This window comes from Aeromonas sp. s5 (assembly GCF_040907865.1).
GTDB classification, from domain to species: domain Bacteria; phylum Pseudomonadota; class Gammaproteobacteria; order Enterobacterales; family Aeromonadaceae; genus Aeromonas; species Aeromonas dhakensis.
This window is the reverse complement of record NZ_JBFOCO010000023.1, coordinates 228378-343720: the sequence shown is the minus strand read 5'-3', so window position 1 is coordinate 343720 and position 115343 is coordinate 228378. Positions and strand designations below refer to the sequence as shown.

At 62.1% G+C, this 115343-nt stretch carries 95 protein-coding genes, 2 tRNA genes and 1 other annotated feature (2 of these 98 cut by a window edge); of the genes, 50 read left to right on the top strand and 47 right to left on the bottom strand.

Annotation, left to right across the window (positions count from 1 at the left end; all coding sequences use genetic code 11):
- A protein-coding gene (gene grpE / locus AB5Y94_RS14320; RefSeq protein WP_126881410.1) for a nucleotide exchange factor GrpE crosses the window boundary here: on the bottom strand, positions 1 to 479 show its 5' portion. 97 nt of this gene lie to the left of the window's left edge; the window shows 479 of its 576 coding nt (coding positions 1-479); the start codon lies at positions 477 to 479; its stop codon lies beyond the left edge, outside the window.
- A 266-nt stretch (positions 480 to 745) separates the two neighbouring features.
- Here grpE and nadK point away from each other — a divergent pair, with 266 nt between their 5' ends.
- The 9 genes from nadK (at position 746) to AB5Y94_RS14275 (ending at position 12777) form a co-directional block, all read left to right on the top strand.
- A complete protein-coding gene (nadK, locus tag AB5Y94_RS14315; protein WP_005303013.1) occupies positions 746 to 1630 on the top strand; it encodes an NAD(+) kinase in 885 nt (294 codons plus the stop codon).
- A 148-nt stretch (positions 1631 to 1778) separates the two neighbouring features.
- Complete coding sequence (recN, locus tag AB5Y94_RS14310) at positions 1779 to 3443, top strand: DNA repair protein RecN (RefSeq protein ID WP_368205894.1); 1665 nt, start codon at positions 1779 to 1781, stop codon at positions 3441 to 3443.
- 600 nt (positions 3444 to 4043) lie between these two features.
- The gene (locus AB5Y94_RS14305; protein WP_368205892.1) at positions 4044 to 4937 is read left to right on the top strand and encodes a DHHA2 domain-containing protein; all 894 of its coding nucleotides are present in this window, start codon (positions 4044 to 4046) and stop codon (positions 4935 to 4937) included.
- Positions 4938 to 5315: 378 nt separating this feature from the next.
- Entirely contained in the window at positions 5316 to 5756 is a 441-nt protein-coding gene (locus AB5Y94_RS14300) for a universal stress protein (RefSeq protein ID WP_005303019.1), read from the top strand.
- Positions 5757 to 5981: 225 nt separating this feature from the next.
- Positions 5982 to 7145: a macrolide transporter subunit MacA gene (macA, locus tag AB5Y94_RS14295; RefSeq protein ID WP_017780716.1), complete on the top strand. Its 1164-nt coding sequence runs from the start codon at positions 5982 to 5984 to the stop codon at positions 7143 to 7145.
- Positions 7142 to 9082 (top strand): MacB family efflux pump subunit, encoded by a 1941-nt coding sequence (locus AB5Y94_RS14290; RefSeq protein ID WP_279461906.1) that lies wholly within the window; start codon positions 7142 to 7144, stop codon positions 9080 to 9082. The genes macA and AB5Y94_RS14290 overlap by 4 nt, the downstream gene beginning before the upstream one ends.
- A complete protein-coding gene (locus tag AB5Y94_RS14285) occupies positions 9079 to 10452 on the top strand; it encodes an efflux transporter outer membrane subunit (RefSeq protein ID WP_274181416.1) in 1374 nt (457 codons plus the stop codon). The genes AB5Y94_RS14290 and AB5Y94_RS14285 overlap by 4 nt, the downstream gene beginning before the upstream one ends.
- A 154-nt stretch (positions 10453 to 10606) precedes the next feature.
- The gene (locus AB5Y94_RS14280; protein ID WP_017780719.1) at positions 10607 to 11413 is read left to right on the top strand and encodes a siderophore-interacting protein; all 807 of its coding nucleotides are present in this window, start codon (positions 10607 to 10609) and stop codon (positions 11411 to 11413) included.
- Between the two features lie 257 nt (positions 11414 to 11670).
- Positions 11671 to 12777 carry a 3-deoxy-7-phosphoheptulonate synthase gene (locus AB5Y94_RS14275; RefSeq protein ID WP_368205890.1) on the top strand — a complete coding sequence of 369 codons (1107 nt, stop codon included), beginning with the start codon at positions 11671 to 11673 and terminating at the stop codon, positions 12775 to 12777.
- A gap of 570 nt (positions 12778 to 13347) precedes the next feature.
- Here the strand turns inward: AB5Y94_RS14275 and AB5Y94_RS14270 are convergent.
- Positions 13348 to 13758 (bottom strand): H-NS family nucleoid-associated regulatory protein, encoded by a 411-nt coding sequence (locus AB5Y94_RS14270; protein ID WP_005303032.1) that lies wholly within the window; start codon positions 13756 to 13758, stop codon positions 13348 to 13350.
- A gap of 402 nt (positions 13759 to 14160) precedes the next feature.
- On the bottom strand, positions 14161 to 14583 hold the full coding sequence (locus AB5Y94_RS14265; protein WP_041203688.1) for a GNAT family N-acetyltransferase: 423 nt from the start codon (positions 14581 to 14583) through the stop codon (positions 14161 to 14163).
- A gap of 183 nt (positions 14584 to 14766) precedes the next feature.
- Between AB5Y94_RS14265 and AB5Y94_RS14260 the strand changes: the two genes are divergently transcribed.
- The gene (locus AB5Y94_RS14260; RefSeq protein ID WP_005303036.1) at positions 14767 to 15267 is read left to right on the top strand and encodes an SRPBCC domain-containing protein; all 501 of its coding nucleotides are present in this window, start codon (positions 14767 to 14769) and stop codon (positions 15265 to 15267) included.
- A 75-nt stretch (positions 15268 to 15342) separates the two neighbouring features.
- Here AB5Y94_RS14260 and AB5Y94_RS14255 read toward each other — a convergent pair whose 3' ends face one another.
- Both AB5Y94_RS14255 and puuR read right to left on the bottom strand, forming a co-directional pair.
- Positions 15343 to 16620, bottom strand: a complete 1278-nt coding sequence (locus tag AB5Y94_RS14255; protein WP_095592324.1) for an FAD-binding oxidoreductase — start codon at positions 16618 to 16620, stop codon at positions 15343 to 15345.
- A gap of 51 nt (positions 16621 to 16671) precedes the next feature.
- Complete coding sequence (puuR, locus tag AB5Y94_RS14250; RefSeq protein ID WP_017782011.1) at positions 16672 to 17286, bottom strand: HTH-type transcriptional regulator PuuR; 615 nt, start codon at positions 17284 to 17286, stop codon at positions 16672 to 16674.
- A gap of 310 nt (positions 17287 to 17596) precedes the next feature.
- On the opposite strand from puuR, the gene AB5Y94_RS14245 reads away from it, so the two are divergent.
- From AB5Y94_RS14245 to AB5Y94_RS14220, 6 genes are all read left to right on the top strand, one after another.
- Positions 17597 to 19060, top strand: a complete 1464-nt coding sequence (locus tag AB5Y94_RS14245) for an NAD-dependent succinate-semialdehyde dehydrogenase (RefSeq protein ID WP_368205888.1) — start codon at positions 17597 to 17599, stop codon at positions 19058 to 19060.
- Between the two features lie 149 nt (positions 19061 to 19209).
- Positions 19210 to 20499 (top strand): 4-aminobutyrate--2-oxoglutarate transaminase, encoded by a 1290-nt coding sequence (gene gabT, locus AB5Y94_RS14240; protein ID WP_124250655.1) that lies wholly within the window; start codon positions 19210 to 19212, stop codon positions 20497 to 20499.
- 235 nt (positions 20500 to 20734) lie between these two features.
- The gene (locus AB5Y94_RS14235; protein ID WP_005303046.1) at positions 20735 to 20860 is read left to right on the top strand and encodes a hypothetical protein; all 126 of its coding nucleotides are present in this window, start codon (positions 20735 to 20737) and stop codon (positions 20858 to 20860) included.
- Entirely contained in the window at positions 20857 to 22200 is a 1344-nt protein-coding gene (locus tag AB5Y94_RS14230; protein ID WP_005303048.1) for an APC family permease, read from the top strand. The genes AB5Y94_RS14235 and AB5Y94_RS14230 overlap by 4 nt, the downstream gene beginning before the upstream one ends.
- A gap of 358 nt (positions 22201 to 22558) precedes the next feature.
- The gene (locus tag AB5Y94_RS14225; protein ID WP_005303052.1) at positions 22559 to 22708 is read left to right on the top strand and encodes a hypothetical protein; all 150 of its coding nucleotides are present in this window, start codon (positions 22559 to 22561) and stop codon (positions 22706 to 22708) included.
- Entirely contained in the window at positions 22708 to 24051 is a 1344-nt protein-coding gene (locus tag AB5Y94_RS14220) for an APC family permease (RefSeq protein ID WP_005303054.1), read from the top strand. Before AB5Y94_RS14225 ends, AB5Y94_RS14220 begins: the two co-directional genes overlap by 1 nt.
- 87 nt (positions 24052 to 24138) lie before the next feature.
- On the opposite strand, the gene AB5Y94_RS14215 is transcribed toward AB5Y94_RS14220, so the two are convergent.
- Positions 24139 to 24519, bottom strand: a complete 381-nt coding sequence (locus AB5Y94_RS14215; protein WP_043171522.1) for a hypothetical protein — start codon at positions 24517 to 24519, stop codon at positions 24139 to 24141.
- A gap of 248 nt (positions 24520 to 24767) precedes the next feature.
- On the opposite strand from AB5Y94_RS14215, the gene AB5Y94_RS14210 reads away from it, so the two are divergent.
- From AB5Y94_RS14210 to AB5Y94_RS14185, 6 genes are all read left to right on the top strand, one after another.
- Positions 24768 to 25922, top strand: coding sequence for a sodium dependent phosphate pump (locus AB5Y94_RS14210; protein ID WP_010633351.1), 1155 nt, complete (start codon positions 24768 to 24770; stop codon positions 25920 to 25922).
- 159 nt (positions 25923 to 26081) lie between these two features.
- The gene (locus tag AB5Y94_RS14205) at positions 26082 to 26552 is read left to right on the top strand and encodes an FKBP-type peptidyl-prolyl cis-trans isomerase (RefSeq protein ID WP_010633350.1); all 471 of its coding nucleotides are present in this window, start codon (positions 26082 to 26084) and stop codon (positions 26550 to 26552) included.
- Positions 26553 to 26925: 373 nt separating this feature from the next.
- Entirely contained in the window at positions 26926 to 27693 is a 768-nt protein-coding gene (locus AB5Y94_RS14200) for a class III extradiol ring-cleavage dioxygenase (protein ID WP_017765719.1), read from the top strand.
- Positions 27694 to 27944: 251 nt separating this feature from the next.
- Positions 27945 to 32828, top strand: a complete 4884-nt coding sequence (locus AB5Y94_RS14195) for a PAS domain S-box protein (RefSeq protein ID WP_368205887.1) — start codon at positions 27945 to 27947, stop codon at positions 32826 to 32828.
- A gap of 11 nt (positions 32829 to 32839) precedes the next feature.
- The gene (locus tag AB5Y94_RS14190; protein WP_201988857.1) at positions 32840 to 33772 is read left to right on the top strand and encodes a diguanylate cyclase; all 933 of its coding nucleotides are present in this window, start codon (positions 32840 to 32842) and stop codon (positions 33770 to 33772) included.
- Positions 33773 to 33970: 198 nt separating this feature from the next.
- Positions 33971 to 37225, top strand: coding sequence for a transporter substrate-binding domain-containing protein (locus tag AB5Y94_RS14185; RefSeq protein WP_368205885.1), 3255 nt, complete (start codon positions 33971 to 33973; stop codon positions 37223 to 37225).
- Positions 37226 to 37337: 112 nt separating this feature from the next.
- On the opposite strand, the gene AB5Y94_RS14180 is transcribed toward AB5Y94_RS14185, so the two are convergent.
- Positions 37338 to 37718: a hypothetical protein gene (locus tag AB5Y94_RS14180; protein ID WP_201883013.1), complete on the bottom strand. Its 381-nt coding sequence runs from the start codon at positions 37716 to 37718 to the stop codon at positions 37338 to 37340.
- A 535-nt stretch (positions 37719 to 38253) separates the two neighbouring features.
- On the opposite strand from AB5Y94_RS14180, the gene AB5Y94_RS14175 reads away from it, so the two are divergent.
- Together AB5Y94_RS14175 and AB5Y94_RS14170 are read left to right on the top strand one after the other, a co-directional pair.
- Complete coding sequence (locus AB5Y94_RS14175; protein WP_368205883.1) at positions 38254 to 39468, top strand: ComEC/Rec2 family competence protein; 1215 nt, start codon at positions 38254 to 38256, stop codon at positions 39466 to 39468.
- Positions 39465 to 40604 (top strand): patatin-like phospholipase family protein, encoded by a 1140-nt coding sequence (locus AB5Y94_RS14170; RefSeq protein ID WP_368205881.1) that lies wholly within the window; start codon positions 39465 to 39467, stop codon positions 40602 to 40604. Before AB5Y94_RS14175 ends, AB5Y94_RS14170 begins: the two co-directional genes overlap by 4 nt.
- Before the next feature lie 304 nt (positions 40605 to 40908).
- On the opposite strand, the gene AB5Y94_RS14165 is transcribed toward AB5Y94_RS14170, so the two are convergent.
- Both AB5Y94_RS14165 and AB5Y94_RS14160 read right to left on the bottom strand, forming a co-directional pair.
- On the bottom strand, positions 40909 to 41034 hold the full coding sequence (locus AB5Y94_RS14165; RefSeq protein ID WP_368205879.1) for a threonine synthase: 126 nt from the start codon (positions 41032 to 41034) through the stop codon (positions 40909 to 40911).
- 25 nt (positions 41035 to 41059) lie between these two features.
- A complete protein-coding gene (locus tag AB5Y94_RS14160) occupies positions 41060 to 42655 on the bottom strand; it encodes an ATP-binding cassette domain-containing protein (RefSeq protein WP_368205877.1) in 1596 nt (531 codons plus the stop codon).
- Between the two features lie 405 nt (positions 42656 to 43060).
- Here AB5Y94_RS14160 and AB5Y94_RS14155 point away from each other — a divergent pair, with 405 nt between their 5' ends.
- A complete protein-coding gene (locus AB5Y94_RS14155) occupies positions 43061 to 43963 on the top strand; it encodes a hypothetical protein (RefSeq protein WP_010633339.1) in 903 nt (300 codons plus the stop codon).
- Positions 43964 to 44063: 100 nt separating this feature from the next.
- On the opposite strand, the gene AB5Y94_RS14150 is transcribed toward AB5Y94_RS14155, so the two are convergent.
- The 6 genes from AB5Y94_RS14150 to AB5Y94_RS14125 form a co-directional block, all read right to left on the bottom strand.
- On the bottom strand, positions 44064 to 44312 hold the full coding sequence (locus tag AB5Y94_RS14150) for a hypothetical protein (protein ID WP_010633338.1): 249 nt from the start codon (positions 44310 to 44312) through the stop codon (positions 44064 to 44066).
- Between the two features lie 322 nt (positions 44313 to 44634).
- Positions 44635 to 45051, bottom strand: coding sequence for an SgcJ/EcaC family oxidoreductase (locus AB5Y94_RS14145; RefSeq protein WP_124250446.1), 417 nt, complete (start codon positions 45049 to 45051; stop codon positions 44635 to 44637).
- A 109-nt stretch (positions 45052 to 45160) separates the two neighbouring features.
- Positions 45161 to 46435, bottom strand: a complete 1275-nt coding sequence (gene thrC, locus AB5Y94_RS14140) for a threonine synthase (RefSeq protein ID WP_368205874.1) — start codon at positions 46433 to 46435, stop codon at positions 45161 to 45163.
- The gene (gene thrB / locus AB5Y94_RS14135) at positions 46432 to 47412 is read right to left on the bottom strand and encodes a homoserine kinase (RefSeq protein WP_216973173.1); all 981 of its coding nucleotides are present in this window, start codon (positions 47410 to 47412) and stop codon (positions 46432 to 46434) included. Before thrB ends, thrC begins: the two co-directional genes overlap by 4 nt.
- Before the next feature lie 2 nt (positions 47413 to 47414).
- Positions 47415 to 49874 carry a bifunctional aspartate kinase/homoserine dehydrogenase I gene (thrA, locus tag AB5Y94_RS14130; RefSeq protein ID WP_368205873.1) on the bottom strand — a complete coding sequence of 820 codons (2460 nt, stop codon included), beginning with the start codon at positions 49872 to 49874 and terminating at the stop codon, positions 47415 to 47417.
- 68 nt (positions 49875 to 49942) lie between these two features.
- Positions 49943 to 50077 (bottom strand) — a sequence feature (Thr leader region).
- 68 nt (positions 50078 to 50145) lie between these two features.
- Positions 50146 to 50838: a tRNA/rRNA methyltransferase gene (locus AB5Y94_RS14125; RefSeq protein WP_024941289.1), complete on the bottom strand. Its 693-nt coding sequence runs from the start codon at positions 50836 to 50838 to the stop codon at positions 50146 to 50148.
- Positions 50839 to 51033: 195 nt separating this feature from the next.
- Between AB5Y94_RS14125 and aceK the strand changes: the two genes are divergently transcribed.
- On the top strand, positions 51034 to 52761 hold the full coding sequence (gene aceK, locus AB5Y94_RS14120) for a bifunctional isocitrate dehydrogenase kinase/phosphatase (RefSeq protein ID WP_368205871.1): 1728 nt from the start codon (positions 51034 to 51036) through the stop codon (positions 52759 to 52761).
- A 108-nt stretch (positions 52762 to 52869) separates the two neighbouring features.
- On the opposite strand, the gene AB5Y94_RS14115 is transcribed toward aceK, so the two are convergent.
- Positions 52870 to 53268, bottom strand: coding sequence for an META domain-containing protein (locus AB5Y94_RS14115; RefSeq protein WP_010633332.1), 399 nt, complete (start codon positions 53266 to 53268; stop codon positions 52870 to 52872).
- 172 nt (positions 53269 to 53440) lie between these two features.
- On the opposite strand from AB5Y94_RS14115, the gene AB5Y94_RS14110 reads away from it, so the two are divergent.
- Positions 53441 to 53917 (top strand): hypothetical protein, encoded by a 477-nt coding sequence (locus AB5Y94_RS14110; protein ID WP_368205869.1) that lies wholly within the window; start codon positions 53441 to 53443, stop codon positions 53915 to 53917.
- A 5-nt stretch (positions 53918 to 53922) separates the two neighbouring features.
- Here AB5Y94_RS14110 and AB5Y94_RS14105 read toward each other — a convergent pair whose 3' ends face one another.
- Both AB5Y94_RS14105 and AB5Y94_RS14100 read right to left on the bottom strand, forming a co-directional pair.
- Entirely contained in the window at positions 53923 to 54402 is a 480-nt protein-coding gene (locus AB5Y94_RS14105; protein ID WP_010633331.1) for a putative 4-hydroxy-4-methyl-2-oxoglutarate aldolase, read from the bottom strand.
- A 42-nt stretch (positions 54403 to 54444) separates the two neighbouring features.
- Entirely contained in the window at positions 54445 to 54861 is a 417-nt protein-coding gene (locus AB5Y94_RS14100; protein ID WP_368205867.1) for a DUF3293 domain-containing protein, read from the bottom strand.
- A 376-nt stretch (positions 54862 to 55237) separates the two neighbouring features.
- Here AB5Y94_RS14100 and arcA point away from each other — a divergent pair, with 376 nt between their 5' ends.
- Complete coding sequence (arcA, locus tag AB5Y94_RS14095) at positions 55238 to 55957, top strand: two-component system response regulator ArcA (protein ID WP_010633329.1); 720 nt, start codon at positions 55238 to 55240, stop codon at positions 55955 to 55957.
- 144 nt (positions 55958 to 56101) lie between these two features.
- Here arcA and AB5Y94_RS14090 read toward each other — a convergent pair.
- Together AB5Y94_RS14090 and AB5Y94_RS14085 are read right to left on the bottom strand one after the other, a co-directional pair.
- Positions 56102 to 56176 (bottom strand) — tRNA-Gly (locus AB5Y94_RS14090).
- A gap of 94 nt (positions 56177 to 56270) precedes the next feature.
- Positions 56271 to 56344: transfer RNA gene (locus AB5Y94_RS14085), tRNA-Gly, on the bottom strand.
- Between the two features lie 201 nt (positions 56345 to 56545).
- On the opposite strand from AB5Y94_RS14085, the gene cydD reads away from it, so the two are divergent.
- The 4 genes from cydD to AB5Y94_RS14065 all read left to right on the top strand — a co-directional run bounded on the left by cydD (position 56546) and on the right by AB5Y94_RS14065 (position 61093).
- Positions 56546 to 58315 carry a cysteine/glutathione ABC transporter permease/ATP-binding protein CydD gene (cydD, locus tag AB5Y94_RS14080; protein ID WP_017765737.1) on the top strand — a complete coding sequence of 590 codons (1770 nt, stop codon included), beginning with the start codon at positions 56546 to 56548 and terminating at the stop codon, positions 58313 to 58315.
- The gene (gene cydC, locus AB5Y94_RS14075; RefSeq protein WP_368205865.1) at positions 58308 to 60053 is read left to right on the top strand and encodes a cysteine/glutathione ABC transporter ATP-binding protein/permease CydC; all 1746 of its coding nucleotides are present in this window, start codon (positions 58308 to 58310) and stop codon (positions 60051 to 60053) included. The genes cydD and cydC overlap by 8 nt, the downstream gene beginning before the upstream one ends.
- A gap of 253 nt (positions 60054 to 60306) precedes the next feature.
- Positions 60307 to 60678 carry an Rcs stress response system protein RcsF gene (gene rcsF, locus AB5Y94_RS14070; RefSeq protein WP_010633326.1) on the top strand — a complete coding sequence of 124 codons (372 nt, stop codon included), beginning with the start codon at positions 60307 to 60309 and terminating at the stop codon, positions 60676 to 60678.
- Between the two features lie 22 nt (positions 60679 to 60700).
- On the top strand, positions 60701 to 61093 hold the full coding sequence (locus tag AB5Y94_RS14065) for a DUF488 domain-containing protein (protein WP_005303108.1): 393 nt from the start codon (positions 60701 to 60703) through the stop codon (positions 61091 to 61093).
- Between the two features lie 70 nt (positions 61094 to 61163).
- Here AB5Y94_RS14065 and AB5Y94_RS14060 read toward each other — a convergent pair whose 3' ends face one another.
- Positions 61164 to 62144, bottom strand: coding sequence for an NAD-dependent epimerase/dehydratase family protein (locus AB5Y94_RS14060; RefSeq protein ID WP_368205863.1), 981 nt, complete (start codon positions 62142 to 62144; stop codon positions 61164 to 61166).
- Between the two features lie 225 nt (positions 62145 to 62369).
- Here AB5Y94_RS14060 and tsaA point away from each other — a divergent pair, with 225 nt between their 5' ends.
- Positions 62370 to 63077, top strand: a complete 708-nt coding sequence (tsaA, locus tag AB5Y94_RS14055) for a tRNA (N6-threonylcarbamoyladenosine(37)-N6)-methyltransferase TrmO (RefSeq protein ID WP_017786368.1) — start codon at positions 62370 to 62372, stop codon at positions 63075 to 63077.
- 39 nt (positions 63078 to 63116) lie between these two features.
- Here tsaA and AB5Y94_RS14050 read toward each other — a convergent pair whose 3' ends face one another.
- The 4 genes from AB5Y94_RS14050 to AB5Y94_RS14035 are packed head-to-tail and all read right to left on the bottom strand — an operon-like array spanning position 63117 to position 67799.
- Positions 63117 to 64562 carry an HD domain-containing phosphohydrolase gene (locus AB5Y94_RS14050; protein ID WP_368205861.1) on the bottom strand — a complete coding sequence of 482 codons (1446 nt, stop codon included), beginning with the start codon at positions 64560 to 64562 and terminating at the stop codon, positions 63117 to 63119.
- 50 nt (positions 64563 to 64612) lie between these two features.
- Positions 64613 to 65734: a beta-ketoacyl-ACP synthase III gene (locus AB5Y94_RS14045; RefSeq protein ID WP_368205859.1), complete on the bottom strand. Its 1122-nt coding sequence runs from the start codon at positions 65732 to 65734 to the stop codon at positions 64613 to 64615.
- Between the two features lie 55 nt (positions 65735 to 65789).
- A complete protein-coding gene (locus AB5Y94_RS14040; protein ID WP_368205857.1) occupies positions 65790 to 66953 on the bottom strand; it encodes a VWA domain-containing protein in 1164 nt (387 codons plus the stop codon).
- Between the two features lie 3 nt (positions 66954 to 66956).
- Positions 66957 to 67799: a MoxR family ATPase gene (locus tag AB5Y94_RS14035; RefSeq protein WP_336290698.1), complete on the bottom strand. Its 843-nt coding sequence runs from the start codon at positions 67797 to 67799 to the stop codon at positions 66957 to 66959.
- A gap of 167 nt (positions 67800 to 67966) precedes the next feature.
- On the opposite strand from AB5Y94_RS14035, the gene cysK reads away from it, so the two are divergent.
- From cysK to crr, 4 genes are all read left to right on the top strand, one after another.
- On the top strand, positions 67967 to 68935 hold the full coding sequence (cysK, locus tag AB5Y94_RS14030) for a cysteine synthase A (RefSeq protein ID WP_005303122.1): 969 nt from the start codon (positions 67967 to 67969) through the stop codon (positions 68933 to 68935).
- 442 nt (positions 68936 to 69377) lie between these two features.
- Positions 69378 to 69635: an HPr family phosphocarrier protein gene (locus AB5Y94_RS14025; RefSeq protein WP_005303128.1), complete on the top strand. Its 258-nt coding sequence runs from the start codon at positions 69378 to 69380 to the stop codon at positions 69633 to 69635.
- A gap of 44 nt (positions 69636 to 69679) precedes the next feature.
- Entirely contained in the window at positions 69680 to 71407 is a 1728-nt protein-coding gene (ptsI, locus tag AB5Y94_RS14020; RefSeq protein ID WP_005303130.1) for a phosphoenolpyruvate-protein phosphotransferase PtsI, read from the top strand.
- Between the two features lie 43 nt (positions 71408 to 71450).
- Positions 71451 to 71960, top strand: coding sequence for a PTS glucose transporter subunit IIA (gene crr / locus AB5Y94_RS14015; RefSeq protein WP_005303134.1), 510 nt, complete (start codon positions 71451 to 71453; stop codon positions 71958 to 71960).
- 76 nt (positions 71961 to 72036) lie between these two features.
- Here crr and AB5Y94_RS14010 read toward each other — a convergent pair whose 3' ends face one another.
- Positions 72037 to 72999 (bottom strand): GGDEF domain-containing protein, encoded by a 963-nt coding sequence (locus tag AB5Y94_RS14010; protein WP_368205855.1) that lies wholly within the window; start codon positions 72997 to 72999, stop codon positions 72037 to 72039.
- A 344-nt stretch (positions 73000 to 73343) separates the two neighbouring features.
- On the opposite strand from AB5Y94_RS14010, the gene AB5Y94_RS14005 reads away from it, so the two are divergent.
- Positions 73344 to 73892 carry a cytochrome b gene (locus AB5Y94_RS14005; protein ID WP_368205853.1) on the top strand — a complete coding sequence of 183 codons (549 nt, stop codon included), beginning with the start codon at positions 73344 to 73346 and terminating at the stop codon, positions 73890 to 73892.
- A 41-nt stretch (positions 73893 to 73933) separates the two neighbouring features.
- Here the strand turns inward: AB5Y94_RS14005 and AB5Y94_RS14000 are convergent, their stop codons facing one another.
- From AB5Y94_RS14000 to AB5Y94_RS13980, 5 genes are all read right to left on the bottom strand, one after another.
- Complete coding sequence (locus AB5Y94_RS14000; protein ID WP_368205851.1) at positions 73934 to 74575, bottom strand: polymer-forming cytoskeletal protein; 642 nt, start codon at positions 74573 to 74575, stop codon at positions 73934 to 73936.
- Between the two features lie 175 nt (positions 74576 to 74750).
- The gene (locus tag AB5Y94_RS13995) at positions 74751 to 78503 is read right to left on the bottom strand and encodes an AAA family ATPase (protein ID WP_368205850.1); all 3753 of its coding nucleotides are present in this window, start codon (positions 78501 to 78503) and stop codon (positions 74751 to 74753) included.
- Positions 78500 to 78682, bottom strand: coding sequence for a hypothetical protein (locus AB5Y94_RS13990; protein WP_010633314.1), 183 nt, complete (start codon positions 78680 to 78682; stop codon positions 78500 to 78502). Before AB5Y94_RS13990 ends, AB5Y94_RS13995 begins: the two co-directional genes overlap by 4 nt.
- Positions 78679 to 79905: an exonuclease SbcCD subunit D C-terminal domain-containing protein gene (locus AB5Y94_RS13985; protein WP_368205849.1), complete on the bottom strand. Its 1227-nt coding sequence runs from the start codon at positions 79903 to 79905 to the stop codon at positions 78679 to 78681. Before AB5Y94_RS13985 ends, AB5Y94_RS13990 begins: the two co-directional genes overlap by 4 nt.
- 102 nt (positions 79906 to 80007) lie before the next feature.
- Entirely contained in the window at positions 80008 to 80436 is a 429-nt protein-coding gene (locus AB5Y94_RS13980; protein WP_005303147.1) for a GNAT family N-acetyltransferase, read from the bottom strand.
- A gap of 180 nt (positions 80437 to 80616) precedes the next feature.
- On the opposite strand from AB5Y94_RS13980, the gene rdgC reads away from it, so the two are divergent.
- The 4 genes from rdgC to AB5Y94_RS13960 all read left to right on the top strand — a co-directional run bounded on the left by rdgC (position 80617) and on the right by AB5Y94_RS13960 (position 87096).
- A complete protein-coding gene (gene rdgC / locus AB5Y94_RS13975; protein WP_005303149.1) occupies positions 80617 to 81528 on the top strand; it encodes a recombination-associated protein RdgC in 912 nt (303 codons plus the stop codon).
- Positions 81529 to 81707: 179 nt separating this feature from the next.
- Positions 81708 to 83486, top strand: a complete 1779-nt coding sequence (ggt, locus tag AB5Y94_RS13970) for a gamma-glutamyltransferase (protein ID WP_368205847.1) — start codon at positions 81708 to 81710, stop codon at positions 83484 to 83486.
- Positions 83487 to 83872: 386 nt separating this feature from the next.
- The gene (gene ybaL / locus AB5Y94_RS13965) at positions 83873 to 85516 is read left to right on the top strand and encodes a YbaL family putative K(+) efflux transporter (RefSeq protein ID WP_252601470.1); all 1644 of its coding nucleotides are present in this window, start codon (positions 83873 to 83875) and stop codon (positions 85514 to 85516) included.
- Between the two features lie 398 nt (positions 85517 to 85914).
- Positions 85915 to 87096 (top strand): M28 family metallopeptidase, encoded by a 1182-nt coding sequence (locus AB5Y94_RS13960; protein ID WP_244366228.1) that lies wholly within the window; start codon positions 85915 to 85917, stop codon positions 87094 to 87096.
- A 72-nt stretch (positions 87097 to 87168) separates the two neighbouring features.
- On the opposite strand, the gene AB5Y94_RS13955 is transcribed toward AB5Y94_RS13960, so the two are convergent.
- Positions 87169 to 87381 carry a hypothetical protein gene (locus AB5Y94_RS13955; protein WP_368205844.1) on the bottom strand — a complete coding sequence of 71 codons (213 nt, stop codon included), beginning with the start codon at positions 87379 to 87381 and terminating at the stop codon, positions 87169 to 87171.
- Between the two features lie 304 nt (positions 87382 to 87685).
- Between AB5Y94_RS13955 and pykF the strand changes: the two genes are divergently transcribed.
- The 4 genes from pykF (at position 87686) to AB5Y94_RS13935 (ending at position 94692) form a co-directional block, all read left to right on the top strand.
- A complete protein-coding gene (pykF, locus tag AB5Y94_RS13950; RefSeq protein WP_019839755.1) occupies positions 87686 to 89098 on the top strand; it encodes a pyruvate kinase PykF in 1413 nt (470 codons plus the stop codon).
- Between the two features lie 150 nt (positions 89099 to 89248).
- Complete coding sequence (gene mscK / locus AB5Y94_RS13945; RefSeq protein WP_201882494.1) at positions 89249 to 92572, top strand: mechanosensitive channel MscK; 3324 nt, start codon at positions 89249 to 89251, stop codon at positions 92570 to 92572.
- Between the two features lie 210 nt (positions 92573 to 92782).
- A complete protein-coding gene (locus AB5Y94_RS13940) occupies positions 92783 to 93616 on the top strand; it encodes a hypothetical protein (protein ID WP_043169913.1) in 834 nt (277 codons plus the stop codon).
- A gap of 65 nt (positions 93617 to 93681) precedes the next feature.
- Complete coding sequence (locus tag AB5Y94_RS13935; RefSeq protein ID WP_201882495.1) at positions 93682 to 94692, top strand: beta-propeller fold lactonase family protein; 1011 nt, start codon at positions 93682 to 93684, stop codon at positions 94690 to 94692.
- Between the two features lie 56 nt (positions 94693 to 94748).
- On the opposite strand, the gene AB5Y94_RS13930 is transcribed toward AB5Y94_RS13935, so the two are convergent.
- From AB5Y94_RS13930 to AB5Y94_RS13915, 4 genes are all read right to left on the bottom strand, one after another.
- Complete coding sequence (locus AB5Y94_RS13930) at positions 94749 to 95489, bottom strand: dienelactone hydrolase family protein (RefSeq protein WP_368206062.1); 741 nt, start codon at positions 95487 to 95489, stop codon at positions 94749 to 94751.
- Between the two features lie 45 nt (positions 95490 to 95534).
- Complete coding sequence (locus tag AB5Y94_RS13925) at positions 95535 to 97061, bottom strand: methyl-accepting chemotaxis protein (protein ID WP_005303170.1); 1527 nt, start codon at positions 97059 to 97061, stop codon at positions 95535 to 95537.
- Positions 97062 to 97100: 39 nt separating this feature from the next.
- Complete coding sequence (locus tag AB5Y94_RS13920; protein WP_019839749.1) at positions 97101 to 97832, bottom strand: ABC transporter substrate-binding protein; 732 nt, start codon at positions 97830 to 97832, stop codon at positions 97101 to 97103.
- Between the two features lie 495 nt (positions 97833 to 98327).
- Positions 98328 to 99566 (bottom strand): uracil-xanthine permease family protein, encoded by a 1239-nt coding sequence (locus AB5Y94_RS13915; protein WP_019839748.1) that lies wholly within the window; start codon positions 99564 to 99566, stop codon positions 98328 to 98330.
- A 305-nt stretch (positions 99567 to 99871) separates the two neighbouring features.
- Here AB5Y94_RS13915 and AB5Y94_RS13910 point away from each other — a divergent pair, with 305 nt between their 5' ends.
- Positions 99872 to 101041 carry a hypothetical protein gene (locus AB5Y94_RS13910; protein WP_368205842.1) on the top strand — a complete coding sequence of 390 codons (1170 nt, stop codon included), beginning with the start codon at positions 99872 to 99874 and terminating at the stop codon, positions 101039 to 101041.
- Entirely contained in the window at positions 101038 to 101379 is a 342-nt protein-coding gene (locus AB5Y94_RS13905; protein ID WP_368205840.1) for an RT0821/Lpp0805 family surface protein, read from the top strand. Before AB5Y94_RS13910 ends, AB5Y94_RS13905 begins: the two co-directional genes overlap by 4 nt.
- 79 nt (positions 101380 to 101458) lie before the next feature.
- Here the strand turns inward: AB5Y94_RS13905 and AB5Y94_RS13900 are convergent, their stop codons facing one another.
- The 11 genes from AB5Y94_RS13900 to AB5Y94_RS13850 all read right to left on the bottom strand — a co-directional run bounded on the left by AB5Y94_RS13900 (position 101459) and on the right by AB5Y94_RS13850 (position 113573).
- The gene (locus tag AB5Y94_RS13900) at positions 101459 to 103174 is read right to left on the bottom strand and encodes an NAD-dependent malic enzyme (protein WP_010633297.1); all 1716 of its coding nucleotides are present in this window, start codon (positions 103172 to 103174) and stop codon (positions 101459 to 101461) included.
- A gap of 259 nt (positions 103175 to 103433) precedes the next feature.
- Positions 103434 to 104405: a formate dehydrogenase subunit gamma gene (locus AB5Y94_RS13895; RefSeq protein ID WP_368205838.1), complete on the bottom strand. Its 972-nt coding sequence runs from the start codon at positions 104403 to 104405 to the stop codon at positions 103434 to 103436.
- Positions 104402 to 105061 (bottom strand): formate dehydrogenase FDH3 subunit beta, encoded by a 660-nt coding sequence (gene fdh3B / locus AB5Y94_RS13890; protein WP_005303185.1) that lies wholly within the window; start codon positions 105059 to 105061, stop codon positions 104402 to 104404. The genes AB5Y94_RS13895 and fdh3B overlap by 4 nt, the downstream gene beginning before the upstream one ends.
- 4 nt (positions 105062 to 105065) lie before the next feature.
- Entirely contained in the window at positions 105066 to 107966 is a 2901-nt protein-coding gene (locus AB5Y94_RS13885; RefSeq protein WP_368205837.1) for a formate dehydrogenase subunit alpha, read from the bottom strand.
- A 23-nt stretch (positions 107967 to 107989) separates the two neighbouring features.
- Positions 107990 to 108193 (bottom strand): transcriptional initiation protein Tat, encoded by a 204-nt coding sequence (locus AB5Y94_RS13880; RefSeq protein WP_005303194.1) that lies wholly within the window; start codon positions 108191 to 108193, stop codon positions 107990 to 107992.
- A gap of 69 nt (positions 108194 to 108262) precedes the next feature.
- Positions 108263 to 108883, bottom strand: coding sequence for a molecular chaperone (locus AB5Y94_RS13875; RefSeq protein WP_017785182.1), 621 nt, complete (start codon positions 108881 to 108883; stop codon positions 108263 to 108265).
- Positions 108884 to 108893: 10 nt separating this feature from the next.
- Positions 108894 to 110636 carry a 4Fe-4S binding protein gene (locus AB5Y94_RS13870; protein ID WP_368205835.1) on the bottom strand — a complete coding sequence of 581 codons (1743 nt, stop codon included), beginning with the start codon at positions 110634 to 110636 and terminating at the stop codon, positions 108894 to 108896.
- A gap of 104 nt (positions 110637 to 110740) precedes the next feature.
- Positions 110741 to 111343, bottom strand: coding sequence for a DUF3306 domain-containing protein (locus AB5Y94_RS13865; protein ID WP_368205834.1), 603 nt, complete (start codon positions 111341 to 111343; stop codon positions 110741 to 110743).
- A complete protein-coding gene (locus AB5Y94_RS13860) occupies positions 111336 to 111926 on the bottom strand; it encodes a DUF3305 domain-containing protein (protein ID WP_368205833.1) in 591 nt (196 codons plus the stop codon). Before AB5Y94_RS13860 ends, AB5Y94_RS13865 begins: the two co-directional genes overlap by 8 nt.
- A gap of 365 nt (positions 111927 to 112291) precedes the next feature.
- Positions 112292 to 113398, bottom strand: coding sequence for an LPO_1073/Vpar_1526 family protein (locus tag AB5Y94_RS13855; protein ID WP_368205831.1), 1107 nt, complete (start codon positions 113396 to 113398; stop codon positions 112292 to 112294).
- Positions 113388 to 113573 (bottom strand): hypothetical protein, encoded by a 186-nt coding sequence (locus AB5Y94_RS13850; RefSeq protein ID WP_368205829.1) that lies wholly within the window; start codon positions 113571 to 113573, stop codon positions 113388 to 113390. Before AB5Y94_RS13850 ends, AB5Y94_RS13855 begins: the two co-directional genes overlap by 11 nt.
- 263 nt (positions 113574 to 113836) lie before the next feature.
- Between AB5Y94_RS13850 and AB5Y94_RS13845 the strand changes: the two genes are divergently transcribed.
- Together AB5Y94_RS13845 and AB5Y94_RS13840 are read left to right on the top strand one after the other, a co-directional pair.
- Positions 113837 to 114694 carry a formate dehydrogenase accessory sulfurtransferase FdhD gene (locus AB5Y94_RS13845; RefSeq protein WP_368205827.1) on the top strand — a complete coding sequence of 286 codons (858 nt, stop codon included), beginning with the start codon at positions 113837 to 113839 and terminating at the stop codon, positions 114692 to 114694.
- A gap of 15 nt (positions 114695 to 114709) precedes the next feature.
- On the top strand, positions 114710 to 115343 hold the 5' portion of the coding sequence (locus tag AB5Y94_RS13840; protein WP_025201348.1) for a helix-turn-helix transcriptional regulator. Its footprint extends 233 nt past the window's final position; the window shows 634 of its 867 coding nt (coding positions 1-634); its start codon is at positions 114710 to 114712; the stop codon falls past the right edge of the window.

Genomic DNA, 115343 nt, shown 5'->3' with positions numbered 1-115343 from the left:
GCCACGTCGGCACTCGGCACCATGCTCATCGCCTGATGGGCGTTGGGGTCAAACGGCTGGTTGGTCGGATCCAGCGCCGCCAGGCCGAACTTGGCCACGCCGCTCTGCATGGATTTCAGGGTCAGCTCGACCCCTTCGATCATCGGCTTGAGGGCGTCGTTTTCCCTGTCGGCCAGCTCGATGGCACGCTCCATGTTGTCCAGCACCGGCAAGAGCTCGGCGGCGAACTTCTCCAGCGCGAACTTGTGCGCCTTCTCCACGTCCTGCGCCGCGCGACGACGCAGGTTCTCCATCTCTGCGACGGCACGAATGGCGCGCTCGCGCTCTTCGGCAGAGGCTTGCTGGGCAGCTTCCAGCTGCGCCTCCAGCTCGGCAATGCGGGCCTGCTCGGCTGTCACTTCACTGTCTACATCGGTCGGCTCGACTGGCTGGGCTTCCACTTGCTCCATCGCTTCAACCTTTTGTTCTTCGTGGTTCATGACATCTCCAATTGCGGGTTACTTATGAGGGCCCGCTCTCCGGTTGCGCGACCGGACGGCAACGGGCCGACTATGTTGGCGCTATTATGGGGATGGATCCCCGGCTTTCAAGGGGAAAAGGGCGCCATTATCGCCAAGGAGGTGACGCGACAGGCAATTTACGGTGTTTTCCCGCCCCATGGCGCAAGCGGACACGCCGGCAGCAGACAAATCCCCCCCAAAGCGCGGTATACTCCCCCCAATACTCATCCCAGACCCGACAGACCATGGATTCTCCGTTCAAAACCATCGCCCTGATTGGCAAGCCCCACCACGAAGGGGCCAACCAGACCCTGACCGGCCTGCATCAATACCTGACCACCCGCGGTTTTCGGGTGCTGGTAGAGAGCCGGGTGGCCCACGCCCTCGGCATCATGGACGAGAACGTGATGGATCTGGTGCAACTGGGCCAGCAGGCGGATCTCGCCATCGTGGTCGGTGGTGACGGCAACATGCTGGGGGCGGCGCGGGTACTGTCGCGCTTCGACGTGGCGGTGATCGGGGTGAACCGGGGCAACCTCGGCTTTCTCACCGATCTCTCGCCGCAGGATTACCTGCTGCCGCTGGAGCAGGTGCTGTGCGGCCACTACAAGAGCGAGCACCGCTTCCTGCTGGAGGCGGCGGTCTATCGCCACGGCGAGCGCAAGTCCAACAACCTTGCGGTCAACGAGGCGGTGCTGCACCCGGGCAAGATTGCCCACATGATCGAGTTCGAGGTCTACATCGACGGCAGCTTTATGTACAGCCAGCGCTCGGACGGCATCATAGTGGCCACCCCTACCGGCTCCACCGCCTACTCCCTGTCGGCGGGCGGCGCCATCCTCACCCCCAAGCTCAACGCCATCACGCTGGTGCCCATGTTCCCGCACACCCTGAGCAGCCGCCCCATAGTGCTGGACGCCGACAGCGAAGTGCGGTTGCTGGTCTCACCGGACAATCAGGACGACGCCATGCAAGTGAGCTGCGACGGCCAGGTGACGCTGGCGGTCCACCCGGGGGACGAGATCCTCATCAAGAAGAGCAGCCACAAGCTGCATCTGGTGCATCCGCTGGATTACAGCTACTTCCACGTGCTGCGCAACAAGCTCGGCTGGGGCAGCAAGCTGTTCTGATCTCCAGCCCTGCACTCCCTGTTTCTCACAAAACGGCCCCTGACGCGGGCCGTTTTGCATTCCGTCCCGCGGCGACATCTTTACTGTATGGAAAACCAGTATATACTGGATGCATACACAGTAATGTTGGCCCATACAGGATGAGACCATGCTGACCCAGCTGACCGTCAACAACTTCGCCATCGTCAAGTTTCTCGAACTCGATCTGCAACCGGGCATGACCTGCATCACGGGTGAGACCGGGGCGGGTAAATCCATCGCCATCGACGCCCTGGGCCTGTGCCTGGGGGAGCGTGCCGAAGCGGGCATGGTGCGACCGGACAGTGACAAGAGCGAGGTCAGCGCCCGCTTCCTGCTGGACGGCAACCCGGCCGCTCGCGCCTGGCTGGCCACCAACGAGCTGGAAAACGAAGGGGAATGCATAGTGCGACGGGTTATCTCCGCCGAGGGGCGTTCGCGCAGCTACATCAACGGCGTGCCCGTGCCCCTCACCCAGCTCAAGAACCTGGGCCAGCTGCTGGTCAACGTCCATGGCCAGCATGCCCACCAGATGCTGCTCAAACCCGATTACCAGCTCGCCCTGCTCGATGGCTACGCCGGCCACCATCTGCTGCTCGATGAGGTGCGCCGCCACTACCAGCAGTGGCGCCAGCTGCAGAACGAGCTCAACCGGCTCAAGGCCGAGCAGCAGCAGCGGGAGGCCCGCCGCCAGCTCATCGAATACCAGGTGCAGGAGCTGGATGAATTTGCCCTGCAACCGGGGGAGTTTGAAGAGATTGAAGAGGAGCATCAGCGCCTGGCCAACGGCACCGAGCTGATGCAGGAGTGCGGCGCCTGTCTGGATCTGCTCTATGACAACGAGGAGACCACCATCGCCGGTCTGCTGCAGACCGTCGTCGATCGGGCCGAGGGGCTGGTCGCCATGGACAGCCGGCTGGGCGACGTGCTCGGCATGCTCAACGAGGCCCTCATCGGGGTGCAGGAGAGCCACAGCGAGCTGCGCAGCTACCTGGATCGGCTGGAGCTGGATCCAGAGCGCTTCAACGAGCTGGAGAGCCGCCTCTCCAAGGCCATCAACCTGGCCCGCAAGCACCACGTCAAACCGGCCGAGCTGGCCCTGCACCATCAGGAGCTGGCCGCCGATCTGGCGCGCCTCAACTCCGACGAGGAACGGCTGGAGGGGATGGAAGACGAGCTGGCCGAGGCCCGCCAGGCCTTCGTGCAGGCCGCCGAGGCCCTGAGCCAGAGTCGCCAACGCTATGCCAAAGAGCTCGGCGCCAAGGTGAGTGCCAGCATGCACGAGCTGGCGATGCCGGACGGCCGCTTCGCCATTGAGGTGCGCCCCGATGCCCAGAGCAGCCTGTCACCGCTCGGCATCGACCGGGTGGAGTTCATGGTCACCACCAACCCGGGCCAGCCCATCCAGCCGCTCGGCAAGGTGGCCTCCGGCGGCGAACTGTCGCGTATCAGCCTCGCCATCGTGGTGATCAGCGCCCGCAAGATCTCGACGCCGACCCTCATCTTCGATGAAGTGGACGTGGGGATCAGCGGCCCGACAGCGGCCGTGGTAGGGCGCCTGCTGCGCCAGCTGGGGGAATCGACCCAGGTGATGGTGGTCACCCACCTACCCCAGGTCGCAGGAAAGGGGCACCAGCACATGGTGGTGAGCAAGCACACCGACGGCAAGACCACCGAAACCCAGATGCAGGCGCTGGATCAAAGTGCCCGTCTCAACGAGCTGGCCCGTCTGCTGGGGGGCGATCAGATCACCGACAACACCCTGGCCAACGCTCGCGAACTGCTGGCCTGCTGAGGCAAAGGTCAGCCATCTGCACGCGGGGCCCACGTTGAGGATCAGGTTCCCCGCGTAACCCCGCCTGCTGGTGACGGCGGTTTGCTGCGCCGCGGCGGGTGCATCATCACCATGCCGCCGTTGCCGCATTCTGGAGAGCTCCCCCCCCGAGAGATCACTTTCTGGCGGTTTGAATGGTCACGGCCTGCCTGGCCGGATCGAAGCCTCATAGCCTCTCGCTCATACCGAGACGCGGCCTAATCTCTTTGCTTGCCCATCCCCCTATCCACCTCTTGCAGCGTGAACCTTGCGGCCATGGGCGATCCCCCGGCGCTTGCCACACAGCTATCTCCTTCCGCTTGTCTCCCTGTCCGAGTTTGCCTCCCTGCCCTAATCTGCTGCCCGGGTCTGCCTCCCTACCCAGCCCCAAGGCGATTCAGCAGCAGGAGTGAGCGCCCCTTTTACAACAGGGTCTCGCCCGCCGCAGGGCGGCCTGCGCCGGTTGCCATGAGCGGGGACGGCGCATAGAGTGAATCCAGAGCAGGGCAAGCCCCTGTTTTCCCGTTTGCCCCGCATACCTGATCTTGCCTCAGGTACGTCATCAACCGCAGGAATGGCACCATGCTCCACGTGTTTGGTCACAAGAATCCCGATAGCGACAGCATCTGTACCGCCCTGGTGGCTGCCGACTGGCTCAATCGCCAGGGCCGCCCTGCCCAGGCCTATGCCCTTGGCGAACCCATCGCCGAAACCCGCTTCATTCTGGAAACCGCCGGCGTCGCCGCCCCGCCCCTGCTGCAGGGCAGCGTGGCCAACAAAGAGGTGTTCCTGGTGGATTTCAGCGAGCTGGAGCAGGGGCCGGATGGACTGACAGAGGCCGACGTGCAGGGCCTCATCGACCACCACCGCATCGGCACCCTCATTACCCGTGGGCCGCTCGATGCCTGGATCCGGGCCGTGGGTTGCAGCGCCACCGTGCTGCTGGAGCTGATGGGTTACCATACCCTCTCCCGCGCCCAGGCTCGCCTGCTGCTGGGGGCCATCATCAGCGATACCTTCAGCCTCACCTCGCCCACCACCACGGCGCGCGATCGCGCCGCCGTCCATGCCCTGCTGCCGCTGGCGGATCTGGCGCTGGAGCCCTTTGCCCAGACCCTGCTGGAGCGCCGCACCCAGCTTGGTGACGCCCCCATGGCCGAGCTGCTCACCGCCGACGAGAAGGCCTACCAGATAGCCGGCTACCAGCTCTATGTCAGCCAGATCTGCGTGATGGATCCGGGTCAACTGCACAGCCGGCAGGCGGAACTGGAACAAGCCATGCAGCTGCGGCTGGCAGAGGATGGGCTGGATGCCTATGTCCTGATGCTAACCGACCTGGCTCAGGGGGGCAGCCAGCTCCATTTCGCCAGCAACGGCATCCTGCCCGCCCACCCCATCCAGCTGATCGGCGCCGTCAGTCGCAAGAAAGAGGGGCTGCCTTGGCTGACGAGCTATCTGGCAGGCAAGCCACTCTGACGCTGACCCGGCGAGTCCCGCTTCACGCCGGACTCGCCGTTCTGCTCACCCGTCCCACCCACTCTCTTGTTATCTTGCCGTCTGCCAGTCAACACCCTCCGGCATGGCTCCAGAGAGGGGCCAATCCCGGCTTTGCTCGCACTTTTGACGGCTCGCACGTCATTTGCCCGTCCAGCCCAGGTTTTCCTTCATTTTCCATTCAACTCAGTCTGTTATGATGATGTAAACGAGCATGCCCTGGCGCTGCATCAGCGACACCCGCTGACACCGACAGCCACAGAGACAGGTTCGTGCTATGCGACACATAGCGGGTACACAGTGATCTGGGACAGGCCGTTTGTCCCTGGTGGCCCGCACCATGCCAAGGGAGAATTGCTTATGACCTCAACCAATATCGTGCTGTTGCTGGAAGGCAAAGATTACGAGCAGGAGACGCTGGCCAAAGCGAGTCAATTGGCACAAGGAATGGGGGGCGAGCTCACCCTGCTGCACCTGACCCACAGCAGCAAGATGCGCCGCAACAGCCTGTCGCTGTCGGAAGAGGAGCGCAGCGCCCAGGGTACGCTGGACGCCAAGGCCATCATCAGCGAGCTCATCACCACCCTGCAACACCCGGTGGATTACCAGTGCCTGGTGGTCGATGACGTGGTGCCTGACCTGAAACGCTGGCTGGCCACTCACCCGATGGATCTGCTGCTGGTCGGCAGTCGCCACCACTGGATGGAGGGCTCCCTGGCCCGCCTGCTTATCTACAAGCTGCCGCTCGACATCCAGATCTGCCACGAGCCCTACGCCGAACAACTCAAGGCCGTCGGCTGACGACCGGCCCCCGCCGACTCAGGCCGGGTACCCGAATGACCGCCCGCAGCGGGCTTTTTCGCCCGCTGCCCCCCCGCCCCGTCTGCTCGCCAGGAAGCCCAACTAGGGCACGCTAGTGACAAGACTATCTACATGTTTTCTTACATATTCATCACTGTTTTTTGAGCCTCGTTTGCTGCAGGATGTTGCCCTTGCACGCCTTCGTTCGCTTCTTTCAGGTGAAAAATGAACATCACTCCCAAGCAGAGAAAAATTGCCCTGCTCGCCCTCGTGCCCGTGCTCGCCATCGGCTGGTTGGCCTGGCCGAGCAAGGCTCCCGAGCCGGTACTGACCGCCGAGGTGACCCGCCAGGACGTGGAGCAGACCGTACTGGCCAGCGGTGTGTTGCAGGCCATCGAGCAGGTAGACGTCGGTGCCCAGGTCTCGGGCCAGGTCACCTATCTGGCGGTAGAGGCAGGTCAGAAGGTCAAGCAGGGAGACCTGCTGGCCGAGATCGATCCGCTGATCGCCCAGAACAACCTCAAGACCGCCGAGGCGGATCTCGCCAGCCGCCGCGCCCAGCTCAAGATCAAGCAGGCCCAGCTCAAGCAGAACGAGCTGAGCTGGCGTCGCCAGCAGCAGATGTTCAGGCAGGAGGCGAGCTCGCGCGCCGATCTGGAGAGCGCCGAAGCCCAGCTGGCCGTGACCAGAGCCGAGCTGCAGGGGGCATTGGCTGAAGTCGACAATGCCCAGATCAAGGTGGAGCGAGCCAAGACGGAGCTCGGCTACAACCGCATTCAGGCGCCCATGGATGGTACCGTCGTCAGCATAGTGACCCGCCAGGGGCAGACCCTGGCCGCCAGCCAGACGGTGCCGACCCTGCTCAAGCTCGCCAACCTGGAGACCATGACGGTCAAGGCGCAGATCTCGGAAGCGGACGTCACCCGGGTCAAGGCCGGCATGCCGGTCTATTTCACCCTGATGGGGGATCCGGACACCCGCTACCACGGCACCCTGCGCACCGTCGAGCTGGCCCCCACCAACATCAATGAGCAGGCCACCAGCACCACGGCCACCAACAACGCCGCCGTCTACTACTACGCCCTGTTCGACGTGCCCAACCCGGATCACACCCTGCGGGTCGCCATGACCACCCAGGTCACCATAGTGCTCGGCGAGCGCAAGCAGGTGCTGACCATTCCGCAGACCGCCCTTGGCAAGAAGCTCGGGGAGAACGAGTACGAGGTCACCCTGCTCAAGGAGGATGACCAGAAGGAGACTCGCCGCATCAAGACCGGCATGAAGGATGACATCAAGGTGGAGGTGGTCAGCGGCCTGAGCGAACAGGAGAAGGTCACCCTGAACCAGGGTTCGCCGGTCAGTGGCAATGACGTGGAGATCATGCTGTGAGCGAGCCTCTGATCCAGCTCAAGGGGATCGAGCGGCGCTACCAGAGCGGAGAGCAGGAAGTGACCGTGCTCCATCCCCTCGATCTCACCATCGAGGCGGGAGAGATGATCGCCATCGTCGGCGCCTCCGGCTCCGGCAAGTCGACCCTGATGAACCTGCTCGGCTGCCTCGATCGACCTAGCAGCGGCCAGTACCTGTTCCGCGGCCAGGACACCGCCACCCTGGACGCCCTCTCCCTCGCCAGGCTGCGCTGTCACCACTTCGGCTTCATCTTTCAGCGCTACCACCTGTTGCCGCACCTCAATGCCGCCGCCAACGTGGAGATCCCGGCCGTCTACGCCGGCACGCCACGGGCCGAGCGCCAGGCCCGCTCCCAGGCACTGCTGGCGCGACTGGGGCTCAGCGAGCGCAGCCATCACACCCCGAGTCAGCTCTCTGGCGGCCAGCAGCAGCGGGTCAGTATCGCCCGGGCGCTGGCCAACGGCGGCGAGGTGATCCTGGCGGACGAACCCACCGGGGCCCTCGACAGCCAGAGCGGCAAGGAGGTGATGGCCATCCTCAGGGAGCTGCACGCCCAGGGCCACACCATCATACTGGTGACCCACGACATGGAGGTGGCCAGCCACGCCGACCGGATCATCACCCTGAAAGATGGCCGGGTGCAGGAAGACAGCGGCCGCAAACCGGCCGCCCCCGTGACCCCGACCGCCGCCCCCGCCGGCAAGGAAGGGGCAGGCCACGACTGGGATCGCTACCGGGAAGCGGCACGCATGGCGCTGCACGCCATGCTGGCCCACCGCATGCGCACCTTCCTCACCATGCTCGGCATCATCATCGGTATCGCCGCCGTGGTGAGCGTGGTGGCGCTCGGCCAGGGGGCCCGTGCCAAGGTGATCGACCAGATCAATGCCATGGGCACCAACACCATCGACATCTTCCCCGGCAAGGATTGGGGGGACGAGAAAGCCGCCAGCATCCAGACCCTCAACAAGCGGGATCTCGACGCCCTGCTCGGCCAACCCTACCTGGAAGGGGCCAGCCCCCAGATCGCCGCCTCCGGCCAGCTGCGCTATCGCAACAAGACCAACAGCGGCAGCATAGTCGGGGTCGGCAGCGACTTCTTCCGGGTCAAGGGGATGAAGCTCACCAACGGCCGGCTGTTTGACGAGCGCGACATCCAGAACCGGACCGCGGTGGCGGTAGTGGACGGCAAGACCATAGAGAGCCTGCTCGGCAAGCAGGATCCCGTCGGCCAGGTGGTGCTGGTCGGCACCCTGCCGGTGCGCATCGTCGGCGTGGTGGAAGAGGAGACCGGGTTTGGTCGCAGCGGCCAGTCGGTGAACGTCTGGCTGCCCTACAGCGCCGTGATGAGCCGCCTCATCTCCCAGAACCACTTCAGCCAGCTCACCATCCGGGTCAAGGACGGGGTGCAACCGGCGCTGGCCGAACAGGCCGCCATCGAGCTGCTGACCCAGCGCCACGGGGTGAAGGACTTCTTCACCTTCAGCAGCGACAGCATCATCAAGTCGGTGGAGAAAACCACCGCCACCATGACCCTGCTGGTCTCCGCCATCGCGGTGATCTCCCTCATCGTCGGCGGCGTCGGAGTAATGAACATCATGCTGGTGTCGGTGGTGGAGCGCACCCGCGAGATCGGCATCCGCATCGCGGTCGGTGCCCGCCAGTCGGACATACTGCAGCAGTTTCTGATCGAAGCGGTGATGGTTAGCCTGCTGGGGGGCATGCTCGGGGTGGGGGTATCCCTCTTCATCGGCCTGCTCTTCTCCCTGTTCGTGGAGAGCATCCAGATGCACTTCTCGCTCTTTTCCATCCTGATGGCGTTTGGCTGTTCCTCGCTCATCGGGATCCTGTTTGGCTATCTGCCCGCCCGCAATGCCGCCCGGCTCGATCCGGTCGAGGCGCTGGCGAGGGAATGACGATGTACCACTTATCCAAACTGGGGCTCTGCCTCACCCTGGCGCTCGGCCTCGGCGCCTGCAGCCAGCAGAGCAGCTATCAGCGGCAGGAGCTGGCACTGGCCGATCATTGGCAGCAGCCAGAGGACGGTCTTAACCGCCAGCTGGCCGGCCCCTGGTGGCAGGGCTTCCACGATCCCGAGCTCAATCGGCTGATCGAGGCCGTGCTGGCGGCCAACCCGGACATGCAGGTCGCCGGCCTGCGCCTGCGCAGCGCCCTGCTCAGTGCCGATCTGGCCGACACCAACCTGACCCCCTCGGTCGATGCCAGCCTCGGCGGCAATGGCACCAAGAATCTGAAGAGCGGCAAGAGTGAAGGCAGCATGGGCCCCTCCCTGACCCTCGGCTATGAGGTGGATCTGTGGGGCAGGCTCGCCTCGGTGCGGGATCAGGCTAGCTGGGAGGCCGAGGCGTCCGCCCAGGATCTGGCCGCCACCCGCCTGATGCTGATCGGCAAGGCGCTCGAGCAATATTGGCAGCTGGCCTACCTTGGCTCGGCCATCACCCTGGGCCAGCAGCAGCTCGCCAACTATGTGCGCGCCGAGCAGCTGACCCAGGCCAAGTACCGGGCTGGCGCCGTGACCCGGCTCGATCTGGTGCAGGCCAGCCAGCAGAAGGCCGGCAAACAGGCGGAGCTCAGCTCGCTTCTGATGCAGCAGGAGCAGGCCCGCAATGCCCTGCGCCTGTTGCTCGGTCGCAGCAGCGGCCCGCTGGCGTTCGAACCCAAGGCGCTGCCGACGGCCGCCATCCCCACCCTGGCGGTCGGCATTCCGGCCGACGTGCTGGCGCGGCGTCCCGACGTGCGTGCCGCCGAGCTGCGCCTGCGCAAGACCCTGGCGAAGGGGGACGAGATCCGCACGGGCCTCTACCCCACATTGAAGCTGACCGGCGGCGCCAACAGCAGCTCGGACACCCTGACCCAGGTGCTGCAAAACCCGGTGGGCACCCTGGGCGCCACGTTGGCGCTGCCCTTCCTCGAGTACAACAAGACCCGGCTCGCCATCGCCGGCGCCAAGCTCGATTACCAGATAGCCGAAGCGGAGTTTCGCAAGCAGCTCTACGGTGCGCTGGTGGAGGTGGAGGATGGTCTGACCGCCCGCCACCACGGCGAGCAACGCCTGAGCTACCTGGCCGAGCAGCTGGACTTTGCCAAAGAGGCGGAGCGGCTGGCGAGAGCCCGCTACCAGGCCGGCGCCACCGGGGTACAACCCTGGCTGGATGAGCAGAACCGGCTGTGGGACGCCGAGCTCGCCCTGCTCGGCCAGCAGAAGGAGCAGCTCAACACCATGGCCAGGATCTACAAGGCGCTGGGGGGCAGCGATCGCCTCTGAGTCCAGCCCCCTCGCCCCATGGCGAGGGGGCTATTTTTCTGCACGCCACTGAACTTCCCTTCGCTTTCCCCTCTCTGACTCTGTCACACAAACCAATTGATAATAATTTTCATTTAATGAAGAATGGGCGCCATTATCAGTCAGGAGTATGCCCATGTCCCAGTCCGCCCCGGTCAACCGCCCCCGCCTGCTCACGGTCAAGCACATTCAGGATGTGAGCCCGCACCTGCGCCGGATCTGCCTGACCAGCCCGGAGCTCGCTGACTACCCCTTCACCTGTGGCGGCGCCCATATCAAGATCATGCTGCCCCAGCCGGGCCAGGCCCATGCCGTGCTGCCCACACCCACCCCGCAGGGGCCGCGCTGGGAAGATCCGAGCCAGCGTCCCATCATGCGCACCTTCACCATTCGCGCGTTTCGCCGCGAGGCGCTGGAGCTGGATATCGACTTCGCCCTGCACGATGATGGCGGCCCCGCCAGCCGTTTCGCCAGCCAGGCCAAGCCCGGCGATCTGCTGGCCATCTCGGGCCCGGGTGGCCCGGATCCCATGCTGCAACCGGCCAGTTACTACTACATGGTGGGGGATCTCACCGCCCTGCCCGCCATCAGCGCCATGATTGAGGTGATGCCTGCCGATGCCCGCGGCCACATCGCCCTGCTGGTGCCCTATCAGGAAGATGTGCAGGATCTGTCGCTGCCCGCCGGGGTAAGCCTGCGCTGGTTTGTCGGCACCCCCGAGCAGACGGCGCCGCTGGTGGAGTACTTCACCGCCCTGCCGCTGGAGGAGCAACAGAGCTACTTCTGGTTTGGCGGGGAAGAGGGCTTGGTGGTCCCCATGCGCCGTCACGTACGGCGCACGCTCGAGGTGGATCGCACCCGGGTCTACGCCGTGCCCTACTGGCGCCACGGCAAGGATGAAGAGGCCTATCACCATGCCCGTCACGACGTGATGGACAGCTGAATCAGCTGATTTTGTCCTGAAATATCAAGCCCATGGCCTGCCGGTCATGGGCTTGATTGCCATTGGAGCGGCCTTGCCCGCCGGCGCTCTCCCCCCATTCTGGTGTGCCACTCGGTTGTGCTTGCATTTGCGGCCGACAACAAGATAATGATAATCACTCTCAACAATAACAGGTGATGACGCCCCATTGCAGCTCCCGTCCGGGTCCCGGTGTGGAGTGCACGTCACTCACTCCTATGCACAGCAAGGTAATCCAGATGGCAGTTTTAAACTCGGTAATGCGCGCCTTCGCGGTGGAGGCACTCCCCACTCCTGCCGACCTGTTGGCACTTCATCCCTGTCCCGCCGAGCTGGCGACCCGGATCGACCAGCACCGCCAGCAGGCTCGCCGGATCCTGGCAGGAGAGGACGATCGCCTGCTGGTGGTGATTGGCCCCTGCTCCATCCACGATCCCCTCGCCGCCCTCGACTATGCCAGACGGCTGGCCTCGCTGGCCCACGCCTATCAGGATCGGCTGCAGATAGTGATGCGCACCTATTTCGAGAAGCCCCGCACCACGGTGGGCTGGAAGGGGCTGGTGTTCGATCCCCATCTGGATGGCAGCAACGACATCAACCACGGCATGCGGCTCGCGCGCCAGCTGCTGCTCGACATCAACCAGCTGGGGCTGGCCACTGCCACCGAGTTTCTCGATACCACCAGCTTCCTCTACCTGGCCGATCTCATCAGCTGGGGGGCGATCGGTGCCCGCACCACGGAGTCGCAAGTTCACCGGCAGCTGGCCTCGGCCCTGCCCTGCCCCGTCGGCTTCAAGAACGGGACGGACGGCAACATCCGGGTGGCCATCGATGCCATTCAGGCGAGCGAAGCCTCCCACCTGTTTACCGCCCCCGGCAGCCAGGGCGGCATGGTGGTGATCAAGAGTGAAGGCAACCCGGCCGGCCACATCATTTTGCGCGGTGGCACCCTCCCCAATTACCACCAGAGCGACGTGGAAGAGGCGGCCGAGCGACTGGCACGGCAGGGGCTCCCCCCTCTGTTGATGGTGGATTGCAGCCATGGCAACAGCCAGAAGCTGCACAAGAACCAGATCCGGGTGGCGGGGGAGCTCTGCCGCCAGCTGGCAGAAGGCAGCGACGCCATCGCCGCCGTCATGGTCGAGAGTTTCCTGCAGGGCGGCAGCCAGAAACCGGCCCCTCTAAGCGAACTGGTCTACGGCCAGTCGGTCACCGATGCCTGCCTCTGCTGGGATGATACCCAGACCCTGCTCGCCATGCTGGCGGATGCCGTCGAGCGGCGCCGCCAATATCCGGGACAGCCCCGGCAGGACCCTGTTCGCTGGCCGGCCCAGCTGGCAAGTTGAATCCATAGGGTGAATAAGGCTCCCGTAACGGGAGCCTTATTATTTCCCCACTCTCCTTTTCCAATCCCTCCGCCATACCACCGATTAAATGCCCAGGGCATCTCTTTCCCATAAAAAGTGCGCAGGTATCCGGCGCCTGCCGCAATAAAACAACCGGGGTAATACGCTGTGGTTCGTCCAATCAGGTCGCTGACAGTGAGCAGACCGATTAATGCCATGGGCACAACCAAGGGGAGAGGCAAGGCGCCAGAAACAGGCGATCTCTTAATGCCGATGGTATCGTCCTGGAATGACCTACCTAATACTTGACGGGCTATATGAGTCCAGCAACAGGAGGAGAAGAAGGCTGCCAGTCACACCATAAAAACGATGTCGGTGATGAAAAAACCAGCCGACTGCAAATTAATCGTTCAATCAGGCGGCAACAAATAGGGGTGAGATCATGCGATTGTCATGCGACAAAAATCAGTCGGATAAAACAGCATGGGGAATTGACAGGGGCGGCTTTCAATGAACACAAATAATAATGCCGCCTCATGGGCGGCATCATTCATGATCGACCCTCAGGGATCAGATCAGGAAATCATTCAGATCCTTGCCCAGCGCAACTTGCTCGGCAATGGCCTTGGGCATACGGCCCTGACCGGTCCAGGTCTTCTCCTGGCCATCTTCCTGATACTTGTACTTGGCAGGACGCGGAGCACGCTTGCTCTTGGTCGCGCCGGCAGCGGCAGCCGGGGCGGCAGCGCTGTTCAGCAGTTCACGGGGATCGATACCAGCCTGCTGCAGCATTTCGGTGAACTCGTTCAGCTTGCGCTGACGCTCTTCCTGCTCGGCACGCTCCTGTTCAACAGAATCGGCGCGCTCGTTATATACCAGATCGAACTTCTCTTTTGCTTCTTGCAGCTGTTCAAACGGCAATTCACGGATGGCCGCACGCAGGCTGCGAATGTTCAGCAGAACTTTCAGAAACTCGTTCATTACTTCCTCACAGAATTATTTTTGTTTGTCACAGGGATAACACAGCTTGAGAATAGCACGGCAGTTTGAGAACAACATAATGTTTTTATAAGAGCTGTCACTTTCTTAACAAAAAAGTTCTGGCTGAATATAGCGGCCACTTTATTCAGCCATTACTCATTGGCCCGCCTGCAAGATGGTTTACCATGCAATTCCCCCATGTAACGCATGGCAAATAGATCCGGCACAGCTTGTCATATTTTCCGGCAGGTGATGCCAGCTATTTTTACAATTAGCCACGGCTGTTAATTTTTCCGCCACTCACACGAGACTCTAGGTAGACAATTGACACTATATATTGCCGGCGATGGCTGCCGGCAACCTCTCCGGTGCGAATAGGCAAACTGGACATGGTAAACCGGCTTATTCCAGGATCAGCCGCCGCCAGGGGCCGGTGATCTCGCAGTGGCCGGTTTCAGCCGTGTTCTGCCAACCCAGCCGGTGATAAAACGCCAGCGCCGCCGTGTTGTTGATGGCCACCTTGAGGGATGCAGGCTTGTTGAAGGGGGCCAGCCCCTGATTCAGCAGGGCCCGTCCCATGCCCTGGCCATGCCAGTCGGCCGAGACATAAAGGTGGTGCACAAAGCTCTCATCGCCCCAGATGGAGATGAAGCCGCAGGGTGTCCCCCCCTGCTCAGCCACCCAGATCTGCTCGCCCCGGGTCTGCTCGTCAAAATCTTCCAGCCGGAACTGGGCAGGATCGACCCAGTGAAAGGTCTGGCGCCGCCCTTTCAAAAACAGCTGCGCCAACTGGGGAATATCCGTCTCTCGCATGGCTCTGATCATCAAACTGTCCCTGTCATATGAGTACCACCCCACTCTCCATGGAACACGGGGGCCCTGTCAAATCGCCGGCACAGAATAACGCCGCCGCGATGGCAGGGGTGTGACACACCTCTGTCCATTTCATGAGCCATGGGACTATACTGCCTGAGTCCCGTGTATGGATGTTTTGAGGCTCGCTGATTTATGGATAACAAGCAGATAGAAGGCAATATCTTTGTTCCGGCCCATATCGACGACGTCTGGCGTGCCTGGACAACCGAAAGCGGCCTGCGCAGTTTTCTGGCGCCGGAGTGCCTGATGGTGCCGGAACCGAATGGTCCCTTCGAAATCTATTTCAGACCCGATGCCCCGCTGGGCGAGCGTGGCAGCGAAGGTTGCCGGGTGATGGCCGTCATGCCCCACGACCTGCTCAGTTTCAGCTGGAATTTTCCCCCCTCCCTGCCCCATATCCGCCAACAGAAGACCCAGGTCTGCCTGCGCTTCGTGCCGGAAGGTCAGGGCACCCGACTCTACTTCCTGCAGACCGGCTGGGCCAACGACCCGGACTGGGATCAGGGCTACGCCTATTTTCGGGATGAGTGGCTGGAGACCAGCCTGCCTCGCCTGCAGTACCGCTTCACCCATGGCCCCATCGACTGGAACAACCCGCCGGACAAGCAGCAGTTGAAATCCCTGGCCCAATAAGCGCCCATAGAAAGCAAAACACCGCCAGCTGGCGGTGTTTCTTTTTCCTTGATGGTGAGCCCGGCACGGGCCGATTCACACCCCCAGCCGATCGCGCAGGGTGTACCAGGCGGCGCCGGCGGCGGTGAAGGGAATACGGAACAGGCGACCACCCGGGAAGGGGTAGTGCGGCAGTTTGGCGAACGCATCGAAGCGCTCCGCCTGACCACTCAACACCTCGGAGAGCAGCTTGCCCGCCAGATGGGTACAGGTGACGCCATGGCCGCTGTAGCCCTGCATGTAATAGATGTTGTGGCCGATACGGCCAAACTGCGGCAGCCGCGACAGGGTGAGCAGGAAGTTGCCGGTCCAGGTGAATTCCACCTTGACGTCAGCCAGCTGGGGGAAGGTCTTGAGCATCTTGGGGATGATCAGCCGCTCGATGTCCGCCGGATCCCGCGCCCCATAGACCACGCCGCCGCCATAGATCAGCCGGTGATCGCCGGAGGTGCGGTAGTAGTCGAGCAGATAGTTGCAATCTTCCAGGCAGTAGTTTTGCGGCAGCAGCGAGCGGGCCCGCTCCTCCCCCAGCACCTCGGTGGCGATCACCTGGGTGCCGCAGGGCATGCTCTTGCCGGCGAGCTCGGGCACCAGGTTGCCGAGATAGGCGTTGCCGGCCACCACCACGTAGCGCGCCTTCACCGCCCCTTTGGCGGTCTTGACCAAAGCAGGCTGACCCGGCGTGATGCTGGTGACGGCGGACTGTTCGAAGATCTTGCCCCCCTGCAAGCGGATGGCCTCCGCCTCCCCCAGCGCCAGGTTGAGGGGGTGAATGTGGCCGCCGCTCTTGTCGAGCAGGGCGCCGACGTAGCGATCGCTCGCTACCACCTCGCGTACGCCGTCGGCATCGAGCAGCTCCAGCTTGTCGTTGCCCCACTTCTCCCAGCGCGCCTTCTGCGCCTTGAGCTCGTGCAGCTGCTTCTCGGTCTCGGCGGCGAACACCCCGCCCTCCTGCAGATCACACTGGATGTTGTAGCGCTTGATCCGCTCGCGGATGATCTGGCCCCCCTCAAACAGCATGGAACCGAGCAGCCTGGCCTGTTCGGGCGGGCAATTCGCTTCTATGGTGTCGATGTCGCGGCTGTAGGAGTTGACGATCTGGCCGCCGTTGCGCCCGCTGGCGCCAAAACCCACCCGGGCCGCCTCCAGTACCACCACCGAATAGCCCTTTTCCACCAGATGCAGCGCGCTGGAGAGGCCGGTATAACCCGCCCCGATGACGCAGACGTCGCACTCCAGCTGTTCGGTCAGCGTCGGATAGGGCGCGTGTTGGTTGGCACTGGCTGCGTAGTAACTGTTTACATGTTCGGTCATGATCCCTGTTTCCTTACAAGTTCTTTTCCCAAACGAGACGATGTCTCGACACTAGAAGTTGGCCGGGGTGTGGGCACTGACGATACGGCAGACCTGCCCCGACGGATTGCTGAAACTGTGGGGCTCGCCCGTGTCGATCACGTAGCTGTCCCCGGCACTGAGCTGATAGGTCTGGCCCGCCACCGTCAGGATCACCGACCCCTCCAGCACGGTACCCACCTCCTCCCCCAGGTGGGTGACCTGGCCGCCGGTGTCGGTGCCGGGGGCGTAGGTCTCCAGCATGAAGCCGAGCTGGCGACGGTTGTTGCCGTTGTGCACCAGCTTCATGGAGACCCCCTGGCTGCCCAGCTCGATCAGCTGCTCGGCCCTGATCACCACGCTCGGCGTGCTCGCCACCTCCTCTTCGGCAAAGAAGCGCGACAGCGGCAGCTCGTAGACGCTGAGCAGCTTTTGCAAAGAGGCCACCGACGGGCTCACCTTGTCCTGCTCTATCATGCAGATGGCGCCATGGGTCAGCCCGCTCAGCTCGGCCACCCGCCGCTGGGAGAGCCCCAGCCGGCGGCGAGTGGCGGCCAACCGCTCCCCCATGCTCTGCGCCTGGGTATTCTGCGCCAGCGGGTTGTCGGTCATGGACTGCCAGCGCGTCTCGCCCTGTGGTTGCTGCATTCGGCCACCTCCCTGTATGCCTGGTAGGAGCCATTGGCGGCCCCGGTTAAAATAGCGAGTCAATCCGACCGACCTGTTTGTTATCCTGCACAGTGCATTCCGTTCATTATTTTGCACACCCTGCACCACAGAAACCGGTAAAATCGCTCCAACAGCTCCATTTCTAGCACGCGACACACAGTTTACTCAAATATATTTAACACTTGAAAAACATTTCAGCTCAATTTATGGTCTTCCTGTGCTTATTATTCTATACGGTGGCGGCACAGGATGAGCCGGCCCCCTGACCCACAATCGAGGCTTGCTATCTATGTCAGCATCACAACCCGCACTCTCCCTGATCAAATCCCTTGCCTATATAGATGGTCGCTGGTGCGAAGCCGGCGGCGGACACCGGTTCGAGGTGCACAACCCGGCCACCGGCCAGGTCATCACCCAGGTACCCGACATGGACGAGGGCGACACCCGCCGCGCTATCGCCGCCGCCCATGCGGCCCAGCCGGGCTGGGCGGCGCTCACCGCCAAGGAGCGCAGCAACCGGCTCTACGCCTGGTTCGAACTCATCATGGCCAACCAGGAGGAGCTGGCCCGCATCATGACCTGCGAGCAGGGCAAGCCGCTGGCCGAGGCCAAGGGGGAGGTGGCCTACGGTGCCAGCTTCATCCAGTGGTTCGCGGAAGAGGGTAAACGCGCCTACGGCCGCACCATCCCGGGTTTCTCCAGCGATCGCCGGCTGGCCACCATCAAGCAGCCAGTGGGGGTAGTCGCCGCCATCACTCCCTGGAACTTCCCCATCGCCATGATCACCCGCAAGGCGGGCCCGGCGCTGGCCGCCGGTTGCACCATCGTCATCAAGCCAGCCGCCGAGACCCCGCTGTGCGCCCTGGCGCTGGCGGCGCTGGCGGAGCAGGCAGGCATCCCGGCCGGGGTCATCAACATCGTCACCAGCCATCAGGCCGCGGCGGTGGGCAACGAGCTGTGCAACAACAAGACGGTGCGCAAGCTCTCCTTCACCGGCTCCACCCGCATCGGCAAGCTGTTGATGCGTCAGTGCGCCGACACCATGAAGAAGCTGTCGCTGGAGCTCGGCGGCAACGCCCCCTTCATCGTGTTTGACGACGCCGATCTCGACGCCGCCATCGCCGGGGCGCTCGCCTCCAAATACCGCAACGCCGGCCAGACCTGTGTCTGCGCCAACCGTATCCTGGTGCAGGCCGGCATCTACGACGCCTTCGCCGAGAAGCTCACCGCCGCGGTCAAGGCCTTCAAGGTGGGCGACGGCATGAGCGAAGGCACCCAGATAGGCCCGCTCATCAACCCGGCCGCCGCCAGCAAGGTGGCCGAGCTGGTCAAACAGGCCACCGCCGCCGGCGCCGAGCTGCTGCTGGGGGGCGAAGCCCATCCCGCCGGTCCGCTCTTCTACCAGCCCACCATTCTGGGCAAGGTGGATAAAACCAACCCCATCCTGCAGGAGGAGATCTTCGGCCCGGTCGCGCCACTGGTGCGCTTCGAGACCGAAGCCGAGGCCATCACCCTGGCCAACGACACCCCCTATGGTCTGGCCGCCTACTTCTATGGCCGCGACATCGCCCGCGTCTGGCGGGTGGCCGAGCAGCTCGAATACGGCATGGTTGGCATCAACGAGGGGATCATCTCGACCGAATTGGCCCCCTTTGGTGGCATCAAGGAGTCGGGCCTGGGTCGTGAAGGGGCGGCCGAGGGGCTGGAGGAGTACCTCGAGACCAAGTACCTCTGCTTTGGCGGCATCCGCTAGGCAGTCACATCTTGCGCCGACGGCCGGGCCTGCAACAGGGGCCTGCCACCCGCCGGCGCAGCCATATCAATTCACAAGGACGAAGTGAGTGCTCCCAAGGGGGCCTCGCCACATTGAGACAGGGGCCCCCGGCCCCTCAGGGAGGAAAGATGAGTCAGTCAGCATCAAACAAGGCGTGGCAAGCGCGCCGTGAAGCGGCCGTGGTCAACGGCGTCGGCACCCTGCTGCCGGTGTTTATCGAGCGGGCGCAAAACGCCGAGCTGTGGGATGTGGAGGGCAACCGCTACATCGATTTTGCTTCCGGCATCGCCGTACTCAACACCGGCCACAACCACCCGAGAGTGGTGGCCGCGGTACGCGCGCAGCTGGAAAAATTCAGCCACACCTGCTTCCAGGTCACCCCCTACCCCGGCTATATCGAGCTGGCGGAAAAACTGAATGCCCTGGTGCCCGGCCCCACCCCGAAGCGCACCCTGTTTCTCTCCACTGGTGCCGAGGCGGTGGAGAACGCCATCAAGATCGCCCGCGCCCACACCGGCCGCAGCGGCACCATCGCCTTCAAGGGGGGCTTTCACGGCCGCACCATGATGGGGATGGCGCTCACCGGCAAGGTGGTGCCCTACAAGACCGGCTTCGGCCCCTTCCCGGGGGAGGTCTATCACCTGCCCTTCCCGAGCGACTATCTGGGAGTGAGCGAGGCCGATGCCCTGGCTGCGCTGGATCTCTGCTTCAGCTCGGATATCGAACCGACCCGGGTGGCCGCCATCATCATCGAGCCGGTGCAGGGTGAAGGGGGCTTCTACCCCGCCTCCGCCAGCTTCATGCAGCGCCTACGCCAGCTGTGCGATCAGCACGGCATCCTGCTCATCTGCGACGAGATCCAGAGCGGTTTCTGCCGCACCGGCAAGACCTTCGCCACCGAATACAGCGGCATCGAGCCGGACATCATGACGCTCGCCAAGAGCCTGGCCGGCGGCTTCCCGCTCTCCGCCGTGGTGGGCAAGGCGGAGGTGATGAACGCCGCCAAGCCGGGTGGCCTGGGCGGCACCTACGCCGGCTCGCCCATCGCCTGCGCCGCCGCCCTGGCGGTGCTGGAGGTGATCGAAGAGGAGCGTCTCAACCAGCAGGCCCAGGCCCAGGGCGAGCAGATCAAGGCGCGCCTGCAGCAGCTGGCCGAGCGTTTTGACTGCATCGGCGACATCCGCGGCCCCGGCGCCATGGTGGCCATGGAGCTGGTCAAGCAGCGCGATGCAAACCAGCCGGATGCCGACCTCACCAAGCGACTGGTGGCCGAGGCGGGCAAACGCGGGCTGGTGCTACTGGCCTGCGGCGTGCGTGCCAACGTCATCCGCTTCCTGGCGCCGCTGACGGCCTCGCCGGCCATCATCGAGGAGGGGCTGACCCTGCTTGAACAGGCCCTGCAGGCGGCTCACGCCTGATCTGAAACAGAGCATTCGCCCATTAGTGCAAAAAAATGCGTTTTTGCCCCCTTGATATGCTTGTCAAGGGGGCAACACGAATGCACAATGCGCCGCCGCGTAAAAGGACCGACCACTTGCTGAGTCAGGTTCTTTTTTTGCGGCAAACAAATCCACAACGAGGCCGGAACCGACCGGAAAAGATAGCGAGATGGGTTGCCATCTCACGACACCCGCTTCTCTAGTGAGGAACACCATGGGGTATTTCACTGCTTTCCTGCCGGCCCGCGCCGGTCTGCGCCGCCTTGCTGGCGCCCCCTATGCCCAGGTTGATGCCGTCAGCCTGATCCCTTCGGCCCGGATTGAGGGGAAAGCACAATGAATGCCCAACCCGTCGGCCTGAAAAAAAGCCTGAAGCTGTGGCACGTCGTCATCATGGGTCTGGCCTACCTGACCCCCATGGCGGTGTTTGACACCTTCGGCATCGTCACCGAAATCACCGAAGGCCATGTGCCCACCGCCTACCTGTTCGCCCTCATCGGCATGCTGTTCACCGCCATGAGCTACGGCCACCTGGTACGCAAGTTTCCCTCGGCAGGCTCCGCCTACACCTATGCCCAGAAGGTGTTCCACCCTTACGTGGGCTTCATGGTGGGCTGGGTCTCCCTGCTCGACTACATGTTCATGCCGATGATCAACATGCTGCTGGCCAAGATCTACATGGAGGCCCTGTTCCCGAGCGTGGAACCCTGGACCTACATCCTGGGGCTGGCCGCCGTCATGACCTTCCTGAACCTGCGCGGCATCAAGCTGGTGGCCAACTTCAACAGCCTGATCGTCATCATGCAGTTCAGCATCATCGCCGTCTTCATCGGCCTCATCGCCTGGGGTGTCTACCATGGCGAGGGGCTCGGCACGGTGGCGAGCAGCCGTCCCTTCTTCTCCGATCAGATGGCGGTGGCCCCCCTGCTCACCGGCGCCTCCATCCTCTGTCTGTCGTTCCTCGGCTTTGACGCCATCACCACCCTGTCGGAAGAGACGCCGAACGCGGATCGGGTGATCCCCCGCGCCATCGTGCTGACGGCGCTGATCGGCGGCGTGCTGTTCATCTCCGTCTCCTACTTCCTGCAGCTGTTCTTCCCGGACATCTCCCGCTTCCAGCAACCGGATGCGGTGCTGCCGGAGATCGCCCTCTATGTGGGCGGCAAGCTGTTCCAGGCGGTAGTGCTGGTCTGCACCACGGTGGCGGTGCTGGCCTCGGGGCTCGCCTCTCACGCCGGCGTGTCGCGCCTGCTCTACGTGATGGGACGGGATCGCGCCCTGCCGAGCCGCTTCTTCGCCTATATCCACCCGACCTGGCAGACCCCGGCGCTGAACGTGCTGCTGGTGGGGATCCTGGCCCTCTCGGCGGTGTCGTTCGATCTGGAAATGGCGCTGGCACTGATCAACTTCGGCGCCCTGGTGGCCTTCACCTTCGTCAATCTGGCGGTGATTGCCCACTTCTACGTCAAGCTCGGTCACAACAAGACGCTGCGGGATCACCTGATCTTCCTGCTGCTGCCCCTGTGTGGCGCCGCCTGCATCGGCGTGCTCTGGCTCAACCTGGAGCCGGCCTCCTTCGAGCTGGGGCTGATCTGGGCCGCCCTCGGCGCCCTCTATCTGCTGCTGCGCCTCACCGTGTTCCGGGTCCAGCTGCGACGGCCGGAAACCGACGCCTCCTGAGCCCCCTTTTCATGACTACTGCGCCCGCCTTTCGCGGGCGTTTTTTTACCCCTGTTCACCCGCCGTGACAGCACCCTTCGCGCCAGAGCGGCTCCGCTCGCGCCCCTGTCAGCACAGGCTGCCAGCCGGGGGCTCAACCCAGACCTGCCCCAGGTCAACAAAATCCCCTGACGGGGGCATTTTTTCTTGTGTCCTCCCCCCCCCTGAGGGCACAATACGCCGCCCCTGAGAGCCGATGTTTTTTGCAACATCGGTTCTTCGTTTTTAAGGGGTAAACCACATTCACCAAGAGGCCGGACTTTGTACCGGAATTGATACCGAGATTGCCAGGCAATCTCCCGACGTTGTGAGGAAATACATGGGGCATTTCATTGCTTTCCTGCCGGTCCCCGCCGGCGTGCGCCACTTGTCTGTGCCACAGACCGGCGCCCCCTGTGTCCAGCGACGCGCTGCGTCCCTGATCCCGTCCCCCTTCGCCGACCTGGCGATCACAGAGGAGAAAGCGTGATGGCCGGTGCCAAGCTGCTCAAGACGCTCACCCTCTTCCAGGTAGTGGTGATGGGTCTGGCTTACCTCACACCCATGGCGGTATTCGATACCTTCGCCATCGTCGGTGACATTACCGAAGGCCGCGTCGCTACCGCCTATCTGCTGGCGCTCGGCGGCATTCTGCTGACCGCCATCAGCTACGGCCACCTGGTGCGCAAGTTCCCCTCCGCGGGCTCTGCCTATACCTACGCCCAGAAGGTGTTCAACCCCTACATCGGCTTCATGGTCGGCTGGTCATCCCTGCTCGACTACATGTTCATGCCGATGATCAACATCCTGCTGGCCAAGATCTACCTGACCGCCATGTTCCCCGGCGTCGAGCCCTGGATCTTCATCTTCGGTCTGGTGACCGTGATGACTTTCCTCAACCTGCGCGGCATCAACCTGGTGGCCAACTTCAACGGCGTCATCGTCTTCATCCAGCTGGCCATCATCACCGTCTTCCTCGGTCTGATGGGCTGGGGCATCTATCAGGGTGAAGGGGCGGCGACCCTGCTGAGCAGCCGTCCGTTCCACTTCGAGTCAGCCGGCATGGTGCCGCTGTTCACCGGCGCGACCATCCTCTGCTTCTCGTTCCTGGGCTTCGACGGCTTGAGCTCGCTCTCCGAAGAGACCCCGAACGCCGGCAAGGTGATCCCGCGCGCCATCGTGCTGACCGCGCTCATCGGCGGCATCATCTTCGTGACCGTCTCCTACTTCCTGCAGCTCTACTTCCCGGATCTGGCCCGTTTCAAGGAGCCGGACGCCGTGCTGCCGGAGATCGCCCTCTACGTCGGCGGCACCCTGTTCCAGAGCGTGGTACTGGTGTGCACCACGGTAGCCGTGCTGGCCTCCGGCATGGCCGCCCACGCCGGCGTGTCGCGCATCCTCTACGTGATGGGGCGCGATCGGATGATCCCGGAGCGGGTATTCGGCTACATCCACCCGAAATACCGCACCCCGGCCATCAACGTGCTGATGGTGGGTGCCCTGGCCCTCTCCGCGGTGTCGTTCGATCTGGACATGGCGCTGGCGCTGGTGAACTTCGGTGCCTTGGTGGCCTTCACCTTCGTCAACCTGTCGGTCATCGGCCAGTTCTGGGTGCGCGAGAAGCGCAACAAGAGCCTCAAGGAGCACCTGCTGTTCCTGCTGCTGCCGCTGCTGGGTGCCGCCACCATAGGCGCGCTCTGGATCAACCTGGAGCAGAGCTCGCTGGAGCTGGGCCTGATCTGGGCCGGCCTCGGCGTCACCTACCTGTTCCTGCGCCTCGCGGTGTTCCGCATCCCCTTCCGTCAGTACGAAGAGGCGGCCGACTCGCAGTAAGCGGCCAGCGCCAACCAAGCAGAAGGGGAGCCATGGCTCCCCTTCTTCGTGCACGTCATCTGATCACCGCCCTCGCGGCAGCCGGGCTCAACCCTGGTTGATCACCGCGGTGGCGGCCGCCTTGAGCGGATCCTTGGCCACCGCCTTCACATCCTGCTGGGTCTGCTTTAGCTGCTGACCGGCCTGATCGACCTTCTGCTGGGTCCCCTGCAGCTGGCTCTTGCCCTCCTTGAGGCCGGCGGTTTTCTTCTCCAGCACATCCGTGGTGTGCTTCTTCACCTCGGCCCCGGCCTTCTCTTTCTGCTGGCGCACCAGCTTGTCGGTATCACAGCGCCCCTTGACCCCCAGGGTCGCATTGAGCGCCTCGTTCTTCATTGCCTTGTCGAGGTTGCACTCGGATTTCAACACGCTCGCCTGGGCACCGACAGACAGCAGACCCAGGGACAGACACAACACCCATGCACGCATAACAACACCACGCTGGTTGAGATAAGGAAGGCCGCAGCATAACGCCCTGTCCCCCGGCTGCAAGCCGCCAGACACATTCGCAGCCAAACGGGGCGAGATCCCGGCCCAGTCCGACACCTTCTGTCCCATCTTCCCCACCCGGCCATGTCATCAAATCATCACAAAAGTGTCACTTTGTCATATTTCTGTCATGGAGCCCTGCTGTAATGCGCCCGTCCATTTTCAAGCAGACTGTCCCAAGAGGCTTCATGCACAGCACCCCATCTTTTGCACAACAGCAGACCCGTCGTACTGGCCCACTGTTCAACTGGCTCGCTGTGATCACCCTGATCTACCTGATCCTGGTTGCCGTCGGCGCCGTCTCCCACGGCTTCAAGGGCTTCTCCGGCGGCGCCGAGGGCGCGGCCCAGATCTTCGCCTTTGCCAACAACCCCTTCGTCGCCCTGCTGCTCGGCATCCTGGCCACCGCGCTGGTGCAATCCTCCAGCACTGTCACCTCGGTGATCGTCGGTCTGGTGGCTGGCGGCCTGCCCATCGGCATGGCCATTCCCATGGTGATGGGCGCCAACCTCGGCACCACCATCACCAACACCATCGTCTCCCTCGGCCATATCCGGGATCGGGGCGAGTTTCGCCGCGCCTTTGCCGCCGCCACCGTGCATGACTTCTTCAACCTGCTGGCGGTGTTCATCTTCCTGCCGCTGGAGCTGATGTTCGGTCTGCTGCAAAAGAGTGCCGAGGCGCTGGCCACCCTGCTGGTAGGCTCCGCCGACATGTCGATGAAGGGGATGGATTTCATGAAGCCCCTCATCTCCCCGGCCCTCAACTTCATCGATGACCTGGTGGCCTTCCTGCCGGGCAAAGGGCCGGCCATCGCCACCATCGTCATCGGCATCCTGTTGATCCTCGGCTGCGTCACCTGGCTCGGCAAGGTGCTGCAACGGGTGCTGGTCGGCCGTGCCAAAGAGGTGCTGCACAAGGCGCTGGGCCGCGGCCCGCTGACCGGCATCGCCTCCGGCACCCTGGTTACCGTCATGGTGCAGTCCTCTTCCACCACCACCAGCCTGATGATCCCGCTGGCCGGCGGCGGCGTGTTCAGCACCCGTCAGCTCTATCCCTTCACCCTGGGCGCCAATATCGGCACCACCATCACCGCCCTGCTGGCCGCCACCGCCATCAGCGGTGCCGGGGCCAAGCTGGCGCTGACCATCGCCCTGGTGCACGTGTTGTTCAACCTGTTCGCCGTGGTGCTCATCTACGGGGTGCCCTTCCTGCGCGAGCTGCCGGTCAAGGCGGCCGAGGGGCTGGCCCGGGTCGGCAGCGAGAACAAGCTGCTGGCGCTCGGTTACGTGGCGGGCCTCTTCTTCGCCCTGCCCGCCCTGATGATGGTGGCCGCCAAGTAACGACCGCCCTGACGACGAGGGGGAGGCGCCAGTCGCCTCCCCCTGCTCATTTGCCCGTCCAGTCACATCCTGCCCCGCCCCGGCTCGCCCTGACGCCCCGGCTGGGATAAGATGCCGCACTCACTGCCCTCCCGGCATTTCACGACATAGGGATACCCGATGAAACTCGTTCTGATCGCGCTGCTGGTTGCCGGCGTCGCCTACTACTTCTACTCGAGCAGCAACAACAGGAAGCTGGCGGAAGAGAATGTGCGCAAGGGGGCCGAGTTCCTCGCCGCCAACAAGGAAAAACCCTTGGTGACCACCACCGCCTCCGGCCTGCAATATGAAGTACTGACCCCGGGCAGCGGCACCGTTCACCCCACCGCCACCAGCAAGGTGAAGGTGCACTACGAGGGCAAGCTGCTGGACGGCACCGTCTTCGACAGCTCGGTCGCCCGCGGCGAGCCCATCGAGTTCGGCCTCAACCAGGTGATCAAGGGCTGGACCGAAGGGGTACAGCTGATGGTGGAAGGGGAGAAGACCCGCTTCTACATCCCCGCCAACCTGGCCTACGGCGATCGCGCCGCCGGCAAGATCCCGCCGGGATCCGTTTTGATCTTCGACGTGGAGCTGCTGGGTATTCAGTAAACCGGCCAGATCCCGCCCAGCGCCCGTGCTGATTTTCGACGTGGAACTGCTCGGTATTCAGTAAACCGGCCAGATCCCACCCAGCGCCCGTGCTGATCTTCGATGTGGAGTTGCTGGGTATTCAGTAAATTGTTGATGGCAGGCCTGTCGCCTGCCATCTCCCCCAGGGCCGGCCACTGCGCCGGCCTTGTTATTGGTGATCTCTCCTCCTTCCCACCCATCACTATCAACCAATAGTGAAGAGTGCTTATTCATAAAGCCGGATTGTTAACTAACATTTCGGGGCAGATAATGACCATATCGTCAGCGGCATGTCGCCCTGGCCCACCGTTTTCGGTGCCCTGGCACCGGTACAACGCATATGGAGTCTGTCATGTCTATCGCCCCCGTCTGGTTCATCTCCCATGGCGCCCCGGATCTGGTTCTGCGCGACCAGCCGGCGACCCATTTCCTCAAAAATCTGCGCCTTGGCGATCTCAAGGGGCTGGTGGTCATCTCGGCCCACTGGTTTACCCGCAGCGAGCTGCAGATCAACGTCGAGCCCAATCCGGCCCTGATGTACGACTTCTACGGCTTCCCCGAGCCGCTCTATCACATCCGCTGGCCGGCCAGCAGCCCGCTCTGGTTGCAGGAGGCGGTGAGTGACCAGCTGCTGCTGGCGGGCCTGCCCGCCGAGCCGGTGCGCCGCGAGCTGGATCACGGGGTCTGGTCGCCGCTCTCGCTGATGGATCCCGCCAGCAGCGTCCCGCTGGTGCAGCTCTCCATCCCGGCCAGCTTCACCCCGCGCCAGCTGTGGCAGCTGGGGGAGGCGCTGCAGCAGCTGCGTGCCCAGGGGATCGGCATCCTGGCCTCCGGCGCCATCACCCACAACCTGCGGGCACTGGGGCCGGAAAACTCGCCGGTGCCGGGCTGGGCCCGCAGTTTCGTCGACTGGCTGGAGTTGACCATGGCCGAGGGTGACAGAGCGGCGCTGGAAGATTACCGCGCCCGCGCGCCGGGGGCGGTGGAATCCCACCCTCACGACGATCACCTGCGCCCGCTGTTCGTGGCACTCGGCGCCGCCGGCCAGGACAAGCCGGTCAAACTGCACGACAGCTGGGATGGCGGCAGCCTCTACATGGGCTCCTACCGCTTTGCATAGACGCGGCTGCCGTTCAGGCCAAGGCGTAGAGCAGGAGAATCGGATACAAGTGGCTGCGATCAGTGCTAAGTTATGTTGCAACCCATTTGATACCACTTTGAACCAACACAGAGCGCCGTCATTTGCGCTCTGTGTTTTGATTGCGGGATATCAGGGTTTACTTTCAATGCATTAACGCTACTCTGGCCAAAACGGCAGAATCGTCACATCGGGTGTGTTCTACGTCATCAGCGAGGCAAGGAGGCTTCAGCTTGCGCAATCACCACCCCTTTTTAGGGTTGAACCGCAGTGCAGGCCTGGTATTGCTCATCGGCCTGCTGCTCTCCCTGCTCGGCACCCTCCTCCTCCATTACAGCAATGACAAGCAGGTGCAAGCCAGCATCACGGCTGCCACGGAGCACGTCGCAGATACCGTCAAGGCGCGACTCGATCTGTATCAGTACGGTCTCAGAGGGGTACGTGGCGCCATCCTGACCGCCGGCGAACACGCCTTCAACAACGAGGACTTCGTTCGTTACAGCCTGACCAGGGATGTGGACAGTGAATTCCCCGGTGCCCGGGGTTTTGGCTTCATCAGGCGAGTGAAGGATGCCGATCTCGACGACTTCATCCAGCGCGCCCGACGAGATGGGCGGCCAGGTTTCACCCTTCAGCTGCTCTCGCCCTATCGGGGTGAACATTTCATCATCCAGTTTATCGAGCCGCTATCACGCAACAAGGCGGCCATCGGGCTGGACATCGCCTCGGAGCCCTCGCGCCGTGAGGCGGCCCTCGCCGCTATCCGCAGCGGCGAGGTACGGCTGACGCCCCCCATCACCCTGGTACAGGCCACGGGCAAGCCAAGGCAATCCTTTCTGATGCTGATGCCCATCTACCGCACCGTGACCACTCCAGCGACTCCCGAGGAGCGAGAGGCCGCCGGGTTTGGCTGGAGCTATACCCCCTTGCTGATGGAAGAGTTGCTGGACGCCCTGCATCTGGAGAGCCCGGCCTTTCACATCAGACTGATCGATGTGACCGACCCCCGGCATATCCAGCCCTTCTATACCAGTGCCATCGACCATGAGTCGCGCAATCCGCACCACATCACCATGTCCAGAGCCGCCGAGCGGGAAATTCATGGCCGCCGCTGGCAGATCAGGCTCGACGCCCACCCCCTGTTCGTGGCGCAGCTCAACCAGACCTCCCCCTATGTGGTGTTGTTCACCGGCGGCCTCTTCACTTTGCTACTCACCCTGCTTGCGCGCATGCGGGCCCAGGGGCAACAGCAACGTCTGCAACTCATTGAGGAACAGGCCAGGCTGGCCGCCATCGTGGCCGGTGCCAGTGACGGCATCATCGCCAAGACCCTGAGCGGCGTCATCGTAAGCTGGAACAAAGGGGCCGAAGATCTGTTCGGTTACCCGGCCGGCGAGGCGCTGACCCGTACCGACAGTGCGCTGTTTCAGACGGATCACGACAGCGCCAGCGAGAAAGCGCTGCTCGCCGACCTCAGGCAGGGCGTCCGGATCCCGAGCTTCTCCGCCCGGCGTCGGCACAGGGACGGCCATCTGCTGGATCTCTCCATCTCCATCGCCCCCATCTATGACCATAGGGGCAAGCTGGTCGGCACCTCAGAGACCATCCGGGACATCACGGCCCAGAAACAGGCAGAGGCCAAGATCCTGGAGCTCAACGCCAATCTGGAACATCAGGTGGCAGAGCGCACGGCTGAGCTGAGCAAGATCAACGTGTTATTGAGCAACGTCCTGCGCTCAGCCTCGGCAATCTCCATCATAGCGGCCGATCTGGAGGGCACCATCACCCTGTTCAACGAGGGGGCCGAGCAGCTGCTGGGATACAGTGCCGCCGACGTGGTCGGCAAGGAGACCCCCGGCATCTTCCACACCCGCGACGAGATGCAGGCCCGCAGTGTCGAGCTCAGCGCCCAATATGGCGAGCAGATCAGCGGTTTCCAGGTGTTCGTCTACAAGCCGGAACGGGAAGGGGCGGAGAGCCGGGAGTGGACCTATGTGCGCAAGGATGGCAGCCGCTTCCCCGTCACCCTGGTGATCACCGCCATCCGTGATGAACAGGGGCACAGTCAGGGCTACCTTGGCATCGGCCTGGACATCACCGACAGCAAGGCGGCCGAGAAGAAGCTGGCCGAGAGTCTCGAGATCACCCGCGCCATCCTGGACACCGCCGTCAACCCCATCATGACCATGGATCCTGACGGCCGCATTCACTCCCTCAACCCGGCCGGTCAGACCGCCTTTGACTATCAGGCCGGCGAGATCCAGGGCCGACAGGTGCAGACCCTGTTGCAAAGCAGCGATGAGTACGCGCTGGGTGAGGCCCCCCTCGGCACCCTCAGCGACAGCCAGCTGGCCGCCCTGATGGAGAGGGAGTTTATCGGGCGGCGGCGCGATGGCAGCGAGTTCCCGCTGCAGATGTCGATCGGCCGGATGCAGGCTGCAGGCTCCAGCATGTTCGTCTGCATCATGACCGACATGACCCAGCAGCTGGCCCAGCGCAACGAGATCCTGTCGACCCGCGATCAGCTGCAGATGGCGGCCGACGTGGCCGAGCTGGGGATCTGGTCATGGGAGCTCGGCAGCAACGCCCTGAGCTGGAACAACCGCATGTTCGAGCTCTACGATCTGCCGCTGACGCTCAGGGAGGAGGGGCTCAACTACCAGCACTGGGCAAACCGGGTGCACCCGGACGATCTGGCGGCCACCACCGCCAGCCTGAACCGCGCCGTGGCCGGCACCGGCATCTACGACCCCATCTTTCGGGTGATGCAGGACAACGGCGATCACCGGGTGATCCAGGCCGGGGCCAAGGTGGAGCGGGACAGCAGCGGTCAGGCGCTGCGCGTCATCGGCTTCAACCGTGACATCACTGCCCAGACCGAGCTGGAGTCCCGTCTGCTCTATGCCAAGGAGCAGGCAGATGCCGCCAGCCAGACCAAGTCCTCCTTCCTCGCCAACATGAGCCACGAGATCCGCACCCCCCTCAACGCCGTGCTCGGCATGTTGCAGCTGATCCAGTACACCGAGCTCACCGCCCGCCAGCTCGACTACGTGGTCAAGGCGCACTCTGCGGCCAACTCCCTGCTGGGCTTGCTCAACGATATTCTCGACTACTCGAAGATCGAGGCCAGCAAGCTGCAGCTCGACCTGCACCCCTTCGACATCGAGCTGCTGATGCGGGACCTGGCCATCGTACTGGACGGCAACCAGCGCCAGAAAGAGATCGAAGTCATGTTCGATATCGACTCCCATCTGCCCAATCTCCTGATCGGTGACAGCATGCGCCTGCAGCAGGTGCTCACCAACCTGGCGGGCAATGCCCTCAAGTTCACCATCAAGGGCCAAGTGGTGATCACCATGGCGCTGCTGGCCCGCCATGAGCAGACGGTCACCATCCGCGTGGCCGTCACCGACAGCGGCATCGGCATCAGCGCCCACCAGCTGGAGCGCATCTTCGAGAGCTTCACCCAGGCCGAGGCCTCCACCACCCGTCGCTTCGGCGGCTCCGGACTGGGGCTGGTGATCTGCAAACGCCTGCTCAAGCTGATGGGGGCAGAGCTGCGGGTCGAGAGTGAACCTGGCCGTGGCAGCCGCTTCTGGTTCGACATCACCCTGGCACAGGCCGCCCCCCAGTCTCTCAAGGAGGCCTGCCCGGACATGGCACCGCCACCCTACATTCTGGTGGTCGATGACAGCGAGCTGGCGGCAGAGCTGCTGCAACGCACCCTGCTGCAGCTCGGCTGGCAGGCCGAGCTGGTCCACTCGGGGGCAGAAGCCGTCCGCCGGGTCGGCGAGGCCCGTGCCCTGGGCCGTCCCTTCGACATAGTGCTGATGGACTGGAGCATGCCGGGCATGGATGGACTGAACGCCGCCGCCCAGATCCGGCTACAGGCCGGGCAAGACCCAGCCCCCGGAGTCATCATGGTCACCGCCTACGGCCACGAGGTGTTCACCGAGTCGCACCAGTCGGGCGCCACCCCCTTCGTCAGTCTGCTGACCAAACCCGTGACTCCCAAGCAGCTGGCAGAGGCCATCTATCAGGCCCTCCATGGCCAGGACGTCGCGCCCGCTCTCCCTGCCCAGCACACCCGCCGGCTGAGTGGTCTCACCCTGCTGGTGGTGGAGGACAATCTGCTCAACCGCCAGGTTGCCTGCGAGTTGCTGAGCTGCGAAGGGGCCAGGGTGCTGCTGGCCGAATGCGGGCGGGACGGGGTGGCCATGGTGTTGCAGCAAGCCCCCTCGTTTGATGCCGTGCTGATCGACATGCAGATGCCGGATATTGACGGGCTGGAGGCCACCCGCCAGATCCGGGCCCACCCGCAGTTTGCCAACCTGCCCATCATCGCCATGACCGCCAACGCCTCGGAAGCGGATCGCCAGCTCTGCCTGGCTGCCGGCATGAATGAGCATGTGGGCAAGCCCATTGCCCTCGAACAGCTGGTCTCCACCCTGCTGGCCCAGCTTGGCAAGGCTGGCCAGCCAGCCCTTGCCCAGCCCCCGTCCCCCGCAGCCAGCGAAGCCCTGCTGGAAGCGGAATCCGTCATACGCCAGCGTTTTGACAACGATATCGAGCTGCTGCAACGGATCCTGGGCCTGTTCGGCCCCGACATGGCAGAACAGCTGGAGGCCTTGCACCAGGCCATCGCCGCTGGCCAGGTCACGGAGGCCTGTCGCATATTGCACGCAATCAAGGGCAGTGCCAGCACCATGGGGGCCTGCCGACTGGCCACCCTGGCCAAGGCGCAGGAGCAGGCCCTGCTCCACGCCGACCAGTCGCAGGCCGCAGCGCTGCTGGCTGACGCCGGCTGGCTGCAGCTGTTGCAGGAGACGGTGCGGCTCAGCCTGGAGAGCCTCGACAAAACCTTCGCCCCGCCCCCCGATACCACCGCACCGCCGGCCGATGATGCCTTGTCCCTCGCCGAATGGCGGGAGGCCATGCAGCGCATCCTGACGCTGCTGGAAGATGGCAATCTGGCGGCGGTCGAGCTGACCGAGGCCCTGGCGCCCAAGACGCCGCCGCAGTTGCACGCCGCCTTTCACCAGTTTGCCGGCCTGATCGAGAATCTGGAGTTCGACGCCGCCCTCAAGTTGGGGAAATCCCTGTGCGTCAACCAATGATGGAGCCCAAGATGGTCCCCTGGAACCTGCCCACCAACCGTCGCCCCAAACTGCTGATCGTCGATGATCAGGCGATCAACATCAGGCTGCTGCACCAGCTCTTTCGCGAAGAGTGCGAGATCTTCATGGCCACCAGCGGGGAGCAGGCACTTGCCCTCTGCCGCAGCCTGCTGCCCGACCTTGTCTTGCTGGACGTCATCATGGACGGCATGAGTGGCCACGAAGTCTGCCAGCAACTCAAAGCGGATCCCGACACCCGGGATATTCCCGTCATCTTCGTCACGGCCCAGCAGGAGGAGACGGACGAAGAGTACGGCCTGGCCCTCGGCGCGGTGGATTTCATCAGCAAGCCCATCAGCCCCAACATCGTCAGGGCCAGGGTGAAGACCCACATCACCCTCAAGCTGCAGGGGGACTTGCTGCGCAACCTGGCCATGCTCGACGGCCTCACCGGCATACCGAACCGGCGCCAGTTCGATGATGAGCTGACGCGGCAGTGGCGCCAGGGTTGCCGGGACAACACCCCCCTCTCCCTCATCATGCTCGATGTCGATTATTTCAAGCGCTACAACGACCGCTATGGCCATCAGGCCGGCGATCACTGCCTGCAGGCCATCGCCGCCGTGCTGGCCGAGCGGCTGGGCAGGCCGCACGATCTGGTGGCCCGCTACGGCGGTGAGGAGTTTGCCTGCGTGCTGCCCAACACCCCCCTGGCCAGCGCCGTCCATCTCGCCGACAGCATGTGCAGCGCCGTGCGCGAGCTGGCCATCGAGCACCTCGCCTCAGAGGTGGCCAGGGTGGTAACCATCTCCCTTGGCGTGGTCTGTGCCATCCCCAGCCAGACCGGCACGCCGCAACAGCTGCTGGAGGCGGCCGACCGCCAGCTCTACCGGGCCAAAGAGGCAGGACGGGCCAGAGTCGCCGCCGATGGCGAGGGGGGATGAGTCCTCTGCCGTGCCTGCCCCCTCTCCGAAACAGGAGTCAGGGCGGGCAGTTAGCAGGCCGCTGGCGAGTCCCGTCCCGCCTGCGGCCTTGCCGTTTGCACTGACAAACTGCTGATTAAAGGTTCATTGTGCGCCGCTCTTCGGTAGAATCGCCGCTTTCGATCACCATCCAACCGGCGGGAGGGGCACAATCTGGCAATGAACCTGATCCGACCCCTGCTGCTGCTCTGCCTGCTGCTGCCCCTCTGCGCCCAGGCGCTCACCCTGCACAGTCGCCCCTACCTGCAAAGCCCCCCGGCGCCCGCCAGCACGGCTGACCAGCCCTGGCTCGCCGAAATGACGACGCTGCGGGTCGGGGTGCTGCGCCACGACTATCGCCCGTTCGCCATGATCGGGCCCGATGATCACTTCGAGGGGATCGCCGCCGACTACCTCGACATCCTGGCCAGGGCGCTGCAAAAACCGGTGAAACTGCGGGCATTCAACGACTCGCGCAGCGCGCTGGCGGCGCTGCGGGCCGGGGATCTCGACCTCGTCAACCTCGGCAACCTCAACCTCGGCACCTCCGAACAGGCGGGCATCGCCCTCAGCCGGCGCTATTTCAGCAGTGCCCCCGTCTTCTCGGCCCTCGCCGCCGAACAGGGGCCGCTGCTGCTGCCGGGCCAGCGGGTCGCCACCGTGCGAGGCTACGTGAACGAAGCCGCCTTCAAGCGCTACTACCCGGACCTGGTACTGGTCAATTACCCCTCCAACGTGGCAGCCTTCGATGCGGTCTTCTTCGGCCACGAGCCGCTGCTGCTAAGCGACCCCCACTCCCTGCACTACCTCAACAGCGAGCGCTTCGACAAGATCCGCCAGCGCAGCCAGGCGCAGCCCGCCATCGCGGCAGACGGCTTTCGCTTCGCGGTGTCGGCCGCTCACCCCGGCTTGCTGGCCCTGCTCGACCAGACCCTGGAGGGGGTAAGCGACGTCACCCGCAGCCTCATCTTCAACCAGTGGAACGGCCCCATCCGCGACATCATCGAGCGCCCCGGCGATCTCTACAGCCGCGAGGAGCGCGCCTGGCTCGCCAGCGCCGGCCCGGTGAAGGTGTGGCTGATGGACGACCTCTACCCCTACGGGGTGCGCGACTACGACAACCAGCTCACCGGCATGTCGGTGGAGATGCTGGAGAAGATCAGCAAGCGCTCCGGCCTGCGCTTCGAGTTCGTCAGTTACGGCTCGGAGCAGGCGCGCAAGGAGGCCCTGCTCAGGGGGGCGCTGGATCTCATCGGCGCCATCTCCCGCCCGGTGGCCGAGGGTTACCGGCTGCGTCCCTCCCTGCCCTACGCCACCGACGACATCTATGTGCTGGTGGCCCGCAAGGGGGATGCCTTAAGCGGCGATCTGGCACAGCTCGCCGGCAAGCGGGTGGGCAGCACCATCTACAACCCCATCGCCAAAGGGCTTGGCGACAGCCAGGTGAGCTTTCTGGAGAGCGCCGACGAGGCGATGGAGGCGGTCAACGAGGGACGTCTCGATGCCGCCATCGTGCCGCTCTATTTTGCCCAGCACGCGGTGGAGGGGGGGCGGCTTCAGCAGATCCGCATCGCCGGCCCCGCCGACGACCAGCCCATCCGGATGGGTTTTGCCGGCCTCTCCGCCAACCGGATGCTGATGGACATCATCGACAAGACCATCCTCTCCATCGCTCCCAACGAGCTGGCGATGATGAGTTACCAGTGGCGCAACCGCAAACTGCCGGCCCCCACCTTCATGGAGCGCAACGCCCCCTATTTCTACCTGCTGCTGGCGGGGCTGTGCGCCGTCGCCCTGCTGCTGTTTTACCGCAACCGCATGCTCAACCGGCTGGCCCGCTCGGAGCAGGCCTCCCGCCGCCAGTTGGAGGAGCACGTGCGCTTCATCGAGGCGCTCGGCGAGAGCCTGCCCCACCCCATAGTGGTGCGCGACAAGGGGGGCAAGGTGATCCTCTGCAACAGCAAGTACCTGGCCACCCTCAACGCCCCCATCGAGCGGGTGCTCGGCACCTCGTTTGCCGAGGGGCTCAAGGGGCTGCTCGGCGCCGAGGCCATCGCCGCCCTGGAGCAGGATTTTCAGCAGGTGCTGCGAAGCGGCAGCCCCATACTGTCGGATCGCATCTTCAGCCAGCGCGGCCCGCGCCAGTTCGTCTACCACTGGATGGTGCCCTACTTTGACTACCGCGGTGCCATCAGCGGGGTGATCAACGGCTGGATAGACATCACCGAACGCAAGACCATGGAGGAGGCGCTGCGCCGCGCCAAGGAGCAGGCCGACCGCGCCAGCCGGGCCAAGAGCGACTTTCTGGCCACCATGAGCCACGAGATCCGCACCCCCATGAACGCCATTCTCGGCATGCTGGAGCTGGCGAGCCAGGATCCCGCCCTCGCCCGCCACACCGACGAGCAGCTGCGCATCGCCTCCGAATCCGCCAACGGCCTGCTCGATCTCATCGGCGACGTGCTGGACATCTCCAGCATCGAAGCGGGCCAGCTGACCCTCGCCCCCGAGCCGTGCGAGCTGGCGCCCCTGCTCCACTCGGTGGCCCGCGCCTGCAAGGGGATGGCCCAGCAGAAGGGGCTTGGCTACCGGGTCGAGCTGCCCCCCCTGCCGCGGGTGCTCATCGACCCGCTGCGCCTGCGCCAGATCGTCTTCAACCTGCTCGGCAACGCCATCAAGTTCACCGAGCGGGGGGAGGTGAGCCTGCAGGCCAGCCTCACGGGGAGCACGGAGCAGCCGCTGCTGCACCTCATCATCCGCGACAGCGGGGTGGGCATCGCCCCCGACAAGCTGCCCGGGCTGTTCAGCCCCTTCTACCGCGCCCACGATCCGTACCAGTTCGCCGGCACCGGCCTTGGTCTCAATATCGCCCGCATGCTGTGCCAGTTGATGGGGGGCAAGATAGCGGTCAGCAGCGAGCTTGGCAGCGGCACCGAGCTCAGGATCCGGCTGCCGCTCACCCCGCTGGCCGCCCCCCTCGAGCCCCTCGACGCCGCTTCGCCGCCGGCCGGGCCACTGCTTGTGCCCTCCCCCCGGCCGGTTGCGCCAACCCGGCTGCGGGTGCTGGTGGTGGACGACAACCACGCCAACCAGGTGCTGCTGCGCCAGCAGCTCAAGCACCTGGGCCACGAGGTGTGCGTGCGCGGCAACGGTGCCGAGGCGCTGCAGGCCAGCCAGAGCCAGGACTTCGATCTCGTCATCACCGACTGCCAGATGCCGCTGATGGATGGCTTCGAGCTCACCCACCGCCTGCGCGCCCGCGGCCACACCCAGCCTATCTGGGGCTTCACCGCCCACGCCACAGCGCGCGAGCGGGAACTCTGCCTGGCCGCCGGCATGGACGACTGCCTCTACAAACCCATCGGCCTGACCCGGCTGCGCACTGCCCTCTCAACCCTCGAGCAGAGCAGCGCCAGCGCTCAGCCCCAACTCTGATGATCCGGGCCAGTTGGCCAGGTTCTGCGCCCCGTCACCCGCTCAGTGATAACGCCCAAAAAGCGTGGGGGGCCATCAGGCCCCCCGCAAACACACCGGATAAGGAAACCCCTTACTTGGCGGCGCTATCCTTCACGCACTTCTGGACAAAGCTGTTCTTGGCCGCGCCCGCCAGCTTCTTGTCGACCGCCGCCTTCTCGCACTTGGCCGCCGGATCCATCGCCGCGCCCGTCTTCACGCACTTCTGGATAAAGCTGTTCTTGGCCGCACCGGCCAGCTTCTTGTCAGCCGCGGCTTTCTCGCACTCGCCGCTCACAGCGCCGGCGGCATCTTTCACGCACTTGCCGACAAAGCTGGTCTTGGCGGCGCCCGCCAGTTTTTTGGCCGCGGCCTGCGCCTCGCACTGCAACTGGGCTGCGTCGTTGGCAAAGACTGGATTGGTCAGCAACACGCTGCCGCAGAGCAGGCCGAACAGGATGGCAATACGCTTCATATGACGTTCCTTATTGTGATGTGTTGGCATGGTGACCTGTTTGCATGATGATCTGATTGCAAGTAACTGTGATGACAACAGCTGATTGTTGCCGCAGATCCCCCGCCTTGCCAGCCAGGGCCACGGAGCACAGGGCACCATAGCCCGCACTATAGCGCCGATTGGCTAAGCGGGATTCTCCCCGGCCAGCCCTTCCTCAACAGTCAGCTTGCTCCTTTCTTCCCCGCCACGCTCTCCAAGCCAATAAAATCAAGGGCCATGGGAATCCTGTTTCCGACAATGTCGATTTCTTGAGCCAGCGCATAAAACACAGATATTCCTGATAGTTACGTCATTTTTTGACTGGTGAGACCAGATTCGATTGGCTTAACATAGCCATCCGGTGCCTATTCATTGGCGATGGGTTGCTACCCTCTCCGGTTAATGGAGCATTTTGGAATGCTGTAATCCATAGGCAGTAGCGTGGGTTTTCATTGGATAACGTCTTGCTCAGAAAGGTACTTATCCCGGATTTTTTAGACCAACAGGATTAGTTATGAAGGCTTATTTTTTGGATGTTTCGCAAGGTGATTCAACATTAGTTATAACTTCAGATAATAAATCCATACTGATTGATTGCAATTATAGCGATAGTGATTCAATCAGTATTATAAAAGAAACATTAAAAAATAATGAACTAGATGAAAATATCCTCGATGCTGTTTTCATTACACACCCACACGAAGACCATATAAAAGGAATTGGTCTAATTGACGAACACTTTACCGTAAATGCTATATATGAATCAGGTCACAGATTATTCGTACCAGATAATGAAAAACCTAAGCACTATATGGATATGCTTGCCTTTATTAGAAAGGCACCTAACAAAAACCATAAGCTCACAGCCTATAATGAATTCCATATTGGCTCTGCAAAAATAAGTGTATTTTCACCCACGAGAGCATTCCTATCAGATGAAAGACCAACAGAAAGAGATATTCATGATCAATGCTTGGTGTTTAAGTTAGAGGATGATAAAACAAGCATAATGTTTACTGGTGACTCCAGTATGGAGTCGTGGCGGGATTATATAGTTGAAAATTATTCTGATATCAAAGGCAAACCCAACCTTTTAAAGTCAGACATATTGTCAGCAAGCCATCATGGTTCCAATACTTTTTTCTTTCCAACAGCGAGTAATGATGGAAACCCATATACTCTTGGCATGGAAAAAATAAGCCCCGACATAACTATAATTTCCGCTGGGAAAGCTAATCGCCATGGGCACCCAGATAGAAAAGCCTTGGAGATATATAAAAAAGAATCTATCAATGCAAGCTCTGTATTTCAGACTAAGGATGTTGGGACAATATGTTTGCAAAGTAGGAATGGGTCTTATACCATAATGACTGAAAACATGCTTAAAAGCATCCAACATAGTACGTCTGATGCAAAGCTGCAGATATCTAATGACCCCCAATCCCTCCCCTTAATTCCATATTCAACAGGCGTGGATATAAAATTTACGGCAAGCATCATTAACAAACCTCAAGAGCATGGTGACTTAGTATATAAATGGACTGTTCAAAACAACTCAAAAAAACCAGATCGACACCACGATATGTACGAAGGACAAAAAGGCAATTCGCATATTTATAGAAATAAAACGGCTTATGAAGGGATACACACTCTTTTATGTGAAGTCACAACAAAAACAGGGAAGAAAATATGCGCCAAACATATTCAGGTTAAGGTTAAAAAGTCATGAAAGAAAGAGGTATAGCATTTTCGGGTGGTGGTTTCAGGGCTACATTATTTGCTGTGGGCTCACTAATTAGAATTAACGAAGAAGGTCTCCTTAAAACTTTTGACACATTTACAAGTGTGTCAGGAGGGGCAATAGCTATTGGATACCTATCTTTAGTTTGGGATAAGCTTAATTTCATTCCACATCAAACAAAACATGGACTGTATTACGCCGACAATTTTTTTGAGGTTTTCGTAGAACCACTAATGACCTTCTGCGAACGTTCAATAGATATTAAAGCAATTACTAGAAGTATTTTGACATTAAAGAGGCCATGCTATGCCCTAGAAGATTACTATAATAAATACTTATTTAATGATTCAAAATTAGAGCACATAACAAACGAGACTGAATTTATTTTTTATGGCACAAACTATGATACTGGAGCTAGTGTTAGATTAACTAGAGACAGCATTAGAGATTACCAGTTAGGTACAGCGACAAAACATGGATTAAAACTCTCGTCAGCAGTTGCCATATCTAGTTCATTCCCCCCGTTCATGTCACCATATGTCATTAAAAACCCTAATATGGAATGGCAAGACTCTACATATAGCCAGATAAGAGACCAAGATAAACTTTTATATCTCAGACAGAACATGAGGCTTGTTGATGGCGGATTATACGATAACTTAGGAATCGAAGCTCTATGGAAAACAAAAGATCAACAAGAATATAAATCTGTTTTTGTAGCTGATGCAGGAGCCCCATTCTCAATTCCACAGTTCAATAACAAATTTATGAGAAAATTTCAAAACTGTATTATCCTTCAACAACTAAGGGTAACCGATATAATTATCCAACAACAGCGCGCATTAAGAAAACGTTGGTTAATCAGTAACTATAACACCCCTGGTTGTTATAATGGCATATATTGGGGCATTGATACTGACATAAGAAAATATAATGTGGAGCATATAATTAAACCAGAGTCACGTTTATTACACTTATCTCAATGTAAATCTTTAAGCACCCAACTAAGCCCCTTTAAGCTAAAGACGAATAAAGACATTTGCAACTATGCCTATGCTCTCTGTGATGCAGCACTATTAAGCTACAACAGACATCGGGCTGTTGAATCAAAATTTCCTTTTTGACTGTGAATTAGAGCATAGCGGCCACCAGATCGGCGCTCTGACATCTCAATCACAATAGGGCACTGTATTGGTTACCCCGCTGATGCGCCGAGACGACGCCATAGTGCCAGAGCGCGAAACAGGGATGACCAGCGAACTGCGGCGGGGCTTTTCCCCCTTCGAGAGCAAAGCGCTCGCCCAAATAAAGAGACCATGAACATAGATCGTCGATGATTCCCTCATCGACATTCGTCCAAAAAGAAAAATAAAAATCCCCCGTTATCGGGGGATTTTTTATTTCTATCAGTTATCTCAGCTCAGCGGCTTAACCCACCAAAAACGCCCTTAACCGGGCAAACTCCGCAGGCAGATTATGAGAGAGCAGCGGCAGCACGGCCTGCTTGGCGAGCGGGCCGGGCAACGGCATATCCAGCCCCGGGATCTCGCCCACCGACTCCTTGAATTTGTGTAGAGGCTTATACGTTTGTCAGCATCTGTTTCTCTCTCTCCAACCAATACTCCCTTTCAACCCCCACCCCGGCCACAAACTCGGGATCGTGGGAGACCAGCAGCAGGGTGCCCGGATAGTCGGCCAGCACCTGAGTGAGCAGCTGGCGCGAGGGGTGATCCAGATGGTTGTCCGGTTCGTCCAGCAGCAACAAATCGGGCCGTTGCGCCAGCACCATCAAGAGGCCCAGTTTTAGCCGCTCGCCACCGCTCAGCCCATGGCAGGGCGCCAGGGCGCGATCACCGCGCAGCGCTATGCCCGCCAGCCGGGTTCTTGCGTCGCTCTCGCAGAGTGTCGGTGCCACTGCCAGTAGGTTGGCGAGCGGGCTGAGGTCTAGCGCAATCAGGCTGAGCCCCTGATCAAGACACGCCATCCGGCCATTGATGCGAAAGCTCCCCGCCTCGGGCGCCAGCTCGCCGCGCAGCATCTGCAGCAGGCTCGACTTGCCGCTGCCGTTGCGACCGGCCAAGAGACAGCGAGCCCCCCGCTGCAGCACCAGATCTACCTGCTGACCATGCCAGCGTGTGTGGCGCGCCGCCGTGATCACCAGCGGCTGGGCCGCCCCCTTGCGATCGCTTTCCGCTGGCCACTGCATGACAAGCGGCTGCACCGCCGCCAGCGCGGCCGCCGCCTCGGCGCGCGCCTCCAGCTGGGCACTGTGGCCCCGCTCGTGGCGATCCAGCACCTTGCCAAGGGATTTGCCCGCCTGATCCGCTTTGAAATCGAGCAGAATCTTGGCCTGGGAGCCGCGCTCGCGCCGCCCCTGACTGGCCCGTCTGGCCGCCTGCTCACGCACCTTTTGCACGCTGCGCGCCGCCGCCTTTTCCCGGAGCTCCGCCTGCACCAGCCGGGCGCTGCGGGCAGCCTGCAGCTCGGCCTGCTGCGCCAGAAATGCCTCAAACGAGAGGCTGGCACTCTGCAGCCCCTGCTCGCTCAGCTCCAGTATCTGGCTCCCTTGATTGAGCAGGCGCCGGTCGTGACTTACCAGCAGATAACCACCACTGTGGCTGGCCAATCGCTGGCTCAGCCACGCGATGCCACTGGCATCCAGGTGGTTGTCCGGCTCATCGAGCAGCAGAAAGTGAGCAGATCTCGCAAACAGTGCCAGCAGGCGCAAGCGGGTGAGCTGGCCGCCGCTCAGGGTGCTGACCGGGGCATGGGCATCGAGTCTGAGGCCCGCCTCTGCCAGCAGGTCGGCAAGATCGCGGCGCAGGTGCCAGCGATCAGCCAGCAGCTCGAAATCGTCCAGGGCGCAGCTCCCCTGCTCGATGCGCTCAAGGGCCCGCAGCGGCTCGCCCCAGCCGACAAGGTCGACCACACTGGCTGCGCCGTCATAAGCTTGAGCCGGTGCAAACTGGGACAACCAGCTGATGGGGGTCAACCACTCAATCTTGCCAGAAGCCGCGCGGCGCTGGCCTGCCAGCAGTGCGAGCAGCAGGCTCTTGCCGATGCCGTTGCGGCCGATCAGGGTGCAGCCCGCAGCGGGCAAAGTGAAGGTAAGGGGCACAGTGCAGGCGCCGAAGGGCAGCTGCAAGGCATTGATATGACATGCGATATGGGTCATCTGAACTCCTGTGGGCCAATGCGGGAGCCGCAGGCCAAGAGCCAAGCCAAATGACAGGGACACGTGTCCACAAGTGGGAAAACAAACAAGGAATCAGCATCAACCTGTCACGGTAAGACGCACCCGTTCTCCCTGGCGGGAGAGGAATCAACAGCGGGGTGCGGACAGGTTAAATGCGCATCGGAGGAAGTACTCATATATCAAAGGAGCCAAGAGGCTAACCCGGTGAGTGCGGGCAGGTCAACCGCCATGACCGGGTTCACGCAGCTATGCCGCTGAATTTTCACCCACAAAAAGCCTCGTATGAAAACCAGTCAAGAGAGGCAATTCAATACCCATATGGAGCACAATTGATGACTGAGTTGATCTAGACTGTGCGCTCTTTTTTATTCGGGACTCGACAATATGAAACGCGCTTTCTTCGCCGCTCTGACCATGCTGGCTGCACCTGCCATGGCCGAACAGACCATTGCCCACCACTTCGCCACACTGGAATACCAGCGGATCATCGATGGCTGCCAGATGTATCGCCTCAATACCCCGCAAGGCGCGACCCTGCTGTTCGGACACAACTTCAATGACACTGGCGTCAATGCGGAAGGAGGCGTCTCTGCCGGTACCATGGATCTTTACTCCTACATGTATTCGGACCCGAAATATCGCAGCTACTCCCTGCGGGGCACCAATAATCTCTATCAGCCCTCCACCAGCGACTCTTATACCTTTATGACCCTCTCCGTCGGGGCCGGCAGATCACCCGACAACTTCATGTTGTCCCAGCGCAAGAACATCGAACGGGCGACCTCTTACTCCAGCGGCGATACCCAGCTCTCGATGCATTTCTATGACGGACAGGATCAGCCGAAATATGACAAAGCGATGCCGAAATATCTCTCGCTGTGCGGCAGCAACATTGCCTCCTTCGACTCATTGACCAGCCTTAGACTGCGCATCGCCAGCTCCACCATCAAGGTGCAGTACCCAAGATTCAACCAGCCTGCCGGGATCAAGGCCAGCAATGATCTGGTCAGCGAAGTCCAGCTCGCCTGGAGCAATGTCGACAACAGCGCCATCACGACCCGTCAGCTTAAATACACCCGCATCTCCCGCGCCGAGAAACTCGACAAGCCGCAAGATCAGAAATTTGTCGAGCTGGCCAAACTCGGTATCAACGACGATCGCTATATCGACATCAATGGCGACCAGAATCCTCTGATCCCGGGCAAGGAGTATGTCTATCAGGTGCAGTACTGCGACGGTTACGACTTCTGCGAAGCGAGCCCTCAGGTGATTGGCAAAGCCAATTAAGCAGCACGCTATCGAAGCAATAAAAATCCCCCGCGCTCGGGGGATTTTTGTTTCCTGTTTATCCTGTTTGGCGGGCAACTGTCTGCGCCGGTGCTCGCTATCAGCGGTTCTTGAGCGCCTCCACCCTGGCGATCAGGATGGCCATAAAGCCGGAGATGATGATCAACCCGACGCTGACAGGCAGCACAGAGACGGCGTAAGGAACAACAATTGCGCCACCGACCAGAGAATCCGAGAAGATGCTCAAGGGCAGCGGCAACAAGATTAACAGTGCGATATAAACCAGCACCCTGGCGATCACCAGAGGGGTCTTAAGGGATTGCGTTACGACTCTTCGGTACGGCCACATGATGGTTTGCTCCCTGATCCGTTATTATCCGGCCATCGGCCGCCAACCCTGAGCAGGGTGCCGGCCTTGTTCGTCCATGATGGCTTCATGCAGCACCCTGATTAACAGCCACCGAGCGGCTGGTCAAGGGATTCCCCATCGGCGGCTTTTTCCCACGATTTTTATTCTTCTGCGCGCCGCCACTATGGCGGAGAAAACCTGCATCAAACCGGCGCCGCACCACAGCAACCTCTGACAAGTGTTTCTATATCAGCAGCTTGTTGATTGCCTGCCATTCGGGGGCTTGTAGCAGCCCCCACTCTGGGATAGCCCCAGAGAGCGTTCAGGCAGAAGGCGCGGGATCCACCGCGGCCAGCAGCGCTGTGCCGTAGGAGTTGTCTATGGTGCAGCGCCACTGCCCATCGGTTTCTTTGCGAAACACATAGGTGGCGCGGCGGGTTTCCTCAGTCAAGCTCCCCTGGCCATCGGGGTAATTGAGCCGGGTCTCCATGATCACCAGCGCATTGTCGGCCCCCTCGATCACCTCCATGGCGCCCTGTTTCACCTTGAGCTGTCCCTGAAAGTAATCCGAGATGGCAGTGAAGGCGCCGCGGATGGCGGGAATGCCGCGCACCACCATGCCGGGCTTGACCACCAGGGTGGCGTCCTCGGCGTAGAAGGCCATCAGGGCGTCGAAGTCGCGCCGGGAGATGGCCGCATCGCAGGTCTCGATAAGAGTTCGAAGGGGATGCTGATTCATCTTCACTCCTTATAGGAGGCGGCTTGCCCGCCCTGTCATGGATAGAAAGCAACGGTATAGAAAACAACGGATAGAAAAATCCCCCGAGGTCGGGGGATTGGCAATCAACTTAACCGAGCAGGAAGGCCCTTAGCGGGGCAAACTCCGCCGGCAGATTGTGGGACAAGAGCGGCAGCGCGGCGTGCTTGGCAAGGGGCCCGGGCAGCGGCACGTCCAGCCCCAGGATCTCGTCTACCGACTCCTTGAACTTGGCCGGATGGGCGGTGCAGAGGAACACCCCCACCTCGTCCTCAGCCAGCTGTTCGCCCAACAGATCCCAGGCGATGGCGCCGTGGGGTTCGCACAGGTAATCCAGCTGGTGCAGGCGCTGCAACGCATCGCGAGTCTGGGCATCGTCACGCATGCCTGACCCCAGGGTCTCCAGCGCCCAGCCTTTGCGACGGCACAGCTCTTCTACTCGCGGCCAGTTGTTGGGGCGGCTCACATCCATGGCGTTCGACAAGGTAGCGACCGTCTGGTGCGGATCCCACTGACCGGTTTTCAGGTAGCGCGGCACGGTATCGTTGGCGTTGGTGGCGGCGATAAAGCGCTTCACCGGCAGCCCCAGCGCCTTGGCGATTAAGCCTGCGGTGAGGTTGCCAAAGTTGCCGGACGGCACGCTGATGACTGCCTTGGCACGATCGGCTTTCGGCAGTTGGGCCACCGCCTCGAAGTAGTAGCAAACCTGGGCCAGCAAGCGGCTGATGTTGATGGAGTTGGCGGAGTTCAGACCAATGGCCTTTTTCAGCTCCTCGTCATCGAAGGACTGCTTCACCAGCGCCTGGCAGGCATCGAAGTCGCCGTCGATGGCGATGGTGCGGATGTTGCCCCCCAAGGTGCAGAACAGCGCCTCCTGCAGCGGGCTGATCTTGCCCTTGGGGTAGAGGATCACCACCTCGATCCCCTCCAGCCCGTAGAAGGCGTGGGCCACGGCGGCGCCGGTGTCGCCGGAGGTGGCGGTCAAGATGGTGATCTTGTCGTTGGTTCTAAACGCCGCAAGGCACTGGGCCATAAAGCGGCCGCCGAAGTCCTTGAACGCCAGAGTCGGGCCGTGGAACAGTTCGAGGGCATAAGTGCCATCTTTGAGTTTCACCAGCGGCGCCGGGAAGGTGAAGGCGGCCTTGACCAGCTCGTGTACCTGAGGCGCGGGCACTTCGTCCCCCAGCAGGTGGCTGAGGATGCGGGCGGAGCGCTCCACCAGCGGCAGATCCAGCAGGGCATCCACATCGGCCAACGGCTCAAGCTGCTCGGGGAAGAACAGACCCTGCTCGCGACCCAGACCCTGGCGCACCGCCTGGGCGAAGCTCACCTGTTCACTCTTGTCCTTGATATTGTAAAGATTCATAGCTCGCTTCCTGTTACCCGTGCCCCGGCCATGTCGAGTTTGCAAACCCGGGCAAATCCATCTTCGTTCTGCACGAAATGTGCATCCATCCAATCTTTCATGCGCTCGGCCTGGGCCAGATCCTTCATCACCACGAACACGCTGGGACCGGAGCCCGAGATGCCGGTGGCCAGCGCCCCGTTCTGGGCGGCCTGGGCTCGCACCTCGTTAAAGCCTTCAATGAGCGCCGCGCGGTAGGGCTCGGCAATCACGTCTTTGAGTACACTCGCCGCCAGCCCCTCCTGCCCGGTGTAGCTGGCGTGCACGAAGGCGGCCAGCCGGCGGCCATAGGTGAGGCAATCCTGGCGGCGATACTGGGCCGGCAGAATGGCGCGGGCGGCAGCGGTGGAGACCACTGTGCCCGGGTAGCAGACCACCCAGTACCACTCGTCAAACACCGGAATACCCTGGCTGATGACGCCGTGCTCTTCCAGCACCAGCTGCATGCCGCCCAGATAGCAGGGGGCGACGTTGTCGTAATGGACGGAGCCGGAGATCTTGCCCTCCATCTCCCCCATCAGCAGCAGCAATTCGTGTTCATTGAGGGGGGCGCCGTGAAAGGCGTTGAGGCCTTCGAGTGCCGCCACCACGCTGCAGGCGCTGGAACCCAGACCCGAGCCCACCGGCAGGTTCTTCTCCAGCACCATTTCGAGCGGCTTGAGACCAAGGCCGCGCTTCTCCAGCGCCTCGCCATAGGCGAGCCAGCAGTCATGGAGGATGTTCTTTTTCGGGTCAGCCGGCAACTTGTGGGCGTAGCGGCCCACGGCTGAGAGGGCAAACGGCACATCGGCTGCCTTGACCTGGACGCGATCCCCGAGCAGAGAGCCATCCACGGGGGCGAGCGCCGCCCCCAGTACATCGAATCCCACGCTCAGGTTGGCGCTGGAGGCGGGAGCATAGGCCACCACGCTGCCGCTCTGGTACATGTCTGAACTCATGCTTACAACTCCTGCTTCCAGTTCTGGGTGCGCAGCACGTCGGCAAAGACGCCCGCGGCGGTCACTTCGGTACCGGCGCCATAGCCGCGCAGTACCAGCGGGATCGGCTGGTAGTAGGTAGAGAAGAAGGCGAGCGCGTTCTCCCCGTCTTTGACCTTGAACAGCGGCTCGTCGGCGCCGACCGCCTTGATGGCGACCTTGCACTTGCCACCCTCGATGGAACCCACGTAGCGCAGCACCTTACCGTCACGCTGGGCGGCCGCAAACTGGTCGCGGAACCAGCCGTCAGCCTCCGGCAGGCGGGCCATAAAGGCTTCCACGTCGCCGCTGACGTCAAAGCCGGGCGGCAGGGCCTGCTCAACCTCGACATCGGAGAGCTCCAGCGCCATGCCGGCCTCGCGGGCCAGAATGAGCAGCTTGCGGGCCACGTCCATGCCGTTGAGATCGTCGCGCGGATCCGGCTCGGTAAAGCCGTTGCCACGGGCAATCTTGGTGGCGTCGGAAAAGGCCATCCCCTCGTCCAGCTTGCCGAAGATAAAGGAGAGTGAACCGGACAGCACGCCATCGAAGGCGCGCAGCTTGTCGCCGGCCTTGATCAGGTTCTGCAGGTTCTCGATGACCGGCAGGCCGGCGCCCACGTTGGTTTCGTACAGGAACTTGCGGCGAGTCTGGCGGGCGGTGCGGCGCAGCGCCTTGTAGTAATCGAGCGACCCGGTATTGGCCTTCTTGTTCGGGGTGACCACGTGGAAACCGGCGGCGAGGAAGTCGGCGTACTGGACGGCGATGGCCTCGCTGGAAGTGCAATCGACGATCACCGGGTTGATGAGGTGGCTCTCTTCCACCAGCTTCTTCACCGCCTCCAGGCTGAAGCTGTCACGGGCTTCCACCAGCTGTTCACGCCAGTTGGCGAGGTTCAGGCCATCCTTGTTGACCGCCATCTGGCGGCTGTTGGCGATGCCCACTACCCGCAGGCCAGTGCCCTGCTCGGCCAATACCGGCTGCTGGCGGGCAATCTGATCCACCAGGGCTGCTCCGACACCGCCGACGCCGACCACGAACAAGTCGATGAACTGTTGGCTGCCGAAGAAGTTCTGGTGGCAGGCCTTGATGGCCTCCGCCACCTTGCGATCCCGCACCACCGCCGAGATGGAGCGCTCGCTCGACCCCTGGGCGATGGCAACGATGTTGATGGAGGCCTGAGCCAGCGAGGTGAAGAAGCGGGCTGCCATTCCCTTGGAGGTGCGCATGCCGTCACCGATGAGGGAGATGATCGCCAGATCCTGCATGATCTCCAGCGGATCCAGCAGCTGGTTCTTGAACTCCAGCTCGAACTCGCGCTCCAGTACCTTGCGGGTCTTGTCGCAGTCATAGCTGTGGATACAGAAGCTGACGCTGTATTCGGAGGATGACTGGGTGATGAGGACGATGCTGACCCCGGCGCGGGAGACGGCGGAGAAGATGCGGCCGGCCATGCCCACCATACCCTTCATGCCGGGGCCGGAGACGTTGAACATGCACATGCCGGAAAGATCCGAGATGGCCTTCACTTTCAGGTCATCATCCCCCTGGTCGACCCCGATGAGGGTGCCCGGACCCTGGGGGTTGAAGCTGTTCTTGATGAGGCAGGGAATGTGGAACTGGGCCACCGGCGCGATGGTCTTCGGGTGCAGCACCTTGGCGCCGAAATAGGAGAGCTCCATCGCCTCCTTGTAGGAGAGGGTTTTGAGCAGATAGGCATCCGGCACCAGGCGCGGGTCGCAGTTGTAGCAGCCTTCCACGTCGGTCCAGATCTCGCAGCACTCGGCATCCACGCAGGCGGCCAGCACGGCGGCGGAGTAGTCGGAGCCGTTACGGCCCAGCAGCACGGTCTCACCCTTGTCGCTGCCACCGGTAAAGCCCGGCATCAGGTAAAGGCAATCGGAGCGCAGGCCCTTGGCGGCGAAGCGCAGGCGGGAGGCTTCGATGTCGACGTGAGCCTCCAGATAGCCGCCGTCGGTCACCAGCAGCTGCTCCGGTACTATGATATCCAGCTCGAGGCCGCGCACCCGCAGCAGTTCGTGCATGAAGGCGATGGAGAGGTTCTCGCCCCGGCTCAGGATGCGGGCCTGCACGTTGTCCGGGCAGAGCCCCAGCAGGCGGATGCCCTGCATCAGCCGCTCCACCTGATCCAGTTCGCTGGTGAGACGGGCCTGCAGCGCCTTGTCATCCAGCGCCGGATAGGCTGCCTTCAAGCCGGCCAGCAGACGGGAGAAGATACCGTTAATCTCGAACAGGGTGCTGCTGGCATCCATGCCGCGGCTGGTCTGCTCCACCAGCGCCACCAGATGGTTGGTCACCTTGGCCGGTGCCGACAGCACCAGGGCAACCTGGGATTGGCCGTGGGTATTCACCGCGATATCGGCGACCCGTAAAAAACGCTCTGCATCGGCCAGTGACGACCCGCCAAACTTCAACACTCTCATCGCTATCTCCCTGTATTCCCTGCAAATTGATCCGCTAATCGGTCTGAAAACTGTCTGAAAACAACCCAACAAAAAAGGCCCGTACTGGGTGGGTACGGGCCTTTTTCTGATTTCTGTGCTTGTTCGTCAGCGCATCAACCGGCCCCAGTGCCACCTGTGGTGGTACCGGTAATAATGGTGGTGGTGGTGACGCTGGTGAATAACTGCATGACGAACACTCTTGAACGAAGCTGGCTTTTAGCAATACCGCGCCGGGCGCCGGGCTGTCAACCTAAACCTCTTTGCCAAGTTTGCGGGCAAGGTCTTTGCAGAGCAGATGGAGCATGTTCAAATCCCGCTGCGGCAGCATGGGCACTCGGTCCATCACCCATTGATGCAGTTTTTCATCCTGCGAAACACCGAGATCACCAAGAATTTCTGCTGTTTTGCTTTTCAGCACCCGAACCTGTCCGGCGTTATCAATATTTTCTGCTAGCACCTCGGGCTCATCGAGCAACTGGCTCAGCTCGTAGGCGTACAGCATGATCGCCTGGCCCAGGTTCAGGGACGGGTAGCTCACCTTGAGCGGCAGATAGCTGATGAGGTCGACCTGGGCCAGCTGCTCGTTGGAGAGCCCCGACTCCTCGCAGCCAAACACGATGGCGACCTTGCCAAGGGAAGGCTTGGCCTTGATCTGGTCGCGGATCTCGGCCGGAGTGAGGTAGTGCTGATAGCGGCCGCGCTGGCGGGCTGTGGTGGCCACCACCAGATCCATGTCGGCCAGCGCCTCCTCCAGGGTGTCGAACGCCTCGGCCTGGGTCAGGATCTCCTGCGCACCGTGGGCCACCCAACTCGCCTCCTCCTCTTCGTGCACCCGGCTGGCCACCAGTCGCATGGCATCAAAGCCCATGGTTTTCATGGCGCGGGCGGCTGCGCCCACGTTGGCAGGGCGGGCGGGGGCCACCAGCACAAAATAGAGTTTCATCGGGTCTTCTCCTGGGCAGGGCCGAACGTGCAAACCACAGCGGAACGTCGGCAAAACAGGGGCGCAATCTACCGTTTTCACCCGAAAATTGCCACTTGAACAGACGTTTGAATGTTGCCATAGTGGCCAGGAATGTGGACAAATTGCAGCCAATCCCAGGCGCCATCGGCCCGACAGATCACAAGGAAGAGAGAGATGCAGCAGCCATTGGAACAGGCCGTCGCCGAGACGATTCTGCAACGCTTCGAGTCGTTTTACAGCCGGTTTCTCGAAATCACCCAGGGCAGCAAGAGCCGTTTTGAAAACTGCGACTGGCTGGGGGTGCAGCTGGCGGGGCGCGAGCGCATCCGCCTCTATGATCACCACGTGGGGGCGACGGCCGGCTCCATCCGCCAGATGATGGGAGAACACCACGCCACCCAGGAGCTGCTCAAGCGGGTCAAGGGGGCCTTCAGCGACCTGCTGCCCAAGTGCGAGAACTTCGAGGTGGCGGAGTCCTTCTTCAACTCCGTCTACCGCCGCATCTTTCGCCATCGCAACATCCGCGACGAGAACCTCTACATCCACCCCTTCGTCAGCCGCGGTGACAAGCCCGATCTGAGCGCATTGCTGCGCATCTACCGCACCGATCTCGCCCACCTGCCGCAGACCCTGAGCCAGCTCTTGGGGGATTACAGCTTCACCCTGCCCTATGAGGACAAACAGCGGGATATTGTCGATATCCATCGTCATCTTGCCGAGAACGGTCCGCATATTCTGCACGATGAGCCTTTCGCCATCGAACTATTGAGAGAGGTCTTCTACCGCAACAAGGGGGCCTATCTGGTGGGGCTGATCCGGGCAAGGGAGCAGGTCTTTCCCTTCATCCTGCCCCTGCTCAGCACCGGCCAGAGCATCTATGTGGATACCGTCATCTTCGAGCCGGATCTCGCCTCCATCGTGTTCGGCTTCGCCCGCGCCTACTTCATGGTCTATGCCCCGGTGCCGGCGCTGTTCGTCGCCTTCTTGCGCCAGATCATGCCCCACAAGCCGGACTACGAGATCTACAACGCCATCGGCTGCCAGAAGCACGGCAAGACAGAGCTCTATCGCCACTATCAGCACCATCTGGCCCAGAGTCGCGAGCAGTTCATCATCGCGCCGGGCATCAAGGGGATGGTGATGAGCGTGTTCACCCTCCCCTCCTACGACGTGGTGTTCAAGGTGATAAAAGATGAGTTCACGCCCCCCAAGGACGTGAGTCACGAGCAGGTGAAGGCGAAGTACCGGCTGGTAAAGCAGCACGACCGGGTGGGCCGCATGGCCGATACCCAGGAGTTCACCAACTTCGAGTTTCCCCTCGATCGCATCTCGCCGGAGCTGCTGGCCGAACTCAAGGCGGTGGCCCCCTCGGCGCTCACCATCACCGCCGACAAGCTGGTGATCAAGCACCTCTACACAGAGCGCAAGATGATCCCGCTCAACCTCTATCTGGACAAGGCGGACGAGCAGCAGACCCGGCTCGCGCTGGAGGAGTACGGCAACGCCATCAAGCAGCTGGCGGCGGCCAACATCTTCCCGGGGGACATGCTGTTCAAGAACTTCGGTGTCACCCGCCACGGCCGGGTGGTGTTCTACGACTATGACGAGATCTGCTACATGACGGAGTGCAACTTCCGCCAGATCCCGCCACCACGCTATCCCGAGGACGAATGGAGCGCCGAGCCCTGGTATTCGGTGGCCCCCAACGACATCTTCCCCGAGGAGTTCGCCACCTTCCTGCTGCAAAAGCCGCAGGTGCGCGAGATCATGCTGGCGCTGCACAAGGAGATGTTCGACGCCAACTACTGGAAGATGCTGCAGAGCAACATCAAGGAAGGGGTGTTCGAGGATGTCTATCCCTACCGGCGCAAGAAGCGTTTCAAGTTCCAGCGCGGCGGCTAATCGATCCACGCCCCGTTGCAAAAGGGAGTGCAAATAGCAAAAGGGACGCCATGGCGTCCCTTTCTGCATCCGGCTGCGCGCTACGACAGCCTCTGACAAAAACGTCAGTTACTTGGCGGCAGGCATGGCGTCAAAGGTGAGCAGTGCCGCCTTGTTGGCGTCGCTCAGCACCAGCTGCTGGCCGCTGATCTGGAAGCTCGCCACTTTCTCCAGCGTCTGCAGGTAGAGCATCTCCTTGCCGGCCAGCTCGCCCATGCACATCATGCGGGTCGAGCCCATGGGGCCCAGCGCCAGTACGCCGTCACCCTGCTGGGTGATGCTGCCGAAATAGCGGTTGCAGCCACCTTTGCCCGCCACCTTGTCTCCGGCGACTTGCAGGGTAAAGGTGTCGCCGCTCGCCCCTTGCAGTTGCCAGGTGGAGGCTTGCAGTTGCGTCAGTTTGGAACCAGTGGCCATGGCGCAGCCCCCCAGGGCCAGCGCGGCCAGCAGAGTCAGTTTCTTGTTCATGGATTCACCTCTCGATATCAGCGAAATAGTGGAAGAAACAGGATGATGGGGGCCTGTGTATCATGAGACCAGAGCAAATCAAAACTGTTTTATTGTGATCGGGGTTCCCTTTACTAACAGCTGGCATGTGCCATGCTTGTATTCCTGTTCCGGACCCAGGGAGGGGAAAAGAATGGTCAAATCATCCGTCATCGCACTCGTCTCATGCCTCAGCCTCACCGCCCAGGCCGCCGACTGGGATTTCCTCAAGAACGATACAGACAGCCAGCTCTACGTCAAAAGCTACTCAGGCGTGCTGCTCGGCAGTCAGTCTCATCACAACGACAGTTTCGATCTCTGGCTCATCAATACCGGCTATCAATATCCGCTGCACGATGGCGTCAGCCTCTACATGGAAGCAGGCCCGGCCATCGGCCCCAGCAGCGAGCAATCCGGCTACAACCTGAGCTCGGGGGTGCGCTACCAGCTCTCCCCCATGCTCAACATCGGCAGCCAGCTCAAACAGCTGGAGGTGAACAAGCCCAGCACCTTGTTGGAGCTCAACACCAGCCTGCTGCTGACCCCGCAACTGGCCATCACCGCCAACTACGGCGTCAGCGCCTTTCGCACCGAACAATCCCTCAGCGTCGGGGTCGGCTTCAACTTCTAGCGAGATCAGATAAGCCGGGTGGCGCTCACCAGCACGCCGTTGAGATCGGCGTAGACGTAGTCACCCGGATGTATGGTCACCCCGGCAAACGACACCACCGCATCCAGCTCACCCAGCCCCCGCTTCTCGGTCTTGACCGGGCAGGGTGCCAATGCCTTGACCCCCAGCGCCAGCGTCGCCAGCGTGCCCACGTCGCGCACGGCACCGTAGATCACGATTCCTTCCCAGCCCTGCTCCGCCGCCTTGATCGCCAGCTGATCGCCGAGCAAGGCACGGCGCAGGGAGCCACCGCCATCGATCACCATCACCCGCCCCTGTCCGGGCCGGTTGACCAGCTCCCGTACCAGGCTGTTGTCCTCATAACAGGAGAGAGTGACCGCCTGGCCGTGAAACAGCGCCTTGCCACCGAAATTTTGAAACAGCGGCTCCGCCACCTGCAGGGCATCGCCGTACTCGTCACAGAGATCGGGCAGTAGATCCAGCATCATAAGTCTCCTTCCATGGACATGAATTCGCTCATTCTTTCATCAAGCAGAGCCCCTGACAATCCAGTGGGATTCAATTCTGCCCAGATGGTGTGGCTCCTCCGTCAGCAACACCGGCAGCAGCCAGAGCTCCCCCTGTTCCACCCAGTAGATGGCATTCTGACCAAAACGGGCTGCCAGTTGGATAGCCTCGCTGCGCGGGCAGGCCAGCAGCAGCGACGACTCCTGCCATGTTTCATCCAGCGAACTGCCCCGGCAAGGTCCCATCACCTGCCAGCCAGGCATGGCTGCAATGGCCCGCCACAGGGCCCGCTGACGGCGGGTATTGCGACGCATTCCCAGCTGGCGACTGGCCGGATTCCAGGCCGTCACTATGGCGTAGGCAGGCCATTTCGGCGTCGAAAAGGGTGCAATAAAGCAGATTTTTCTGTAGTTTTCCCACAAATTCATGTCAACCACATGTTACATTCCATTACATTTTATAGGGGCGAAAATGGGGGCAACCCCAAGTATCATGCTGTGAACTCAGGGTTTGACCTATATCAAACCAGAGTTAAAAAGTTGCTATCTGACGGCAAAGAGTGTTGTTATGCGCCTGTTAACTGATAAAATGCAGCCACTTTTGTAATGGACTACCTTTCCAGGCTTCTCTCGATCAGACTTATTGAGAGCCTATGTGTGGCACAGGGATGTTTGCCAACGCTGATGCCAAATTCGCGATAATCCGACCTGATATTCATACCCAGGATGACGTAATTAATTTTCAGGACCGGTCGGGTAACGCCAAAGAGTGTTAAAATTTAGATAATTAACTGATAAGAATCTGGGAATACTCATGCAAACACCACACATTCTGATCGTCGAAGACGAACTGGTCACTCGCAATACCCTGAAAAGCATCTTCGAGGCAGAGGGCTATATCGTGCTCGAAGCCAACAATGGCGACGAGATGCATCAGGCCCTGACTGCCCACACCATCAACCTGGTGATCATGGACATCAACCTGCCGGGCAAGAATGGCCTGCTGCTGGCTCGTGAGCTGCGTGAGGACGACAACATCGCCCTGATGTTCCTGACCGGTCGCGACAACGAAGTGGACAAGATCCTGGGTCTGGAAATCGGCGCCGACGATTACATCACCAAGCCGTTCAACCCCCGTGAGCTGACCATCCGTGCCCGCAACCTGCTGAGCCGCACCATGAACGTGGCCGCCGGTGGCGAAGAGAAGAAACTGGTGGAGCGTTACCTGTTCAACGGCTGGGCACTGGACATCAACAGCCGCGCCCTGGTCAGCCCGGCTGGCGACATGTTCAAGCTGCCGCGCTCCGAGTTCCGCGCCATGCTGCACTTCTGCGAAAACCCGGGCCAGATCCAGACCCGTGCCGAGCTGCTCAAGAAGATGACCGGCCGTGAGCTCAAGCCCCACGACCGTACCGTGGATGTCACCATCCGCCGCATCCGCAAGCACTTCGAGAGCGTCAACGACACCCCCGAGATCATCGCCACCATCCACGGCGAAGGTTATCGCTTCTGCGGCGAGCTGGAGCAGGAGTAACTCTCCCTCCTCCCGAGTTGAAAAGGCGCCGATGGCGCCTTTTTCATTGCAACTGCTTTCAGGAGTGCCGGTCAGGCAGTGAGCCTCGCCCAGAAACGGATAACAAAAAGCCCACTCGCAGGAGTGGGCTTTTTGCATCAAGGCTGGAGCGGGCAGCGGGAATCGAACCCGCATCATCAGCTTGGAAGGCTGAGGTAATAGCCATTATACGATGCCCGCCTGGCATCAAAACTTGCTTGGTGTGATGGGGAAACCCCACGACAGACAGCCGTTTCGGCTGATGTGACAACGACTTTGGCCATTATCAGGAATTTGGAGCGGGTGATGGGAATCGAACCCACGTATGCAGCTTGGGAAGCTACCGTTCTACCATTGAACTACACCCGCGTCAGGGCCTCTACTATATGCATTTTGCCGCCGAGCGCAATCACCCCGATACGGTTTTTTACCGTAAATCAATCTGTTCGACCAACTAATGAGCAGCAAGCCGCTTTTTCCATCAATCGTTTTCACCGGCCGGAATTTACAAGGTTGCCAAGCCTGGGGGGCGAGGATAGTCTTGCGCCACTCGACGCGAGGATGGTGGTAATGGATAAAAAAACGCAAAAACGACTCTATGGCTGGTTGCGCAATCAATCGAGCCACGGCCGGCGCTGGATCGGCCTCTCCATCGGCTTTGGCCTGGGGCAGGGCATCCTGATGGTGGCGCAGGCCTGGCTGCTGGCCACCCTGCTGCACGGCTTCATCATCGAAGACGCCACCCCGGCGGGATCCATTCCCCTCTTCATTACCCTGCTGCTGGTCACCCTCGGCAAGGCGGTGCTGGCCTATGGCCGCGAGGTGGCCAGCTTCAAGGCCGGCAGCGCGGTGCGCCAGGCCATCCGCGAGCTGGTGCTCACCCGCCTCGGCCGGTTGGGACCGGCCTACATCCAGCGTCGGCCGGCCGGCAGCTGGGCCAGCCTGCTGCTGGAACAGATTGAAAACATGCAGGATTTCTTCTCCCGCTACCTGCCGCAAATGGCGATTGCCGTGTTCATTCCGGTGGTGATTCTGGTGGCCGTATTCCCGGTCAACTGGGCCGCCGGCCTCATTCTGCTGGGCACGGCGCCCCTCATTCCCCTCTTCATGATCCTGGTGGGGGTCGGCGCCGCCGATGCCAACCGCCGCAACTTCCAGGCGCTGGCCCGTCTCTCCGGCCACTTCCTCGATCGCCTGAAGGGGCTGCGCACCCTGCAGCTCTTCATGCGCACCCAGGCGGAAGGGGATGCCATTCGTGATGCCTCGGAAGATTTTCGCGAACGCACCATGGAGGTGCTGCGCCTTGCCTTCCTCAGCACCGCCGTACTGGAGTTCTTCGCCGCCCTCTCGGTGGCGCTGGTGGCCGTCTACTTCGGGTTCTCCTATATCGATCACCTGAACTTCGGCCACTATGGCACCAAAGTTACCCTCTTTACCGGCCTGTTCGTGCTGTTTCTGGCTCCCGAGTTCTACGCCCCGCTGCGCGAGCTCGGCGCCCACTACCACGCCAAGGCGCAGGCCATCGGCGCCGCCGAACAGCTGCTGGAGTTCCTCGAGGCCGAGGTGAGTGAACCCGCCTCAGGCAATGCGCCGTTCCATGCCGACTCCCCCATCAGGGTGGAAGCCCGCGCCCTGGAGGTGCTGAGCGCCGAGGGCAAGGTGCTGGTCGGCCCCATCGACTTCACCCTGGAAGCGGGTTCACGCACCGCCCTCATCGGCATCAGCGGCGCCGGCAAGAGCTCGCTGGTCAACGCCCTGCTCGGCTTTGCCCCCTATCGCGGCGAGCTCAAGGTCAACGGCCAGGAGCTGGCCAGCCTAGACATGAGCCAGTGGCGCAGGCAGCTGGGCTGGCTCTCCCAAAACCCGCAGCTGTTCCACGCCTCGCTGCGTGACAACCTGCTGCTGGCCAAGCCCGCCGCCAGTGACGACGAACTGGAAGAGGCCCTGAAACGGGCCCAGGCATGGGAGTTCGCCATGGAGAAGGGACTCGACTATGCGGTGGGGGATCAGGCCGGCGGCCTCTCGGTCGGCCAGGCCCAGCGCCTGGCACTGGCCCGTACCCTGCTCAAGTCCACCCAGCTGATGGTGCTGGACGAGCCGACCGCCAGCCTGGATCGCCACTCCGAGCGAGCCATCATGACCACGCTGGAGCAGGTCATCGCCAACCAGACCCTGCTGATGATTACCCACCGCCTCGATCAGCTCACCAAGATGGACCAGATCCTGGTGCTGGAGCGTGGCAAGCTGGTGGAGCAAGGCAACTTCCAGCAACTCAGTACCGCGCAGGGGCCGTTTGCCCGCCTGCTCTCCCAACGTAACGAGGGTTCTCTCGATGACTGATCTCTTGCCGTTTCTGCGCCTCTATCGCCAGCACTGGCTCAGCCTCTCCATCGGTCTGCTGCTGGCCCTGGTCACCCTGGCGGCCGGGATGGGACTGCTGTCGCTCTCCGGCTGGTTCCTCTCCGCCGCCGCCGTGGCGGGGCTGACGGCGGCCACCCGCGATCACTTCAACTACATGACGCCGGCCGGCGGGGTGCGCTTCTTCTCCATCATCCGCACTGCCGGCCGCTGGGGTGAGCGAGTGGTGAGCCACGACGCCACCTTCCGGGTACTGACCCGGCTGCGGGTCTGGTTCTGGCAAAAGCTCTCGCCGCTCTCCACCGGCACCCTGGCAGGCTTTCGCCAGGCGGACCTGCTCAACCGGCTGGTGGCCGACATCGACGCCATGGACCACGTCTACCTGCGGCTGGTTACCCCCATAGGTGCGGCCCTGCTCAGCACTGCCGGTCTGGTGCTCTTTCTCTCCTTCTTTGACAGTGAGCTGGCCCTCACCCTGGGCGCCATCCTGCTGTTTGGCATGATTGCCCTGCCGCTGGTGTTCTATTTCCTCGGTCGCAAGCCCGGACAGGCGCTGATAGCGGAAAAATCGCGCCTGCGTACCCGTCTGGTGGACTATCTGGACGGCCAGGCCGAGCTGCAGATGTTTGCCGCCGCCCCCCGGGCGCGCGACGAGCTGCAGCAGGCCGAGCAGGCGCTGATCCACGCCCAGGCCCGCATGGCCCGGGTGAGCGGGCTGGCCAACGGCTCGGTGCAACTGCTGAGCGGCTGGACCCTGACCCTGATGCTGTGGCTGGCCGGCCACGGGGTGGCAGGCGCCGCGCCGGATCCCATCACGGCGCTGATGGTGTTCGCCACCCTGGCCAGCTTCGAGGCGCTGATGCCGCTGGCCGGTGCCTTCCAGCACCTCTCCACCAGCCTCACCTCGGCCCGCCGCCTCAACGAGATCCTGCAAGAGGCCAAGGCCCCCGAGTGGGGCCACGAAGAGCGCCACGCGCAACAGGGGGCGCTGCAGATAAGCGACCTCTATTTCAGCTACCCAGGCAACCCGCAGCCGGTGCTGCGCGGCTGCACCCTGCAGTTGCAGGCCGGCGAGAAGCTGGCGCTGCTGGGCCAGACCGGCTGTGGCAAGTCCACTCTGATGGGACTGCTGACCCGCGAATGGCACCCGCAGGCCGGCAAGATCCTGCTCGATGGCAAGCCGCTCACCGACTACAGCGAAGGGGCGCTGCGCGCCTCTCTCTCGGTGGTGAGCCAGCGGGTACACCTGTTTGCCGATACCCTGCGCGGCAACCTCAAGCTGGCCGCCCCCCATGCCAGTGACGAGCAGCTGGTGCAGGTGCTGACCCAGGTCGGCCTTGCCAACCTGCTGGAAGATGACAACGGCCACAGCGACAGCGGGCTCGATGCCTGGCTGGGGGATGGCGGCCGGCCGCTCTCCGGTGGCGAGCGCCGCCGCATCGGCATCGCCCGCGCCCTGCTGCACGACGCGCCGCTCTGGCTGCTGGATGAGCCGACCGAAGGGCTCGACAGCCAGACCGAGCGGGAGATCATGGAACTGTTGTTCCGGCTAGGGGCAGATCGCACCCTGCTGCTCATCTCCCACCGTTTGCTGGGGCTGGAGCAGATGGACCGGATCGCCCTGATGGAAGAGGGGCAGATCCGCCTCTGCGCCCCCCATCAGACGCTGCTGGCGGACGACTACTACCGCAGCCTGCATCAGCGGCTGGCGCCGGCCTGATGAGCAACGAGAGAGGGGCGCCCGGTGCGCCCCTCTCTCATGACAGCAGGCAAGTCATCTTTGCCGGCAGCGTGAAGCCGCACAGGCAACACGTGGCCGGATCCTTGTCACACCCCGTCCATACGGCTAAAAATGGGGCTGGTCGCCACCGTCGACTGGCCCCTATAATGGCCCCTTCGTTATTCCACAAGATGCCGACATGGAGCGCCTGCGCCTTGCTACTGTCCTCATCACCGACACAAGATACGAGACGATGAAACGCCTGATCCTGATGATGCCCCTGATTGCCTCCGGCTGCGCCGACTTTGCCTTCAACAGCAATCTGGACAAAGAGAACTTCGACGAGTACTTCAAGCCGGGCAGCGTTCAGATCTATGAACAGGGCCAGCTGGCAGATCTCAACTACCTCTACCTCGGCACCGTCGAAGGAGAGTCCTGCCAGAGCGATGCCAAGCAGCCGATCCCCAACGCCGGTGAGGCCCGCACCCTGGCCCGCCGCCGTGTGGCCGACATGGGCGGCAACGGCGTCACCTTCGACAAGTGCGCCGAATTCAGCGACACCCCGGGCTGCCTGAAGCAGGTGATCTGCTACGGTCAGGCGCTGAAAGTCGCCACCGAGAAATAAGCGTCAACTGCAAGGAGCCTGCATGGCACTGGCCATCGTTCGCCTCGGCACACCCCGCCTGCCCGACGAGGGACTGCGGATCGGCACAGTGCGCCGCCCGCCCCGCGGCGTGCCCAAAACCGAGTTTGCCAGCCAGGATTGGTACGACGTCTGGTTCCCCAATCTCGCCCCCAGCAACGACACCATGAAGCTGGGCCAGGCTGCCGAGACGCCCGCCCAGTGGAGCGCCTTCTGCAAACAGTACAAGGCAGAGCTGGCCACTCCCGCCGCCAGGCACGATCTGGCGCTGCTGGCCGCCCTCTCCCACACCACCAACCTGTCGGTGGGCTGTTACTGCGAGCAGGAGTCCCGCTGTCATCGCGCCATCTTGCGCGAGCAACTGACCGCCGCCGGCGCCGCCATGCGCGCCGAATAACGCCGCTCACATCAGACAGAAAAGGGCATCGAGAGATGCCCTTTTGCTTTGCTGCCGCACTTGTTGGCCCCTAGCGGACCAGCTGACGCAGCCGCGCCTCCTGCTCGGCGGTGATGCCGGTGGCCACCACGGCGTCCGGCGCGCCGGCCAGCCACTCGGCCACATCCGCCACCGTCTCCTCCAGCGGCCGAAAGTTGAGGCCCTGTACGATGGCCGCCTCGGCGCTGATGAGGCCATAGCCGGCATACTCGGGCTGCGCATTGGGCAACAGGGTCGGATAGCTCTGCCAGGGCTCCACCCCGGCGGCCAGCAGCGCAGGCCAGGGCGCCCATTCGGGCAGGATCGGGGTCGCGGGGGACAGCCTGGCGGCCAGGCGATCCACCCAGTCGCTCAGCGCGATACCGGGCTTGACCAGATTGAAGATGCCGCTCAATTGCTGCTCGGCGGCCCGCAGCACGAACTCGGCGCAGTCGCGCACGTCCAGATATTGCAACCGATCTTCCCCCTGCCCCGGCAGCAGCCAGGGGCCGCCCCGCTGCACCCGCGTGACCCACCAGGCCAGCCGGCCGGTGGGATCATGGGGGCCGCACAAGACGCCCGGGCGCAAGACGCAGAGCCGCTCGCCCCAGCGGGCACGATAGGTCGCCTCGCACAGCACCTTGAGGGGACCGTAATCTTCCGGCAGCTCCCCCTCGGCAATCTCGTGCAGCGGCGCCGACTCGTCCTGCCCGGGTTGGGCGAAGTCGCGATAGACACTGATGGTGGAGATGAAGATCAGCCGCTCGCAGCGCCCGAGCAGGGCGGCCGAGAGGCTCGCCGCCTGTTCGGGGCGATAGCAGCAGGTGTCGATGACCAGATCCCAGCCATCCTGATGGTGATGCAGCGGGGTCAGGTCCCGATCCCGGTCCCCCTGCAGCTGGGTGAGCTCGCGCCAGTCCGGATGCTGGCGCCGGCCGCGATTGAACAAGGTCACCTCGTGGCCCCAGTCCAGCGCCAGTGAGGCGAGATGGCGACCCAGAAATCCGGTGCCGCCGATGATCAGCAGTTTCATCCCTGTCTCTCCTGTGCGGCGCGGCCCATCCTCGATGGCCACGCCGGTTGTGCCGGCCCGCCCTGCCGACGGACCTTTCACTCTTCCTGCGCCCACCCTACGCAAGTTGGCGGCGTGATACAGCCTTCGGGCGGCCGGGATGGGAGCAAGATCACGGCAAGCGGGTACGCCTGCGTTTTAAGGGCTGCTGTGCTACATTGCCGGGGTTTTCAGTCAGGATCCGCCATGAAGTTCGAAATCGACACCCTGGGTATCATCCGCTCTCCCTACAAGGAGAAGTTCGCCATCCCGCGCCAGCCCGGTCTGGTCAAATCGGCCCGCGCCCGCCTCGAGCTGCTGCCTCCCTACGATCAGCCGGACGTGCTGCGCGGCATCGAGCAGTTCTCCCACCTCTGGCTCAGCTTCGTGTTTCACCAGACCATGGAGCAGGGCTGGCACCCGACGGTGCGCCCGCCACGCCTGGGCGGCAACGAGCGGGTCGGGGTATTCGCCACCCGCTCCACCTTTCGTCCCAACCCCCTCGGCCTCTCGGTGGTCGAGCTGCACGGGGTCGGCCGTGCGCGCGGCAAACTCTGGCTCGAACTGGGGGCGGTGGACCTGCTCGATGGCACCCCCATCGTCGACATCAAGCCCTATGTTCCCTATGCCGACAGCCTGCCGGATGCCCGCGGCGGTTTCGCCCCCGATGCCCCCACCCCGCCGCTGGCGGTGAGTTTCAGCCCGGAGGCAGAACTGCAGCTGCAACCCTGGCTCAAGGCCCATCCCGAGCTGCGCCTGCTGGTGAGCGAGGTGCTGGCCCAGGATCCCCGCCCTGCCTACAAAAAGGGCAAGCCGGATGACAAGGAGTACGGCGTCAGACTGTTTGACTGCAACGTGCGCTTTCGCATCAGCGAGCCCAACTGCCTGGTGCTCGCCATCGAGCCGGCCCAGTGAGCCAGCCATAAAAAAACCACCCGTGCGGGTGGTTTTTTGTCAGTCGTGATCCTTGTGCCTGAGGGCAATCTGGCGAAATTCCTCCTCGCAGGCGAGGAAGGCGTCGACGATGGCCGGATCGAAATGGCGGCCACGCCCCTCCACTATGATGGTTCTGGCTTGCTCATGGCTGAAGGCGGGCTTGTAGACCCGTTTTGAGATGAGGGCGTCGTAGACATCCGCCAGCGCCATCAGCCGGCCCGACAAGGGGATCGCCTCCCCCGCCAGCCCGGCCGGATAGCCGCTGCCATCCCACTTCTCGTGGTGAGTGAGGGATATCTCCCGCGCCAGCCGCAGGAAGGAGTTGGAGCCGAGCTGGGCTTCGGCGCTCGCCAGCGCATCGGCGCCAATCTGGGGGTGGCGCTTCATGATGGCGAACTCCTCGTCCGTCAGCTTGCCCGGCTTGAGCAGGATGGCATCGGGAATGCCCACCTTGCCCACGTCGTGCAGCGGCGCCGACTTGAACAGCAGATCGATGGTGGCATCGTCCAGCGGATAGCGCTCCCAGTCGCTGCGGCTCAACTGCTCCGCCAGCACCTTGACGTAGAACTGGGTGCGGATGATGTGGGCGCCGGTCTCGTTGTCGCGGGTCTCCGCCAGCGAGGCGAGCCCCAGGATGGCCACGTCCCGGGTCAGGTTGAGCTCGTCCTGGCGCGCCTTCAGCTCGCCGATCATCTGGTTGGTGCCGGCGGCAATCAGGCCGAACTCATCGTCCCGGATCACCGGCACCCGCGCCTCCAGATCGCCGCACTGCACCTGCGCCATGGCGCGAGTCTGATGCATCAGGGAGAGAGTCAGGTTGCGGCCATAGCCGCGAATGATGAGCCAGAGATAACCGAAGGTCACCACCATCACGAAGGCGATCTCCAGCAAGATGTAGTGCTGGGCATCGAGCCGCGGCAGGCTCTTGTCCACCGTGACCAGCCACTCCAGATCCTTGTTGAACAGCAGGAAGAACACAGCGCCAAGCAGGGTCAGGGTGGTGAAGGCGAACAGGGAGAACTTGCGGGAAACCGGCATGGCCAGCGGCTGGTTCAGCACCAGACAGGCCTGATGTTCCCGCAGCTTGGCCCGCTGCCAGTCCCGCTGCAGCGACAGATCCGCCGCCACCAGGAAGCCCAGGGTGCTCATCCCCAGCAGGATCTTGAGGTGGCTCTCCAGCGGAAAATCATACCGGATGCCGTTGTAGCCAGAGAGCAGCAAGGCCCCCAGCAGGTAGAAGCCCACCTCCAGCCCGAAGCCTCCCAGCCCCTGACCGGACAGCGTCACCTTGCGCAGCAGCTGATCGCGCAGGACAAACATGATGGCGAAGGTCACCAGCGCGGGCCCCAGCAGCTGGGGCAGCGTCAGGCTATCCAGAAACGGACAGACCTGCAGCCCGTAAAGACAAAACAGTGACAGCGTCACCCCGTAGTGAAGGGCGCAGCGCCCCGTGATCCTCTGCATGATTCCACCCAAACCTTATCGTCATGACGGCGGGGAGATGACCCCGCCCCTCACAGGCGCCGCAACAACAGGCTCCCGATCGAATAGCCGGCGCCAAACGAGCAGAGCACGCCGCGGGCCCCCGCGGGAAGGTCGCGATTGTACAGATGGAACGCGATAATGGAACCCGCCGAGCTGGTGTTGCCGTAGCTGTCGAGGATCACCGGCGCTTCCTGCTGGCTGGCATCGTGGCCGAGCAGCTTGCGGGCGATGAACTGGTTCATGGTCAGATTCGCCTGGTGGAGCCAGAGGCGGCTCAGGGAATCCGCCGCCCAGCCCTGCTCATCGAGCTGGCCGGCGATCTGGTCGCACACCAGCGGCAGCACCTCCTTGAACACCTTGCGCCCCTGCTGGCGGAACAGCTTGTCGTCGCCGTAACGGGTGCGCGGGCTGAGCCGGTTTAAAAAGCCAAAGTTGTTGCGGATGTTGTTGGAGTATTGGGTCACCAGCTTGCTGGCCACCAGTTGCCAGGGGTTGGCCACCTGGCAATCGGCCTCCCGCTCCAGCAGCACGGCGGTACAGGCGTCACCGAAGATGAAGTGGCTGTCTCTGTCTCGAAAGTTGAGGTGGCCCGAGCAGATCTCCGGATTGACCACCAGCGCCAGTTTGGCGCTGCCGGCCGCCAGCATGTCTGCCGCCGTCTTGATGCCGAAGGTGGCGGAGGAGCAGGCCACGTTCATGTCAAAGGCCATGCCGCTCGCCCCCAGATAGTGCTGCAGTTCGATGGAGAGGGCCGGATAGGGGCGCGGCATGTTGGAGGCAGCGACGATCACCAGATCTATTTCCCCCGGCTCGCGACCGGCGGCGATCAGCGCCTGCTCGGCGGCGGCCACCGCCATCTCCACCATGATGGAGGGCTTGTCATCGGGTCGCTCCGCCATCAATGGCTGCATGATGTCGGGATCCAGCACCCCCTCCTTGCTCACCAGATAACGGCTCTTGATGCCGGAGGCCTTCTCGATGAATTCGCTGCTCGAATGCTGTTTGGCGGGCAGCTGGCCGGCGTCGATGGCGGAAGCGTTCTCCTCGTTGTAGAGATCCACGTACTGGTTGAAGGCGGCCACCAGCGCTTCGTTGCTGACGGCAAAGGGAGGGGTATAGAGGCCTGAGCCACTGATCACGATAGAGGTCATCTTTGCTCCTCGCCGGGTTCACTCCCGGCTTGTTGGTCTGTTCGGGTAGAGAGGGTCACAGCTGGTCGATGGCCGCAGCCAGACCCGCCAGGGTCAGCGGGTGCATGCGCCCGCCGATCAATTCGTTCATCAACTTGATGGAGGGGTGCCAGAGCCACTCCCGCCGCGGGGTGGGATTGATCCACACCAGCTTGGGAAAATGCTGCTGCAGGCGGGCCAGCCACACCTGACCGGCCTCCTCGTTCCAATATTCGACGCTGCCGCCAGGCCAGGTGATCTCGTAGGGGCCCATGGTGGCATCCCCCACCAGGATCACCTTGTAGTCGCTGCCGTAGGTGCGCAGCAGGCGCAGGGTGTCGAAGCGCTCCTCGTGCCTGCGGGCGTTGTCTCGCCAGACAAAGTCGTAGAGACAGTTGTGAAAATAGAAGTACTCCAGGTGTTTGAACTCGTGGCGCAAGGCAGAAAAGAGCCGCTGCACCTCGGCCACGTGGGCATCCATGGAGCCTCCCACGTCGAAGAAGACCAGTAGCTTGACCCCGTTGTGGCGCTCGGGTCTGAGCTTCACATCGAGCCAGCCCTGCCTGGCCGTGCTCCGGATGGTGTCATCGAGATCCAGCTCGTCCGGGCTGCCCTGGCGCACCCAGCGCCTGAGTTTGCGCAGCGCCAGCTGGATGGCCCGTTGCCCCAGAGGGGAATCGTCGCTGAAGTTGCGATAATGGCGCGCCTCCCACACCTTGACCGCCTTGCCATGCTGGCCCTCTCCCCCCATGCGGATCCCTTCCGGGTGAAAACCGCCGTGGCCGAACGGGCTGCTGCCACCGGTGCCGACCCACTTGTCGCCGCCGGCGTGACGCTTCTTCTGCTCGTTCAAGCGCTGGTTGAGGGTCGCCAGCAGCTGATCCAGCCCGCCAAGGGATTGGAGCAACGCCTTCTCCTCGGCGCTCAGCAGCCGTTCGAACTCCTTGCGCAGCCACTCATCCGGCAGGCTCTCCGGCAACAGGGGGATGGCGGCTAACCCCTCGTAATACTCTGCGAAGGCGCGATCGAAGCGATCGTAGTGAGCCTCGTCTTTTACCAGCAGACAGCGGGAGAGCTGGTAGAACTCATCCATGTCGAGGCTGGCCAGCCGGGCAGCCAGCGCTCCGTGCAAGTCCAGCAGTTCGCGCAGGCTGCAGGGGAGCTGGTGACGGCGCAGATGGGTAAAAAAGTCGATCAGCATGGGTCAGCTGCCGCGTCTGGCCAGAAAAGCGAGCTTCTCAAAGAGATGCAGGTCCTGCTCGGTCTTGAGCAGGGCACCGTAGAGGGCGGGCACCAGCTTGCCTGGCTCGCGGGCGCGCATCGCCTCGGGGGCGATGTCGTCGGCCAACAGCAGCCGGATCCAGTCCAAGAGTTCCGAGGTGGAGGGTTTCTTGCGCAGTCCCTCTACTTCCCGCAGCTCGAAGAAGAGATCCATCGCCTCACCGAGCAGGCTCTCCTTGAGGTCAGGATAGTGAAGTTTGACGATGGCCTGCATCTCGGCCTTGTCGGGGAAGCGGATGTAGTGGAAGAAGCAGCGGCGCAGGAAGGCGTCCGGCAGCTCTTTTTCATTGTTGGAGGTGATGATGACCACAGGGCGCTGGCGGGCCTTGATGCGCTCGCCGGTCTCGTAGACGTCGAACTCCATCCGATCGAGCTCCTGCAGCAGATCGTTGGGAAACTCGATATCCGCCTTGTCGATTTCATCGATAAGCAGCACAGGACGCTGGTCGGCAGTGAAAGCCTGCCACAGCTTGCCGCGGCGGATGTAGTGGCCTATCTCCCCCACCCTGGGGTCGCCGAGCTGGGAGTCCCGCAGCCTGGCCACCGTATCGTACTCATAGAGCCCCTGCTGGGCCTTGGTGGTGGATTTGATGTGCCAGGCGATAAGCTCGGTGCCCAGATGGCTGGCCACGGCCTCTGCCAGCTCGGTCTTGCCCGTGCCAGGTTCACCCTTGATGAGCAGCGGCTTCTCCAGCACGATGGCGGCATTGACCGCCATCTTGAGCGCCTCTGAGGCGAGATAGCGATCGCTTCCTGCAAATCCCATAACGTCCATTCCTTTGACGACGAGAGACCTTTTCGCGAGGGAGGTCTCAATAAGAAAGAATAAGCTCTATATCTTGTAATAACATATTGTTATAACAAATCGTCACTTCTCATTCAGAAACCACAGGGTAATCTTGTTTCATCGCCGTAACAAACAGGGATAGCACCATGAGCAAAATTTTTGAGGACAACAGCCAGACCATAGGTCACACCCCTCTGGTTCGTCTCAACCGTGTTACCAAGGGCCGCGTGCTGGCCAAGATTGAGAGCCGAAACCCGAGCTTCAGCGTCAAGTGCCGTATCGGCGCCAACCTGATCTGGGATGCCGAGAAGCGCGGCGTTCTGACCAAGGGCAAGGAGATCATCGAACCCACCAGCGGCAACACGGGTATTGCTCTGGCCTTCGTGGCCGCCGCCCGTGGCTATCCCATCACATTGACCATGCCGGCCACCATGAGCCTGGAGCGCCGCAAGCTGCTCAAGGCACTCGGCGCCAATCTGGTGCTGACCGAAGGGCCGCTCGGCATGAAGGGCGCCATTGCCAAGGCCAATGAGATCCTCGAGTCCGAGCCCGGCAAGTACGTGCTGCTGCAACAGTTTGAAAACCCGGCCAACCCGGAAATCCACGAGAAGACCACTGGTCCCGAGATCTGGGATGCCACCGATGGTGACGTGGATGTGTTCGTGGCTGGCGTCGGTACCGGCGGCACCATTACCGGTGTCTCCCGCTACCTGAAACAGACCAAGGGCAAGGCGGTGGTCTCCGTTGCCGTCGAACCGAGCGAATCGCCGGTGATCAGCCAGCGTCTGGCCGGTCTTGAAATCAAACCGGGCCCCCACAAGATCCAGGGCATAGGTGCCGGCTTCATCCCGGGCAACCTGGATCTCACCCTGCTGGACCGTGTCGAGCAAGTAAGCAGCGATGACGCCATCGAAATGGCGCGCCGCCTGATGGAAGAGGAGGGCATTCTGGCCGGCATCAGCTCAGGTGCCGCCGTAGTGGCCGCAGCTCGCCTCGCCGAGCTGCCGGAGTTTGAAGGCAAGACCATAGTGGTCATCCTGCCGAGCGCTGCCGAGCGCTACCTCTCCAGCGCCCTGTTTGCCGGGGTGTTCAGCGAACAAGAGCTGCAGCAATAAGTGATCGGATTATTTCAAAACAACGGCGCTCCCAGGAGCGCCGTTTCTTTATGGGCTAGACTGAGCACTTGGCAGCGCCAGTCGACCCCTTATTTTTCGGGGTAAAATAACAAGCAAAGCAGTGACGAAAAAAGCAGACATTCTGTGATAAATCTCATATCCTGTGCCGCGTCACGAGGTGTTTGCCGACTAGGTATCACAAAGTAACAAAGTGTTATTTTTCGTTATAAAATAATTTCAGGCCAGCATTGACGCGGCTTGTAGCGCGATAACGGAAAAGAGTTGAGGCAGACACCGAATACTGCACAGAAAATTGACCTGGATTAAACCATTGCAGGTCTGATTTCGTTACTTTACAACATATCCATACTGACACGGTGCGAGAAGGAAGCGTCAAAAGCATCCCTCACACCAAAAAATATCAATAATATGGGGTGAAACCATGTACGAGAAGTCTGTTGTTATTACTGCTGAAAACGGCCTGCACACCCGTCCGGCAGCTCAGTTCGTGAAAGAAGCCAAAGAATTCCAAAGCGAGATCACTGTGGTCTCCGGTGGCAAATCCGCCAGCGCCAAGAGCCTGTTCAAACTGCAGACCCTGGGCCTGACCAAAGGCACCAACGTGACCATCCAGGCCGACGGCCCGGACGCTCAGAAAGCCGTTGAGAAGCTGGTTGCCCTGATGGACGAGCTGGAGTAATCCAGCTTTATTCCTCCCCCACAGTCGTTTTAATAGGAAGGATTATGATATCTGGCATTCTTGCGTCCCCCGGTATCGCATTCGGCAAGGCGCTTCTTCTGAAAGAAGATGAAATCGTTATCAATCAGGGCAAAATCGCTGCCGAACAGATTGATGCCGAAATCAACCGCTTCCTCGAAGCCCGCACCAAGTCAGCCGCACAGCTGGAAGCCATCAAAGAGATGGCCGGTCGCACCTTCGGTGAAGAAAAAGAGGCCATCTTCGAAGGCCACATCATGCTGCTCGAAGATGAAGAGCTGGAAGGGGATATCAGATCCTTCATCAAAGACAACAAGGCCACCGCTGACAAGGCCATCTACGAGGTCATCGAGCAGTACGCGAAGATGATGGCCGAGCTGGATGACCCCTATCTGCGCGAGCGCGCCACCGACTTCCGTGACATCGGCACCCGTCTGGTCAAGAACGTACTGGGCATCGCCGTTGTCAACCTGAGCACCATCGACGAAGAGGTGATCCTGGTCGCCAAAGACCTGACCCCGTCCGAAACCGCTCAGATCAACCTGAAATATGTGCTGGGTTTCGTCACCGACATCGGTGGCCGTACTTCCCACACCTCCATCATGGCCCGCTCCCTGGAGCTGCCGGCCATCGTGGGCACCAACGACATCACCGAGCGCGTCAAGAATGGTGACGTGCTGGTGCTGGACGCGATCAACAACCAGATCGTCCTCAACCCGACTGCCGAACAGCTGGCCAAGTTCAAAGAGATCCAGGCCCAGTTCCAGGCCGAAAAAGACGAGCTGGCCAAGCTGAAAGATCTGCCTGCCATCACCCTGGATGGCCATCAGGTCGAAGTGTGCGCCAACATAGGTACCGTCAAGGATACCGAAGGTGCCATCCGCAATGGCGCCGAAGGCGTGGGTCTGTACCGTACCGAGTTCCTGTTCATGGACCGTGACGCGCTGCCGACCGAAGACGAGCAGTTCAAAGCCTACAAAGAAGTGGCCGAAGCGATGCCGGATCAGCCGATCATCGTGCGCACCATGGACATCGGCGGCGACAAAGAACTGCCCTACATGAATTTCCCGAAAGAGATGAACCCCTTCCTGGGCTGGCGTGCCGTGCGGATCTTCTTCGATCGCGCCGACATCATGCACGCTCAGCTGCGGGCCATCCTGCGTGCGTCTGCCTTCGGCAAACTGCGCATCATGTTCCCGATGATCATCTCTGTCGAAGAGTTCCGCAGCCTCAAGGCTACCGTAGAGACGCTGAAAGCCGAACTGCGTGCCGAAGGCAAAGCCTTTGATGAATCCATCGAAGTGGGTATCATGATCGAGACCCCGGCTGCTGCCGTGATGGCTCATCATCTGGCCAAGGAAGTGGATTTCTTCAGTATCGGTACCAACGACCTGACCCAGTACACCCTGGCCGTCGACCGTGGTAACGAGATGATTTCCGCCATGTACAACCCGCTGTCACCCTCCGTCCTGACCCTGATCAAGATGGTTATCGATGCATCCCACGCCGAAGGCAAGTGGACCGGTATGTGTGGTGAACTGGCTGGTGACGAGCGTGCCACCCTGCTGCTGCTGGGTATGGGTCTGGATGAGTTCTCCATGAGCGCCATCTCTGTACCGCGTATCAAGAAGCTTATCCGCAACACCAACTTCGAAGATGTGAAGGCCATGGCTGATCAAGCGCTGAGCTTTGCCACCGCCGCCGAAATCGAAGCCTGTGTAGATAACTTTATTAAGCAGAAGGCAGTCTGCTAAGATCGGCTGCAAACAGCGACAATCATCTCTAGGAGCTTTTACTATGGGTCTGTTTGATAAACTGAAGAAACTGGTTTCCGATGACAGCTCTGATACCGGCGGCATCGAAATTTTTGCCCCGCTGTCAGGCGAAATCGTACCGATCGAAGATGTGCCCGACGTGGTCTTCGCCGAGAAGATCGTCGGTGACGGCATCGCCATCAAGCCGGCCGGCAACAAGATGGTTGCTCCGTGCGACGGCACCATCGGCAAGATCTTCGAGACCAACCATGCGTTCTCGCTGGAATCCGACTCTGGTATCGAGCTGTTCGTTCACTTCGGTATCGACACCGTTGAGCTGAAAGGCGAAGGCTTCAAGCGCATCGCCCAAGAAGGTCAACAGGTCAAGCGCGGTGACACCATCATCGAGTTCGATCTGGCCGTTCTGGAAGCCAAAGCCAAATCTACCCTGACTCCGGTGGTCATCTCCAACATGGACGAGATCAAAGAGCTGGTGAAGATGACGGGTGCCGTGACCGTGGGCGAGACCCCGGTGATCCGCATCAAGAAATAAGGCCGCCCGGGCAAGCGCCCGCCGCCGTACAAAAAACCGAAGCCCTGGCTTCGGTTTTTTTATGGGCGCCTTCCAGCTACTCCTTGCCGAAGACCACCTGGTTGCGCCCGTTGCTCTTGGCCTGATAGAGCGCCTTGTCAGCCACCTGCAGCAGGCTGTCGCTGCTCTGCCCCTCGCTTCGGGTGGCACAGCCCAGGCTCATCGTCAGGGAGAAGTTCTGCCCCTCCCACGCGACCACATGGCCGACAAACTGCCGGCGCAACTGCTCGGCCCGCTCGACCACAAGCTCTGCATCCACCCCGGGCAGGATCAGCAAGAACTCCTCTCCGCCCCAGCGGGCCAGGTGCTCCCCGGCTCTCAGCTGGCCGGTCATGATGCGGGCCACCTCGCACAGCGCCGCATCCCCGGCGGGATGCCCGTAGCGATCATTGATCTGCTTGAAGTGATCGATGTCGCCCAGGATCACCGAGAAGGGTTCTCCCTGCAGCCAGAGCGCCTGCAGTTGCTGGCCTGCAGCCCGCCGGTTGCCAAGCTCGGTCAGTGGATCGGTGCAGGAGATCCGACTCACCTCCTCTATCATGCAGTGCAGATCGTGAATGTCGCGCAGGGTCACTATGTGCCAGCCCGGCATGGCATCGGCTTTCAACTGGGCCGTGATGGTAAACCAGCGCTGCTGGCCGTTCTTGCAGTAAAGCAGGGCATTCATCTCGGCCACCGCAGCCCCGCTTGCCAGGCTGGTCATCACCGCCTGGTTCCAGCGTGAGATGGCCAGTGCCCGGCTCTCCTCGTCGCGATAGACGGTGGCAAACCAGCTGGCCATGTCGGGCAGATCCGTCAGGTCGTAACCCAGTTGCGTCACGAATGCCCGGTTCACGAACCTGTGATGGCGGGCGGGGATCTCCGACAGCCGGGTGGGGATGCTGTCCAGCGTCTCGCTGCAGGCCGATTCCGAGATCAGGATAGGAAACGGGATCACGTCGAAGGAGCGAAACAGGATCTGCTGCAGCTCGGTCAGGATCACGGGATCTGTGATGGTCAAGGTAATTCCCTTCACCTGTTGAGGATTTTATTAAAGGTAAATGAGGGGAGAAGAGGGGTAAAGCCCTCATTGAACTGGGCTGGGTGCCCGGTTCCCGGCAGCTGCCCCCCCTGCTCTGCGGCTTTGCATCAGCCGTTCGCCCCCCTGGCAGCCTCTCCCAGATGAGCGCAACCAGCTCTTCGACCGGCGCGCTGCCGGACTGTTGCAAATAACATGTTAAAAACACACAGAGATCAAGGTTTTGACACATCTTCGCAGTAACATGGAAAAAGTGGCCCGGAGGCAGGACGCCCACCCGATGAGACCACCCGTGATGCAATGCAAGCCCCGAGAAGGATACGAACATGTTGAAAAATACCGAACAACGTTATGGCAGCCTGAGCATAGGGCTGCACTGGTTGACCCTGCTGCTGATGATCGCCGTCTATGCGCTGATGGAGTTCAGGGACATCTTCCCCAAAGGGTCGGCCGGCCGCGACCTGATGAAGGAGTTTCACTTCATGGCGGGCCTGCTGATCCTGGCGCTGGTGGTGGTGCGTCTGCTGGTGCGTGCGAGCAGCCCCTCACCGCGCATCGTGCCCGAGCTCTCCCCCCTGATGCTCAAGCTGGCCAAGCTCGCCCACCTGGCGCTCTATGGCTTCCTGATCCTCACCCCGCTGCTGGGCTGGCTGCTGCTGAGCGCGGGTGGCAAGCCCATCCCCTTCTTCGGCCTTGAGCTTCCCGCCCTCATCGCCCCCGACGACGGCCTGAAGGGCATCATCAAGGAGCTTCACGAGACGCTGGCCAACATTGGCTATGCCCTGATTGCCCTGCACGCGGCGGCATCCATCTACCACCACCACGTGCTCAAGGACAACACCCTGACCAATATGCTGCCCGAGCGACGCAGTTAATCCCTTGTCTGCAGAGAGGGGCGTAGTCGCCCCTCTTTTGATCAGGCCTGTTTGGCCACCACCTCGACGGTATCGGCAGCCTTGTTTTTCCCTTCAGGCTGCAATTGCTTGACGTTGCCCTTGCTCTCGCCCTTTTGCTCCTCCTGAGACTGGGACTGGCCGACAAACTGGCCTCCCTTGCGGATGGAGAGGCTCCCGCCCTTGAACAACCCCTTCATCTTGCCGTTTTCGAGGATCTCCACCTCGCTCGAGGCGCAGGTGCCATCCAGGGTGCCATTGATGATCACGTGGGCGGCGCTGACATCCCCTTCAATCCGGCCACCTTCCATGATGCGTACCGTCCCGCCGTTCAGTTGCAGCGTCCCGACGAACTGGCCATACACATCCAGATTGCCCTCCACCTGCAACTCGCCCTTGAAACGGGCCCCTTTGGCGATCACCGTCGTCATGCTCCCCACCCCGACCATCTCAGACTCATTGCGCTTTCGTCCAAACATCTTGGTTTTCTCCACCATTAACAGCAGCACCATCAGTAGCAACGGCACTATGGGTAATTTGTAATATGCAGATCCCGCCACATAGAGCAGCAACGCCAGGCCCCAGCAAAACCAGATGAGATACAGCGCGTCACTGCGTGGCCGCATCGCGATGCGAGCCAGGATCCTTTCAGGCATCAATGTCATTGACCATTCCCTCTTGCGGGCAGATGGATGCAAGACCGGGGTCAACCCCTCACTCTCGTTTCCCGCGATACGCGGGCATGGACCTAGCTCAAGCGACCAGATTGCCAAAACTCTGAAACAAAAAAGCCCCGCCAGATGACGGGGCTGCGATTTCTCAGCAAAGCGAAGCAGGGGCTTAGGGCAACACCACCCGGCTTTCGCCGCCGCTGAGGGCCTCCACCCGCACTTGCACACCGATCCGCTCCACCAGGGTCTGCACGTGGGAGATGACCCCGATCTGGCGGCCGGCCGCCTGCAGGGAGTCGAGGCTTGAGAGCGCCAGATCCAGACTGTCGGGATCGAGCGTGCCGAAGCCTTCATCGATAAAGAGCGATTCGACCTGGGTCTGGCGCGACGACAGGCTGGAGAGGGCCAGCGCCAGCGCCAGCGATACCAGGAAGCTCTCGCCGCCGGAGAGGGAGTCCACCGAGCGCACCTCGTCCCCCATGTCGAGATCCACCACCTGCAGTGCCAGATCGGTGCCGGGCACCCGCTCCAGCCGATAGCGGGGGGAGAGCTCGGCAAGCTGGGCGTTGGCCTCCAGCAGCAACCGCTCCAGGGTGAGGCTCTGGGCGAAGGTACGCAGCTTGGCGCCGCTGGCCGAACCGATGAGATCGGAGAGTCGCTGCCAGTGATCCGCCACCGCCTGCTGGGCGGCCAGCTCCTCCTGCAAGGTGCCCGCCTTGAGGGCAGCAGCCTCGGCCTGGGCCAGCGTGCTCTTGCACTGGAACAGCTGCTCATCGAGGGCGCGGCAGTGTGCCTCCAGCGCCGTCAGTCGGCTGTCGAGCTCCTCTGACGCCAACGCGGCCAGCTCGGGGTGATGCTCGCGGTAACGATCCCGCTTGCTCTCCTCCAGCGCCAGCGCCCGCTGCCGCTCGGTCAAACGGGTACGCGCCTCGGCGCGGGCATCCTCCAGCGCCTGCAAGGCGGCGCGGCGCGCCTTGAGCTCATCCGGGCTCATGGCCAGCAGGCGGCGCAGGTCATATTCGGCAATGCCGAGACTGCTGGCGTGAGCAGCCCAGCGCCCCAGCACCTCCCGCCGCCGCCGGCTGCTCACCTGCTTCTCCTGCTCCAGATGGTTGAGACGGGCCTTGAGCTCGGTCTGGCGCTCACGCAAGGCGCGGGCCGCCCCCTGCATCATCTCCAGCTCGCTGGCCAGTTGCTGCAGCCGCTGCTGCCAGCGATGCTCGACCAGGGCAATCTCCTCTCCCCCCAGACAGGTGGCGCGGCTGGTGACCAGCCCTTGCCGTTGCTGTTCATGCTCCTTGTAGTCGCGCTCGAGCTTGTGCAGCAGCTCGCGCTGGGTCTGCAGGCGCGCCTCCTGGGCGCTCAGGGCCGGGGTGAGGCTGGCAATCTCGCCGGCCAGCCGCTCCCACTCGCTCTGACCGTGCAGCCAGGCCTCGCAGGCCCGCTGCCACTCGTGCCATTGCTGGCTGCCCAGCCACTGGCGCCAAGGCTGGCCCCCCATCTGCTCGTCGAGCCGGTTGCCCCCCTGCTCGAGGCGCTGGCGCAAGGTCGTCTCCTGCTCGCCCATGGCCTTCACCTCCCCTTCCAGGGCGATGCGCTGGCGGTCGGCCTCCTGCCATTGCTGCTCGAACTGCTGGTGCTGGCTGGCCAGCTGGCTCAACTGCTGGCGCACGGCCTGCAACTGCTGCTGCCCCTGCTGGGCCTCACGCAGTTGCTGCTGGCTGTGGGCCAGCCCCTGCTCCAGGTTCTGGCCACGGCCCAGCAGGGTATTCATCAATTCGTTCCACTCAATTGGGCTCTGACCTAGCGGCAGCGGATGGCCGAGCAGGGTATCGCCCCCGAGCTGTTGCCAGCGCAAGGTCAGCTGCTCGGCGCGGGTCTCCAGCTCAGGCAGATGTTGCTGGCGCACCGCCAGCTGGCGAGCCAGCTCCTGGCGCTCGCTCTCGCACTGGATGTATTGGTGATTGAGCCGCTCCCACTCGAGTTCCAGGCTATGGGCGCGCTCCGCCAGCTGGCCCAGAATGCCCGCCACCTGCGGCTGGCTCTGGTGATAGGGATGCTCCTCGGCGCCGCACAGCGGGCAAGGTTCACCGTCGCGCAGTATGTGGCGATGCTGCTCGAAACTGGCGATGGCGCGGGACTGCTCCAGCGCGTGTCGTGCCTCGTCCCGTTGCAGGGCGAGCCGCTCACGGGCCGGCGCCAGCTCGTCGCCGAGGATGGCCAGCTTGCCGAGCGCCTGCTCCAGCTGGGCGATCTCCTGCTGCAGGCGACCATGCTGCTCGCCGTGATTGCGACCATAGTCGGCCAGCTCCAGCAGCTGGCGCAGCTGACCCAGCTGTTCGGTCTGCTGCTGCCACTGCTCCTGCGCCTTGGCCAGGCGCCCCTCCCACTGCTGATCCTGCAGCTCGTGCTGTTGCTGCTGCAGCCGCTCCTGCTCGCGCTGCCAGTAGTCGCGCTCCTGCTGCCCTTGCTCCAGCAGGTGCTGCAACTGCCTGAGGGCGCGCAGCTTGTGCTCACGCAGGGTGAGCAGTTGCTGCAGCCTGCCGGCATCTTCGGCCCAATCCTGCATGGCGGTGAGCAGGGGCTGCCATTGGCGGGCCACCGGCGCCAGCTCCTTGTGCTCTTCAAGCCAGGCGCCCCACTGCTGGTGCTGGGCCTTGAGCTGCTCCACCTGCTGGCGCTGCTGGTGCCAGCCTTGCTCAAGGGTGAGCTGCACCTCCCGCTCCTGCGTTCCCTCCTGCTGGATCTTCTGCAGTTGCTGCTGCTTTTCCCGAATGCGGGTATCGAGCTCCTGCGCCCGCTTGAGCTCGGGCTGCAGGGCGCCCCACTCGCGCTCGGCGGCGATCTTCTCCGCCAGCAGCTGCTGCTCGGTGAGGGCGCTCTGCTGGGTCTGCTCCTCCAGCTTGCCAAGTTCGGGGCCGAGCTCGGCCAGCAGTTTCTCCTGCTGCTGCACCTCCAGGGTAAGGCGAGCCAGCTCGTCGTGATCGGCGCGGGCCACCTGGGCCTGCTCGGCGCGGGCAAACTCCTCGCGCTCGGGGGCGGCCGCACCGTGGGCCACCTCTGCGGCGGCAAGGGTCGCCTCCCCCTCCTGACAAGCCTGCAACTGGGCGGCGATGCGGCCGTTGAGGTCGCGCAAGTCCTGCATCAGTTGCTGTTGTTGTTGCTCGTGTTTGAGGCTGGTGGCGAGGCTGACCTGCTGGCTCACCCACTGCTCGCGGGTCGCCTCGTCCATCAGCGCCACGTCGCCGAGCCGCTGGCGGATGGCGGCCAATGTCTGCTGCTCCTCCCGCGCCCGTTCATGGCTCTGGACTGAAATGGCGGAGTAGAGCTCGGTGCCGGTCATCCGTTCGAGCAGGGCAGAACGCTCGTCGGCGCTCGATTTGAGGAAGGCGGCAAACTCCCCCTGCGGCAGGATGACGGCGCGGCGAAACTGCTCCCAGGAGAGCCCCACCAGCTCGTCAATGCGCTCCTGCAGCTCCCGCTTGCTGCCACTGAACACCTGGCCCGACGCCACGTCGGTCAGGCTGCGCTCCTGAGCCTGAAAGCGCCCCTCGGCGCGGTTGCGGGCCCGGCGCACCGCCCAGCGGGCCAGCCAGACACGGCCGTCGCAGCCGCGAAACTGCACCTCGGCAAAACCGCTGGCGTGGCCGCGGCTGAGGATGCCGCGCACGTCGTTGGCCTTGAGCTTCTCCTCGTCATCCATGCGGCCCACTTCGGCGACGTTCTTGCGATTGGCGATAAAGCGCGGCATCTCATCAAAGAGCGCCAGACAGATGGCATCGAGCAGGGTGCTCTTGCCGGCGCCAGTATTGCCGGTGATGGCAAACAGGCCGGCGGCCCCCAAAGCGCCACCGGCAAAATCGATGGTGAATTGACCGGTCAGGCTGGCGAGGTTCTCACCACTCAAAGAGAGGATCTTCATACGCCACACGCCTCCATCCATACCGACCCGATATCGCGCGTGCTCTTGCCCCCATCAGCCCGGGTATTGCCGGTGATGGTAAACAGGCCGGCGGCCCCCAGGGCGCCACCGGCAAAATCGATGGTGAATTGACCGGTCAGGCTGGCCAGATTCTCCCCTGACAGCGACAAGATTTTCATGCATTGGCCTCCTTCACCTGCTCCAGGATCTCTTCAAACGACGCCACCAGCTCGGCCTCCGGCTCTCCGTCAAACTGACGCTGATAGCAGAGGCGAAACACCTCGGTGGGGGAGAGCTCATCGAGCCGGCGCTGGCCGGCGCCATCCGCCAGCCCCTGGCCCGAGCCCTGATAGCTGGTCGTGATGCGGGCCAGGCGTACCGGCTTGTCGCCGATGGCGGCCAGCACGCGCTCGCGGATGCGGGCCTCGGGTTTGGGAAGCAGCAGCCGCACCTCGAGGAAGGGCTGGGCCTGCTGCGGGCAAGCGGGCAGCGCCAGCGCCTCGATGGCCTTGAGCGCCTCGTCGAGGCCGCTCTGGGGCAGCCGGATCATCTCCACCGCGCGGGGCACCGGGATCCGCTCAAGGCGGGCCAGCTTGCCCCCCTCAAACGTCACCTCCAGCACCTGATGGTTGTAGTTCGCCTCGGTCAGCGAGAGCGGCAGCGGCGAGCCGCTGTAGTGCACCCTCTCGGCCGGGCTCTGGGCCAGGTGCAGGTGGCCCAGCGCAGTGTAGTCGGCGGCGGCAAACAGCTCGGCAGGCAGGGCGTGCTGGTTGCCACCGAGCACCCGCCGCTCGGAGAGCTCGGAGAGCTGGCCCACCGCCAGATAGGCGTGCCCCATGGCAATGAGGGCCTGATCCGGATTGCAGCGCGCCCGCCCCTCGCTCAGCACCGCCTCATAGACCTGGCGTACCCCTTCGATCAGTCTGTCCTGCCCCTCGCTGAGCCCTTCCGGGCGCAGATCGCTGCTGCGCAGAAACGGCACGGCGGCGCACCAGGCGGCCACCTCGCCGTTTTTGCCTCGCAGCGGCACCAGCAGGCGATCGGTCTCGAGCCGCCCCTCGTCGTCCCGACTGATGCTGCCCACCAGATGCAGGTCGAAGGCGCGCAGCAGCTCGTGGGGGGCATCCAGCTTGGAGGGGGAGTCGTGGTTACCGCCGATGAGCACCATCTCCAGTGCCGGGTGCTCGGCGCGCAGCCTGGCCAGAAAGCGGTAGAGCTGCTGCCAGGCGCTGGCGGGAGGATTGGCGGTATCAAACAGATCGCCCGCCACCAGCAGGGCGTCGATGTCACGGCGTTTGATGGTGTCGGCCAGCCAGTCGAGAAAGGCATCGTGTTCAAAACGGCGGTCATGGCCATGGAGTTGGTGGCCAAGGTGCCAGTCGGCGGTATGCAGGATCTTCATGAAAAAACGGCTCGTATGGAGGTGGTGCCAGCAGCACCCGATGCAGACAAGATGAGGATATGCCTCCCTTTTTTCAAGCCGGACCGGGTGCTGGCGTCAGATTCAGGCGGGCTCGCAGCACATCTGGTACTGGGGATGACCGGTGAGCGGGTCGGCCAGCTCCCCCTCGATCACGAAACCGTGGCGACGATAGAAGCGCACCGCCTGATCGTTTTCCACGAAGACCCGGGCATGCAGCCTGGCCCCCTTGGACTTGGCCTCCTGCAGCAGGGCATGACCCACCCCCCGCCCCTGACGGTCGGGGCGCACAAAGAGGGCGGCCAGGTAGTCATCCACCAGCGCCATGAAGCCGAGCAGCTCGCCGCGCTCCTCGAACACCCAGATGCGGGCGCGCTCGAGATAGCGGGTGCGCAGATCTTCCTGCGCCTGCCACCAGCAGGAAGCATCGACAAAATCATGGGCCTGCAGGGAGGCCAGCAACCAGATCTCGACGATCTCGTCCATGTCGTCGGACCGACTCGCCCTCAGCATATTGGTATCCTTGTTAACAACCTTAACATCCGCAGTCTAGGGGAGTTTGATGACGGCTTTGGGGACGGATATGACTCCCTGTGAAGTCGATCGCCCTTTATTTAGCAAGAATGATTGGCTGATCACAAAGCGCCTCTCTAGTACAATGCCCGCCGGACAATCTATGAGACCGAGGACGCCATGTGGTTTAAAAACCTGCAGATTTATCGCTTTACCCGCCCCTTCGAGCTGACCGTCGAGCAGCTGGAAACCCAGCTGGAAGCCTGTGCCTTCACCCCGTGCGGCAGCCAGGACATCTCCCGGTTCGGGTGGGTCAAGCCCCTTGGCAAATTCGGCTCCACCCTGACCCACTCCGCCGCCGGCCACATCCTGCTGTGCGCTCGCAAGGAAGAGAAGATGCTGCCCGGCACCGTGGTCAAGGAGATGCTGGCGGAGAAGGTAGAGGCGATCGAGTTCGAACAGGGCCGCGCCCTCAAGAAGAAAGAGAAGGAAGCGCTCAAGGAAGAGATCATGCACACCCTGCTGCCGCGCGCCTTCAGCCGCACCAGCCAGACCTTCGCCTGGATCAACCCGGCCGACAACCTGATGGTGGTCGACGCGGGCTCCGCCAAGAAGGCGGACGATCTGCTGGCCCTGTTGCGCAAGTCCATCGGCACCCTGCCGGTGGTGCCGGTGGCCCTCAAGAACCCGCCCGAGATCACCATGACCGAGTGGCTGAACGAGGGCAACCTGCCCGCCTCCTTCACCCTGGAGGACGAGGCCGAGCTGCGCAGCGCCATGGAGCACGGTGGCATCATCCGCTGCAAGCAGCAGGATCTGATGAGCGACGAGATCAAGAACCACCTGGCCAACGACAAGCTGGTGACCAAACTGGCCCTCAACTGGGGCGAGACCCTGAGCTTCGTGCTAGGGGATGACCTCTCCATCAAGCGCCTCAAATTCAGCGAAGAGCTGCGCGAGCAGAACGACGACGTCACCAGCGAAGATCCGGCCGCCCGTCTGGATGCCGACTTCGCCCTGGTCACCGCCGAGCTGGCCCAGTTCATCCCGGCCCTGTTCGCCGCCCTGGGCGGTGAAGAGCAGTCAATCTAAGCGAATTGGCTCAGCCTGATTGCAAAAAACCGCCTCCGGGCGGTTTTTTTATGGGCGGGCGCCGGTACGACTTGTTGATAGATGAGTAACTTGTTGATCTGATTCGACAACTTGAGTCATTAGCGCCAATCGTGACATAGTCCCCCCCTCATGCTTATAAAACAGACAAGGAGAGTGTCATGTTGCGCAAACCGCTGGGGCTGGCCATCGCCCTCGCTCTGCTGGCCGGCTGCGCCGCTCAGCAGAGCCCGCAAAATCCCCTCGCCCACACCCTGATCGCGCCGGAGGCCGCCAGCGGCTGGCAAGACAAGCAGGGCTGGCAGGGCCACGACTTCATGGTGGCCGCCGCCAACCCGCTGGCGGTGGAGGCGGGCTACCAGATGATCCAGGCCGGCGGCAGCGCGGTGGATGCCGCCATCGCGGTGCAGCTGGTGCTGACCCTGGTGGAGCCGCAATCCTCCGGCATCGGCGGTGGCTCCCTCATGCTGGTGTGGGACGGCAAACAGGTAGCCGCCGTGGATGGTCGCGAGACGGCCCCCACCGCCGCCACCGATCAGCTGTTCATGAAGGATGGCAAGCCGATGGCCTTCTACGACGGCGTGGTGGGCGGGCGCTCGGTGGGCGCCCCCGGCACGGTGCGGGCACTGGCGCTGGCCCACCAGCGTTACGGCAAGCTGCCCTGGGCCAGCTTGTTCGAGCCCGCCATCACCCTCGCGGAGCAGGGATTCGTGATAAGCCCGCGGCTGGCCGCGCTGCTGACCAAGGATCCCTATCTTGCAAAAGACCCGGATGCGCGGGCCTACTTCTATCAGGCCGACGGCAGCCCCAGAGCGGCGGGCAGCCGGCTGACCAACCCGGCCCTGGCCAAGGTGCTGCGTACCCTGGCAAGCGAGGGGCCGGACGCCTTCTATCGCGGCCCGCTGGCCGAGGCCATGGTGGCCAAGGTGCACGCCCACCCGACCAACCCCGGGGTGCTGAGCGCGGTAGATCTCGCCAGCTACCGCGCCAAGCTGCGCGACGGCCTCTGCTTTGACTATCGCCAGAGCCGGGTGTGCGGCTTTCCGTCCCCCTCGTCCGGCACCATAGCGCTCGGCCAGATCTTCGGCATGCTGGAGAGCCGCGACATGGCGGCCCTCAAGCCGGTGCCAGGGGTGCAGGGCCAGCCGGCCGCCTCCGCCGAGGCGATCCACCTTTACAGCGAGGCGGCGCGGCTCGCCTTTGCCGATCGCAACCAGTACGTGGCGGACAGCGACTATGTAGCGGTCCCCGTCAGCGGCCTGCTCGACAAGCACTATCTGGCCCGGCGCGGCGCCCTGATCGGCGAGCGCTCCATGGGGCTGGCCAACGCGGGCACCCCGCCGCTGGCGCCGGCTCGCGGCCAGGATGCGACCCCTGAGCTCCCCTCCACCAGCCACATCTCCATCGTCGACAAGGCGGGGATGGCGGTCTCCATGACCAGCTCCATTGAAGACGGCTTCGGCTCGCGGCTGATGGTCAACGGCTACCTGCTCAACAACCAGCTCACCGACTTCTCCTTCACCTCGCTGGATGCCGCCGGGCTGCCGGTGGCCAACCGGGTGGAGCCGGGCAAGCGACCGCGCTCCTCCATGTCCCCCCTGCTGGTGTTTGACAAGAGCAGCGGCGAGCTGGAGATGAGCCTGGGCTCCCCGGGGGGCTCCGCCATCATCAACTACGTGGGCAAGACGCTGCTGGGCACCCAGGATTGGGGGCTCAACCTGCAACAGGCGATCAATCTGCCCAACTTCGGCAGTCGCAACGGCCCCACCGAGCTGGAGGCGGGCCGCACCCCGGCCGCCGTGGTCGAGGCGCTCAAGGCGAAGGGGCACGAGGTGGTGCTGAGCGAGCAGACCTCGGGCCTGCAGGGGGTACAGCGCAACGCCGGCGGCTGGCTGGGCGCCGCCGATCCGCGCCGGGAGGGGATCGCCAAGGGTCAGTGAACCCAGGGGTCTGCACCCAACCCTCAATGCAACGAAGCGGCCGGTTGGCCGCTTTTTTTGTGAGATCAGGCTGTGCACGCCCTGGCCACAAAAATCATCACAGATTGATTAATGCTGCCAAGCCAGGTCAATAAAAATAGAGCACCTCACCCTAAAATTATCACTTATCCAGTTTTAATCTCAAAATTAGCTTTAAATGTGGATAAAGATTGCTTTTCCACCAAAAGCGTATTATTTTTCAACAGAAACGGCAACTGTTGTCCCTCAGACACGCCCCGTGCACGGGACCAGCATCTGTCTCTTTCGCCCCCTGCTCATTGACAGCTGCCCTCTTCACCCGCGCGGTGATCTGGTAGCCCCCTGACTGCCATTAGCGAGGTGACGACATGGACCACTCCCTTCCCCTGATTACCACCCTGGTCGGCGGCTTCGTGCTGGCCTACATCCTCGGCATGCTGGCCCAGCGCCTCAAGATCTCCCCCATGGTGGGCTATCTGGCGGCCGGCGTCATCTCGGGCCCCTTCACCCCGGGGTACGTGGCCGACATGAAGCTGGTGCCCGAGCTGGCGGAGCTGGGGGTCATCCTGTTGATGTTCGGAGTGGGGCTGCACTTCTCCTTTCGCGATCTGATGTCGGTAAAGCGGATCGCCATCCCGGGCGCCATCGCCCAGATCGCGGTCGCCACCCTGCTCGGCATGGGGCTCGCCTCGCTGCTGGGGTGGGATCCGGTCGCCGGTCTGATGTTCGGCCTCGCCCTCTCCACCGCCAGTACCGTGGTGCTGCTGCGGGCGCTGGAGAGCCGTCAGAATCTGGAGACCCTGCAGGGGCGCATCGCCATCGGCTGGCTCATCGTCGAGGATCTGGTGATGGTGCTGGCGCTGGTGATGCTGCCCATCATCGCCGACATCCGGTTCGGCGAGCAGGCCATGAGCTGGCAGAGCATAGCGCTGGATCTGGGCTGGACCCTCGGCAAGGTGAGCCTGTTCGTGGCGCTGATGATGGTAGTGGGCAGCCGCTTCATCCCCTGGCTGCTGACCCACACCGCCAGCACCGGCTCGCGCGAGCTGTTCACCCTGGCGGTTCTGACCTGCTCCCTTGGCATCGCCTTCGGCGCGGTCAAGCTGTTCGGCGTCTCCTTCGCCCTTGGCGCCTTCTTCACCGGCATCGTCATGAACCGCTCCGAGCTGAGCCACCGCGCCGCCAACAACACCCTGCCGCTGCAGGACGCCTTCGCCGTGCTGTTCTTCGTCTCGGTGGGCATGCTGTTCAACCCGGCAGTGCTACTGACCGAGCCGCTGGCGGTGCTGGCCACCCTGTTCATCATCATGTTCGGCAAGTCGGCGGCGGCCTACGCCATCGTGCGGCTGTTTCGCTATAGCAAGCGCACCGCCCTCACCATCTCCGCCAGCCTGGCCCAGATCGGCGAGTTCTCCTTCATCCTCATCGGCCTAGCCATAGTGCTAAAACTGGTGCCGGAAGGAGCCCGTGACCTGATCCTGGTGGGCGCCAGTCTCTCCATCATGCTCAACCCGCTGGTGTTCAACGCCGTCGAGCGCTACCTGGAGAAACAGCCGGACGCCGACAACACCCAGGTGCTGGCCGAGTGCACATGCCCGCCGGTGGAGATGAAAGGCCACACCATACTGGCGGGCTATGGCCGGGTCGGCCGTCTGCTGGTGAGCGGCCTGCAGCAGGCCGGGCGCGAGCTGGTGGTGATCGAGCAGGATCCGCACCGGCTGGAGAGCCTGCGCCAGGCCGACATTCCCCACGTCAACGGCAACGTGGCCGATGACGAGGTGCTGTGCCGCGCCGCCATCGCCGACGCCAGCTGGCTGCTGGTGGCCATCCCCAACAGCTTCGAGGCCGGCGAGGCCATCGCCCAGGCCAGGCTCATCAACCCTGCCATCCGGGTGATCGCCCGTGCCCACAGCGACGACGAGGTGAGCTTCCTCACCAGGCAGGGGGCAGACAAGGTGATCATGGGGGAGCGGGAGATAGCCCTTGGCATGCTGGCCCAGGCGACCGCCTGAACCCGCATTCAGATGCAGAAGAGGGGCCTGCCCCTCTTTTTTATGCCTCTTTGTATACCCGCGCTTTTAGGCACCCAGGCCCCTCCTCACCCATTCCCGCCGGCGTTTCGCGCCGATATGGCATAGTTTGACTCCCTTTGTCAGCCCCCCAGGTCAGGGCCGATCGCCGCAACGGCCGCGAGCACCCTGCTCACCGCCCCCTCGCCAGCACAAAGCTCCGCCAGCCGCCCTCGCCGGCCCGCAGTAGACAGCAGATCCTGCAGCGACCCCTACCGGATTGGGGGTGCGCCGCGCCAGATGGTCAAATTCCGAGGTCTGCCTCCTTGGCTAGACTGGGCCAGTCGTCTTATGACACCCATTTGGCACATGTGCCCACAACCAATCTGGAAGGATCCGCCATGAAACCCTTGTTGACTGCCCTCTTGCTCCCCCTGCTGCCCCTCGCCGTACAGGCCGCCGAGCCCGTCTGGATCACGGTCGGTGCCGACAGCGGCGTCGAACTCAAACAGGTGAAGGCCAAGCTGGCCCCCCTGTTCAGCGCCAGCGGCGCCCCCATCCAGCTGGCCCAGGTCGAGGCGAGCGAGCTCGGCACCCTCTCCCACCTGATGCACGAAGGTCACCAGCGCTGCGGCGGCTACGTGGTGCACAGTACCCTGGCCGACGCTCTGCAGAGCATGGCCCAGCCCATCAGCCAGAACCTGTTCAGCGCCCCGCCGCTGACCCAGGGAGCCAGCGTCAACCGGCTGCTGCCCTATCTGGATCAGGGCAACATAGTCGGTACCATCAGCCAGCTCGCCAGCTGGCGCAACCGCTACTACACCACCACCACGGGGGTGCAGTCGGCGGACTGGGTGGCCGGCCAGTGGCAGACCCTGAGCGCGACCCTGCCCTGGGCCAGCGTCAGCCGGGTCAAGCACAGCGGCTATCCGCAGCAGTCCGTGGTGCTGACCCTCAAGGGCAGCCGCTATCCGGACGAAGTGGTGGTGCTCGGCGGTCACCTCGACTCCACCGCGGGCTCGGCCCCCAACAGCCGCACCCTGGCGCCGGGCGCCGATGACGATGCCTCCGGCATCGCCACCCTGACCGAGGTGCTGCGGGTCATCGCCGAGCAGGGTCGCCAGCCTGAGCGCACCCTGCAGTTCATCGGCTATGCGGCGGAAGAGGTGGGGCTGCGCGGATCCAAGGACATCGCCACCCGCTACAAGGCGGCCAACACCAAGGTGCTGGCGGCGCTGCAGCTGGACATGACCAACTACCAGGGCTCAGCGGAAGATATCGTCTTCATGACCGATTACACCGACCAGGGGCTGACCGGCTATCTGACCCAACTGCTCGACGCCTATCTGCCCCAGATCCGCTACGGCTACGACAGCTGCGGTTACGGCTGCTCGGATCACGCCTCCTGGCACAATCAGGGCTACCCGGCCGCCATGCCGTTCGAGTCGCGCTTCAACGACTACAACCCCAACATCCACACCGCCCGGGACACCTTGCAGAACTCGGATCCCTCGGCTGCCCACGCTCTCAAGTTCGCCCAGCTGGCCACCAGCTTCGCCATCGAGATGGGCAAGATAAACTGAGCCGCCAAGGCGCGGTGACGCACCCAACACAAGAGGGAGGCCTGGCCTCCCTCTTGTTTTCAAACCTGCCGCTCAGGGCTCTCGATGCCCCCCGCCAAACGGAAGATTGGGATGCGGCCAGCCTTGCTGCGCACGGGCCGTGGCGGCCTGGGCCTGGTGCATTTCAAGGCGCTCGAACGCGCGCAGCGCGCCATCGCGGGGAGCGGGATCGGCTGGCCAGCAGCTGGAGGGCAGCGCCTGCACGCCCAGCAGGGCGACGGACAACAGCAACAGATAAGGGGCCATCTTGCAGCACTCCGGTGGCAGCAGAGTGTCTATTCTTGTCGGGGACCGATGACGGTTTGATGAAGGGACGGGATCGTCATTTTACAACATTTGACGAGGCGGGCCGGCGCCGAGATACATATGGCGACATTTATGCCAAATCTGCGCTGACCAGTTAATTTATGCCCTAAAAAGTAGCCGGGAGGAAAACGTTATCCCTGAAAAGAAAACGTTATCTGGTCAAAACGTTGTTTCTGGATCATAAAAAGTATCCAAAAACTGGTGTATATTGCACGGCGGAAACTCCTTAACCATGAAGACTGACATGAAAAAGACCAAAATCGTCTGCACCATCGGTCCCAAGACCGAATCCAAAGAAATGCTGGCCAAGATGCTGGACGCCGGCATGAACGTCATGCGCCTGAACTTCTCCCACGGCGACTACGCCGAGCACGGTGGTCGCATCAGCAACCTGCGCGCTGTCATGGCCGAAACCGGCAAGCACGCAGCCATCCTGCTGGACACCAAGGGTCCGGAAATCCGTACCATCAAGCTGGAAGGCGGCAACGACGTGGCCCTGGTCGCTGGCCAGACCTTCACCTTCACCACCGACCAGACCGTGGTTGGCAACAAAGACAAAGTCGCTGTGACCTATGCCGGTTTCGCCAACGACCTGCGCGTCGGCAACCGCATCCTGGTTGACGACGGCCTGATCGGTCTGGACGTCATCGAAATCACCGAGCGCGAAGTTGTCTGTAAAGTACTGAACAACGGCGATCTGGGCGAGAACAAAGGCATCAACCTGCCGGGCGTCTCCATCAAGCTGCCGGCCCTGGCCGAGAAAGACAAGCGCGACCTGATCTTCGGTTGCGAGCAAGGTGTTGATTTCGTTGCCGCCTCCTTCATTCGCAAGAAAGAAGACGTGCTGGAAATCCGTGAGCACCTGAAAGCCCACGGTGGCGAGAACATCCAGATCATCTCCAAGATCGAAAACCAGGAAGGCCTGGACAACTTCGACGAAATCCTTGCTGTCTCCGACGGCATCATGGTTGCTCGTGGCGACATGGGTGTCGAAATCCCGGTTGAAGAAGTTATCTTCGCCCAGAAGATGATCATCGAGAAGTGCAACAAAGCCCGCAAAGTGGTCATCACCGCCACCCAGATGCTGGACTCCATGATCAAGAACCCGCGTCCGACCCGCGCCGAAGCCGGCGACGTGGCCAACGCCATCCTGGACGGTACCGACGCAGTCATGCTGTCCGGTGAGTCCGCCAAGGGCAAATACCCGCTGGAAGCCGTGACCATCATGGCCACCATCTGCGAGCGTACCGATGCCGTGATGCCGTCCAACCTGTCTGCTGCCAACGACAGCAACAAGCTGCGCATCACCGAGGCCGTATGTAAAGGCGCGGTAGAGACCTCCGAGAAGCTGGACGCCCCGCTGATCGTGGTTGCCACCGAAGGCGGCAAGTCTGCCAAGGCCATCCGCAAGTACTTCCCGAAAGCCTGGATCCTGGCCATCACCACCAACAAGAAGACCGCAGCCCAGCTGGTACTGACCAAGGGTGTGGTTGCTCACGTGGTTGACAGCATCGCCTCCACCGACGATTTCTATCGCATCGGCAAAGAAGCGGCCCTGGCCAGCGGCATGGGTCTGAAGGGTGATGTGGTTGTCATGGTCTCCGGTGCCCTGGTACCGAGCGGCACCACCAACACCGCTTCTGTTCACGTTCTTTAATCGGAACTGAACAAGCTGAAAACGGCGCCCGCGGGCGCCGTTTTTTTTATCTCGCCCCCCTGCTGCCCCTTTCTGCCCGGTGTTAGAATCCACGCGGATTTAATCCATGTGGGACATCTCCCGAATATCGCGTAATAACCCGGAAGTTTTATGCTCTCAATACCGTTCAAAAGAGCCTCGGCCACCCTGTTGCCGCTGCTCTGCTTACTCGTCAGCCTCTGCGCCCCGCAAGCCATGGCGCAGGACGTGCCCCAACGTACCAGCGTACAACGGGCACTCGACGCCCTCGGCAAGTCGGACACCCTCACCGTCAGCCAGCAGGCCGACCAGAAATTCCTGACCGACACCCTCTCCCTGCTCGACAGCATCGAGAAAGAGAAGAGCAAGGCCAGAAGCCAGAACGAGCGCGTTCGCTCCCTGCCGGCCGAGCTGCGCGACATCAGCGCCAGACTGGATGCCCTGACCCAGGGCAAGAGCGCCGAGCAGATCAAGAGCGAATACGCCAGCATGAGCCTGAGCGAGCTGGAGAGTCGCCAGCCCGACGTCATGGCCAACATGCAGGATGCCCAGGAGGCCCTCGGCACCATCGGCAGCCAGCTCACCAACCTGCAGACCCTGCCGGAGCGGGCCCAGGCCAGCATGAGCCGCGCCTATCAGCGCAGCCAGGAGATCCGTACCCGTCTCAACGCCGGTGACGGGGTGAGCAGCGCCGAGAAGATGAAGCTCAATGCCGAGCTGGCCCTGCTGGATCTGCAGCTGGCCAACCTGCAGAAGGAGCTGGACAACCGCACCAGCATGCAGGATCTGGCGGTCAAACAGCGCGACTACCAGACCGCCCGCCTCGCGAGCGAAGAGCAGAAGCTGCAACTGCTGCAGGAGCAGAGCAGTGCCAAGCGCCTGGGCGACACCGAGAAGACCGCCGAACAGACCGGTGAGCTGGTGGCCGCCGCCGACAGCCCGCTGGTGCAAAAGGAGCAGGAGCTCAACCACCAGCTCAGCCAGCAGCTGGTCAGCGCCACCGCCAGCCTCAACTCGCTGGTGCAGAAGAACCTGCAGGCCAAGAGCTGGCTGGAGCGCGGCACTCAGACCGAACGCAACCTCAACGAACAGGTGCAGATGCTCAAGGGCAACCTGCTGCTGTCGCGCATCCTCTATCAGCTCTACCAGCAGCTGGAGTCCTCCCCCTCCACCCTGGTGAAAAACCTGGAAGAACAGATCGCCGACCTGCACCTGGCCCAGTTTGAACTGAGCCAGCAGCGCGACCAGCTGTTCCAGAAGACCCAGTATCTGGACAACCTGATCGCCAATAGCAGCGAGCCGGTGAGCGAGGAGGACAGAGCCAGCCTCTCCAAGCTGCTCGACACCCGCATCAGCCTGCTCGACCAGCTCAACCGCCAGCTGGATGCCCAGCTGACCAACGCCATCAGCCTGCAGCTGACCCAGCAGCAGCTGGCACGGATCTACTCCTCCATCGAGTTCACCCTGCAGCAGCACATCTTCTGGGTGAGCAGCAACAAGCCCATCGACGGCAAGTGGTTCATCAGCTGGCCGGCCCAGGCCTACAAGCAGGCCTCCGACTGGGTGCTGAAACCGGACTGGAGCGGCTGGGGTGAAACCTTGCTGCCCATCACCCTGCTGGCCCTGCCGCTGCTGCTGATAGGTGGCCTGCTGATCTGGAAGCGTCCGACGCTGATCGAGCGGCAGAAGAAGATCACCAAGGATCTGGGGCGCTTTCGCCAGGACAGCCAGTGGCACACCCCGGCAGCCCTCTGCTATACCGTGCTGCAACGCCTGCCGGGCAGCCTGTTCATCCTGGCTGCCGGCCTGCTGCTGACTGACTGCGGTCTGCTCAGTTCCAAGCTGATTTTCCAGATCACCCTCAACCTGGCGCTCGGTTATCTGGTGTTCAGCGTCTATCTGGCGGTGATGCGCCCAGGCGGCATCGCCGAGAGCCACTTCCGCATTCCGAAAGCCGATCTGCAGGCCAAGCGCACCAGCATGCGCTACCTCTGGGTGCCCTTGCTGCCGCTCATCATGCTGTCGACCAAGGCGGTGGTGGAACCCTCCTCCCTTGGCAACGACGTGGTGGGTCAGGCGCTGACCCTGGCCCTGCTGGGGCTGGCCGCCTACCTGGTATTCCCCATCTCCCGCGCCCGCATCAAGGGCGAGGCGAGCATGCAGCAGTCCATCACCGCCATCGCCCTGGCGCTGGCACCGGTGGCGCTGATCGTGCTGGTGGGACTGGGCTACTACTACACCGCCCTCAAGCTGACCGGCCGGCTGATCGAGTCCTTCTACCTGCTCATCCTCTGGAGCCTGGTCTACCGTACCGCCCTGCGCGGTCTTGAGCTCGCGGCCCGTCGCCTGGCCTATCGCCGTGCGGTGGCCAAACGCGAACACAAGGCCCAGGAGGATGCGGAAGGGGGAGACACCATCGAAGAGCAACCCATGGATCTGGAGGATGTCAGCCAGCAGTCGCTGCGTCTGACCCGTACCGTGTTGCTGCTGATCTTCGGCGTCGCCTTCTACTGGCTCTGGTCCGATCTGGTGGCGGTCTTCTCCTACCTCGACAGCATGGTGCTGTGGCACCGCACTGAAGGGACAGGGGCCAATGCCGTGATGTTCCCGATCAGCCTGAGCGACGTGCTGATAGGCTTCCTGCTGCTGGGCGGCGCCTGGTCGCTGGCCCGCAACCTGCCGGGTCTGCTGGAGGTGCTGGTGCTCTCCAAGCTGAACCTGGCCCAGGGCACGGCCTACGCCATCACCACCATGCTCAACTACGTGCTGATCGGGGTCGGCTCGCTGACCGCCCTCTCCATGATGGGGGTACAGTGGGACAAGCTGCAGTGGGTCGCCGGTGGTCTGTCGGTCGGTATCGGTTTTGGCATGAAGGAGATCCTCTCCAACTTCGTCTCCGGCATCATCATACTGTTCGAGCGTCCGGTGCGGATCGGTGACACCGTCACCATCGGCTCCTTCTCCGGCACCGTCTCGCGGATCCGCATTCGCGCCACCACCCTGACCGACTTCGACCGCAAGGAGGTGATCATCCCCAACCAGCAGCTGATGACCGAGCGGCTCATCAACTGGTCGTTGAGCGATACGGTCACCCGGGTCATCGTGCGGGTGGGTGTGGCCTACGGTTCTGACCTGGAGCTGACCCGCACCCTGCTCAAGCAGGCGGCCGACGAGAACAGCCGCGTGCTCAAGGATCCGGCGCCCATCGTCTACTTCCTCACCTTCGGTGCCAGCACCCTGGATCACGAGTTGCGCTTCTTCGTAAGCGAGCTCGGCGATCGCAACCCGGCGGTGGACGAGCTGAACCGCAAGATAGACCAGCTGTTCCGCGAAAACGGCATCGAGATCGCGTTCAACCAGATGGATGTCTACATCAAGAACATGAAGGACGAAGAGCAGAAGGTGGAGTCCGACTCCGCTCAGCCTCCCGCCCTGCCGGGCCCCCAGCCCGGTTAAGACAGCTCCTCATCTCGTTCGAAGGCCCCGCAAGGGGCCTTTTTTGTGTCGGTGGCCCACCGCTTGCGCTGGTTTTGTGACGGGCCGGCCAGAATGGAGCACGGTTTGTCGCTAGCCTGAAACGCTTGCCTCCCCGGATGAGGGGCCTGCCAATCCCGGTCGGCCGCGATACACTGAGGAGCCGATCCCCCACATTTGCCAAGGTGCGCCATGAGTTCCCAACCCTCTCTGCTCTCTTTTCTCGGCTCTCCCCTGCTCGGGGTGGCCGCCACCTATGTCGACCCCGCCAGCAAGGAGACCGGCGTCTACATCTGCGGGGTCGAGATCCAGCCAGACGACGAGCTGCTGCTGACTTTCCCCAAGGGGCACCAGCTGACGGTGGGGGAGAAGATCACCCTGCATCTGGACAACCGCACCGGGGTCGACGAGTACGACGCCTCCTTGAGCGTCTATCGCGTCTCCTACAAGGGGGTGATCGCCCGCACCGCTCCGGACAGGGTGCAGGTCACCCCGCTGCAGTTCGAGCTCTGGTACGGCAACCGGGTGGTCTACGGCTTCGCCCAGCCGGGCTATCAACATCCGGCCGATGAACGCCCCGCTAACGAGCTGCCCGTCACCCCGCTCACCGGCCTGCCGGTGCCTGACTTGCGTGAGGTTGAGAACAAGATCGGGGTGCTGGTGACCCGGGCCCAGTCACAGCCCCACACCACGGTACTGGCGTTTCTCTCCTCCGATGAGGACGACATCTTCTTCATCACCTTCCCCGAGACCTTCAAGTCGCAGTTGCTCAAGCGCGACGGCCGCTGCCACTTCGCCATCGACTCGCGGGCGGTGTTCACCTACACCCGCGCCATCGAGTGGAACTACACCATCATCGCCGCCGATGCTTACCAGATCCCGCAGGATCACCCGCTGTTCGAACCTATCCGCGCCGCCTTCGTGCAGAAGAACCCGTGGGAAGTGGGCTTTTTCAGCCACCCGCAGGTGGAGCTCTACCACCTCAAGGCCCGCCAGGTGGTCTGCCCGGGCCGGGCAAAAGAGTAGGTCCAGCCGGGCGCGAAAGAGGATAAGATGGCCTGCGGTTGCCCATGACAAGGAGTGAGAAACAGATGCAGCAGGTCGTTTATGTGGCGAGCCCCGCCAGCCAGCAGATCCACGTGTTTGCCCTGGCCGCTACTGGGGAGCTCACGCCATTGCAGGTGGTCGACACCCCGGGCCAGGTCCAACCGCTGGTGATCAGCCCGAACGGGCGCTGGCTCCATGCCGCCGTGCGCCCCGATTTCGCCCTGATCAGCTATCGCATCGAGGCCGATGGCCGGCTGGAAACGCAGGGATCGGCACCGCTGGCGGGCAGCGCCTCCCACACCGCCATCTCGGCCGACGGCCGCTTCCTGCTGGCGGCCTCCTATGCCTTCAATCAGGTTACCGTCTCCGCCATCGCCGTCGACGGCCGGGCAGAGCCCCCCCACCAGCAGCTCGACGGCTTGCAGGCCGCCCATTCGGTCACCCTGCTGCGTGCAAATAAACAGGGCGAGCAGGAAGTGCTGGTCGCCTGCCTCAAGGAGGATTGCATCCGCCGCTTTCTGCTCTGCAAGGAGGGGCGGCTGCGCCCCCATCCGCTGGGGGATCTGGCGACCGCCAGCGGTGCCGGGCCGCGCCATCTTGCGCGGCACCCGAGCAATGGCGACCTCTATTGCCTCAACGAGCTCGACTGCACCATCAACCGCTACCGGCCCACCGCCGATGGCGGGATCCGGCTCTGTCAGAGCCTCTCCATGCTGCCAGCCGGTTATCAGGGGGAGCGCTGGGGGGCGGATCTGCACGTGACACCCGACGGGCGTTTTCTCTACAGCAGCGAGCGGGCAAGCAGCCTGCTGACCCAGTTCGCCATCGCGCCGGATGGCGAGCTCGGCGTGGTCGGCCACTTCCCGACCGAGACCATGCCCCGCGGTTTTGCCATCGACCAGAGCGGCCACTGGCTGCTGGCGGCCGGGCAGGCTTCCCACCAGCTGGCGGTGCATCGCATCGACCCGGTCAGCGGTGCCCTGACCCTGCTGGCACGCTATCACGTAGGGGACGGGGCCATGTGGGTGATCGTACTGGCACGCCATCAGCCATGATCAACAGACAGCAAAAAGCCATGGCACTGCCATGGCTTGCAAACCAGCGCACAGGGTTACTTTGCGGAGATCTCTGCCAGAAAACCGACCAGGCGTTGCCAGGCAAGGGCATCGGCTTCGGCGTGGTACCTGTCTGATCCAAACACACTGAATGCGTGAGGGGCACCACTGTAACTGGTCGCTTCATGGCTGATGCCGGCCTTCTCCAGCTCGCCGATCAAGGCGGCAAACTGCCCCAGGCTGACCGCCTCGTCAGCACTGCCATGCTGTATCAGCACACGTCCCCTGACCTGTTGGTAGTTCTGACCTGGCGGCGTCTCCAGCCCGCCATGCACGCTCACTGTACCGTGCAGATCCGCCCCGCTGCGGGCCAGCTCCAGCACGGCGGCACCTCCGAAACAGTAACCGAGCGCCACGACCTTTTCCGGTTTGCCTCCCAACCTCGTGGCCTCGGCCAGCGCCCCGGCGAGCAGGGTCCGCATGCTCGCCCTGTCCTGGTATAGCGCCCCTGTCAGCCGCTTTTTATCCTCCACCGCAGTGGGTCTCACGCCAACGCCGAACAGGTCGGCGGCAAACACCCGGTAACCCAAGGCCGCCAGCATGTCGGCACGCTTCATTTCATACCCGGTCAACCCATCCCAGTCATGGACCAGCAGCACCAGAGTTGACTGCTGACTGGCCCCCGCCAGATGATAACCTTCGAACGTCCGCCCTTCGACCTGATACCTGACGGACCCGGCCTGCAATCCTCCTGCCCACAGAGCCCAGAACAGGACAAGCATCCTGGTTATTCCCATCATCCACTCCTCTGCCTGGACGGCCAGCTCGCTGGCGCCCGGCGATCACACCCTGAACTGTTTGAGCAGACTGTCCAACTGAGCCGACAGCTGGCGCAAATCACTGCTGGCATCGGCTACCTGCCCCACCCGCGCCGCACTGTCGTTGTTGAGCCCGGCGATGCGATTGACGCTGTTGCTGACCTCTTCCGCCACCGAGTGCTGCTCTTCCGAGGCCTGGGCGATATACATGTTCATTTCACGGATAAGGCCGACCTGGGTCTTTATCTTCTCTACCGAGAGCTGCACGTCGGCGGCTTGCGCCCCCGCCTGGGAGGCCTTGTCCTGACTTTGCTGCATACCAGAAACCAGATTGTGGGTCGCCTGCTGCAAGCGCGCGATACTGGCGCTGATCTCCTCGGTCGACTGGCGTGTACGGCCGGACAGCGTTCTCACCTCATCGGCCACCACGGCAAATCCGCGCCCCTGATCCCCGGCTCTGGCCGCCTCAATGGCGGCATTGAGGGCCAGCAGATTGGTCTGTTCGGCAATGCCGTTGATCACTTCGATGATGTTGCCGATGCTGCTGCTCTCGCTCGACAAGGAGCGGATCAGGTTGGCGACCCGCTCCACCTCGCCGACCAGCTGATGAATGGCTTCATTGGCCTGGCCGGCCAGCTTGTAACCCTGCTCCACATAGAGGCTGGCTTCATCGGTCGCACCGGATGTCTTGACCGCATTGCCCGCCACTTCCTGTACCGCATGGCTCATCTGGGTGATGGCGGTCGCGACCTGATCCAGCTCTGACTGCTGTTCGGCGCTGCCATGCCGGGTATCGGTCGCCAGCGAATCGCACAGCTCCGCCGTCTGCAAGACGCCTGCCGACAGGGTGTTTATCTCCGACACCGTCCCCTGCAGCTTGGCAATGAATTGATTGATGTTGCCAGCCAGCGCCCCCATCTCGTCATGCCGGCGGATCTTGAGGCGCTGGGTCAGATCCCCATCTCCCTGGGCCAGATCGAAGACTGCGGAGTTCATCTGCCGCAAGGGGCGCAGCACATTGCGATGGATCAAGACCATCAGCAACAGGATGATGCCGACGTCCAGCACCACTATCTGCCAGACGGTGGTGATGAGCAGATGGCGCAACTGGATCAAAATGGCCCGATCACTGCTGACCACCAGCAGATTGGCCACCGTCTTGAGCTGGCCGTTGTCGTCGTAGACCAGCTCATGGCTGGCATGGCTGCCCAGATCGGCAGGCAGCTTTGCCACCACCTGAATTTCACCGGCATCATCACGGACAAACCCCGCAACCAGCTTGTCCTTGTTGACCACCAGCAGGCTGCTAAGCGCATCCGTGGCCAGCTCGGATTTGAGGGATGCCTCGACAAAAGCCGATTCGTAATTCCACAGCGGACCAGGCAAGGAGAGCTGCAACCGGCTGATGGCCTGCTCGACCATCTCGGCCTGTCTGCGGTAGCTCTCCTCCCTGGCGGCGTTGTAGTTATATCCACCAAACAACACCAGCAGCAGACTCACCGACAGGGAGGTCAGCACGGCAATCCTGAACGTCAGACTATTCCAACCCATGGTTCCCTCCCGATATCGGCAACGACATCTTGTTACAACTTAATGGTACTTGGCATTGATCTTGTCGATGGTGCCATCCGCCTTCATGGCGGCCAGGATCTCGTTGAGCTTGTTGATGAGCTCATCCGGGGCTTCCTTGTTGAAAGCCAGGCTCATCTGGGTTTCCTTGAACACAAACACCGGCTTGGGACTTGACGTCTTCTCCTGGGCGGCCAGATAGGGGGCCAGGTACTCCCCGGTCGCCCAGAGATCGATGCGACCAGCCTCCAGTTTCTTCACGTTGGCGGTATCGTTGGCCGCCAGCTGCAGCTTGCCAAACCCTTGCGCCTTGAGATATTCGGCAGCGGCATCACCGTTGTAGCCCCCAACCGAATACTGCTTCGCATCTTCCAAGGAGTTGACCGTGATGGTGGAAGACGGATTGGCAAAGAAAACCCAGTTGTTGTTGACCAGCGGCCCGACCCACTTGAAGAGGTTTTCCCGCTCCGGCGTGCGCGTGGTGGAGTACAGGGCGGTATTGGGCGTGCTGAGGGTATCTTCGTAGGCACGCTTCCAGGGCATCATGCTCAGCTTGTATTCGAGCCCGGCCCGCTTGAACAGCTCCTCCACCACCTCCGTGGAGAGGCCGACTATCTTGCCCCCCTCCCCCTGCATGTTGAACGGCGGATAATCCTCGGTCATCACGTTCAAGGGTGCCGCCTGTACGGCTCCCAGCGCCAGCACCGAAGAGGCCGAGAACAGGGCGCTTTTCCACAACAGTTGATATTTCATTGCAACCTCACTTTGCTCACAGCTCGTCCCTCAATGTCCGCACCAGTCGATGTGCGGACCCTTACGACCCTTATCGGATCGTGCCGGCTTGCACGGTTTGCCGCGCCTTCGTCATGTCGGCGGCAAGCAGATGGGGTGGTTTAACAGGGTGCAACGGCCAGAACAGCATCATAAGAAGAAAGGAAGATGCATCCCATGATGGGGGGCGTAAACGCCTCTTTTTTCATACTGATCCGCACAGCACAGTGTCAAACCTGACCTTTAGCAAAGGTCAGGAACAGGGATCCGTCAAATGGTGCCCTGGCCAGACAGGCTTCAATCAACCCCTCTTTTGAGGCTGGCGGATACTCTCGGACGACAACGCCTGCTGGTGAGCAAGCTATTGACTTTATACATATTAACGCCTCCACCGACCCAGCGATGTGCCAGATGGCGGAAAAGAGAGAGGCCACCCTGAGGTGGCCTCTGCAAGACAGGGATACGCCGTCCGTTCACTCAATCCTTGGCGCTCTCCATGGCACCCTCTTCGGAGTGCTGGGGCAGGATGAGGTTGAGCAGGATGGCGGCCACCGAGGCCAGACCCACGCCCGCCAGGGCGAAGTCACCGATCTTCATCTCCAGCGCGCCGACACCCACGGTCAGGGTCACCGCCACGATGGCGATGTTGCGCGACAGCCCCAGATCCACCTTGGACTCCACCAGGGTCTTGAGACCGATGGCGGCAATGGATCCGAACAGCAGCAGCATGATGCCGCCCATCACCGGCATCGGGATGGAGGTGAGCAGGGCGTTGAACTTGCCGAAGAAGGCCAGAATGATGGCGAACACCGCAGCCCAGGTCATGGTGACCGGGTTGAAGTTGCGAGTGATCATCACGGCACCGGTCACTTCGGCATAGGTGGTGACGGGAGGGCCACCGATGAAGCCGGCGAAGCAGACGCCGATGCCGTCACCGGCCAGGGTACGGTGCAGACCCGGGTTCTTGGTGTAATCCTTGCCAGTCACGCCACCGATGGCCAGCACGCCGCCGATGTGCTCGATGCAGGGGGCAATGGCCACCGGCAGCATGAACAGCGCCGCAGCCCAGTTGATCTCCGGGGTCACGAAGTGGGGCAGCGCCAGCCAGGGGGCGTTGACCATGCCGTCGAAGCTCACCTGACCCATCAGCACGGCAGAGACATAGCCCGCAATCACGCCACACAGGATGGGGATGAGCTTGATCCAGCCCTTGCAGAATACCGCCGCAATCAGGGTGACCGCCAGCGAGATGCCGGCCAGGGTCAGCGCCGTCGAGGCAGGCATCACCTGCTCACCGCCGGCACGGCCCATGGCCATGTTGCAGGCCACCTGGGCCACCGACAGGCCGATCACCATGATCACCGGGCCGATCACCACAGGCGGTAGCAGTTTGTGCACAAAGCCCATGCCGCGGGCGCGAATGAGCGCGGCCAGGATGAAGTACATGAAACCGGCGGCAAACAGACCGAACATGGTGGAGGGCAGGCCCCAGGTCTGAGTGGCGTAAATGATGGGGGCGATGAAGGCAAAGCTGGAACCGAGGAAAATCGGGACCTGGCGGCGGGTGCAGAGCTGGAACAACAGGGTGCCTACACCGGCGCCAAGCAGGGCCATGGAGGGGTTCAGTCCGGTGAGCAGGGGCACCAGCACCATGGCACCGAAGGCGACAAACAGGATTTGCAGCCCGGCGACGCTTTGCTTGACTAAGGAAAACATGGATGTCCTTAATTTTTTGATAACTGACAGGGATATTTGACACTTTTCAGTTATCACAAGACTTTTTCAAGGCACTGAATGAGCCATTCGGCGTCATTTGTTGCCTCTTACTGCTTGGGGAGGGCATGAAACTGGCTTTTTAGGCGGGATTCGTTGCTACAAGCATCGAGGAAGCGATTTTACGCACTTTTATGGCCGACGCCAATCGTTTTTCCATGCTGTTTTGTTTGTCAATGGCTCCCCTGCCCCTCCATCAGCCCGCCCTATACTTAATGACGTGAACCCAGCCGGACCAGGAGTCCCCCATGTCACTGCCCGCTTTCAAGCCCAGCCAGCGCCGACTGCTGGTGGGTTCGGCCATCGCCCTGGCCCTGTTTGCCACCCCGCTGAGCTATGACTTCAGCCACCATCAGTGGCAGGTGAATCAGGCCTATGCCAAGTCCTGCTTCGTGGCCGGCACTCGCATCCTGATGGCCGACGGGGAGGCGCGCCCCATCGAGGCCCTGCAGGTCGGTGAGCGGGTGCGGGATCAATATGGCCGCAACAACCTCATCATCGCGGTCGAGCGGGTACTGCTGGGAGAGCGCCGGCTCTACGGGCTCAACCGGCTGGCTCCCTTCTTCACCGCCGAGCACCCCTTCCTGACCACCCGGGGCTGGGCGGCCATCGCGCCGGCCATGACCCGCACCGAAAACCCGACCCTCGCCGTGCTGCCGCTCTTTACCGGCATGCACCTGCTGGGCTGGTCTGAGCACGGCTGCGCTGGCAACCTGGCGCTGGCCCCGCAGCCCGTCCTGCTGCTGGTGGAGTCCCTCTGCTGGATTGATGCCCCACCCACCACGGCACTGTTCAACCTGATCCTGGATGGCAGCCACAGCTATGTCGCCAATGGGCTGATCGTTCACAACAAGGATGGCGACGGCAATAGCGGTGGGGGTGACAGTGGTGGTGGAAGCAGCAGTGGTGGCGGCGGTAGTAGCAGTGGAGGTGGAAGCAGCAGCGGTGGCGGTGGCAGTGACAGCGACGGCGGCAGCAACAGTGGCGGTGGTGGCAGTGGCAGTGACAGCGACGGCGGCAGCAACAGTGGCGGCGGCAGTGACAGCGATGGTGGCAGCCATGGCAGTGACGACAACGGCGGTGGGGAGCACGCCGGCGGCGAGCAACATGCCGGAGGGGATCGCCATGCCGGTGGCGAACAGCATGGCGGCGGGGAGCGCCACGCCGGCGGCGATCGTCACGGTGGTGGACGAGGCCTGGGCAATGGCCTCGATGACAACGGAGTGGACGCCGTCGATGCCAACGGCAACGAGATCCGGGGCGATGGCACGGTCGACGACAACGGCATGGATGCCGTCGATGCTGACGGCAACAAGCTGCGGGGGGACGGCACGGTCGACGATCGCGGCCAGACCCTGACCGATGCACAGGAGCAGGCCTTGATCCAGCAAGGGTTCAACAGCAAGGAGCAACCATGAGCCGTTATGTGCTGATCTGCCTGGCGCTGTGGTTGTCCGCCTGTGCCACCCAGCCAGCCGCCCCGCTCTACCACCAGATGGACAAGCAGGACGTGGTGCTGGCCAACCAGGCGCTGGCCGAGGCGCTGCAAACCCGTCCCAAGGGTCAGAGCCTCACCTGGTTCAACCCCGCCAGCCGCCACTCGGGCAGCGTCACGCCGCTGCGCACCTTTCGCCATCCCAACGGCCTCTGGTGCCGCGACTATCGCGAGCAGCTCTATATAGGCCAGGCCAGCCAGCAGTGGCAGGACACCGCCTGCCGCAGCAAGGCGGGGCACTGGCTGCCGCTGCGCGGCTGACAATGTAGCTGACCGCTCACAGATGACAAAACAAAGGGGTGGCCATGGCCACCCCTCTTCTATTGCAAGCTTGCGTCCGTCATACCCGGCGGTAGGGCAGATAGACAGGCTCCCACATGTGGTTGAGGATGTGCTGCTGCAGATCCTGACCGATCAGCGGGTGGGAGGGATCCCGCCGCACTATGTCCTTGAGCACCGCCGTCGCTACGTGCACCGAGATGCTGCGCAGCTCGCGAATGCGCGGATAGACGGCCCCCTTCGCCAGGTCCACCTCGCTCACGCACTCCGCCAGCGCAAAGGCGGCTGTGGTAAAGATGTCCGGCGTGATCTCGCGGATCTGGCTGACGATGGCCGCCAGGCCCACTCCCGGGAAGATGAAGACGTTGTTGCCCTGGCCGACCCGGAACTCCTGCCCCTCGTAGTGCACATCCTTGAACGGGCTGCCGGTGGCGACGATGGCCTTGCCCTGGCTCCAGCGATAGATATCCTCCGGCAGCGCCTCGCAGTTGGCGGTCGGGTTGGAGAGCGGGAATACCATGGGGCGCGCACAGTGGTTGAGCATCAGCTGGATATGCTGCTCCTTGAAGGCGCCACCGGCACCGCTGGTACCCAGCAGTACCGTGATGGGCACGTGGCGCAGCACGTCGGTCAGGTTGGCCTTGCCGGGCACTTCGGTGTCCCAGCCCGACAGCAACAGGCCTGGCTTGGCGTAGCGGCGCTTGTACTCGTCCAGCCCCTCACGGTTGTCGCACACCAGCCCCTGGGTATCCAGGATGTAGATGCGATCGCGGGCCGCCTGGGGATCCAGCCCTTCGCGGATCATGCCCGCACAGATCTGATCCGCCACCCCGACCCCGCCGGCACCGGCACCATAGACCAGGTAGTTCTGCTGGCCCAGGGTCTCGCCCTTGACCTTGACCGCCCCTATGATGCCCGCCAGCACCACGGCCCCGGTCCCCTGAATGTCGTCGTTGAACGACGGCAGGGACTGCTGATAACGGGAGAGGTTGTTGAAGGCGTTGGACTTGCTGAAGTCCTCCCACTGCAGCACCGCATTGGGGAAGTGGCGCTTGACCCCGGCCACGAACTTGTCGATGAAGTCGTCGTACTCCTTGCCGCGAATGCGCTTGTGGGGCTGGCCCAGATACATGGGGTCATCCAGCAGCGCCTGGTTGTCGGTGCCCACGTCCAGCGCGATGGGCAGGCAGCAGGCGGGGTGGATGCCGGCACCCAGGGTATAGAGGGAGAGCTTGCCGATGGGGATGCCCATGCCGCCCACCCCCTGATCACCGATCCCCAGGATCCCCTGGCTGTCGGTCACGACAATGATGCGCACCGACTTGGCATCGAGATGACGGGCCAGGGAGCCCATGTCCTCGACGTTCTTCGGGGTGATGTAGAGGCCGCGCGGCTTCTGGAAGCGGTGGCTGAACTCCTGACACGCCTTGCCCACGGTCGGGGTATAGATGTAGGGGGTCATCTCCTCCACGTGGCGTGCCAGCAGGGCGTAGAACAGAGTCTCGTTGCGATCCTGCAGGGCCCGCAGGTTCTGGTACTTCTCGATGTCGCTGCAGGCGCTCAAAAAGCCCTGATAAACCCGCTCAAGCTGGGCTTCAAACGTTTGAACCTGGGGAGGCAACAGGCCGTCGAGCTCAAAGTCGGCGCGCTCCTGTTCGGTGAAGGCGGTACCCTTGTTGAGGTTGCGATCGTTGAGCAGATCGGTGCCCGTCAGTGCAACGGGGCGAAAATCTTGTCCCTGTGCATCTTTCCACAGCAGATATTGTCCGGTAGCCATAGTCATTCTCTTTGATTTACGTGAAATTGCCGTTCGGCAGGAGAGCAAGACTCATAATGAAATCAATCATATGACGTTTGGTCGTTTCATTTTGTGAGCTTGGGCATACCCTGCGGCCAAAAACCGTGGCAGGACGGAATACGGCCTCATTCAGACCATAGTCGTCGGCCATGCTGCCACTGCAGCGGCGCTGAGCAGCAGGCATAACAAAGGGGCGCCGCAGCGCCCCCTCTCTTTCATCTTGATCTCTCGGTCAATCTCAGCCTGACTTGCCTGCCTTGGACTCGTCAAGCTGGTGCTTCACCTCTTCATACCAGAGGTCGTGGTGCTCCCTGGCCCAGGTCTCGTCCACCTCGCCGGTCACCATCCCCTCCAGCGCCCCTTCCAGCTGGAACAAGCCCATGTAGATATGGAAGATGAAACCACAGATGAGGATCAAGGCGCCGACGATGTGGATAAAGCTGGCCCACTCCATCTGGCGGCGCAGCTGGCCGAAGATGGGGAAGTCCAGAAACAGCCCGGTCGCCACCACGATGCCGCCAAACCAGATCAGCAGCCAGAAAATGGCCTTCTCGCCACCGTTGGAGAAGCCCGCCGAGGGGTGACTCCCCTTGTGGGGTCCCAGCATGCCGCCCGCCTTCATGAACCACTGCACATCCACCATGTTGACGATGTTGTGACGGAACCACTTGATGAGCACTCCCATCAGGCAGAGGAAGAAGAGCGGCCCCACGTAGTTGTGGAACACCTTGGCGAACCAGATCCAGTTCTCCCACACCCCCATGCTCACCACCGGCTTGATGAAGTGCTTGCCGTAGATGATGGCCAGCCCCGAGCCGGACAGGGTCAGGAACATGCCCGCCGTGGTCCAGTGCAGCGCCCGATCGAGCCGGCTCCAGCGCTTGAGCTTGCGCCCGGTGCGCGGTTTGGAGAGCTTGGTCGGCCCCACCACCCAGTACATCAGGCCGCACATGGCCAAAGAGCCGAAGATGGCGATGGCACCCAGCGGCGACACCCACTTGGTCTTCACCTCGAACCAGAGCTGGCCCGGCACCGAGATCAGCACCCCGTGCTCCGGCGAGCGGGAGGTGGTCACCCCCTCCTGCCCATCCTTCACCGCGCGCCAGTAGTCGGCGCCGGCAAAGCCGATCGTCTCCTTCTGGGCATCGGCAAAGCCAGGTGCACTGAACAGCAGCAAGGCTGTCAGCAGCCCTGTCAGCCAGTGTCTCATTGGCCACCCTCCTGCTTGCCAGGCTTGAGCCCCTTGCCTCTGCCATCGCGGGGTTGGCTGGCATCGTGGAACAGATCCTGCTCATCCCCGCCCCAGCCCGCGTGAGGGGCGCCGCGATAAGCCACCCGCTCGCGGAAGATGTCAGAGATGACCTGCGCATCCCCCGCCAGCAGCGCCTTGGTGGAACAGAGCTCGGCGCACATGGGCAGCTTGCCCTCGGCGATGCGGTTGGCACCGTACTTCTGGCGCTCCGCCTCGCTGTGATCCTCTTCCGGGCCACCGGCACAGAAGGTGCACTTGTCCATCTTGCCCCGATCGCCGAAGGCGGCGGTTTTCGGGAACTGGGGGGCCCCGAACGGGCAGGCAAACAGACAGTAGCCACAACCGATGCAGAGATCCTTGTTGTGCAGCACTATGCCGTCGTCGGTGTGATAGAAGCAGTCGGCCGGGCAGACCGCCATGCAGGGGGCGTCGGTGCAGTGCATGCAGGCCACCGAGATGGAGGTCTCCCCCGGCAGGCCGTCGTTGAGGGTCACCACCCGGCGGCGCTGAATGCCCCACTCGAGGGCATCGTCGTTCTCGTTCTTGCACGCCGTCACACAGCCGTTGCACTCGATGCAGCGCTTGGTGTCACACATGAATTTCATTCTGGCCATGGGATCAGGCTCCTACTTGGCGAAAACGGCACAGGGTGACCTTGGTCTCCTGCATCTGGGTGACCGGGTCATAGCCATAGGTGGTGACTATGTTGACCGATTCCCCCAGCACATAGGGGTCTGACCCTTCCGGATATTTGGCACGCAGATCCTGGCCCTCGAAGTGGCCGCCGAAGTGGAACGGCATAAAGGCGAGCCCAGGTTTGACCCGCGGGGTCACCAGCGCCGTCACCTTGACCCGGCCCCCTTCCGGCCCCTCCACCCACACATCCTGACCGTCGCGCACGCCGACGTCGTTGGCATCCGCCGGGTTCATCTCGACGAACATCTCCTGCTGCAGTTCGGCCAGCCAGGGGTTGGAACGGGTCTCGTCGCCGCCCCCCTCGTACTCCACCAGACGGCCGGAAGTGAGGATGATCGGGAACTCCTTGCTGACATCCTTCTCCTGCACCGAGGCATACTGGGTCGGCAGGCGCCACAGGCTCTTGGCATCGGGCCAGGTGGCGTAGTCAGCCAGCAGATCCCGGCGCGGGGTGTAGAGCGGCTCGCGGTGCTTGGGCACCTGATCCGGGAAGGTCCACACCACGCAGCGCGCCTTGGCGTTGCCATAGGGGACGAAGCCGTGCTTGATGGCCACCCGCTGGATACCACCGGAGAGATCGGTCTTCCAGTTGCGCCCCTCGGCCTCTTTCTTCTCGGCCTCGGTCAGCTCATCCCACCAGCCAAGCTGCTTCATCAGGTCGGCGGTGATCTCGGGATAGCCATCTTCCACCTCGCTCCCCTTCGGCCAGGAGTCTTCGGCGAGCAGCGAGACGCCCTGATACTCGATGCCGAAGCGGGCACGGAAACCACCGCCCCCTTGCGAGACCGGAATGCTGGTGTCGTAGAGGATGTGACTGCCGGGGTGCTTCATCTCCGGGGTGCCCCAGCAGGGCCAGGGCAGACCGTACACTTCGCCGCTGACCGGACCCCCTTCGGCCTTGAGGTTGGTCTTGTGGAAGGTGTGCCAGTTCTGCTGGTGCGCCTTGAGCCGCTCCGGGCTCTGGCCGGTGTAGCCCACGCTCCACATGCCGCGGTTGTATTCGCGGGTGATGTCTTCCAGGAGCGGTTCGTTGTTCTCCACCTTGATATGCTTGAACAGCTCATCGGCAAAGCCGAGCTTTTTGCTCAAGAGATACATGATCTCGTGGTCGACCTTGGATTCGAACAGCGGCTCGACCACCTTGTCGCGCCACTGCATGGAGCGGTTGGTGGCGGTGACGGAGCCATAGGTCTCGAACTGGGTGGTAGCCGGCAGCAGGTAGACGCCGTCGGTACGATCGTTCATGACGGCGGCGACGGTGGGGTACGGGTCGACAATCACCATCATGTCGAGCTTTTGCATCGCCTTCTTCATCTCGGGGCCGCGGGTCTGGGAGTTGACCGCATGGCCCCAGTAGAACATGGCGCGGATGTTGGCACCCTGCTCGATGAGATCGGCGTTCTCCAGCACACCATCAACCCAGCGGGAGACCGGGATGCCGTTGTTGTTCATCGGCAGCTTGCCGTTGTAGGCCTTGTTGTCAAAGCGGGCCTTGATCCACTCGTAATCAACATCCCACACCCGGGCCCAGTGCTTCCAGGAGCCCTCTTCCAGCCCGTAGTAACCAGGCAATGAGTCGGAGGTGACGCCAAAGTCGGTGGCACCCTGCACGTTGTCGTGACCACGGAAGATGTTGGTGCCCGCCCCGCTCTTGCCCACGTTGCCGAGGGCCAGTTCGAGGATGCAGTAGGCGCGGGTGTTGTTGTTGCCGGTGGTGTGCTGGGTGCCGCCCATGCACCAGACCACGCAGCCGGGGCGGTTGTCGGAGAGCAGCTTGGCGGCGCCATACACCTCTTTTTCATTGAGGCCGGTCACCCGCTCCACTTCGGCCGGGGTCCAGCGCGCCACCTCTTTTTGCACCTCGTCCATGCCAAAGACGCGGGTGCGGATGAACTCCTTGTCTTCCCAGCCGTTCTTGAAGATGTGCCAGAGCATGCCCCAGATAAAGGCGACGTCGGTGCCCGGGCGCAGGGAGAGGTACATGTCCGCCTTGGCGGCGGTACGGGTGCGACGCGGGTCGACCACCAGGATCTTGCAGCCGTTGCGCTCTTTCGCCAGCAGGATGTGCTGCATGGCGACCGGGTGGGCCTCCGCCGGGTTGGAGCCGATAAACATGATCGACTTGCTGTTGTGCATGTCGTTCAGGCTGTTGGTCATGGCGCCGTAGCCCCAGGTGTTGGCGACGCCAGCGACCGTGGTGGAGTGGCAGATCCGCGCCTGATGATCCACGTTGTTGGTGCCCCACAGGGACGCCATCTTGCGAAACAGGTAGGCCTGCTCGTTGGAGTGCTTGGCCGAGCCGAGCCAGTAGACGCTGTCTGGGCCGGACTCCTTGCGCAGGCGCAGCACTTCGTTGCCCACCTCTTCGATGGCCTGATCCCAGCTGATGCGTTGCCACTTGCCGCCCACCAGCTTCATCGGGTACTTGAGGCGACGCTCGCCGTGGCCGTGCTCGCGCAGGGCCGCACCCTTGGCGCAGTGACCGCCAAGGTTGAAAGGGTGATCGAAGGCCGGTTCCTGACCGGTCCAGATGCCGTTTTGCACCTCGGCATAGACGCCGCAGCCCACCGAGCAGTGGGAGCAGATGGTGCGCTTCACCTCGACCGGCACCTCGGCGCCCACGGTTTTGGCCTCGGCCCGCTGCATCATGGCTGGTGCTAGCCAACCGGCGGCCACGGCGCCGCCGGCCACCAGACCGGAATTGACCATAAAGGCGCGACGGGTCAGCCCCTGACCGCGAGCGGCCCCATTATTTTGCAAACCGCCTTGCAAGCTGCCCTGCTCGCCCGCCTGGGGCTGCTCGGCACGTTTCGTCAGTTTCATGAGTTCTCCTTCACTGAGCCGGCTCAGTCGGTGCCGCGCAGGGTGCGATAAAAGTCGTGAACATGGGGGGTCTCCCGATAACCCTTGTCAGGCTCGGTGTCGTGGGTCAGTACCTCCTTGCCCACCACCCGGCCAGTGGCACCGGCCAGCACTCCTATGGTGGCAACCACCCCCACCCCCTTGATCAGATTGCGGCGGGACGGGTCTTTCAGCTGTTCATCGCTCATCTTTCTGTGACCTCTGTTGTTATGGTCGGCTGCGGTGAGCCGGTTTTGCTATGAGTGGGTGGCGCAGCCTCATGGCAGCGTCACCACCGGACTGCCAAAGGGCAGGCGCAGTTCCTGTTCCAGTTTGAAAAAGTCTTCGGCAAGGGCCCCGACCGCCCGGTAGAAGCTGCCCCCTTTCGCCTGTTGCTGATCGCGGCAGCAGGCGAGTACCCAGGGGGCAAGGTGGCGTTCATAGAAGCGGTTGCGATCCGGGTGCTGCTCGGCAATCAATACCGCCATCACCTCGCAGAGGGCGGCCAGGTGATCTTCCGGCTCGCACACCCCGCTCTGGCGCTCGAAGCCGAGCGACTGCAGATCGGCGCGCAGCACCGCCAGCGGCAGCTCCATCAGGGAGCCGGTGAGATACCAGGAGGCAAACGGCACGATCTCCCCGCGCCCCAGCCCGATAAAGAGATCCTGATACTCCTCGGCAAGCTCGTGCTCGTGGTGGCTGCTGGCCGCCAGTTGCACCAGCCCCAGCCCTCTGGCAAAGGGGCCGGGCATGGCCTGCAACCCTTGCAGCCAGGCGAGCTGTTCGCCACAGGGGGCGGCGCGCCAGAGGCTCGCCAGCAGGGCGTAGAGATCGGCGCTGCTCTGTTCCAGTTCGGTCATGGTCAGTTCGCCAGCCTTTTCGTTATGTTGTTCGCTCATCACTGCCCCCTCACACCTTGAGCTGGGAGACGGGATCCGCCGCCAGCGCCGCAAACACATCCTTGACCCGGCAGTCCTCGCACATCAGCAGCCGCTGGGCGGCTTCGTTCTGGAAGTGGGAGTGACCGGCCAGTTTTTGCTGGATGCGGCGGATAAGGGAGGCCGGCGCGAACGGCTTGGCGCAGCGAATGCAGCAGGCCGCCTCTTCGGCTTTGAGGCTCTGCACGGCGCGGCGCGCCTCGGGCACGGGTTGCAGGCGGGGCGTGAGCACTATGGCCTGCTCGGGGCACGCCTTTTCGCACATGCCGCACTGGATGCAGTCCTGCTCGATAAAGTTGAGGCCCGGCGTGTGCCCCACCGCATGCAGGGCGCGGCTCGGGCAGACCGCCACGCAGCCCATGCAGAGGGTGCAGCCAGCTTCTTTCAATTCAACGCTGCCGTAAGGGGCGCCGTGGGGCACAACCAGCGGCTCGCAGCTCCCTTCGTTGGCCTGCCAGAGGGCATCGAAGGCGGCAAACAGGTTCTCCCGTTTGTCTCCTTTGAGCGGTTTGTCCAGCAGGGCAACCGCTGGCTCGCAGGAGATCGGCTTATCTTGTTCGGCATCCGGGTTAAACAGGGCGATGCGATCAGCAGAGAGACCGGCGCCCGCCAAGAGCACGGCGGCGCTCGCCAGCTCCCGCTCAACCAACGCCCGGACGCTCTCGGGGGCATCGTCACCCAGCGCGATGCGCACCGCGCTGGCGCCATAGGCGAGGGCGGCAAACCAGCTCTCGATGCCTAAACTGGCGCTCTCCTCCACCCAGATCGGCAGCCAGTTGGCGGGCAAACGGGTGAGTTCGACTTCGACCCATTCCCGCTCGTTTTCACCGGCAATCAGCAGCTGGGGCGCGTCGCCCCCCGCCTCCCGGTAGTGCTTGAGCAATCGGAAGAGGTAGTCGCCGCTGGTGTTGGCATCGGGCTGGTGATAGGCAATCGCCCCGGTCGGACAGGCCGAGGCGCAACTGCCGAAGCCCTGACAGAGATGGGGATCGATCTGGATGCGACCATTGACGGGCTTGAGGGCATCGGTCGGGCAGACATCGAGGCAGCGGCTGCAACCGGGCACGCCGCGAGCGGTAAAGGCGCAGGCCTCGGGGTCGAGGCGAAAATAGCGTGGCTTGTCGAAGATACCGGTGAGGGCACAGAGCTCGGCGAGCCGTTCGGCCAAGCCCGCGTCATCGGAAAGATGCAGATAACCGACCGGCGGGCGCTCCAGTGCAAACAGCGGGACGCGGCCCAGATCGGCCACCAGATCGAAACGCGGTTCGCGTAGCTGTTCACTGACAGCAGCCGCTTGTTGTGGAAAACAGAGCGCCGCCAGGTTAACCCGCTCACCCTGCCCATTGAGGCCGGTGAGCTGAAACTGACCGAGATACCCGCTCAGGCTCGGCTCGCGCAGGGTCAGGGCATCCAGGGCGGCGGTAGCCTCGAAGATGGTCTCGAGATCCGCCGCCTCGGCGTCATGCACCGACTCGGTCACCAGCAGGGTCGGCATCACTCCTTGGGGCAGCAGGCTGGCGGCGCGGCGAATGCGGTCTTCCGCGCCGACCAGCAGCAGGCGCCCCTGACTCTGGTAGGAGACGGTGGCCGGGATCAGGTTGTCGGTCTTGACCGTGTGCTGCAGGGCATGGGCGCGGGCACGTTCATTGCGCGCGGCCACGCCATCGGCGGTCAGAGTTGCGACGGATGTCGTTATGGGTTGTTCGATGCTCACATGCACTCCTGTGCGCGCCACCTCGTGGGATGGCGTGCTTGTTGGTCAGTTGGGAGAGCAAGAGCCGAGCCAACTCCCCCAGGAAAAAAGTGACTGGCAGGGAGTCAGGATCCCAAATGCTCCATTCCCCCACCCTTGGTTGGGACATTTTGTCCATCATGGTCAACCAAAATGTCCCGATCGTCGGTGTGGGTTTGAGAATGGTTATCAGCCAACCCTTGCGGCTCGCTGGTTATGGCCGTGGCGGCCACAATCGCCGGTTCGGGTGCGGCAGCGGTTGAATGAGGAGCTTCGTCATCCGGCGCCGTCTCCTGCTCCACCAGCCAGTTGCGCAGCCCGGCGCTCAGGGCTGCTGGCAGCAATTCTGGCTGGCTGAAATCCTGGGTGTAGTCGTCGAGCCCATCCGGCTTGTGGCTGCGAAACATGGCGCGCAGCGCCTCCTTGTCGGGGAGTTTGGCCTTGCCCGACTGCGCCGTTTTCAGCGGAGGTTCGCCACTCTCTGCCCCCTCAACAGCAAGGGGGTCACAGCTCCCCTTGTCAGTGCTGACTACGCGGCCATCCAGTTCTGTACCTGGCACTTCACCTTCACCACTGCCTTCGATGGGGGCTGCAGCCACCTCTGGGGTGGCCTCTTCCCTCGGCTGCAATGCCTGATGCTTGCGCGCCTCACTCTTGCGAGATGACCAGCGCTTGAGGAACTCACTCATGGGCGCTGTTTCCGGCCTTGTTTCCCGCACTGTTTCCGGCACTGTTTCCAGCATTGCAGCCACGCTCGCGGCCATCGGAGCCGGTGGCCTTGACGGCGCCGCAGCTGGCTTGATCCTGGCTATCGACACCGAGCTGATCCTGCGCCCGCCCCTTGCCCTTCTTGCCCTTGCGACGAGCCTCCAGCAGCTCGCCGTGACGGCCGATAAAGGCCTCCACCCAGGCTTGCAGCGCTTCGGGCAGCGGGCAGGAGAGCACCTGCCGCTCGCCATCCATATAGGCGGCGGCCACGGTCTGACTCAGGGTCAGACCATCGGCCACAAAGCCACTGTCCACGCGGCTTCCGGTCACAAACAGGCGGGGCGAGCCGGAGCTCAGATTGAAGCGATAATCCCCCCGCTCATCGCGAAACAGGGTAAGGGGCAAGGCACCGGCAGCCTCGGGCTCGGCGGGATGGAGCGCCGCAATCTCGAAACGGCGGCTCTGCCAGCGGCCAACCTGGCTGTCGATGGCCTTTAACTCCAGCTGCAGCCAGCGCTGCGGGGAGAGGGGTTTGGTTGTCTCTTGCACTGTCACGGCTCCCATCAGAAGGTCTCTGCCGGGCCGCCCTCTCCCTTTAACCACCCCGTTCGGGGCGGATCAGAGCAGGAGATTTATGGCGGCCACGGCCATCAATGGGATAAGACATAGCAAGAGTGGGGCCAAGGCCGGTTTGTTAGCCGCTTGGGGGAGTTTAGATATACAAGTTGGGCTTAGTGCGGGTGTAAGTTGGCGCTGAGCGCAGCCCAACATGCGGCGTAAAAGAGCCTAATCAGAAGGGATGGCAATAATCGAGTAACGTTAAATTATCCGATTATTGCCTTGATCAGAATGTCCAGGGTAAATGTTGGGCTATTTAGCCAAATACACAATATTGACAATAAATGAAAACTATTAAACACAACATAAGGTTAATTGAGTGGTGGTAATCTACTATCGCACCTTTGGGCATTCGAGTGTGCAAGCACTTTTCCGACCGATGTAGTACTGAACCCCATCCCAATATTACTCCACCACTCTCTAAGTATTTTTAAATTCTGTCTTTTATCCCATTCCACCATAAAGGAATCTATATTATTCTGTTTTAACACTTCATCACTGGAATAAAGATCGTATATGGATTTGAGTGCGTTTTTTTGTTCTTCAGATAGAAAGACTTGTTTATGTATCTCACCACCAAAATATTTCTCGACAACTGTTAGTGACAATTCATCAATACCATGTTTGTTACAGACAAACAGCCGAACAAAGTTATTATTAAATGTATGCTCAACTAATAAATCTGTTGGTAAGTTATGAGCTTTTAGCATTTCAATTGCCGTAAGTTGATTTTCGGAATTCTTTTCAATACCTACATCAACATAACCTGACAATAGTCCCGCATAATATTGGACCACATCGTTTAATGTTCCATATGGATTTAAACGAATAGCATCTAATAAATCTAAGTGATCGAGCCAATCATGCCCCATTGGTAACTCACCGTAGAATATCTTTCCAAATAAGCCATCTAAGACATCTAATCCTTGGTGAATATTACCACTGTTAGGCATAAAACTATCCACTGAATGCCTTACAGTCAAACCTAATAGTGCTTCGTCAGAAACCTTATCTACAATATCCACAGCAAGACTAATACCTGCACGGGCAATTCGATTCTCACCTTTTTTAAATCTATGTATCAATAACTCAGATAAAAGGTCGTAGTCAGCAGGCCTTTCAGTTGCAGCTGCAGTCTTTTGGGCATCCACAAGAAGTAATTGGAAGCTTGGATCTGCAAATGCTTCTAGCGCCCCCTCTACCTGTGCCATTTTTGGCATCAGACTATTTTCAAACTCTTTAATTCTACTATTTGCGATAGTTAATGCCTCTTGAGAGTAATCCTTTCTCAATTGCAAGTTCATTTCTTGATAAATTTCCCTTGCTCGTTTTTCATCAATACCAACATGCATAACCATTTGTTGCACTTGAATATTGGTCGAGTCATTACCACCTTTTTGGCTTTGGTTATTTATCATTTTTGTTTCCACCGATTTTGAAATCGCCACCGATCTGTATATTTGTTGAGTTATTCCCCCCTTTCTGAACCTGTTTATTAACTTTGCCAGAGAGAAACCAACCAATTATTGCGAGTGGTATAGCGATAGCAACACCACTGAAAAGCCATTCCTTATTTTCTAAAATCCACTCCATATAAACTCCTGTTACATTAACTATGAAAATGCCTATTTAAAAATCCATAACAAGCCTCAGATTCAACTTTAACCATTTGAACTTTAAAAGAAAAGATCCTCTGCTAACTCATTTATCAAAAATGACACCGCATACAGCTTCTGCACTTCCAAATAATGCCGATTCCGAATGTTCACTCTGACGCTGAGCCTTCTTACATCCATCTGGAACAAAACTTGCTGTGCCCCTCCCCTTAGATCCCGGCAACCGGTCGCGAGGGGCCCATGACACCGACCTTTATCAAAAGCAATGCCGCAGCCCAGCTCACCATGGCCGTCGAGGTAATGGATGAACAGGGCACGCTGCAAACCCGCCAAATCGCCTGTGAGCGGCCACTGACGGTCTACCTCAACTGGAAGGAAATCGTAACCCTGATGACGCTGGGGGCCCGTCCCGAGGCGCTGGTGCTGGGTTACCTTAAAAATCAGGGCTTTATCGAGGATATTGCGGCCATCGAGTCGGTGATTGTCGACTGGGAGAGCGAGGCCGCCGCCGTGGTGAGCAGCCAGCAGGCCGCCGATCTCGACAAATCCTTGGAGAAGAAGACGGTCACCTCCGGCTGCGGGCAGGGCACCATGTATGGCAGCGTGATGAAAAAGCTCGAAGGGGTGGTCTTGGCGGCGCCCGAGCTTAAACAGAGCACCCTCTACGCCCTGCTCAAGGCGCTGTCGGCCCATAACGAAACCTACAAGATGGCGGGTGCGGTCCATGGCTGCGCCATCTGTCGCGGCGCCGAAATCCTCTCCTTTGTCGAGGATGTGGGGCGCCACAACGCGGTGGATACCCTGGCGGGCGAGCTCTGGATGCGCGGCGAGAGCGGCCACGACAAGATCTTCTACACCACCGGGCGACTCACCTCGGAGATGGTGATCAAGGTGGCGCAGATGGGCATTCCCGTGCTGCTGTCGCGCTCCGGCGTCACCCAGATGGGGCTGGATCTCGCCCGCCAGCTCGGCATCACCATGATTGCCCGCGCCAAGGGGCGCCACTTCGAGGTCTTCAGCGGCCACGACCATATCGTGCTGGACGAGAAGCCGCCGGTGCTGGCGCCCGGTTCAGCCGGTCGCGGGATGCGGGACTAAGCCATGAATGAGTTTATGAACGTGAAGCAGGTGGCCGAGTACCTCGACCTCAACGAGAAGAAGGTCTACCAGCTCGCCAACGAGGCGCGCATCCCCGCCACCAAGGCGACCGGCAAGTGGCTGTTTCCCCGCTCCCTGCTCGATCGCTGGCTGCTCGGTAGCTGCCACGAGGGGGTGATGAACGACCGGCTGCTGCTGGCAGGCTCGGACGACGTGCTGTTGCACTATGCCAGCAGCCGGCTAGCCCAGCAGCTCGGCACCCAGGCGCTGGTGGGTTACACCCCGTGCGGCACCCGTCAGGGGCTGGCGATGCTGGCGCGCGGCCATGTGGATCTCTGCGCCATCCACTGGGGCCAGGCCGAAGAGGCCCACCTGCGCCACCCGGCGCTGGTACAGCAGTATCAGGGCCACCGGCAATGGGTGATCGTACATGGATTTCGGCGGGTGCAGGGGCTGGTGCTGCGCCAGGGGCTGCAACCAAAAGAGGCGAAAGAGGCGCTCGACTGGCGCTGGGCCATGCGCCAGGAGGGGGCCGGCAGCCAGCGCGCCCTGCAGGAGTGGCTGCAAACCCAGGGGGAGTCGCTGACCCGGCTGGAGCGCACCCTCGAGGTCAACAGCGAGCGGGAGCTGGCCGCCGCCATCAGCCGCG

Bases quoted from the DNA above. Each gene is read 5' to 3' on its own strand.
- nadK (WP_005303013.1), top strand. From the start codon at position 746: ATGGATTCTCCGTTCAAAACCATCGCCCTGATTGGCAAGCCCCACCAC.
- recN (WP_368205894.1), top strand. From the start codon at position 1,779: ATGCTGACCCAGCTGACCGTCAACAACTTCGCCATCGTCAAGTTTCTC.
- AB5Y94_RS14305 (WP_368205892.1), top strand. From the start codon at position 4,044: ATGCTCCACGTGTTTGGTCACAAGAATCCCGATAGCGACAGCATCTGT.
- AB5Y94_RS14300 (WP_005303019.1), top strand. From the start codon at position 5,316: ATGACCTCAACCAATATCGTGCTGTTGCTGGAAGGCAAAGATTACGAG.
- macA (WP_017780716.1), top strand. From the start codon at position 5,982: ATGAACATCACTCCCAAGCAGAGAAAAATTGCCCTGCTCGCCCTCGTG.
- AB5Y94_RS14285 (WP_274181416.1), top strand. From the start codon at position 9,079: ATGACGATGTACCACTTATCCAAACTGGGGCTCTGCCTCACCCTGGCG.
- AB5Y94_RS14280 (WP_017780719.1), top strand. From the start codon at position 10,607: ATGTCCCAGTCCGCCCCGGTCAACCGCCCCCGCCTGCTCACGGTCAAG.
- AB5Y94_RS14275 (WP_368205890.1), top strand. From the start codon at position 11,671: ATGGCAGTTTTAAACTCGGTAATGCGCGCCTTCGCGGTGGAGGCACTC.
- AB5Y94_RS14270 (WP_005303032.1), bottom strand. From the start codon at position 13,758: ATGAACGAGTTTCTGAAAGTTCTGCTGAACATTCGCAGCCTGCGTGCG.
- AB5Y94_RS14265 (WP_041203688.1), bottom strand. From the start codon at position 14,583: ATGATCAGAGCCATGCGAGAGACGGATATTCCCCAGTTGGCGCAGCTG.
- AB5Y94_RS14260 (WP_005303036.1), top strand. From the start codon at position 14,767: ATGGATAACAAGCAGATAGAAGGCAATATCTTTGTTCCGGCCCATATC.
- AB5Y94_RS14255 (WP_095592324.1), bottom strand. From the start codon at position 16,620: ATGACCGAACATGTAAACAGTTACTACGCAGCCAGTGCCAACCAACAC.
- puuR (WP_017782011.1), bottom strand. From the start codon at position 17,286: ATGCAGCAACCACAGGGCGAGACGCGCTGGCAGTCCATGACCGACAAC.
- AB5Y94_RS14245 (WP_368205888.1), top strand. From the start codon at position 17,597: ATGTCAGCATCACAACCCGCACTCTCCCTGATCAAATCCCTTGCCTAT.
- gabT (WP_124250655.1), top strand. From the start codon at position 19,210: ATGAGTCAGTCAGCATCAAACAAGGCGTGGCAAGCGCGCCGTGAAGCG.
- AB5Y94_RS14235 (WP_005303046.1), top strand. From the start codon at position 20,735: ATGGGGTATTTCACTGCTTTCCTGCCGGCCCGCGCCGGTCTGCGCCGC.
- AB5Y94_RS14230 (WP_005303048.1), top strand. From the start codon at position 20,857: ATGAATGCCCAACCCGTCGGCCTGAAAAAAAGCCTGAAGCTGTGGCAC.
- AB5Y94_RS14225 (WP_005303052.1), top strand. From the start codon at position 22,559: ATGGGGCATTTCATTGCTTTCCTGCCGGTCCCCGCCGGCGTGCGCCAC.
- AB5Y94_RS14220 (WP_005303054.1), top strand. From the start codon at position 22,708: ATGGCCGGTGCCAAGCTGCTCAAGACGCTCACCCTCTTCCAGGTAGTG.
- AB5Y94_RS14215 (WP_043171522.1), bottom strand. From the start codon at position 24,519: ATGCGTGCATGGGTGTTGTGTCTGTCCCTGGGTCTGCTGTCTGTCGGT.
- AB5Y94_RS14210 (WP_010633351.1), top strand. From the start codon at position 24,768: ATGCACAGCACCCCATCTTTTGCACAACAGCAGACCCGTCGTACTGGC.
- AB5Y94_RS14205 (WP_010633350.1), top strand. From the start codon at position 26,082: ATGAAACTCGTTCTGATCGCGCTGCTGGTTGCCGGCGTCGCCTACTAC.
- AB5Y94_RS14200 (WP_017765719.1), top strand. From the start codon at position 26,926: ATGTCTATCGCCCCCGTCTGGTTCATCTCCCATGGCGCCCCGGATCTG.
- AB5Y94_RS14190 (WP_201988857.1), top strand. From the start codon at position 32,840: ATGGTCCCCTGGAACCTGCCCACCAACCGTCGCCCCAAACTGCTGATC.
- AB5Y94_RS14185 (WP_368205885.1), top strand. From the start codon at position 33,971: ATGAACCTGATCCGACCCCTGCTGCTGCTCTGCCTGCTGCTGCCCCTC.
- AB5Y94_RS14180 (WP_201883013.1), bottom strand. From the start codon at position 37,718: ATGAAGCGTATTGCCATCCTGTTCGGCCTGCTCTGCGGCAGCGTGTTG.
- AB5Y94_RS14175 (WP_368205883.1), top strand. From the start codon at position 38,254: ATGAAGGCTTATTTTTTGGATGTTTCGCAAGGTGATTCAACATTAGTT.
- AB5Y94_RS14170 (WP_368205881.1), top strand. From the start codon at position 39,465: ATGAAAGAAAGAGGTATAGCATTTTCGGGTGGTGGTTTCAGGGCTACA.
- AB5Y94_RS14160 (WP_368205877.1), bottom strand. From the start codon at position 42,655: ATGACCCATATCGCATGTCATATCAATGCCTTGCAGCTGCCCTTCGGC.
- AB5Y94_RS14155 (WP_010633339.1), top strand. From the start codon at position 43,061: ATGAAACGCGCTTTCTTCGCCGCTCTGACCATGCTGGCTGCACCTGCC.
- AB5Y94_RS14150 (WP_010633338.1), bottom strand. From the start codon at position 44,312: ATGTGGCCGTACCGAAGAGTCGTAACGCAATCCCTTAAGACCCCTCTG.
- AB5Y94_RS14145 (WP_124250446.1), bottom strand. From the start codon at position 45,051: ATGAATCAGCATCCCCTTCGAACTCTTATCGAGACCTGCGATGCGGCC.
- thrC (WP_368205874.1), bottom strand. From the start codon at position 46,435: ATGAATCTTTACAATATCAAGGACAAGAGTGAACAGGTGAGCTTCGCC.
- thrB (WP_216973173.1), bottom strand. From the start codon at position 47,412: ATGAGTTCAGACATGTACCAGAGCGGCAGCGTGGTGGCCTATGCTCCC.
- thrA (WP_368205873.1), bottom strand. From the start codon at position 49,874: ATGAGAGTGTTGAAGTTTGGCGGGTCGTCACTGGCCGATGCAGAGCGT.
- AB5Y94_RS14125 (WP_024941289.1), bottom strand. From the start codon at position 50,838: ATGAAACTCTATTTTGTGCTGGTGGCCCCCGCCCGCCCTGCCAACGTG.
- aceK (WP_368205871.1), top strand. From the start codon at position 51,034: ATGCAGCAGCCATTGGAACAGGCCGTCGCCGAGACGATTCTGCAACGC.
- AB5Y94_RS14115 (WP_010633332.1), bottom strand. From the start codon at position 53,268: ATGAACAAGAAACTGACTCTGCTGGCCGCGCTGGCCCTGGGGGGCTGC.
- AB5Y94_RS14110 (WP_368205869.1), top strand. From the start codon at position 53,441: ATGGTCAAATCATCCGTCATCGCACTCGTCTCATGCCTCAGCCTCACC.
- AB5Y94_RS14105 (WP_010633331.1), bottom strand. From the start codon at position 54,402: ATGCTGGATCTACTGCCCGATCTCTGTGACGAGTACGGCGATGCCCTG.
- arcA (WP_010633329.1), top strand. From the start codon at position 55,238: ATGCAAACACCACACATTCTGATCGTCGAAGACGAACTGGTCACTCGC.
- cydD (WP_017765737.1), top strand. From the start codon at position 56,546: ATGGATAAAAAAACGCAAAAACGACTCTATGGCTGGTTGCGCAATCAA.
- cydC (WP_368205865.1), top strand. From the start codon at position 58,308: ATGACTGATCTCTTGCCGTTTCTGCGCCTCTATCGCCAGCACTGGCTC.
- rcsF (WP_010633326.1), top strand. From the start codon at position 60,307: ATGAAACGCCTGATCCTGATGATGCCCCTGATTGCCTCCGGCTGCGCC.
- AB5Y94_RS14065 (WP_005303108.1), top strand. From the start codon at position 60,701: ATGGCACTGGCCATCGTTCGCCTCGGCACACCCCGCCTGCCCGACGAG.
- AB5Y94_RS14060 (WP_368205863.1), bottom strand. From the start codon at position 62,144: ATGAAACTGCTGATCATCGGCGGCACCGGATTTCTGGGTCGCCATCTC.
- tsaA (WP_017786368.1), top strand. From the start codon at position 62,370: ATGAAGTTCGAAATCGACACCCTGGGTATCATCCGCTCTCCCTACAAG.
- AB5Y94_RS14050 (WP_368205861.1), bottom strand. From the start codon at position 64,562: ATGCAGAGGATCACGGGGCGCTGCGCCCTTCACTACGGGGTGACGCTG.
- AB5Y94_RS14045 (WP_368205859.1), bottom strand. From the start codon at position 65,734: ATGACCTCTATCGTGATCAGTGGCTCAGGCCTCTATACCCCTCCCTTT.
- AB5Y94_RS14040 (WP_368205857.1), bottom strand. From the start codon at position 66,953: ATGCTGATCGACTTTTTTACCCATCTGCGCCGTCACCAGCTCCCCTGC.
- AB5Y94_RS14035 (WP_336290698.1), bottom strand. From the start codon at position 67,799: ATGGGATTTGCAGGAAGCGATCGCTATCTCGCCTCAGAGGCGCTCAAG.
- cysK (WP_005303122.1), top strand. From the start codon at position 67,967: ATGAGCAAAATTTTTGAGGACAACAGCCAGACCATAGGTCACACCCCT.
- AB5Y94_RS14025 (WP_005303128.1), top strand. From the start codon at position 69,378: ATGTACGAGAAGTCTGTTGTTATTACTGCTGAAAACGGCCTGCACACC.
- ptsI (WP_005303130.1), top strand. From the start codon at position 69,680: ATGATATCTGGCATTCTTGCGTCCCCCGGTATCGCATTCGGCAAGGCG.
- crr (WP_005303134.1), top strand. From the start codon at position 71,451: ATGGGTCTGTTTGATAAACTGAAGAAACTGGTTTCCGATGACAGCTCT.
- AB5Y94_RS14005 (WP_368205853.1), top strand. From the start codon at position 73,344: ATGTTGAAAAATACCGAACAACGTTATGGCAGCCTGAGCATAGGGCTG.
- AB5Y94_RS14000 (WP_368205851.1), bottom strand. From the start codon at position 74,575: ATGACATTGATGCCTGAAAGGATCCTGGCTCGCATCGCGATGCGGCCA.
- AB5Y94_RS13995 (WP_368205850.1), bottom strand. From the start codon at position 78,503: ATGAAGATCCTCTCTTTGAGTGGTGAGAACCTCGCCAGCCTGACCGGT.
- AB5Y94_RS13990 (WP_010633314.1), bottom strand. From the start codon at position 78,682: ATGAAAATCTTGTCGCTGTCAGGGGAGAATCTGGCCAGCCTGACCGGT.
- AB5Y94_RS13985 (WP_368205849.1), bottom strand. From the start codon at position 79,905: ATGAAGATCCTGCATACCGCCGACTGGCACCTTGGCCACCAACTCCAT.
- AB5Y94_RS13980 (WP_005303147.1), bottom strand. From the start codon at position 80,436: ATGCTGAGGGCGAGTCGGTCCGACGACATGGACGAGATCGTCGAGATC.
- rdgC (WP_005303149.1), top strand. From the start codon at position 80,617: ATGTGGTTTAAAAACCTGCAGATTTATCGCTTTACCCGCCCCTTCGAG.
- ggt (WP_368205847.1), top strand. From the start codon at position 81,708: ATGTTGCGCAAACCGCTGGGGCTGGCCATCGCCCTCGCTCTGCTGGCC.
- ybaL (WP_252601470.1), top strand. From the start codon at position 83,873: ATGGACCACTCCCTTCCCCTGATTACCACCCTGGTCGGCGGCTTCGTG.
- AB5Y94_RS13960 (WP_244366228.1), top strand. From the start codon at position 85,915: ATGAAACCCTTGTTGACTGCCCTCTTGCTCCCCCTGCTGCCCCTCGCC.
- AB5Y94_RS13955 (WP_368205844.1), bottom strand. From the start codon at position 87,381: ATGGCCCCTTATCTGTTGCTGTTGTCCGTCGCCCTGCTGGGCGTGCAG.
- pykF (WP_019839755.1), top strand. From the start codon at position 87,686: ATGAAAAAGACCAAAATCGTCTGCACCATCGGTCCCAAGACCGAATCC.
- mscK (WP_201882494.1), top strand. From the start codon at position 89,249: ATGCTCTCAATACCGTTCAAAAGAGCCTCGGCCACCCTGTTGCCGCTG.
- AB5Y94_RS13940 (WP_043169913.1), top strand. From the start codon at position 92,783: ATGAGTTCCCAACCCTCTCTGCTCTCTTTTCTCGGCTCTCCCCTGCTC.
- AB5Y94_RS13935 (WP_201882495.1), top strand. From the start codon at position 93,682: ATGCAGCAGGTCGTTTATGTGGCGAGCCCCGCCAGCCAGCAGATCCAC.
- AB5Y94_RS13930 (WP_368206062.1), bottom strand. From the start codon at position 95,489: ATGGGAATAACCAGGATGCTTGTCCTGTTCTGGGCTCTGTGGGCAGGA.
- AB5Y94_RS13925 (WP_005303170.1), bottom strand. From the start codon at position 97,061: ATGGGTTGGAATAGTCTGACGTTCAGGATTGCCGTGCTGACCTCCCTG.
- AB5Y94_RS13920 (WP_019839749.1), bottom strand. From the start codon at position 97,832: ATGAAATATCAACTGTTGTGGAAAAGCGCCCTGTTCTCGGCCTCTTCG.
- AB5Y94_RS13915 (WP_019839748.1), bottom strand. From the start codon at position 99,566: ATGTTTTCCTTAGTCAAGCAAAGCGTCGCCGGGCTGCAAATCCTGTTT.
- AB5Y94_RS13910 (WP_368205842.1), top strand. From the start codon at position 99,872: ATGTCACTGCCCGCTTTCAAGCCCAGCCAGCGCCGACTGCTGGTGGGT.
- AB5Y94_RS13905 (WP_368205840.1), top strand. From the start codon at position 101,038: ATGAGCCGTTATGTGCTGATCTGCCTGGCGCTGTGGTTGTCCGCCTGT.
- AB5Y94_RS13900 (WP_010633297.1), bottom strand. From the start codon at position 103,174: ATGGCTACCGGACAATATCTGCTGTGGAAAGATGCACAGGGACAAGAT.
- AB5Y94_RS13895 (WP_368205838.1), bottom strand. From the start codon at position 104,405: ATGAGACACTGGCTGACAGGGCTGCTGACAGCCTTGCTGCTGTTCAGT.
- fdh3B (WP_005303185.1), bottom strand. From the start codon at position 105,061: ATGGCCAGAATGAAATTCATGTGTGACACCAAGCGCTGCATCGAGTGC.
- AB5Y94_RS13885 (WP_368205837.1), bottom strand. From the start codon at position 107,966: ATGAAACTGACGAAACGTGCCGAGCAGCCCCAGGCGGGCGAGCAGGGC.
- AB5Y94_RS13880 (WP_005303194.1), bottom strand. From the start codon at position 108,193: ATGAGCGATGAACAGCTGAAAGACCCGTCCCGCCGCAATCTGATCAAG.
- AB5Y94_RS13875 (WP_017785182.1), bottom strand. From the start codon at position 108,883: ATGAGCGAACAACATAACGAAAAGGCTGGCGAACTGACCATGACCGAA.
- AB5Y94_RS13865 (WP_368205834.1), bottom strand. From the start codon at position 111,343: ATGAGTGAGTTCCTCAAGCGCTGGTCATCTCGCAAGAGTGAGGCGCGC.
- AB5Y94_RS13860 (WP_368205833.1), bottom strand. From the start codon at position 111,926: ATGGGAGCCGTGACAGTGCAAGAGACAACCAAACCCCTCTCCCCGCAG.
- AB5Y94_RS13855 (WP_368205831.1), bottom strand. From the start codon at position 113,398: ATGATAAATAACCAAAGCCAAAAAGGTGGTAATGACTCGACCAATATT.
- AB5Y94_RS13850 (WP_368205829.1), bottom strand. From the start codon at position 113,573: ATGGAGTGGATTTTAGAAAATAAGGAATGGCTTTTCAGTGGTGTTGCT.
- AB5Y94_RS13845 (WP_368205827.1), top strand. From the start codon at position 113,837: ATGACACCGACCTTTATCAAAAGCAATGCCGCAGCCCAGCTCACCATG.